The sequence below is a fragment of the uncultured Rothia sp. genome (genome assembly GCF_963555405.1).
Lineage (GTDB): Bacteria > Actinomycetota > Actinomycetes > Actinomycetales > Micrococcaceae > Rothia.
Map to the genome: position 1 here is coordinate 230,687 of NZ_CAUVVO010000002.1, position 115,343 is coordinate 346,029.

Annotated in this window: 93 protein-coding genes, 2 tRNA genes and 2 riboswitches (1 of these 97 cut by a window edge); of the genes, 30 read left to right on the plus strand and 65 right to left on the minus strand. The window is 59.8% G+C overall.

Translation table 11 applies throughout. The annotated features are described in order from the left end of the window. Positions 1 to 59 precede the first annotated feature (59 nt). On the plus strand, positions 60 to 1,466 hold the full coding sequence (locus tag RWL87_RS02390; RefSeq protein ID WP_049338717.1) for a class II fumarate hydratase: 1,407 nt from the start codon (positions 60 to 62) through the stop codon (positions 1,464 to 1,466). Positions 1,467 to 1,598: 132 nt separating this feature from the next. Here RWL87_RS02390 and RWL87_RS02395 read toward each other — a convergent pair whose 3' ends face one another. From RWL87_RS02395 to mca, 5 genes are all read right to left on the minus strand, one after another. Continuing rightward, on the minus strand, positions 1,599 to 2,816 hold the full coding sequence (locus RWL87_RS02395) for an MFS transporter (protein ID WP_313968776.1): 1,218 nt from the start codon (positions 2,814 to 2,816) through the stop codon (positions 1,599 to 1,601). A 467-nt stretch (positions 2,817 to 3,283) separates the two neighbouring features. Then, positions 3,284 to 3,790: an NUDIX domain-containing protein gene (locus RWL87_RS02400; RefSeq protein ID WP_313968777.1), complete on the minus strand. Its 507-nt coding sequence runs from the start codon at positions 3,788 to 3,790 to the stop codon at positions 3,284 to 3,286. Between the two features lie 127 nt (positions 3,791 to 3,917). After that, positions 3,918 to 4,445, minus strand: a complete 528-nt coding sequence (locus tag RWL87_RS02405) for a prepilin peptidase (RefSeq protein WP_313968778.1) — start codon at positions 4,443 to 4,445, stop codon at positions 3,918 to 3,920. A gap of 102 nt (positions 4,446 to 4,547) precedes the next feature. Then, positions 4,548 to 5,357: a polyprenyl diphosphate synthase gene (gene uppS, locus RWL87_RS02410; RefSeq protein ID WP_313968779.1), complete on the minus strand. Its 810-nt coding sequence runs from the start codon at positions 5,355 to 5,357 to the stop codon at positions 4,548 to 4,550. Between the two features lie 279 nt (positions 5,358 to 5,636). Then, the gene (gene mca, locus RWL87_RS02415) at positions 5,637 to 6,608 is read right to left on the minus strand and encodes a mycothiol conjugate amidase Mca (protein ID WP_313968780.1); all 972 of its coding nucleotides are present in this window, start codon (positions 6,606 to 6,608) and stop codon (positions 5,637 to 5,639) included. 432 nt (positions 6,609 to 7,040) lie between these two features. Between mca and greA the strand changes: the two genes are divergently transcribed. Then, positions 7,041 to 7,538: a transcription elongation factor GreA gene (gene greA, locus RWL87_RS02420; RefSeq protein WP_044150727.1), complete on the plus strand. Its 498-nt coding sequence runs from the start codon at positions 7,041 to 7,043 to the stop codon at positions 7,536 to 7,538. Between the two features lie 171 nt (positions 7,539 to 7,709). Here greA and ilvA read toward each other — a convergent pair whose 3' ends face one another. The 18 genes from ilvA to sdhC all read right to left on the minus strand — a co-directional run bounded on the left by ilvA (position 7,710) and on the right by sdhC (position 31,483). After that, positions 7,710 to 8,963: a threonine ammonia-lyase gene (gene ilvA / locus RWL87_RS02425; RefSeq protein WP_049341524.1), complete on the minus strand. Its 1,254-nt coding sequence runs from the start codon at positions 8,961 to 8,963 to the stop codon at positions 7,710 to 7,712. Between the two features lie 233 nt (positions 8,964 to 9,196). After that, complete coding sequence (locus RWL87_RS02430; RefSeq protein ID WP_070594009.1) at positions 9,197 to 10,471, minus strand: AI-2E family transporter; 1,275 nt, start codon at positions 10,469 to 10,471, stop codon at positions 9,197 to 9,199. Positions 10,472 to 10,643: 172 nt separating this feature from the next. After that, on the minus strand, positions 10,644 to 11,642 hold the full coding sequence (locus tag RWL87_RS02435) for a Bax inhibitor-1/YccA family protein (RefSeq protein ID WP_313968781.1): 999 nt from the start codon (positions 11,640 to 11,642) through the stop codon (positions 10,644 to 10,646). A 197-nt stretch (positions 11,643 to 11,839) separates the two neighbouring features. Beyond that, positions 11,840 to 12,724, minus strand: a complete 885-nt coding sequence (locus RWL87_RS02440) for an HAD family hydrolase (RefSeq protein ID WP_313968782.1) — start codon at positions 12,722 to 12,724, stop codon at positions 11,840 to 11,842. Between the two features lie 610 nt (positions 12,725 to 13,334). After that, a tRNA-Leu gene (locus RWL87_RS02445) sits at positions 13,335 to 13,408 on the minus strand. Positions 13,409 to 13,655: 247 nt separating this feature from the next. Next, positions 13,656 to 15,041 (minus strand): NAD(P)/FAD-dependent oxidoreductase, encoded by a 1,386-nt coding sequence (locus tag RWL87_RS02450; protein ID WP_070686238.1) that lies wholly within the window; start codon positions 15,039 to 15,041, stop codon positions 13,656 to 13,658. A 469-nt stretch (positions 15,042 to 15,510) separates the two neighbouring features. Further along, a complete protein-coding gene (locus RWL87_RS02455; RefSeq protein WP_313968783.1) occupies positions 15,511 to 17,163 on the minus strand; it encodes a S8 family serine peptidase in 1,653 nt (550 codons plus the stop codon). Between the two features lie 63 nt (positions 17,164 to 17,226). Further along, positions 17,227 to 18,180, minus strand: a complete 954-nt coding sequence (locus RWL87_RS02460) for an exopolyphosphatase (protein ID WP_070644178.1) — start codon at positions 18,178 to 18,180, stop codon at positions 17,227 to 17,229. Positions 18,181 to 18,333: 153 nt separating this feature from the next. Further along, positions 18,334 to 18,933 (minus strand): DUF501 domain-containing protein, encoded by a 600-nt coding sequence (locus RWL87_RS02465; RefSeq protein WP_313968784.1) that lies wholly within the window; start codon positions 18,931 to 18,933, stop codon positions 18,334 to 18,336. A gap of 84 nt (positions 18,934 to 19,017) precedes the next feature. Then, positions 19,018 to 19,662: a septum formation initiator family protein gene (locus tag RWL87_RS02470; RefSeq protein WP_294628089.1), complete on the minus strand. Its 645-nt coding sequence runs from the start codon at positions 19,660 to 19,662 to the stop codon at positions 19,018 to 19,020. Between the two features lie 236 nt (positions 19,663 to 19,898). Next, the gene (gene eno, locus RWL87_RS02475; protein WP_049341512.1) at positions 19,899 to 21,179 is read right to left on the minus strand and encodes a phosphopyruvate hydratase; all 1,281 of its coding nucleotides are present in this window, start codon (positions 21,177 to 21,179) and stop codon (positions 19,899 to 19,901) included. Between the two features lie 371 nt (positions 21,180 to 21,550). Next, positions 21,551 to 22,297, minus strand: a complete 747-nt coding sequence (locus RWL87_RS02480; RefSeq protein WP_313968785.1) for a MazG family protein — start codon at positions 22,295 to 22,297, stop codon at positions 21,551 to 21,553. A gap of 88 nt (positions 22,298 to 22,385) precedes the next feature. Beyond that, the gene (locus RWL87_RS02485) at positions 22,386 to 26,189 is read right to left on the minus strand and encodes an ornithinee aminotransferase (protein ID WP_313968786.1); all 3,804 of its coding nucleotides are present in this window, start codon (positions 26,187 to 26,189) and stop codon (positions 22,386 to 22,388) included. Between the two features lie 248 nt (positions 26,190 to 26,437). Beyond that, the gene (locus RWL87_RS02490) at positions 26,438 to 27,688 is read right to left on the minus strand and encodes an amidohydrolase (RefSeq protein ID WP_294643968.1); all 1,251 of its coding nucleotides are present in this window, start codon (positions 27,686 to 27,688) and stop codon (positions 26,438 to 26,440) included. A 242-nt stretch (positions 27,689 to 27,930) separates the two neighbouring features. Continuing rightward, a complete protein-coding gene (locus RWL87_RS02495) occupies positions 27,931 to 28,719 on the minus strand; it encodes a succinate dehydrogenase iron-sulfur subunit (RefSeq protein ID WP_005506828.1) in 789 nt (262 codons plus the stop codon). A 1-nt stretch (position 28,720) separates the two neighbouring features. Beyond that, positions 28,721 to 30,484, minus strand: coding sequence for a succinate dehydrogenase flavoprotein subunit (sdhA, locus tag RWL87_RS02500; protein WP_049346822.1), 1,764 nt, complete (start codon positions 30,482 to 30,484; stop codon positions 28,721 to 28,723). Between the two features lie 51 nt (positions 30,485 to 30,535). Beyond that, a complete protein-coding gene (locus tag RWL87_RS02505) occupies positions 30,536 to 31,021 on the minus strand; it encodes a succinate dehydrogenase hydrophobic membrane anchor subunit (RefSeq protein WP_005506820.1) in 486 nt (161 codons plus the stop codon). 3 nt (positions 31,022 to 31,024) lie between these two features. After that, complete coding sequence (sdhC, locus tag RWL87_RS02510; RefSeq protein ID WP_005506819.1) at positions 31,025 to 31,483, minus strand: succinate dehydrogenase, cytochrome b556 subunit; 459 nt, start codon at positions 31,481 to 31,483, stop codon at positions 31,025 to 31,027. A gap of 346 nt (positions 31,484 to 31,829) precedes the next feature. On the opposite strand from sdhC, the gene RWL87_RS02515 reads away from it, so the two are divergent. Continuing rightward, complete coding sequence (locus tag RWL87_RS02515) at positions 31,830 to 32,939, plus strand: mannose-1-phosphate guanylyltransferase (protein ID WP_049346824.1); 1,110 nt, start codon at positions 31,830 to 31,832, stop codon at positions 32,937 to 32,939. Positions 32,940 to 33,226: 287 nt separating this feature from the next. Further along, complete coding sequence (locus RWL87_RS02520) at positions 33,227 to 34,648, plus strand: hypothetical protein (RefSeq protein WP_399534086.1); 1,422 nt, start codon at positions 33,227 to 33,229, stop codon at positions 34,646 to 34,648. Between the two features lie 104 nt (positions 34,649 to 34,752). Here the strand turns inward: RWL87_RS02520 and RWL87_RS02525 are convergent, their stop codons facing one another. From RWL87_RS02525 to RWL87_RS02535, 3 genes are all read right to left on the minus strand, one after another. After that, positions 34,753 to 35,331, minus strand: a complete 579-nt coding sequence (locus RWL87_RS02525; protein WP_313968788.1) for a 2'-5' RNA ligase family protein — start codon at positions 35,329 to 35,331, stop codon at positions 34,753 to 34,755. Positions 35,332 to 35,382: 51 nt separating this feature from the next. After that, entirely contained in the window at positions 35,383 to 36,447 is a 1,065-nt protein-coding gene (gene trpS, locus RWL87_RS02530) for a tryptophan--tRNA ligase (RefSeq protein WP_070542584.1), read from the minus strand. 86 nt (positions 36,448 to 36,533) lie between these two features. After that, positions 36,534 to 37,409 carry an exodeoxyribonuclease III gene (locus RWL87_RS02535; RefSeq protein ID WP_294603979.1) on the minus strand — a complete coding sequence of 292 codons (876 nt, stop codon included), beginning with the start codon at positions 37,407 to 37,409 and terminating at the stop codon, positions 36,534 to 36,536. 80 nt (positions 37,410 to 37,489) lie between these two features. Between RWL87_RS02535 and RWL87_RS02540 the strand changes: the two genes are divergently transcribed. Then, on the plus strand, positions 37,490 to 38,323 hold the full coding sequence (locus RWL87_RS02540) for a GntR family transcriptional regulator (RefSeq protein WP_313968789.1): 834 nt from the start codon (positions 37,490 to 37,492) through the stop codon (positions 38,321 to 38,323). 104 nt (positions 38,324 to 38,427) lie between these two features. On the opposite strand, the gene RWL87_RS02545 is transcribed toward RWL87_RS02540, so the two are convergent. The 5 genes from RWL87_RS02545 to purN form a co-directional block, all read right to left on the minus strand. Next, positions 38,428 to 39,306 (minus strand): bifunctional methylenetetrahydrofolate dehydrogenase/methenyltetrahydrofolate cyclohydrolase, encoded by an 879-nt coding sequence (locus RWL87_RS02545; protein WP_294603980.1) that lies wholly within the window; start codon positions 39,304 to 39,306, stop codon positions 38,428 to 38,430. Positions 39,307 to 39,512: 206 nt separating this feature from the next. Continuing rightward, positions 39,513 to 40,787 (minus strand): serine hydroxymethyltransferase, encoded by a 1,275-nt coding sequence (glyA, locus tag RWL87_RS02550; RefSeq protein ID WP_313968790.1) that lies wholly within the window; start codon positions 40,785 to 40,787, stop codon positions 39,513 to 39,515. A 259-nt stretch (positions 40,788 to 41,046) separates the two neighbouring features. Continuing rightward, positions 41,047 to 41,628, minus strand: a complete 582-nt coding sequence (locus RWL87_RS02555) for a TetR/AcrR family transcriptional regulator (RefSeq protein WP_005506809.1) — start codon at positions 41,626 to 41,628, stop codon at positions 41,047 to 41,049. Between the two features lie 290 nt (positions 41,629 to 41,918). After that, positions 41,919 to 43,529 carry a bifunctional phosphoribosylaminoimidazolecarboxamide formyltransferase/IMP cyclohydrolase gene (purH, locus tag RWL87_RS02560; RefSeq protein WP_049354976.1) on the minus strand — a complete coding sequence of 537 codons (1,611 nt, stop codon included), beginning with the start codon at positions 43,527 to 43,529 and terminating at the stop codon, positions 41,919 to 41,921. Between the two features lie 216 nt (positions 43,530 to 43,745). Continuing rightward, positions 43,746 to 44,312 carry a phosphoribosylglycinamide formyltransferase gene (gene purN, locus RWL87_RS02565; RefSeq protein WP_313968836.1) on the minus strand — a complete coding sequence of 189 codons (567 nt, stop codon included), beginning with the start codon at positions 44,310 to 44,312 and terminating at the stop codon, positions 43,746 to 43,748. Positions 44,313 to 44,554: 242 nt separating this feature from the next. Between purN and RWL87_RS02570 the strand changes: the two genes are divergently transcribed. Continuing rightward, positions 44,555 to 45,106 (plus strand): 4-hydroxyphenylpyruvate dioxygenase, encoded by a 552-nt coding sequence (locus RWL87_RS02570; RefSeq protein WP_313968791.1) that lies wholly within the window; start codon positions 44,555 to 44,557, stop codon positions 45,104 to 45,106. A 12-nt stretch (positions 45,107 to 45,118) separates the two neighbouring features. Here the strand turns inward: RWL87_RS02570 and RWL87_RS02575 are convergent, their stop codons facing one another. The 3 genes from RWL87_RS02575 to RWL87_RS02585 all read right to left on the minus strand — a co-directional run bounded on the left by RWL87_RS02575 (position 45,119) and on the right by RWL87_RS02585 (position 48,383). After that, complete coding sequence (locus tag RWL87_RS02575) at positions 45,119 to 47,581, minus strand: DUF6350 family protein (RefSeq protein WP_313968792.1); 2,463 nt, start codon at positions 47,579 to 47,581, stop codon at positions 45,119 to 45,121. A 129-nt stretch (positions 47,582 to 47,710) separates the two neighbouring features. Continuing rightward, on the minus strand, positions 47,711 to 48,145 hold the full coding sequence (locus tag RWL87_RS02580) for a hypothetical protein (protein WP_005508979.1): 435 nt from the start codon (positions 48,143 to 48,145) through the stop codon (positions 47,711 to 47,713). A 10-nt stretch (positions 48,146 to 48,155) separates the two neighbouring features. Beyond that, entirely contained in the window at positions 48,156 to 48,383 is a 228-nt protein-coding gene (locus RWL87_RS02585; protein WP_005506796.1) for a hypothetical protein, read from the minus strand. A 35-nt stretch (positions 48,384 to 48,418) separates the two neighbouring features. Then, positions 48,419 to 48,553, minus strand: a riboswitch (SAM riboswitch). Positions 48,554 to 48,738: 185 nt separating this feature from the next. Here RWL87_RS02585 and RWL87_RS02590 point away from each other — a divergent pair. Continuing rightward, the gene (locus RWL87_RS02590) at positions 48,739 to 52,914 is read left to right on the plus strand and encodes a DEAD/DEAH box helicase (RefSeq protein ID WP_313968837.1); all 4,176 of its coding nucleotides are present in this window, start codon (positions 48,739 to 48,741) and stop codon (positions 52,912 to 52,914) included. 230 nt (positions 52,915 to 53,144) lie between these two features. After that, on the plus strand, positions 53,145 to 53,981 hold the full coding sequence (locus tag RWL87_RS02595; protein WP_313968793.1) for an aldo/keto reductase: 837 nt from the start codon (positions 53,145 to 53,147) through the stop codon (positions 53,979 to 53,981). Between the two features lie 181 nt (positions 53,982 to 54,162). Here the strand turns inward: RWL87_RS02595 and RWL87_RS02600 are convergent, their stop codons facing one another. Beyond that, the gene (locus RWL87_RS02600) at positions 54,163 to 56,697 is read right to left on the minus strand and encodes a Tex family protein (RefSeq protein WP_313968794.1); all 2,535 of its coding nucleotides are present in this window, start codon (positions 56,695 to 56,697) and stop codon (positions 54,163 to 54,165) included. Positions 56,698 to 57,109: 412 nt separating this feature from the next. Between RWL87_RS02600 and RWL87_RS02605 the strand changes: the two genes are divergently transcribed. Then, positions 57,110 to 58,729: a dehydrogenase gene (locus RWL87_RS02605; RefSeq protein WP_313968795.1), complete on the plus strand. Its 1,620-nt coding sequence runs from the start codon at positions 57,110 to 57,112 to the stop codon at positions 58,727 to 58,729. A gap of 170 nt (positions 58,730 to 58,899) precedes the next feature. Here the strand turns inward: RWL87_RS02605 and RWL87_RS02610 are convergent, their stop codons facing one another. Continuing rightward, positions 58,900 to 60,375 (minus strand): amino acid permease, encoded by a 1,476-nt coding sequence (locus tag RWL87_RS02610; RefSeq protein WP_313968796.1) that lies wholly within the window; start codon positions 60,373 to 60,375, stop codon positions 58,900 to 58,902. A 450-nt stretch (positions 60,376 to 60,825) separates the two neighbouring features. After that, positions 60,826 to 62,280: an amino acid permease gene (locus RWL87_RS02615; protein ID WP_313968838.1), complete on the minus strand. Its 1,455-nt coding sequence runs from the start codon at positions 62,278 to 62,280 to the stop codon at positions 60,826 to 60,828. A 514-nt stretch (positions 62,281 to 62,794) separates the two neighbouring features. On the opposite strand from RWL87_RS02615, the gene RWL87_RS02620 reads away from it, so the two are divergent. Together RWL87_RS02620 and trmB are read left to right on the plus strand one after the other, a co-directional pair. Further along, the gene (locus tag RWL87_RS02620; protein WP_313968797.1) at positions 62,795 to 63,193 is read left to right on the plus strand and encodes a hypothetical protein; all 399 of its coding nucleotides are present in this window, start codon (positions 62,795 to 62,797) and stop codon (positions 63,191 to 63,193) included. A gap of 215 nt (positions 63,194 to 63,408) precedes the next feature. After that, a complete protein-coding gene (trmB, locus tag RWL87_RS02625; RefSeq protein ID WP_005508988.1) occupies positions 63,409 to 64,215 on the plus strand; it encodes a tRNA (guanosine(46)-N7)-methyltransferase TrmB in 807 nt (268 codons plus the stop codon). Between the two features lie 229 nt (positions 64,216 to 64,444). Here trmB and RWL87_RS02630 read toward each other — a convergent pair whose 3' ends face one another. From RWL87_RS02630 to dnaK, 4 genes are all read right to left on the minus strand, one after another. Next, positions 64,445 to 64,915, minus strand: a complete 471-nt coding sequence (locus tag RWL87_RS02630; RefSeq protein WP_313968798.1) for a heat shock protein transcriptional repressor HspR — start codon at positions 64,913 to 64,915, stop codon at positions 64,445 to 64,447. 4 nt (positions 64,916 to 64,919) lie between these two features. Next, positions 64,920 to 65,897, minus strand: coding sequence for a DnaJ domain-containing protein (locus tag RWL87_RS02635; RefSeq protein WP_313968799.1), 978 nt, complete (start codon positions 65,895 to 65,897; stop codon positions 64,920 to 64,922). 297 nt (positions 65,898 to 66,194) lie between these two features. Next, a complete protein-coding gene (locus tag RWL87_RS02640; protein WP_313968800.1) occupies positions 66,195 to 66,773 on the minus strand; it encodes a nucleotide exchange factor GrpE in 579 nt (192 codons plus the stop codon). 2 nt (positions 66,774 to 66,775) lie between these two features. Continuing rightward, positions 66,776 to 68,608 carry a molecular chaperone DnaK gene (dnaK, locus tag RWL87_RS02645; protein WP_313968801.1) on the minus strand — a complete coding sequence of 611 codons (1,833 nt, stop codon included), beginning with the start codon at positions 68,606 to 68,608 and terminating at the stop codon, positions 66,776 to 66,778. 747 nt (positions 68,609 to 69,355) lie between these two features. On the opposite strand from dnaK, the gene RWL87_RS02650 reads away from it, so the two are divergent. From RWL87_RS02650 to RWL87_RS02680, 7 genes are all read left to right on the plus strand, one after another. Then, positions 69,356 to 70,777 carry a pentapeptide repeat-containing protein gene (locus tag RWL87_RS02650; protein ID WP_141755860.1) on the plus strand — a complete coding sequence of 474 codons (1,422 nt, stop codon included), beginning with the start codon at positions 69,356 to 69,358 and terminating at the stop codon, positions 70,775 to 70,777. Between the two features lie 147 nt (positions 70,778 to 70,924). Beyond that, positions 70,925 to 72,994, plus strand: a complete 2,070-nt coding sequence (locus RWL87_RS02655; RefSeq protein WP_313968802.1) for a pentapeptide repeat-containing protein — start codon at positions 70,925 to 70,927, stop codon at positions 72,992 to 72,994. Between the two features lie 131 nt (positions 72,995 to 73,125). Continuing rightward, complete coding sequence (locus tag RWL87_RS02660) at positions 73,126 to 74,376, plus strand: pentapeptide repeat-containing protein (protein WP_313968803.1); 1,251 nt, start codon at positions 73,126 to 73,128, stop codon at positions 74,374 to 74,376. Positions 74,377 to 74,505: 129 nt separating this feature from the next. Beyond that, a complete protein-coding gene (locus RWL87_RS02665; RefSeq protein ID WP_313968804.1) occupies positions 74,506 to 76,302 on the plus strand; it encodes a pentapeptide repeat-containing protein in 1,797 nt (598 codons plus the stop codon). A gap of 132 nt (positions 76,303 to 76,434) precedes the next feature. Then, entirely contained in the window at positions 76,435 to 78,123 is a 1,689-nt protein-coding gene (locus RWL87_RS02670; RefSeq protein WP_313968805.1) for a pentapeptide repeat-containing protein, read from the plus strand. A gap of 164 nt (positions 78,124 to 78,287) precedes the next feature. Then, the gene (locus tag RWL87_RS02675) at positions 78,288 to 78,767 is read left to right on the plus strand and encodes a low molecular weight protein-tyrosine-phosphatase (protein WP_313968806.1); all 480 of its coding nucleotides are present in this window, start codon (positions 78,288 to 78,290) and stop codon (positions 78,765 to 78,767) included. Continuing rightward, the gene (locus tag RWL87_RS02680; protein WP_313968807.1) at positions 78,764 to 79,432 is read left to right on the plus strand and encodes a hypothetical protein; all 669 of its coding nucleotides are present in this window, start codon (positions 78,764 to 78,766) and stop codon (positions 79,430 to 79,432) included. Before RWL87_RS02675 ends, RWL87_RS02680 begins: the two co-directional genes overlap by 4 nt. 94 nt (positions 79,433 to 79,526) lie before the next feature. On the opposite strand, the gene RWL87_RS02685 is transcribed toward RWL87_RS02680, so the two are convergent. Beyond that, positions 79,527 to 79,655 carry a hypothetical protein gene (locus RWL87_RS02685; protein WP_313968808.1) on the minus strand — a complete coding sequence of 43 codons (129 nt, stop codon included), beginning with the start codon at positions 79,653 to 79,655 and terminating at the stop codon, positions 79,527 to 79,529. Positions 79,656 to 80,220: 565 nt separating this feature from the next. Between RWL87_RS02685 and RWL87_RS02690 the strand changes: the two genes are divergently transcribed. After that, the gene (locus tag RWL87_RS02690) at positions 80,221 to 81,471 is read left to right on the plus strand and encodes a multidrug effflux MFS transporter (protein WP_313968809.1); all 1,251 of its coding nucleotides are present in this window, start codon (positions 80,221 to 80,223) and stop codon (positions 81,469 to 81,471) included. A 265-nt stretch (positions 81,472 to 81,736) separates the two neighbouring features. On the opposite strand, the gene RWL87_RS02695 is transcribed toward RWL87_RS02690, so the two are convergent. The 4 genes from RWL87_RS02695 to RWL87_RS02710 all read right to left on the minus strand — a co-directional run bounded on the left by RWL87_RS02695 (position 81,737) and on the right by RWL87_RS02710 (position 86,036). Continuing rightward, entirely contained in the window at positions 81,737 to 82,639 is a 903-nt protein-coding gene (locus tag RWL87_RS02695) for an aminotransferase class IV (RefSeq protein ID WP_005509006.1), read from the minus strand. 247 nt (positions 82,640 to 82,886) lie between these two features. Continuing rightward, on the minus strand, positions 82,887 to 83,684 hold the full coding sequence (locus RWL87_RS02700; RefSeq protein WP_313968810.1) for an energy-coupling factor transporter transmembrane component T: 798 nt from the start codon (positions 83,682 to 83,684) through the stop codon (positions 82,887 to 82,889). Further along, positions 83,681 to 85,315 (minus strand): ATP-binding cassette domain-containing protein, encoded by a 1,635-nt coding sequence (locus tag RWL87_RS02705; protein WP_313968811.1) that lies wholly within the window; start codon positions 85,313 to 85,315, stop codon positions 83,681 to 83,683. Before RWL87_RS02705 ends, RWL87_RS02700 begins: the two co-directional genes overlap by 4 nt. A gap of 88 nt (positions 85,316 to 85,403) precedes the next feature. Beyond that, positions 85,404 to 86,036, minus strand: a complete 633-nt coding sequence (locus RWL87_RS02710) for an ECF transporter S component (protein ID WP_303934927.1) — start codon at positions 86,034 to 86,036, stop codon at positions 85,404 to 85,406. Between the two features lie 58 nt (positions 86,037 to 86,094). After that, positions 86,095 to 86,195: riboswitch (TPP riboswitch) on the minus strand. 265 nt (positions 86,196 to 86,460) lie between these two features. Between RWL87_RS02710 and RWL87_RS02715 the strand changes: the two genes are divergently transcribed. Both RWL87_RS02715 and RWL87_RS02720 read left to right on the plus strand, forming a co-directional pair. Beyond that, complete coding sequence (locus RWL87_RS02715) at positions 86,461 to 86,694, plus strand: DUF4235 domain-containing protein (protein WP_005506756.1); 234 nt, start codon at positions 86,461 to 86,463, stop codon at positions 86,692 to 86,694. A gap of 160 nt (positions 86,695 to 86,854) precedes the next feature. Next, positions 86,855 to 88,291 (plus strand): MFS transporter, encoded by a 1,437-nt coding sequence (locus RWL87_RS02720; protein ID WP_313968812.1) that lies wholly within the window; start codon positions 86,855 to 86,857, stop codon positions 88,289 to 88,291. Between the two features lie 202 nt (positions 88,292 to 88,493). Here the strand turns inward: RWL87_RS02720 and RWL87_RS02725 are convergent, their stop codons facing one another. Next, complete coding sequence (locus RWL87_RS02725) at positions 88,494 to 89,825, minus strand: septin family protein (protein ID WP_313968813.1); 1,332 nt, start codon at positions 89,823 to 89,825, stop codon at positions 88,494 to 88,496. Between the two features lie 132 nt (positions 89,826 to 89,957). Next, positions 89,958 to 90,557, minus strand: coding sequence for a dCTP deaminase (gene dcd, locus RWL87_RS02730; protein ID WP_070819134.1), 600 nt, complete (start codon positions 90,555 to 90,557; stop codon positions 89,958 to 89,960). A gap of 153 nt (positions 90,558 to 90,710) precedes the next feature. Between dcd and RWL87_RS02735 the strand changes: the two genes are divergently transcribed. From RWL87_RS02735 to RWL87_RS02770, 8 genes are all read left to right on the plus strand, one after another. Further along, positions 90,711 to 90,784 (plus strand) — tRNA-Gly (locus RWL87_RS02735). A gap of 712 nt (positions 90,785 to 91,496) precedes the next feature. Next, positions 91,497 to 92,117: a thiamine phosphate synthase gene (locus tag RWL87_RS02740; RefSeq protein ID WP_313968814.1), complete on the plus strand. Its 621-nt coding sequence runs from the start codon at positions 91,497 to 91,499 to the stop codon at positions 92,115 to 92,117. Positions 92,118 to 92,119: 2 nt separating this feature from the next. After that, a complete protein-coding gene (thiO, locus tag RWL87_RS02745) occupies positions 92,120 to 93,202 on the plus strand; it encodes a glycine oxidase ThiO (protein ID WP_313968815.1) in 1,083 nt (360 codons plus the stop codon). Between the two features lie 48 nt (positions 93,203 to 93,250). Next, positions 93,251 to 93,448 carry a sulfur carrier protein ThiS gene (gene thiS / locus RWL87_RS02750; protein ID WP_294628211.1) on the plus strand — a complete coding sequence of 66 codons (198 nt, stop codon included), beginning with the start codon at positions 93,251 to 93,253 and terminating at the stop codon, positions 93,446 to 93,448. A gap of 163 nt (positions 93,449 to 93,611) precedes the next feature. Further along, a complete protein-coding gene (locus tag RWL87_RS02755; RefSeq protein ID WP_311450400.1) occupies positions 93,612 to 94,382 on the plus strand; it encodes a thiazole synthase in 771 nt (256 codons plus the stop codon). Beyond that, positions 94,373 to 95,428 (plus strand): ThiF family adenylyltransferase, encoded by a 1,056-nt coding sequence (locus RWL87_RS02760; protein ID WP_313968816.1) that lies wholly within the window; start codon positions 94,373 to 94,375, stop codon positions 95,426 to 95,428. Before RWL87_RS02755 ends, RWL87_RS02760 begins: the two co-directional genes overlap by 10 nt. A gap of 122 nt (positions 95,429 to 95,550) precedes the next feature. Further along, a complete protein-coding gene (locus tag RWL87_RS02765) occupies positions 95,551 to 96,663 on the plus strand; it encodes a MauE/DoxX family redox-associated membrane protein (protein WP_313968817.1) in 1,113 nt (370 codons plus the stop codon). A 190-nt stretch (positions 96,664 to 96,853) separates the two neighbouring features. After that, a complete protein-coding gene (locus RWL87_RS02770; protein WP_313968818.1) occupies positions 96,854 to 97,519 on the plus strand; it encodes a methyltransferase domain-containing protein in 666 nt (221 codons plus the stop codon). A 140-nt stretch (positions 97,520 to 97,659) separates the two neighbouring features. Here the strand turns inward: RWL87_RS02770 and RWL87_RS02775 are convergent, their stop codons facing one another. Then, entirely contained in the window at positions 97,660 to 98,361 is a 702-nt protein-coding gene (locus RWL87_RS02775) for a hypothetical protein (protein WP_313968819.1), read from the minus strand. A 63-nt stretch (positions 98,362 to 98,424) separates the two neighbouring features. Here RWL87_RS02775 and RWL87_RS02780 point away from each other — a divergent pair, with 63 nt between their 5' ends. Continuing rightward, on the plus strand, positions 98,425 to 99,402 hold the full coding sequence (locus tag RWL87_RS02780; RefSeq protein ID WP_313968820.1) for a hypothetical protein: 978 nt from the start codon (positions 98,425 to 98,427) through the stop codon (positions 99,400 to 99,402). Between the two features lie 122 nt (positions 99,403 to 99,524). Here RWL87_RS02780 and RWL87_RS02785 read toward each other — a convergent pair whose 3' ends face one another. The 16 genes from RWL87_RS02785 to RWL87_RS02860 all read right to left on the minus strand — a co-directional run. After that, a complete protein-coding gene (locus tag RWL87_RS02785) occupies positions 99,525 to 101,495 on the minus strand; it encodes an NHL domain-containing thioredoxin family protein (RefSeq protein ID WP_313968821.1) in 1,971 nt (656 codons plus the stop codon). A gap of 263 nt (positions 101,496 to 101,758) precedes the next feature. After that, a complete protein-coding gene (locus RWL87_RS02790) occupies positions 101,759 to 102,511 on the minus strand; it encodes a preprotein translocase subunit SecD (RefSeq protein WP_313968822.1) in 753 nt (250 codons plus the stop codon). Positions 102,512 to 102,794: 283 nt separating this feature from the next. Further along, positions 102,795 to 103,496 carry a transcriptional regulator gene (locus RWL87_RS02795; RefSeq protein ID WP_313968823.1) on the minus strand — a complete coding sequence of 234 codons (702 nt, stop codon included), beginning with the start codon at positions 103,494 to 103,496 and terminating at the stop codon, positions 102,795 to 102,797. Between the two features lie 287 nt (positions 103,497 to 103,783). Beyond that, complete coding sequence (locus RWL87_RS02800; protein ID WP_313968824.1) at positions 103,784 to 104,506, minus strand: hypothetical protein; 723 nt, start codon at positions 104,504 to 104,506, stop codon at positions 103,784 to 103,786. Positions 104,507 to 104,720: 214 nt separating this feature from the next. Continuing rightward, positions 104,721 to 105,584 (minus strand): hypothetical protein, encoded by an 864-nt coding sequence (locus RWL87_RS02805; RefSeq protein WP_313968825.1) that lies wholly within the window; start codon positions 105,582 to 105,584, stop codon positions 104,721 to 104,723. Between the two features lie 539 nt (positions 105,585 to 106,123). After that, positions 106,124 to 106,411, minus strand: coding sequence for an HU family DNA-binding protein (locus RWL87_RS02810; RefSeq protein ID WP_005506733.1), 288 nt, complete (start codon positions 106,409 to 106,411; stop codon positions 106,124 to 106,126). 92 nt (positions 106,412 to 106,503) lie between these two features. Then, positions 106,504 to 106,809 (minus strand): 30S ribosomal protein S14, encoded by a 306-nt coding sequence (gene rpsN, locus RWL87_RS02815; protein WP_005506731.1) that lies wholly within the window; start codon positions 106,807 to 106,809, stop codon positions 106,504 to 106,506. A 2-nt stretch (positions 106,810 to 106,811) separates the two neighbouring features. Then, positions 106,812 to 106,982 carry a 50S ribosomal protein L33 gene (gene rpmG, locus RWL87_RS02820; protein WP_004005967.1) on the minus strand — a complete coding sequence of 57 codons (171 nt, stop codon included), beginning with the start codon at positions 106,980 to 106,982 and terminating at the stop codon, positions 106,812 to 106,814. 3 nt (positions 106,983 to 106,985) lie between these two features. After that, a complete protein-coding gene (rpmB, locus tag RWL87_RS02825; RefSeq protein WP_004005966.1) occupies positions 106,986 to 107,222 on the minus strand; it encodes a 50S ribosomal protein L28 in 237 nt (78 codons plus the stop codon). Between the two features lie 823 nt (positions 107,223 to 108,045). After that, the gene (locus tag RWL87_RS02830) at positions 108,046 to 108,858 is read right to left on the minus strand and encodes an SGNH/GDSL hydrolase family protein (RefSeq protein ID WP_313968826.1); all 813 of its coding nucleotides are present in this window, start codon (positions 108,856 to 108,858) and stop codon (positions 108,046 to 108,048) included. Between the two features lie 85 nt (positions 108,859 to 108,943). Further along, positions 108,944 to 110,164 (minus strand): siderophore-interacting protein, encoded by a 1,221-nt coding sequence (locus RWL87_RS02835; protein ID WP_313968827.1) that lies wholly within the window; start codon positions 110,162 to 110,164, stop codon positions 108,944 to 108,946. A 2-nt stretch (positions 110,165 to 110,166) separates the two neighbouring features. After that, on the minus strand, positions 110,167 to 110,985 hold the full coding sequence (locus RWL87_RS02840) for an ABC transporter ATP-binding protein (RefSeq protein ID WP_313968828.1): 819 nt from the start codon (positions 110,983 to 110,985) through the stop codon (positions 110,167 to 110,169). Then, a complete protein-coding gene (locus tag RWL87_RS02845; protein ID WP_313968829.1) occupies positions 110,985 to 112,037 on the minus strand; it encodes an iron ABC transporter permease in 1,053 nt (350 codons plus the stop codon). The genes RWL87_RS02840 and RWL87_RS02845 overlap by 1 nt, the downstream gene beginning before the upstream one ends. Beyond that, the gene (locus tag RWL87_RS02850; RefSeq protein WP_313968830.1) at positions 112,034 to 112,981 is read right to left on the minus strand and encodes an iron ABC transporter permease; all 948 of its coding nucleotides are present in this window, start codon (positions 112,979 to 112,981) and stop codon (positions 112,034 to 112,036) included. Before RWL87_RS02850 ends, RWL87_RS02845 begins: the two co-directional genes overlap by 4 nt. A 94-nt stretch (positions 112,982 to 113,075) precedes the next feature. Continuing rightward, positions 113,076 to 114,143 carry an ABC transporter substrate-binding protein gene (locus RWL87_RS02855; RefSeq protein WP_313968831.1) on the minus strand — a complete coding sequence of 356 codons (1,068 nt, stop codon included), beginning with the start codon at positions 114,141 to 114,143 and terminating at the stop codon, positions 113,076 to 113,078. 373 nt (positions 114,144 to 114,516) lie between these two features. After that, positions 114,517 to 115,343: the 3' portion of an acyltransferase family protein gene (locus RWL87_RS02860; protein WP_313968832.1), read on the minus strand. 1,372 nt of this gene lie beyond the right edge of the window; only the last 827 of its 2,199 coding nucleotides appear in the window; its start codon lies off the right edge, out of view — the gene reads right to left on this strand; it ends in the stop codon at positions 114,517 to 114,519.

A 115,343-nucleotide genomic window follows, 5' to 3' on the forward strand; every position in this document is an offset into this window, starting at 1 on the left:
TCCTCTTTTGACACCTTTTCGAGGCGACGTAAGCCACTTTGAACGCCTATCCTAGAGGTATGGCTGAAAACATTGAATACCGCATTGAACATGACACCATGGGCGAAGTTCGCGTTCCGGCTGATGCACTCTACCGTGCACAGACCCAGCGCGCAGTCGAGAACTTCCCGATTTCGGGTCAGACCCTCGAATCCGCCCATATTCGTGCGCTTGCCCTCGTGAAGAAGGCAGCCGCGACCGCCAATGAGGAACTCAAGGTGCTCGACGCTGAGCGCGCCCAGGCTATCCGCGACGCAGCGGATCTGGTAGCAACCGGTAAGTACGACGCCCACTTCCCCATTGACGTCTTCCAGACCGGTTCCGGTACCTCCTCGAACATGAACGCGAACGAGGTTCTGGCAACCCTGGCAACCCGCTCCCTGGAGTCCAAGGGCATTGAGGTTCACCCCAATGACCACGTGAACGCATCCCAGTCCTCCAACGACGTCTTCCCCACCTCCGTGCACGTTGCTGTGACCGAGGCTCTGGTGAAGGACCTGATTCCCGCTCTCGAGGTGCTCGCTGAGTCCCTGGAGCGCAAGTCCGCAGAGTTCAAGGACGTTGTGAAGTCCGGCCGTACCCACCTGATGGACGCAACCCCCATCACCCTGGGTCAGGAGTTCTCCGGCTACGCCGCAACCGTGCGTTACGGCATTGAGCGTGTGAACGCTTCCCTGCCCCGCGTGGCTGAGGTTCCCCTGGGTGGTACCGCTGTGGGTACCGGCATCAACACCCCCGACGGCTTCTCCGCTCGCGTGATTGAGCTGCTCGCTGAGGAGACTGGCCTGCCCCTGACCGAGGCTCGTAACCACTTCGAGGCTCAGGCTAACCGTGACGGCCTGATTGAGGTTTCCGGTCAGCTGCGCACCCTGGCGTACGGCCTGATGAAGATCAGCAATGACATCCGCTGGATGGGTTCGGGCCCGAACACCGGCCTGGGCGAGCTGCACATCCCCGACCTGCAGCCCGGCTCCTCGATTATGCCCGGTAAGGTCAACCCCGTGATTTGTGAGGCTACCATCATGGTTGCCGCTCAGGTTATCGGTAACGACGCAACCATCGCTCTGTCCTCCACTAACGGCGCGTTTGAGCTGAACGTGGGTATCCCGGTGATGGCCGCTAACCTGCTGCAGTCGATCCGCCTGCTCGCTAACGTCTCCCGTGTTTCGGCTGAGAAGATGATTGACGGTCTGACCGCTAACGTTGACCGTTGCCGCTTCCTGGCTGAGGCTTCGCCGTCGACCGTGACCCCGCTGAACAAGCTGATTGGTTACGAGGCTGCTGCGAAGATCGCTAAGTACTCGGTGGCTCACAAGGTGACTGTCCGTGAGGCAGTTGTGGCGCTGGGCTACGTGGAGCGCGGCGAAGTGACTGAGGAGCAGCTGGATGCGGCTCTGGACGTCACCAAGATGCTGGGCAACTTCTAATCTCACCCGTCTGAACCTCGCATGAGGTTCGCGGCTTAACCATAGAGGGAGGGGCGACTCGCCATGACGGCGGATCGCCCCTCCCTCTGTCTGTGTTCTCTGCCCCATCATTGAGTTGGCGGCAGGTTCTCACTATTGTTCAACGATATTGAACACTTTGAACTGTTTATAGTGGACCAGCGTGTAGATGAGGCAGAGTACAGCCGGGATACTGACAACAAGCGCAGCGTTGAAGGAGCCGAGATGGTCAAGCATCAGTGCTACCGCGCCCATGGAGTACAGCGTTCCTAGTCCAAACACGGCACCGTCAAGGGAGCTGGCACGCCCCAGTAGCTCATTCGGTGTAATGCAGTCACGCAGATTGTTGGAGAAGATGAAAGCTGATGCCCATCCTACGTCCAGAATGAAGAGCAAGGCACCGAGCACTACGGGGTTATTACTGACGGTGACGAGCGGTATTCCGAGCAGGGATAGGACATTGGCGACCAGCAGCATTCCTCGTGTGTTCTCGAAAGAGAGGAAACGATCGATGATGAGTGCCGCGACAATACCGCCGATACCACTGCAGGCCATAATCATGCCTACCACTGAGGCTTCAAAAGTGAGCTCCTCATACAGGCGGTAAATAATGATGAGTGAATACGATGCTGTAGCTGCCGCCAAGAAGAACGTGTAGACAAGGATAAGTCTCTGCGGGGTGCCGGAGAACATGTATTGGATACCGTCAAACATGCGGTGAATAAACCCATGTTGTGCGGTTTCGCGTTGCTCAGTTTTAGCTTCCATCTCTACGGATGGCAACGTTGCGTATGAAATAGTTGCCGCTCCGAAAAGGAGCACCGGGACGATAAGACCGACCGTTGCGCCCGCGACAAGAACAATAAATCCTGCTGTAGGGGGCGCAATAATTGCGGATATTCCCTCGCAAATTTCACGACGTGCGTTGTACGAAAGAAGGTTTTCTCGTCCGAGAAGCTGCGGGATATATCCTGCTTCTGAGGCAGCAGCCAGCTCGGAGAAGACACCGCTCACAAATCCTAGTGCGGCGATGGCGAACCATGACAGCATATGCTGCTCAATCATCAACGCCAAGGTAAGGATGCTGAGGATGTTTACTGCCCCGGCAATCACAATCATAGTTTTTCGAGGCAGACTATCCGATAGGGTTGCTAGCGGATATGCCAAGGCGATATTGGGGATTTGCATGGCTACCGCCATTACGCCAGCCAGCCCAATTTCGCCTGTACTAGCGAGAATTGCAATGGGTAGGGCGAAGGAATATATTCCTGTACCCACCAGAGAGCCAATAAGGGCTACGTAGATTCTCCAGGGTATTTTATGTGTTGTCATGCTTTGCTCCTTCCAGGACGCTTCGAAATAGCGACCAAGAATTGCGATGAACACAATGAGCCTAGTTCACAGAAAAATGGCATGCCTTAAAAGATTTATAGGCAGGGTAAAAGGAAAGCGACCACGCTCACCAGAACATCACGTGAACGAATTTTTTCGGGTTACTCTTACGGGGCCGTCACTCCCAATGTAACCCGTGTCATATATAAAGCATCTCATGCAAACCACTCATAACTCGATACACAGACACAACTTAAGGTAAAAAAGACATAAACAAGGCAAAGCCACAGCAGAACCCTGGATTTCAACCCTTCAATCCCACAGAAAAACAGGAAGAACCACCCAATAACATGTAACAAACTGTCATAAAAATGCTGGGAGGGGCGACTCGCCATGACGGCGGGTCGCCCCTCCTTCTGTATGTGCAGGTTTAGTTCAGCGGCTTTTACTCAGCCCCAGCAGCCGGTCTAGTACTCTTCCGGCTGCACCGACTCCAAACCAAAACGGCAGTGACCGTCATAGTTCAGCGCCGCATCAATACGGTCCAGCATCCGCTCAGAAAGCAACGCACGCTCCGCCGGGTCAGACACATCCACCCAACGCACCTGCGAGGACTCCTCATCATTCACCTTCGCCTCACCAGAAACCCAGCGGCACAAGAACGTATGATCCAAGAACTGGCAGCGGTCACCATTACCGAACTGCATCGGCGGGTCAGCCTTCACCTGCGCCAACTCCAGCACCTCAATCTGCACGTTCGCCTCCTCCTGCGCCTCACGCAGGCAGGTCAATGCGGGGCTCTCCCCCGGGTCCACAATGCCCGTAATCGGGGTCCACGCCCCGTTATCGCTACGGCGCACCAGCAGCACCTTAGAATCCTGCTCACGGTACACCACAGCCGTCGCACCGGACAGCCACAGGTAATCCGAACCAATCCGCTCACGCAGCTTACGGATATAGGGAGGAGTAGGCATAACATCAACCTTTCAAAAGCCCCGGCAGTTCTACCGAGAAATAGGTGCTAGAGAGCAGAGCGAACAGCCGCGAGCCGCACAAAGAACGAGCCCACCACCAAGCCGGACGGTCACCCTACTTCGGAATCTACCACAGAGAATACGCCGGGGCAGCCAACGCCACCAGCGCACCCAGAAGCATAAACGGACCGAAGGCAATGCGGGTGCTACCGCGCGCCTTCGTAAACAGCACCAGAGCCAAAGACACCAGACCACCGGCAAGAAACGTCACCAGCGACGCCCAGCCCAGGTTCGCCCAGGACAGGTACCCGAGCACACCGCCCAGGATGCCGGCAAGCTTCACATCCCCGCGGCCCAGCGCACCGAAGGACAGAATACGCAGAAGCCCGTAACAGAACCACAGCACCAGGCCGGCACCAATCACGCGCCAAATATCGGCGGGGCGGCCCGCAAAAAGCAAAGACACCGGCAGAGCCGTATAGGTGGCAATAGCCAAAGGGATCAGGATGCGGTGCGGCAGGCGGTGCTCCCGCACGTCAATACGCCACAGCCGCAGGGCACACCACAGGAAATACAGCAGGTAGCTGCCGAGCACCAGCGCGGCAATAACGGAGGCGCCGCCTGCGTGGTAGAGGCGGGAAAGCTCAGCGAGCATAGAACGTCCATTCTGTAATGCTGGAGGCTGTAACGTTGGAAACTGTACTACCGGAGGCTGCCAGTCGGGAGCACAACCCGACGGCGCTAGAGCGCACAGGTTCTAGGAGCCGAAGCGGCGGGAACGGTTCGCGTAGTCCCGCAGAGCACGTAGAAAATCAACGCGCGTGAAATCCGGCCACAGGGCACGGCAGAAATAAAACTCAGAATACGCACTCTGCCAGGTCATGAAACCGGACAGGCGCTGCTCGCCCGAGGTGCGAATCAGCAGGTCCGGGTCGGGCATATCGGCGGTGTACAGGTGCGAGGAAATATCCTCAACATTCAGCTGGTCAGCCATATCCTCGAGGGAAGTACCCTTCGCAGCGGCCTCACGCAGAACCGAGCGGACCGCGTCCACAATCTCCTGGCGACCGCCATAACCGACCGCAATGTTCACGCGAACACCGGGCAGGTGCGCCGTCTGTTCAATCGCCCAGTCCAGGCGCTCGTGCAGCTGGCGAGGAATCAGGTCAATATTGCCGATGGCACGCACCGGGCCGCAGGCGGACTCCACCAGGCGCACCAGGAACGCATCAATCACAGCGACCAGACCGGTCAGTTCCTTCTCGGGGCGCTTCAGATTCTCAGTGGAAAGCATGTACAGGCTCACCTGCGGAATCGACAGCTCAGTGCACCAGGCAAGAAAATCAATAATTCGCTCCGCACCGGCGGCGTGGCCCTCACGGGTGCTCAAGCCGCGCTGAGCCGCCCAGCGACGGTTACCGTCCACCAGCACTCCGATATGTGCCGGCAGGGATTCGGGGCTCAGCGAGCGCGCCAGAGCCTGCTCATAGACGGTAGGCTCAGTGACAGTACCGGGGTTGCTGGCGTGGCCGTGCACAGTAATCACGGGCAGGGCGTTGGCGCTCATAGCTCATACCTCATTCGGCTGTCGTGGCAGATGATTCAGAGGGCTCCTAACGAAAGAGCCCAAGCTCTTATTCTACGCCGCCGCGCCGTGCCTTCGCGGCAATCGGCATCACGGTTGGGCTGAGAATCGGCTCAAAATTTGTGGCAGCAGGTAAAGGCGTAGAGGGCGCGCGAAGGGGCGGCACACCTCGCGCGCATAAGAAAAGCTGATGCCCTTCACCCACGATTCATATCGCGGGCGAAGGGCATCATTCGCTAACGTGGGGCGATACACCCCACCCTAGATAACGTAGTAGTCGCTCAGGCCCTCATCCAGGCTAGATTCGGGCAGCTGAACCTCAGCGTGCGAGGCAGCCAGCGTGTAGTCCTCCCAGGGCCAAATATCCTTCAGCTGCTCACTGGGCACCGCAAAGAACACGCCGTTCGGGTCCACCTGCGAGGCGTGCGCACGCAAAGCCTGATCTCGCTGCTCAAAGTGCTCAGTCACCAGGATGCGGGTCGTAGTCTCGTGGCGAGGCGCCTCCCCCGAGGAGGCGCGGTGCGCGAGGTTCTCAATCCAGCCGCTCAGCAGGCTCTCACCGTGCGTATCGAGCAGATGCTCGTGCAGGGCGAGGGTGCGTTCGGGGTTGAATGCGCGGTCGTAGTAGAGCTTCAGCGGGGTCCAGGGCTCGCCCTCACCCACGTAGGCTTCCGGGTCGCCTGCCTTCTCGAATGCTTCCACGGCAATCTTGTGAGTCATGATGTGGTCGGGGTGCGGGTAGCCGCCAATCTCGTCATAGGTGATGATGATGTGCGGGCGGTACTCACGCACCAGACGCACGAGCGGCGCGGCGGCACGGTCCAGGGGTATGGTGCCAAAGCTACCGAAGGGCAGAGGCGGCATCGGGTCACCCTCGGGCAGACCCGAGTCGAAGAAACCAATCCAGCGGTGCTCAATGCCCATAATCTCGCGGGCAGCCGCCATCTCGGAGCGGCGCAGACCCGGCAGGTCACGGTGCGCGCGCGGGCTGTTAGCAATCTCCTCGTTCAGGATGTCGCCGCGCTCGCCGCCGGTCATCGTCGCCACCATGAAGCGGGCACCGCGGGCAATATACGCCGACGCAGTGCCAGCGCCCTTAGAGGACTCATCATCCGGGTGAGCATGCACCGCGAGGATGCGCAGGCCAGTGTAGTCCTCCTCCAGCGGTTTGATAGAGTCCACGGGAGGGTGAGTCGGCAGGTTTGCCTTCAGCTGTTCGATGGCTTCGCTCACGGTATGTGTCCTTTAGTTGATGCGGCCAGCGCGGATGGGCGGCTGATGTGTCTGTGATTCGCGAATGCGAGCGCCACACTGCGGAAATTTTACGTGTGTAGCTTCTCGTATGATACCCAAGGACAGCGCCGGTACACTAGCGCAGATGACGCCGTGTGACATCGTGAAATGTACCGTCATATCCGCGCAATCACATGGTAACCAGCCGACAGAAACCGCCACCAGGTTCAGCTACCGGCATGCACCCCGGCGAGGATGCGCTCAGAGGGGAAGATACGACCGGCATAACAGCCGAAAATCCTCCGGTGCTCTAGAATAGGTCTGTTGATTCATTCCGTTACCGGCATCGCCGTCCCCTTTCTGAACGCGGCACGCGGTAGCGGGTTTATTCGTTTCGCACCGGCAACGCCGGCGCATAAGCAAAGGACACGCATGGCTGAAAACACCGGTGCCTGGCTCACTCAGGACGCCTTCGACCGCCTCACCCAGGAGCTGGAGTACCTCTCCGGCCCGTACCGCCAGGAAATTGTTGACCGCATCGCGCAGGCACGCGATGAGGGTGACCTCCGCGAGAACGGCGGCTACCACGCTGCACGTGACGAGCAGGCTAAGAACGAGGCACGCATCAAGCAGCTCAAGCACCTGCTGGAAACCGCGCACATCGGCGATACTCCCGCTGACGACGGCGTGGTAGAACACGGCATGGTCATCGAAGCTGAGGTTGCCGGCCGCACCCTGAAGTTCCTGCTCGGCTCCCGCGAAATTGAGGACACTCTGCCTGCAGGTAGCGACCTGAAGGTCTTCTCTGAGAAGTCCCCCCTGGGTGCCGCAATTATGGGTGCTAAGCAGGGTGACGAAGTCACCTACACCGCTCCGAACGGTAAGGAACTGAGCGCCAAGATTATCTCCGCAACCCCCTACCAGGGCTAAGAAGTTAGAGCTAAGAGACAGCGCTAGATTTAAAACAAACAGTGCGGGGTGCTGACTATAACGGTCAGCACCCCGCACTGTTTTTTGTCTGCCTGCTTGCGCCTATCTGGTTGCCTCCACCCTTCCGATTCGAGGCAACACTATAGTTCGTCGGCTAATAAATATATCGGCTTAGTAGACGATGATGGGCTTGAAACCCGCATCCTCCAGGGCAGAAATCACCTGGCGGCAATGCTCCACACCCTTGGTTTCCATGTCGATCGTAATCGACACATCGCCCATGGACAGCGAACCACCCACACGGGTGTGATCCACACCGGTCACGTTCGCATCATTCTCAGAAATAATGCGGGAAATGGTCGCCAGCTCACCCGGACGGTCAGACAGCATCATCTTCACGGTCATGTAGCGGCCAGCCGCAGACAGACCGCGCTGAATCACCTTCAGCATCAGCATCGGGTCAATATTGCCGCCGGAAAGCACGCACACGACGGTACCCAGGTCGCCGTACTCTTCCTTCAGCTTGCCGTTCATCAGCGCAGCCACGGGCACCGAACCGGCAGGCTCCACCACGAGCTTGTTACGTTCCATCAGGAAGATCAGGGCGCGAGCGATATCGTCTTCACTCACGGTCGCCACATCGTCTACCAGCTCCTTGATGATGGAGAAAGGCATCTGGCCGGGGCGACCCACCGCAATACCATCAGCAATGGTGGAAACCTTCTTTAGCGGCACCAGAGCATCCGCAGCCAGCGACAGCGGGTACGCCGCCGCGTGCTCCGCCTGAACACCAATAATCTTGATCTTCTTACCGAGCTTCTGCTCCTTCGCGCGGATAGCAGCGGACAGACCAGCCAGCAGACCGCCGCCGCCAACACCCACAATCACGGTGTCAACGTCCGGAACCTGCTCCAGGATTTCCAGACCGATGGTGCCCTGGCCGGCAATAATGTCTTCATTGTCGAAGGGGTGCACGAACACCGCGCCGGTCTCTTCGGCGTAGCGCTTCGCCTCCGCCAGAGCCTCATCCACGGTCAGGCCGTGCAGCTCAACCTCAGCGCCGTGATCGCGGGTTGCGGTAATCTTAGGCAGTGCCGCACCCAGCGGCATGTAAATGCGAGCCTTAATGCCCAGACGGTCAGCAGCCAGAGCCACACCCTGAGCGTGGTTACCTGCACTCGCCGCCACGACGCCGCGCTTCTTCTCCTCCTCGGAGAGCTTTGCCATGCGCACATACGCGCCGCGCACCTTGAACGAACCGGCGCGTTGCAGGTTCTCACACTTGAAGAACACCTCGGAACCCAGGCGCTGGCTCAGGGCACGCGAATGGGCGACCGGGGTGCGTTCAATAACGCCTTCGAGCAGCTCTGCGGCACGTTCAATATCGGTAATGGTCACGGGCAGGGAGTCGAGATCTACGCTCACGGGTTTTCCATTCTGACGGTGCGTTGTCCCGCGGGCGCGGGATGGTGATGTATTGCTCATCCCATTTTAGAGGATGGGTACAGCGAAGGGGGCTACCCGGTCGCAAGTAGCCCCCTGGCGAGACACCGCCGTAGACGGCATCGCGGCCGGCGGTATCGCCGGGACGAGTTAGCGGTGCGTTATCGAGGGTGGCGGGGTGCCCTACGCCAAAACCTCCCGCTCGATGCAGGCCCCTAGTCTTCGGAGGAGTCCGAAGCCTCGGAAGCCTGGTTCTCAGGCTCCTCAGCCTTCTGACGGCTCGGCACCCGGGAGGCCAGATTCTTGACGCTCTCCTGCCGTTCCTGGGCCTTCTCCTCAGCCTGCTCGCGGCGAGCCACCTCGTGCGGGAAGAGGAACTCCTCCTCACGAGGCGCCTCCTTCTCCCAGTCACGATTCGCCAGGTAACGCACCACCGCGTTGACCACAGCCAGAGTCGGCACGGCGAACAGAGCACCCACCGCACCAAAAATCATGGAGCCACCAGCCACCGAGAAAATAACAGCCAGCGGGTGCAGGGAGACAGCCTTACCCATAATGAGCGGCTGCAGAATGTTGGATTCGAGCTGCTGAACCAGCAGAACAATACCGAGCATAATCAGCGCCTGCACCGGGCCCAGAGCAACCAGCGCCAGCAGCACAGCCACAGCACCGGAAATGAGGGCACCAATCACCGGAACGAAGGAGCCGAGGAAGACCAGCACACCCAGCGGGATAGCCAGCGGAACACCCAGAATTGCGGCACCAATACCGATGCCGATAGCGTCAATAGCCGCCACCAGAATCTGAACGCGCACGTACGCACCCAGGGACTTCCAACCCGCGCGACCCGCACCGTTGACTGCGGCACGCGCGTCCTTCGGGAAGAGGCGAGTGACGAACAGCCAGATACGCTCACCCTCCATCAGGAAGAAGACCAGGGTAAACAGGGTCAGCAGGGTGCCGGTTGCAACCTCAGCCGCAGTCGAACCCACCTGAGACACACCGTGCAGCACGGAGCTGGGGTTATTGGTTACAGCGCTCTCCATCTGTTCCAGCAGCTGGTTCAGCTGGTCTGCACCGAACTCGTAGCCGAGGTTCTTCAGCCAACCAATCAGCTGCTGGTAGCCCTGCATCGCCTTATCCGCCATGGACACAAAACCGCGCAGAATCTGCTGACCGGTCAGCGAAATAATACCGGCGAGCACCAGAATCATACCGATTTCGGCAATAGCCGCCGCGCCACCGGCACGAACGCCCTTCTTACGCAGAAGCATCACGGCGGGGCTCAGCAGAGCCGCCAGCAGCAGAGCCACCAGAAGAGAAATAACCAGCAGGGAGACGTGCCCCAGGCCCTTCCAAAGGATCCAACCGGCACCGGCAATCATAATGATGCGCCACGCCCAAGCACCAGCAACTTCCATAGCAAAAGGCACCCGGTAGCCGCGCTCCTCCTCGGCTACATGCTCTTCTGCAACAGGTGTAATTTTCACGGTGTCTCCAACTCGTTATCGGTGTCGCGCCCGCGCGGGGCAGCTTCGGCTGCCCCAGCGGAGGCGGTATGTGGTGATGTTGTTGCGCCCCTCCCCTGCGCCTCGATACATCGGGGAAGTAAAGCGGCAAAGGCGGCGGCACCATCACGGTACCGCCGCCTCATAACGAGCTTTAGTCGTTGCTAAAGATGCTTGCCAGGTACATGAGAACACGCAGGATCTCAACGTACAGCCAGACCAGAGAAGCGGTCAGGCCGAAAGCAAGGCGCCAGGACTCACGCTCGGGCAGGCCCGCCTCCACAGCCTCGGAGGTGGTGGTGAAGTCCAGCAGCAGCGAGTAGGTTGCCAGCGCAACAGCGAACAGACCAACAACCAGACCCAGCGGAATACCGCCGATGGAGAAGCTGTTCAGCGAGGAACCGAAGATACCCGCACCCAGGATCGAGATGAGGCCGTACGCCAGGTAACCAATAGCGCCGATCATGAAAATCTTGTTGAGCTTAGGAGTTGCGCGCAGCTTGCCGTTCGCGAACAGAGCCAGGGTGGTACCTGCCACCACGAAGGTTGCCAAAACAGCCTGAACTGCCACGCCGGGGTAGCGCATATCCACAACAGCGGACAGGCCACCGAGCAGCAGACCTTCCATGAGCGCGTAGGTCATGACCAGAATCGGGGAAACCTTCTTCTTGAAGGAGTTCACCAGACCCAGGACCAGACCGCCAACCATGCCCAGGAGCAGCAGCACCGGTGCATACCATGCAACGGCGGCACCGACAGCGACCAGGCCCAGGTTGATGCCGGTCTTAACCAAGACATCGTTCATGGTCAGGCGCTCACCGGCGGGAATGGGCTCCGAGTAGGTGGGAGCCGCTACGCCGTAGTCAGCCTCACCGTACGGCTGACCGTACTGTGCCTGCTGACCATACTGTGCCTGCTGGTCATACTGGGGCTGGCCGTACTGCTGACCATAGGGCTGCTGGCCGTAGGCGTTCTGGCCGTAGCCCGGCTGCTGACCGTACTGACCGTAGGCCTGCTGGCCGTAGCCCGGCTGCTGACCGTACGCCTGCTGGTTATTCGGCTGAGCCTGCGCACCAGCACCAAAGCGACCGAAGCGAGAGTCGCCCTGAGTAACGTTCTTCGTCATTGAATTCAGAAGCGGATTTCCCGCCATCATGCTCTCCTTAAACGGGTACAAAACTAATTCTGTTAATTCTATCAGATAGATTCTGCGCTCACGGGCGCTGTTCGTTACCAGCAAGGGCTTCTAGCAACCTTGCCAGAATATTTCAGGGCGGTGTTTACCTGAGGTTCACCCAGGTCCGCACCGCCCCGTACACAAACGCTTCTGCGTGTCTCTTTGTGATGCGTCTATTGCGAAGCTTCCAAACGATCAAGGAGCTGCTCCAGATACTCCAGAACTGCCTGTTCCTCGTTCGAGCCAATCACCTCGTCAGCAGCATTTCGCACAACCTCCGGGGCGTTAGACATAGCAACGCCCCAGCCCGCGTAGCGGAGCATCTCCATGTCGTTCTCACCGTCACCGAAGGCAAGAATGCCCGCCGGGTCGGCGTTCAGACGCTCGCATAGGTCCTTCAGACCGGTCGCCTTGTTGACACCGGTACGCACCAGGTCAATGGCACCGAAGCCACTCACCATCGGGGTGACGGTCTGCGGAAGAGCCTCGCGCAGGTAGACGCTCAGCTGCTGCGTCTGCTTTGGCGGGGTCAGCAGCGGGAATTTAATGGGTGCACCCTCAAAATCTTCAATAGAGTCAACCATGACCGAGCCGGGGAAGAAGAACGCCGCAAAATCCTCCAGGGTGAGGGTCTCGGGGAGTTCCTGACCGGTGTCTTCAAAATAGCCGCGAATCATGTGCACAATCTGATCGCAACGATCCTTGGGCAGGTAAATACCCTCGGTGGTGCACACCAGCAGACCGATCTGGTCCAGCCCCTGCACTACCTCAATAATGCGCGGGATATCCTCTTCCTCAAAGGGATGCACGGCAAGCTGACCGCTGTCATCGGCGAGGTACGCGCCGTTCTCAGCAATGTAGGTGAGGCCCTGGTCCTCGAAACCGCGCATATAGTCCTGTAGCTTGGCATGGGTATTTCCGCTCGCCACGACGAAGTGGATTCCATGCGCCTGCAGGCGGGGCAGGATGCGCGCGAACCGTTCGGTGTCGAAGGTTTTGGAGTCGGTGAGGAAGGTGCCGTCCATATCGACGGCAATGATGGAGGGTTTAGTCTGCATGCTGTGCCTTTCTGACTCTGCTCCCCCGTTCAGGCAGGGGTGCGTCTGTGGCTGTGTCTCTTTATAGGGTCTCACGTTTTTTGAGCTCCGGAAGACGGTTCGCGGGTGTTTTAGGGCGTGGAGCCCCGTCACAAAACGTCATCTAAACCCCCTGTTTTGCACTCTTTTTCTCCACAAACTAGACTTACTTGAAGTGTAAAACTTTACTTGTCAAGCTTGAAGGCATGAACAACACCACGAAATACAGCGGCGCAGGCAAGTTCTCCATCGACGCGCTCGTGACCGCGCGCCGCAAGTAAGCTTTGAACCGCCTCCTGCCTCCACACATGACCGAGGCAGGCAATCACCTGCAGGTTCACCAGACTTCACCGCCAGCCGTCCTGATTCCGGCAGAGGACGAGCTCTTCTATCCGCGGTGAAGAGAGTGCGCGGAATGCCATAGCCCGCACCGCCACTCCACGATGCCCCCGATAGTATGGGTCGGGGGCATCGCCTTTTCACCCCCACAAAACCCCAGATATGTAAACCTTCAGATACGCAAGCGGCGGCCCCTCCCCCACGGGAAGAGCCGCCGCCCATCTATACCGCACATCTACGCGCGTCTATGCTGTGCCCCCACTGGGACTCGAACCCAGAACACAAGGATTTTAAGTCCTCTGTCTCTGCCAATTGGACTATGAGGGCGTATCCCGAACAGTCCGGGACACAAGTAATTATTATTCCACGAAAACGCACTCGAACCTAAGCGGAAACACATTTCAAGCAGTTCCCCGCACCCTGCCTCAGCAAGCATCATGCAAAAGCACCGGTGGGCGGCTAAGCTAGACAGCTCGCAAGCACCCAGGCGCAGAATAGGCGGTGCAGAAGACTAAGGTCTTCTACACCACCCATTGCTTTGCCTTCAGGGAATATATCCCTAGGTCAGGCTATTTTAGAGCTTTGCCTTCTGGCGTGCCGGTGCAGTACCGGTTGCTTCCTGGAATGCCAGGCGCGGGGAGCGCTGGTGGCGAATCGAGGAGGTGTCGCGACCGAAGATCTGGTTCAGTGCCCAGGTGGTCATAACGCGAACGGTACGCTCGGTGGTGGGGATTGCAGAGCCGTGGTAGCCGCGGTGCATGATCCATGCCAGCGGGCCGCCAATGGTCTTGCCCTTGAAGTTTGCAACGCCCTTCCACAGGCCCAGACCTGCCACAACACCGATGGTCTCGTGGTAGTAGTCGGTCAGGGGCTCGCCGCGGCGAGCAGCCAGCAGGTTCTTAGCCAGAACAACAGCCTGGCGGGAAGCGTGCTGAGCGTTGGGAACGCAGAAGCCGCCCACGCCGCCGCCGGAGAGGTCCGGAACAGCTGCGTTGTCGCCTGCAGCCCATGCGCCCTCAACCACACCATCATCGCCGGTGACACGCAGGTCTGCGCTCACGCGAACGCGGCCACGCTCGTCAATCGGGAAGTCAGTGTTCTTCAGCATCGGGGATGCTGCCACACCTGCGGTCCAGATCAGGGTGTCGGTCTTGATCTCGCCTGCCGGGGACTTGTCAGCCATGTTGATCAGCTGCAGGTTGCCGTCGGTTGCGTCGGAGAGGGAGGTGTTCAGCAGGATCTCGATGCCGCGTGCACGCAGCTCTGCGACGACCTTCTCTGCACGGTCTGCGGGGACCTCGGGCATGATGCGCGGTGCAGCCTCGACCATGACGAAGTGCAGGTCGGAAACGGAGAGACGCTCGTTGCGCTCGACAGCAACGCGTGCCATGTCCTCGAGCTCGGAGATGGTCTCAACACCAGCGAAGCCACCACCAACAACAACGAAGGTCAGGGCACGGCGGCGCTCTTCAGCGTCGGACAGCATGGATGCAACCTCGATGCGGTCCAGAACCCAGTTACGAACGGAGACTGCCTCTTCAATGGTCTTCAGGCCGATAGCGACCTCTGCCAGGCCCGGAATCGGGAATGCGCGGGTCACAGCACCTGCGCCGAGAACGATCTCGTCGTACTTCAGCTCGAAGGGCTCACCGTTGTCGGTGGGCTCAACAACAGCGGTGCGGTTTGCGTGGTCGATGGAGACAACGCGGCCGGGGATCAACTCGGTGTCGCGCAGGTGCTGGCGCAGCGGCACAGTTGCGTTACGGCCTTCCATGGAACCTGCTGCAACCTCGGGGAGGAAGGGCTGGTAAGTCATGTAGGGGTTCGGCTCAACGATGGTGACGACGCCACCGGTCTCCTTGATAGCCTTCTGGATCTTCTTAGCAACGGTGAAGCCGACGTAGCCGCCACCGACGATCAGGACGCGAGGACGGTCCTGTGCCACCTTAGTGAATGCCATTTTGTTACTTCCTAGTCTTCAGGTACCGAGGTTCGGTAGCCCCGGTAGGGTGGTATGTGCAACTTCCGGCTCGTTCCGAAAGCTCCCCTGACGTACAAACGGCCCGCTCTGGAAGTCCTTGCGCAACGCGAAGTGGCTAGCAGCACGAGCCTGTCTATCACATACCTGTTGTCTTCTATTTTACGCCTTTGTTTAGGTAATTTCGCACCTATCGTCCCTTTGAGCTCACCCTAAGTTAAAAGTTTTGAAGATATGAACAGGGTTCATCTCGTGATGTGGGTTACAGTCAAAAATACCCTTTCCGATTTTTTCGCGGTACGTTCGATATTTTCGTTTATTCATACAATCCGCTACCCAAAACACGACCCCCAACAACAAAGCCCGGGACCAACTCAAAAGTCAGCCCCGGGCGAACAGAAGAAGCTCCCACAGAGAAGAAAAGCACCGGCAACCCAGACTCGCGAGAGCCCTAACGAGTCCCCTTTCGGGTACCCTGCTGTGAGCCCGCAGAAACGCGGCGCTTTCCACGATGAGCACCCGGATGATGCGCCGCATCACGAGCCATACGCGCAGCCTGCCCCGCACTCACATGCATCCTATGCAGTCGATGCACCGAACCAGCCGTAATAATCGTCAGCCACAGCGTCAAAGCCGCCAAAATCACCGGCGGCAACCAGCCACGATCCTCCGGAGGGCGACGCGCATCCGGCGCAGCCGCCTTCACAATGCTCTCGCCCTCCTCATGCACCGGCGCAGCATCACTCGGAGTCGGATCACTCACCTGCTGCTTACGATGCACCGCAATCCACTCAGAAATCGAACCCAGCGGATTCGCCGTCACCGTAGGCGCAGGCAAAGCCATCGCATCCTGCGGATTAAACACGCCGTACCCGTACAACGGGTCACGGCCCGTCGCACCAGCATCATCAGCCGAAGCAATCAAACGCTGAGCCAGCTGAGCCGCCGACTCCTTCGGATACTTCTGCTTCAACAACGCCGCAACACCCGTCACCAACGGGGCAGCAGCCGAAGAACCTGACCACAGCATGTACCCATTACCGGGAGCCGCCGCAATCATATCCGTACTCGGAGCAACCACAGCAATCGAAATGCCCTGAGTCGACGACCCCTCAGAAACCTGCTTATTCCGGTCAATACCGCCCACCGTCAACACGCCAGGAATCGTCGCCGGAGCACCAACCTGCGTCAAACCGCTACCGCGGTTACCCGCAGCCGCAACAATCAGCACACCCTTCTGCTCCGCATACGCAAAAGCCTCATCCCAGCTCTGCGGCCAGCTCGTCTTATTCGAACCAATCGACATATTGATAATCTGAGCCCCGTGGTCGACCGCGTAACGCACCGCCGCCGGAATCTGCTCATCAATGCTCTTACCGCCGGTCGTACCCATATTCAGCGAAATCGGCAGAATCTTCGCCTCGGGAGCCACACCAATCATGCCGGTCGGTTTACCCGGCTGGCCCGCAATCGCAGAGTAACCCTGCGTATCGTGACCGTGACCGGCAATCAGAGAAGCAACCTCCGTGCCGTGCATCGGCTCAGCACCCAGGCCCTTCCAGCCGTCCTCGCTACCCACGCCCGAGACATCGGTACCACGCAGAACATTACCCTCAAGATCCGGGTGGGTACCATCCACGCCCGTATCAATTACGGCAACCGTCACGCCCTTACCCGTAGCCTGCGACCACAGCGACGTAATACCATACTCGCGCAGCCAATACTCGCGCTGACGAACATCATCACCATTCGTGGTCGACGTGCCTTTACTCGGAGTTGCCGAAGTCTTCGGAACCGCAGTACCCGACGGCGAAGGAGTCGCCGTCACCTCCCGCTTCGGGCTCGGGGACGCAGAAGCTGAAGGCGTCGGGTCCGTCGCCCAGGCGGCAGGCGCCAGCGGGGTCCACAGCGGCAGAAGAGTCAACGCGGCGCTAGCGCCCAGAGCAGCAACCTTGCGGGCACGGCGAGAAGCGCCTCGATCAGAAACAACCGAGGCGCGCGCACCACATACACGAGACCCAGAAGCAAAAGACGGCGCAACAAACCAGCCGGTCAGGGGCGTACCTCGCCGATGCTCAGAACGAAGATGCTCAGAACGAACCATTAAAACTCCTCAAGCTGAGCCACGCCGTGAACCACCATCGGTTCACGGCGCGAGCGCTCAAGCCTACAGCTGGGACAGAGCGATACCGTCCAGAATGTCGTGCTCGCTGACGGTCACCGAATCAACGGCACCGTCAGTCATCTCATTCAGACGGGTCAAGATGCGGGCGTAAATCGTCGCGCCGGCACCAATCACATCCACCCGGCCGGGGTGCATGTAGCCGAGCTCCTCACGCTCAGTACGGCTCAGCGAAGCCAACCAGCGGGCGGTCTTCTGAACGGTCTCCACGGAGAAGCTCTGAGCGTTAATAGCCTCAGAATCGTAGCGGTCCAGACCCAGGGCGGCAGCAGCCACGGTGGTTGCGGTACCAGCCACAGCCACCACGCGGCGTGCATCCTGCAGGGGCACGGTCTTACGAGCCACCTCAAGAGCCTCATCAGTATCAGCCTCAACGCGAGCAATCTGGGACTCAGTCGACGGGGCACTCATCATGTGACGCTCAGTCAGACGCACACAACCAATATTGACGCTACGGGAAGCCTTCACACCCGACTCGTCACCGAGCACGAACTCAGTCGAACCGCCGCCCAGGTCGAACACCAGGGTGTCGCCATCGCCGTAACCGACAGCGCGCACCGCGCCGGCGAAGGACAGCGCAGCTTCCTCATCACCGCTGATGACCTCGGGCTCAATGCCCAGAATCTCACGGATACCATCCACGAACACCTGGCGGTTACCCGCATCGCGAGTCGCACTGGTCGCCACGAAACGCACAGAATCAGCGCCGTGCTCCTTCAGCAGCTGCGCATACTCACGCGCCGCAGCGAAAGTACGGTCCAGCGCCTCCTGCGCCAGCCAGCCGGTCGCGTCCACGCCCTGCCCCAGACGCACAATGCGCATCTCACGCACCACGTCCTTCAGGACGGTCTTCTCGACCCCGTCCACCACCTCAGTAGTGGAATCAGCAATCAGCAGGCGAATAGAGTTCGTACCGCAGTCAATCGCTCCAACGCGCACGGTGGGTTCCTTTCAGGTCTTCAATACCAATCAGTGCCAAAAGGCAACGCGAGCGCCGCAGGCGAAAATTTTCGCTTTTCGGCGCTCTTTCTTCTATCTATTATGCGCCCGCACCGTCACTGACGACGATGCGGGCGCACCAGAATCAATTATTTAGGCTTCTTCACGCCACGCGGGGTCGCAGGAGCAGACCTCGGGGGTCCACCACTCGGCGATAGCGTCCAGGCCGCGGTCACCCATCGGGTTCACACCGCGACCCACCGACAGGGTGTGGCCAATCACAGCGTGCAGGCACTTCACGCGGGTCGGCATGCCGCCAGCAGAGATGCCGTCAATCTCCGGAACCTCTTCGGTACCGCTGATCAGGCGGATGCGCTCACGCTCAGCCAGGTAGTTCTCGTGCGCGGCAGCGTACTGTGCCGCCAGGTCGGTATCCTCAGCCAGAGAGTCGGTCATCTCGTACATCAGACCGCCCGCCTCCAGACGGGAAGCCGCAGCGGTAATCACCGGATGCGCCAGGTAGAACACGGTCGGGAAGGGGGTGCCGTTGCTCAGGCGCGGCGCGGTAGCAGCCACGAGCGGGTTACCGCACACGCAGCGTGCCGGAATCTCGATCACGTCGCGGACCTTACGGCCCAGCTGCGCGGAGAGAACGCGGATGTCCTGCTCGGTGGGGGTCAGGGTTTCAACAGTTACGCCGAAGCCGCCGGGGGTGCGTGCTTTCAGCTCTTCAATGGTGTTTTCGGTGCTCATAATCCTAAGTTTCTGGAACGAGGGGTCACCTCGTCCACTAATGCCGGGTGCTTGCCTGGGCAGGGTTCCTGCCGGCAGCTGGGGCTAGTTCTTCTCGAGAGAATTCCAAACCTTGGTGGTCCAGGCTTCCTCGGGGGCGTTCTTCGCGTTCGCAGAAGTGCCGTCCGCCTTCGTAGAGTCCTCGGTAATGCCGGTGACAACGTACGGGGTGTCGCCGGGGTTCACGTAGTAGAGGCGGCTACGTGCCTGCTGGCGAACATAGTTGTCGTCGTTCCACCAGGTCTGCTCCGCCTTCAGCTGAGCGTTCTCCTGCTGCAGCTGAGAAATGTGCGTGTTGATTCGCTTAATTTCCCGGTCCTGGTCAATGTAGGTGACCACCGGGTATGCGGTACCGAGCGCAATCACGCCCACCACAACAGCGGTCAAGAAGCTACGGCCGGAGAACATGTGAGCCGCCACGGGGGCGTCGTACCCGCCCTCTTCACGGCCCTGCTGCGCCGCGGCGCGGCGACGGGCACGTTCCTCACGGCGAGCCTGCGCCTGACGTTCACGCTCAGGGTGACGCTGGTTCAAACCCACACCAAAGAAGAGGGCGCTGGCCTTCTTCAACAGGGAGGTGCCAGCTTCCTTCGCGGCGCCACGCGGTTCTTCGGAGGTGGTAGCGCCCTGAGCGGGTTCGGTGGAACTCGTAGAGTGCGACCGGGTCTGCTGGTTTGCTCGCTGGCTCATTGCCCTATCCTTCGTTCCGTTCTGTACCGCTAAACGCTTCCTTCATATTCTACCGGGTTCGGAGGGTTTCCCCGGCGCTATGTTGCAGGCGCTACATGCGGCATCGTGTGGGCTCCACCTCGTGCGCTATCGCCGCTACTAGCCTCAACACAGAGCAGGAGGCGGTGCCACTCCCCTACGGGGTAGCACCGCCTCCTTGAAACCTAACCGCTCACGCGGTCGGATGCTTCAGTAACTTATGCCTTGAAGCGGGGGAAAGCGGACTTGCCAGCGTAAACAGCTGCGTCGCCCAGCTCTTCCTCAATGCGCAGCAGCTGGTTGTACTTAGCAACGCGCTCGGAACGTGCGGGAGCACCGGTCTTGATCTGGCCAGCGTTGGTTGCAACAGCCAGGTCCGCGATGGTGACGTCCTCGGTCTCACCGGAACGGTGAGAAACCATGCAACGGTACTCGTGGCGCTGAGCCAGCTCCATTGCGTCCAGGGTCTCGGTCAGCGAACCAATCTGGTTCACCTTCACGAGCAGAGCGTTAGCTGCGCCCTCCTCGATACCGCGAGCCAGGCGCTCGGGGTTGGTCACGAACAGGTCGTCACCAACGATCTGGACCTTGTCACCAATCTGCTCGGTCAGGGTCTTGTAGCCCTCCCAGTCGTTCTCATCCAGGGGATCCTCGATGGAAACCAGCGGGTACTTAGCAACCAGGTCAGCGTAGTATGCGCTCATCTCAGCTGCGGACTTCTTCTGGCCCTCGAACTCGTATGCGCCGTCGTTGTAGAACTCGGAGGAAGCAACGTCCAGTGCCAGTGCAACCTGCTCGCCCGGCTTGTAGCCAGCCTTCTCGATTGCCTCAACGATCAGGTCCAGTGCAGCTGCGTTGGACTCCAGGTTGGGTGCGAAACCACCCTCGTCGCCCAGGCCGGTTGCCAGGCCGCGGTCGTGCAGCACGGACTTCAGGGAGTGGTAAACCTCAACACCTGCGCGCAGAGCGTCAGAGTAGTTGTCGAAGCCGATGGGAGCAATCATGAACTCCTGGATGTCAACGTTGGAGTCTGCGTGAGAACCACCGTTGAGGATGTTCATCATGGGGACGGGCAGAACGTGAGCGTTCGGGCCGCCGAGGTACTTGTACAGGGGCAGGTCAGCGGACTCAGCAGCTGCCTTAGCAACAGCCAGGGAGACACCCAGGATTGCGTTTGCGCCCAGCTTGCCCTTGTTGTTGGTTGCATCCAGAGCAATCATGGCTGCGTCAACAGCGCGCTGGTCGGAAGCCTCAATGCCGATGACCTCTTCAGCGATTTCTTCGATAACAGACTTCACTGCACCCAGAACGCCCTTGCCCAGGTATACGGACTTGTCGCCGTCGCGGCGCTCAACAGCCTCCCACTCACCGGTGGATGCGCCCGAGGGCACAGCTGCGCGTGCGAAAGCACCGTCTTCGAGCAGAACCTCAACCTCAACGGTCGGGTTGCCACGGGAATCCAGGATCTGGCGTGCGTGAACTGCGGTAATAACAGCCATGAATTGTTCTCCTTATGAGATGTCAAGGATGTGAACGGCTCACCCGGTAGTGGACAAGTCGCGTCCCCTAAATTCTAGCAAAACTCCCACACAAACACACTAGTTGCCACCGCTTTTTTATCGCCTTAATGAAGGTCTCAATAACCCTTAGTCAGGCGCTACAAAGCGGAACAAGACCCACACTCCCCCACATTGGGAGAGTGTGGGTACCTGCTCAAAGCACAACATGAGCCCAAATGCAGGGGTAAGCACCATGAGCATCCTCGCGGCCACCCAACACGACCCCAAACAAACGGAAGGCGCCGCGGAACCTCTTACTCCCTCAGAGAACAGGTTCCGCGGCGCCTCCAAAAGCACATCAGCCGGAGCGTCTAGAAGCTCGGTTCATCATGCGTGTGCTGAGTAATATAGCGGCGAGTGTACGAACGCAGGGCACGCTCCGGATCCAAACCATTACGCTGTGCGCGGCTCACCAACGCAAAGAGCAACTCACCGAATTCCTCTTCAGTGTGCATATAGCGCAGGTCGTCCTCCATGCTCGTAGGCTCCGGCGGCAGAATAATACCCGCCTTACGTGCCTTCACAGCAGTCTTCTCAGCCATAGCGAGCGCCGGCAGATGCGGCGGAATACCGTCCAGCGCGCCACGGTCGCTCTTCTCCTTCTTCTTCAACGCATCCCACGCCGCCTGCTGCTCAGCCGCGGTGCGAGGCGCCTCCGAAGAGTTCTCGGACTCAGCCGCGAACACGTCCGGGTGGCGCGAACGAAGCTTCTGCACCAGACCCTCAACCACCTGCACAATGTCGAAGCCCTGCGGGTTCGCCGCAGCAATATCGGAGTGGAACACCACCTGCAGCAGCACGTCGCCGAGCTCTTCACGTAGCAGCTGCATGTTCGGCTCGCCGCCAGTTTCTACCGCCTCAACAACCTCGTAGGCTTCCTCCACGAGGTAGCGGATCAGGGAGGCATGGGTCTGCTCAGCGTCCCACGGACAACCGCCCGGGGCACGCAACAGCGCCATGGTCTCCACCAGGGTGCCAAAGGCCTCAGCCGCACGGGCGGCGGTGTCCTGAACGTTCTGCACTGCAGAAGCGTCAGGCGTATTAGGGGTATCAGTCATAACAATCTTCCTCATCGAAAAAATGACAAACATAGCACGCCGCGCCGACCCCCACACGGGGAGCCGGCGCGGCGCACCTTACGAGGGTTTAGAGGTTCCAGTGCGACAGAGCGCTCGTCATATGAGCCGGGATCTTTGAACCCAGACGCGGGAACATGCGCAGCTCCTCAACGTAACGTTCAACATCCAGCGGACGCGGGTAGGTGACAAATGCCTGCTCATTCGCATAGTCGAACGCCGCCTGAACCGGCACGCCCGGAGTGAAGGTCAGGCTCATAGCCAGCGGCGAGCCCTCGCCCTCGCTGTACGAGTCGGTCTTCAGCGCCGGAATGTCCAGCAGAGTTTCGGGGATCAGCTCGAAGGTGCGGACCTGCTCCCAGAAGCCGTTGCGACGCACGTGAGTCAGAGCATCGTAGTAGGAACCAAGCGCACGCACGCGAATCAGCACGGTGGTGGCGTCCTTCGCGGTGCCGTTCTCGCCGAAGAGGTGCTCGACGACCGGTGCCAGACGCTGAGCGACCTGAGCCTCAGTCAGAACCAGGTTGCCGGATGCCAGCTGAGTCTCTGAGGGAGCCAGCGGGCTCTGAGCCGCCGCGGAGGGGGTGTCTGGCTCAGCCACGATGGTGGGCAGCTGATTGTGCTCGCTCAGAGCCGACGCAGAGATGCTGGAGGAAAGGCCCGCGGGGGCAGTCTCCGGCAGAGCGGCGGGTGCAGCAGGGGCAGCCTGAGCGGCGGTCTCGGATGCAGGCGCAACCGCTGCGGGAGCCTCAGCACCCTTCTCAGCGGTTTCTTCCTTCGCCTCAGATGCCTTTGCTTCGGTTGCCTTCGCAGCAGCACCGGCGGTACCCACAGCGGCAGCTGCGGCAAGAGCACCAGCCAGGCCCGGAGCCACGGAAGCATTCGCGGTGGCAGGCTCAGCATCTTCCAGAGCGGGTGCCTCAGTGTGCGCTTCAGCGGAAGTAGCGGAGGTCTCCTGCTCGGGCAGCAGCTCAGAGTCATCCAGGAACGCGGGCAGGGCGGGCTCTTCGGTCTGCTCTGCGACCGGCTCCTCTGCTGCTTCTTCAACGGGCTGGGTGCGGTCCAGGGTGAAGGACTCTGCAACCACGGGGGCGGCAGCCTTCGGCTCCTCAACAGCCGAAACTTCCTCAGCGGGTGCTTCCTCAGCCGGTGCGGCAGTTTCCTCAGCAGCAGGAACTTCTTCCTCAGCGTCCAGCTTCTTCTGAGCGTTGGCAACGATGGCAGCCAGGGCGGCTTCCATATCTTCGCCGGTCTCTACAGAGTCCTCGGCAGATACCTCGGATGCCTCAGCGGCGGACTCTTCAGCCTGTTCGGTTTCGGGCTCTACAGTAGCAGCACCGAAGACCGGGTCGTTCTCGTAATCGTGCTCGAATTCAGCTTCAACCGGCGCAAACTCAGTCTGAGCAGGCTCCTCTACGTCTTTCTTCTCCTGAGCGGAGGCGACAGCGGCACCAGCCGCTACGGTACCGGCCGCAGCAAGACCGGCGGCAGCAAGACCGGCGGCAGGCAGCAGACCCGAAGAAGTAGCCTCATCAGCAGTTTCAGCAACGGGCTCTTCAGCAGATTCAACAGCGGCCTCAGCCTCGTTAGCTGCCTGCTTCTGAGCAAGCTCAGCCTCCAGCTCACGCTCGATAGCCTCACGCTCAGCATCAACCGAGTCAACGCGCTGAACAGAAGCTTCCTGAGTCTCCTCCTGCGAGGTAGCCTCAGCAGCCTCAGCGGTTGCAACAGGCTTAGCCTCGACAGCGGCGCCCTCCAGCAGGAAGCTCTCACGAGTGGTCTCGCCGTCCGCCATACCCAGGTACGATGCGTGAACCTCCAGGCCGTCACCCAGGCGCGGGTTCAGGGAGACCGCCGCACGGTTCCAAGTCGCGCCAGCCTGCTGAGCCTCGGTGTACAGTGCCGCCACGGGCGCGAACCAGTCAACACCGGGCACCACAATGCCGGTTTCAACCTCGCGACCGCGGTGCAGCAGACGGTAGTGCATGTCCTCATCTACCTGGCGCAGTTCCAGGCTCATAGTGCCCGAACCGCGGGTACGCATGAGCTCCGCCAGGCCGTAGAGGGCACGCTGCTCCGTAAGAGCGGGCAGGGTCGCTGCGCCCTCTGCGGGCTCGTTCAGGATGATGGACTCGGCAACCAGCTCTGCCTCGTCTTCGCTGAGCTTCTGCTCAGCTTCCTTCAACTCTGCAGCGGGCTCCTCAGCAGACTCTTCACGAGCGGAAGCCTCCTGCTTCTCAGCTTCCTTCTTGTCGATGGCCTCTGCGGTCAGAGCGACGCCCTGAGAGGTGCCCTTCTCAGCCTTCTCCTCAGCCTTTTCAGCCTTTGCGGCGGAGGCAACAGCAGCGGCAGCAGCCACGGGTGCAGCAACAGCGGCAAGAGCAGGAGCTACAGAGGAGCTCTCGGCGGGCGCATCGTCCTCAGAGTCGGTGTCTTCAGTTTCCTCAGATGCAGAGTCCTCAACCTTGGTTTCGGCTACTACCGGCTCGGAGGTTACCTTGTCAGTCTCTTCAACAGCGCTTTCTTCAACAGCGGAAGCGTCAAAGATCAGCTCTGCGGTGTTCTCTTCTTCAGCGTCGAAGTCCTCAGCCTCGAGCGCTTCATGCTTCTCCTCAACGGATACAGCGGAGAGCAGCTCGGTCTCGTCGGAGACCGCGTCTTCTTCCTCAGTAAGTTCAGATGCCAGCAGTTCGGGTGCCTCAACGACCGCCTCAATCGGCTCTTCCTCACCAGCAGCAACAGGCTCTGCAGACTCTTCTACACCTGCGGTAAGGTCAATGGTCTCTTCGGCTTCGAAGTCTTCAGCAGCCTCAGCAACAGGTGCGGGTGCCTCAGAAGCCTCAGCGTCTTCGACAGATTCAGCGGATTCAGCGGACGCGGGTGCCTCAGCAGACTCTGCTTCCTCGGCAGCTACCTCATCAGCAGGAGCTTCTTCAGCAACAACCTTATCGGAGGCGACCTCGCCAAAAGTCTCCTCTTCGCTATCGAGGGTGATGCCCAGGCGTGCCGCATAGGCTGCCGCCAGGTCGTCCAGGCCGGCATTCTGTGCCTCGGTGACGGCGGCACAAGTGCGGGCTACCCTCATGTCTTCTACGGTCAGGGAGTCCTCAGCATCAGCGGGAGCATCCTCAGATGCAGGCTCAGATACAGAATGAGCGTTCTCAGACTTGTTGTCGGTGGGTTCTACAGATGCTTCGACGACCTCATGTTCTTCGCTGTCTTCTGCCTTGCCTACAGTCTCCTCAGCGACCTCAGCGGCAGTATCTTCGGTGTTCTGGGCACGCACAGCACGCAGGTGCTCCTCAAACTGGGAACGCGCATCCTCTGCGGCATCCTTAGGTTCCTCAGCCTCGACAGATGCGTCCTCGGCTTCAGTCTCTTCGTCATCGCGCAGGAATGCGGGGGTAGCGGGCTTAGCAGCCTCAGCAACCGGGGCGGCTTCTTCTTTAACGTCCTGGACCTCAGTAATCTGCTCGACCTCAACAGGCTCCTCAGAATCCTGGGGGAAAGCGCCAAGCGCCGCCAGCAGGCTACGGCGCTCCTGCTCCTCCGCCTGTTCCTCGGTCAGCTCCTCAGCAGCGGAAGATTCTTCAACCTTCTCATCGCCGTGCAGGAGGGCACGCTTGAGATCCTCAACAGCGCGGTGCTCCTCGCTCTGCTCTTCGTCGTGGTTCTGGTGGCGTGCGCTCTCAGACTTCACGAAGCGGCGCAGGGAGTCCTCCCACTGCTGCTGTTCCATAATCTTCTGGCTCAGTCGTGCATTCTTGGGAGCGTCTTCGCTTGTCTGTTCTTTCTGAGCCTTGGCAGTTTCGGCGCTCTGTTCTTCGCGCGACTGTTCATCCAACTTCTTCTTGCCGATTCCAAAGAAGCTCATTGGGTGTCCTCCTCCGGCGTGCGCCGTGTGATGATGCGCTATCTCCTTCATCCCCCGAGGGTGTGTTGGCACGGGATCGGGAACATAACGCAAATGTCCTCATAATCCTTTTAATTCTATCGCGTGCATAGAGTTTCACCCCGTCACTCGGTGAGAGGTAACGGGGTGAAACTTGTACAGCTTTCAAGGCTTGATGCGGCTATATAGTCGTACTTTCAAGCCTGGCTTATAAGCTTTCGAGAAGCTCTTTAGCGTGCCTCATCGCGGATGGGGTTCGCCGCCTTCGCAGCCTTCGCCAGCTCAAAACGGACGGCACGCAGGGCAGTTGCCGCCATGACGCGCACACCAATGCCGATCGCCTGCTCGCTCGGGGCGTAATCGCCCTGGTGCAGATCGTAGGTGGGGTCGCCGGGGGCGCGGGTACCCAGGCGGAACATGGAGCCGGGAACTTCCTGCAGCATCCACGCGAAGTCTTCGCCGCCCATGGACTGCTCGACCAGCACAATGGAGTCCTCGCCCAGTTCGGCGCGGGCTGCGTTCTCGAGCATGGTGGTTTCCAGGTCGGTGTTGACAACCGGGGGCACGCCGCGGATGTGCTCCACTCGCGCCTTCACGCCGAAGGGCACAGCGACCTGCTCGATGACTTCATCCAGCAGGTTGCCCGCCTGGCGCCAAACCTCAACGTCCAGGCAACGCATGGTGCCCGCCAGGTAGCCTTCTGCGGGGATAGCGTTGGGGGCAACACCGGCGCTGACCTGGCCCCATGCCACCAGCACGCCCGAACGCACGTCGGTGCGGCGGGTCAGCACGGCGGGAACCTGTACAGCAATCTGACTCATCGCATAGATGAGGTCTTCGGTCAGGTGCGGGCGGGAGGTGTGACCGCCGTGACCGCTCAGGTGAATCTTCACAGTATCGGAGGCGCTAGTAATCGCACCGATACGGGTACCGATCTGCCCCAGGTCCACCTTCGGGTCACAGTGCAGAGCGAAAGCACGCGGAATGTCCTTCAGCAGACCCTGCGAAATCATCTGCACCGCGCCGCCGGGAAGCTGCTCCTCGGCGGGCTGGAAGAGAATACGGACGCTACGACCCAGCGGGGTCTTCTCGTTCAGTTCGTGCAGTGCCAGCGCCACGCCGAGCATGACGGTCTGGTGAATATCGTGGCCGCAGGCATGCATCACACCGGGCACGGTGGAGGCGTAGGGCAGGTCGGTCTGCTCAACAATGGGCAGAGCGTCAATATCGGCGCGCAAAGCCAGGGCGAAGGGGCCGCTTCCAATATCGACGTAGCAGCCGGTGCCTTCGCAAGCAACGGGGTTCATGCCGGCTTCTCGCAGTCGATTCATGAGGCGCTCGGTAGTCGCCACCTCACGGAAGGAAAGCTCCGGGTTGGCGTGCACTTCGCGGCGGAACTGCACGAGGGTACCCATCATGCGCTCCACCCAGTCGTCAAAGACGGGGGTGGACAAATCGTAGCGAGAATTAGCGAAAACCATACACAGTAGAATAACGCCGCACACCGAGGTTTACCTACCTACTCCCCCTTTCTGACAGCCCTCGAGAATATCTATGACTTTATGACAGATTGTGAAGAGTTTTTGTGTGCCCCGGAGCCCCGATTGATGCTCTGTTCAGCCTTTTCTGCCGGGCCTTTTCTGTCAAACAATTCAAGCCGCCACCCGGTGTGGGTGACGGCTTGAATTGTCAATGCTGTATCAGCTGATACCGCGTGCTCAGATTAGAGCGAGCGGCTCAGGATTGCCTGCTTCACCTCGGCAATAGCCTTGGTGATCTGGATGCCACGGGGGCAAGCCTCGGTGCAGTTGAAGGTGGTACGGCAACGCCATACGCCTTCCTTGTCGTTGAGGATCTCCAGACGCAGGTCGCCTGCATCGTCGCGCGAGTCGAAGATGAAGCGGTGTGCGTTTACGATAGCGGAGGGACCGAAGTACTGACCGTCGGTCCAGAAGACCGGGCAGGACGAGGTACATGCTGCACAGAGGATGCACTTGGTGGTGTCATCGAAACGTGCACGGTCCTCAATGGTCTGCAGGCGCTCACGCTCAGGCTCGTTCGAGTCGTTGATGAAGAACGGCATGATTTCCCGGTATGCCTGGAAGAAGGGCTCCATGTCAACGATGAGGTCCTTTTCGCAGGGCAGACCCTTGATGGGCTCAACGGTAATCGGCTTGGACAGGTCAAGGTCCTTCAGCAGGGTCTTGCAAGCCAGGCGGTTACGGCCGTTGATGCGCATTGCGTCCGAGCCACAAATACCGTGTGCACAGGAGCGGCGGAAGGAGACGGAGCCGTCTACTTCCCACTTGATCTTGTGCAGGGCATCGAGCACGCGGTCGGTGCGGTACATGGTCAGCGGGAATTCGTCCCAGTATGCCTCGGAGGAAACTTCCGGGTTGTAGCGGCGAATCTTGATGACCACATCGTACGTGGGGATGGAATCGGAGTCGCCGCCGGTCATACCCTCAAACAGCTTGACGGATTCCGGTTCGGGGAGTTCGTTTTCAGCCATTTTAGTACTTACGCTCCTTCGGCTCGTAGCGGGTGTAGACAACGGGCTTGGTTTCGAATCGCAGGCCCTTGACACCCTCAAACTCGGATTCGGGGTCGAGGTAGACCATCGAGTGCTTCATGAAGTTGACGTCGTCACGCTTGGGGAAGTCCTCGCGGTAGTGACCACCACGGGATTCCTTACGGTGCAGCGCGCCAACGGACATGACCTTTGCCAGCTCAATCAGGAAGCCGAGCTCAACAGCCTCGAGCAGGTCGAGGTTGAAGCGCTTGCCCTTGTCCTGGATGGAGATGTTCTTGTAACGCTCTTCCAGTTCAGCAATGGTTGCCAGTGCTGCGCGGATGGTCTCGTCGGTACGGAACACCTGCATGTCAGCTTCCATAGCCTTCTGCAGGTCTGCGCGGATAGCGCCGACCTTCTCGGTGCCCTTGCCTTCGAGGATGCCGTTGAGCATGTTGAGAACGCGATCTGCTGCGTCGTCCGGAACGGGTACGAACTCAGCGGATGCTGCGTACTCTGCAGCCTTGCGACCTGCACGCTTACCGAACACGTTGATGTCCAGCAGGGAGTTGGTGCCCAGACGGTTTGCACCGTGGACGGACACACAAGCGACCTCACCAGCTGCGTAGAGGCCGGGGATGGTCTCCTTGCTGTTGTGGTAGACCTCGGTCTCGTTGTTGGTGGGGATACCGCCCATTGCGTAGTGCGCGGTGGGGAACACCGGGATGGGCTGGTGGTGCGGTTCCACTGCCAGGTAGGTACGAGCGAACTCGGTAATATCGGGCAGCTTCTCATCGATGTGCGAGGGCTCCAGGTGGGTCAGGTCCAGCAGCACGTAGTCCTTGTGGGGACCGCAGCCGCGGCCTTCGCGCACCTCGTTCGCCATTGCACGTGCCACGATATCGCGGGGTGCGAGGTCCTTAATGGTGGGTGCGTAGCGCTCCATGAAGCGCTCACCGTCAGCGTTACGGAGAATACCGCCTTCACCACGAGCACCCTCGGTGACGAGAATGCCCAGGCCAGCCAGGCCGGTCGGGTGGAACTGAACGAATTCCATGTCCTCCAGGGGCAGGCCTGCGCGCAGTGCGATAGCCATGCCGTCACCGGTGAGGGTGTGCGCGTTGGAGGTGGTCTTGAAGATCTTGCCACAACCGCCGGATGCGAAGATCACGGACTTAGCCTGGAAGACGTGAACCTCGCCGGTTGCCAGGTCGTAGGAGACGACGCCGGCGGGGCGGGGCTTGCCCTCTTCGTCCTTGACCAGGATCAGGTCGAGAACGTAGAACTCGTTGTAGAACTCCACATTGTGGCGAACGCAGTTCTGGTAGAGGGTCTGCAGAATCATGTGGCCGGTACGGTCAGCTGCGTAGCATGCGCGGCGCACAGCGGCCTTACCGTGGTCACGGGTGTGGCCACCGAAGCGGCGCTGGTCGATGCGGCCTTCGGGGGTTCGGTTGAAGGGAAGACCCATCTTCTCCAGGTCGAGCACAGCGTCGATAGCTTCCTTAGCCATGATTTCTGCTGCGTCCTGGTCAACCAGGTAGTCGCCACCCTTGACGGTGTCAAAGGTGTGCCACTCCCAGTTGTCCTCTTCAACGTTAGCCAGAGCGGCGCACATGCCACCCTGTGCCGCACCGGTGTGGGAGCGGGTGGGGTATAGCTTGGTCAGTACCGCGGTGCGAACTCGCTGACCGGCCTCAATGGCGGCACGCATACCTGCGCCGCCGGCACCGACGATCACTACATCGTACTTATGTACCTGCATGATGTTCTTTCTGTGTTTTAGATGTTTTCGTTTGTCTCGGATACGTCGCCGTTAGCGTGCCGAGCAGAAGCTGGGGAGCAGTTCAGCCGCTGCGCCGGAGGGGCAGGGGTCGAACGCGAAGATGGTGAGGGTACCAACCAGCAGGACGAATGCGCATGCTGCGAAGAGGATGACCTTCAGCCAAACGCGCAGGCGGTCCTTCTCTGCGTAGTCATCGATGATGACGCGGATGCCGTTAGCACCGTGCAGCATAGCCAGCCAGAGCAGCAGCAGGTCCCAGACCTGCCAGAAGGGGTTCGCCCACTTGCCGCCCACGAAGCCGAAGTCGATGGCGTGGATGCCGTCGCCGACCATGAGGTTGGAGAACAGGTGGCCGAAAATCAGCACGACGAGTACGACGCCGGACAGGCGCATACCCAGCCAAGCGAACATCTCAAAGTTGTTGCGCTTGGAGGAGGAGCGGTTGTATTTCACACCGTCGATGCGGTTGTCACGCAGACGGGGTACATAGGTGCGGGGCTTAAGCGGAGTAGCCATAGTTTAGTGACCTCCCATGTGCGAGAAAACGATCGGCAGGTGACGTGCTGCGAAGCCAGCAACGGTGATTGCCCAGAGGAAAAGCACAACCCAGAGAATCTTGATGTGCGTGTAAGTTGCCTTCTGGCTGATTTCGACGTTGCCGTCCTTGTTCTTCGCCTGGATGTGCTCCACGTGTGAGTTGGTTGCCTTACCCCAGAAGTCAATGAGGATAATGCGGATACCGTTGAACGCGTGGTAGACGATGGCGGCGACAAGCGCGGTCTCACCCAGACCCATGATGGGGTTCTTGTACAGGCTCAGTACGCCGTTGTAGGCCTCCGGGGAGATACGCACGACGGCAGTATCCAGGATGTGTACAAGAAGGAAGAAGAAAATCGCGATACCGGTAATGCGATGAGCAACCCAGGACCACATGCCCCAGCGGCCGCGGTAGAGGGTTCCTTTAGAACCATTCAACACTGAATAACCTCCTGCTGCGACGGCGAGCTTCCGGGTTCTGAGGGGTCATTGTGACCCTCAGCTTCCGGGCACAGCTGTGTGCTCACCGACTGCTTTTGTTCGTCTGTTACTTCCAAGATATCAGGTAAATTCACAGCTTATTGACACCCTGTTTAGGGAATTTTTACAGGTTCTAAAAGTGAATTAGGGCATGTTTTTATTACCATATCGCTTACTTCCCTGTGTTTGTGCGGAACTTACCTTAACCTAACCTCAAACATCGCCTAAATGAGAGCCGCCTGACACTTTTTTGTTAAAACCTAAAAGAATTCGATATATGACAAATTGACCCGCTATTCTTGAAGCGATGAATACTGCACTCACTCGATTCCGCCCGCTCATTCCCGCCGGCGGTGTTGGCTCGCGTTTGTGGCCCCTGTCCCGCGCGCACGCCCCGAAGTTCCTGCTCGACCTCACCTCGTCGGGCAATTCTCTGCTGCGTGACACCTACGACCGTCTCATCGATCTCAGCAACGGTTCCGTCATGGTGGTTACCGGCACTTCGCACGCCAATGCGGTTACCCAGCAGATTCCTGAACTGCGGGCCGCTGACCTGGTACTGGAGCCCTCCCCCAAGGATTCGGCTGCAGCTATCGGCTTGGCTTGCGCCATCATCCACCGCCGCGAACCGGACGCTATCATCGGCTCCTTCGCAGCTGACCACGTCATCAGCCCGGTGGACGAGTTCCAGCGCGTGGTGACCGAGGCTGTCATCACCGCGGCAACCGGCAAGATTGTCACCATCGGCATTACCCCCACCGAGCCCTCCAGCGCATTTGGCTACATTCACGCCAGCGAGTCCCTGGGCATCGAGGGTGCACCCAACGCTCACGCGGTGGACACCTTCGTGGAGAAGCCGGACACCGCTACCGCACAGAAGTACCTGGATTCCGGTGAGTACACCTGGAACGCAGGCATGTTCGTGGCACCGGCAGCCCTGATGCTCAAGCACCTCGAGGCGAACGAGCCCGAGCTGTACGCGGGCATCATGGAGATTGCTAACGCATGGGACACCCCCGAACGTGAGACCGTCATGGAGCGCGTGTGGGAGACCCTGCCGAAGACCGCTATTGACTACGCAGTGGCAGAGCCTGCCGCAGCTGCAGGCGACGTTGCAATGGTTCCCGGCTCCTTCAGCTGGGACGACGTTGGAGACTTCGACGCCGTGGCACGCCTGAACACCGAGAAGAGCGGCGAAGAGCTGACCATCCTCGGCGAGAAGGACAACGTCATTAACCACGGTTGCTCCGGCATTGTTGTTGCGAACACCGACCGTAAGATCTCTATCATTGGTCTCGATGACATCGTTGTGGTGGATACCCCCGATGCTCTGTTGGTCGCTCCGCGCTCCAAGGCTCAGGCTGTCAAGGACGCTGTGGGTGAGGTCAAGGCGCGAGGCCTGAACAACCTCCTTTAAGTTTTTAGCCCCGAGTAGGTACGTGAACCCTATTCGAGCAAAAGACACCTCTAGAAACCGGCTCTCTTCTTTTCAGAAGGGAGCCGGTTTTTCCTATGCCCTGATGAGACACTTCGCGGGTCGGTTCAAGGCTTTCGCATAGTGGGGCCGGGAAGGAATCCCCCTTCGAATGAGAAGAGCGCAGGACGCCCTGCAGGCCCGACGCAGACTGCACTTCCAGACTCTGATATGAGCCAAGGAGTAGCTTCTATAGAGAACCATTCTCATGTTAATCTTGGTGCATGCACATGACCCGTAAGTTTTTCCTCACCCGCGCCGGCGCACTCGGCGCAGTAGCCGCCCTCGCCCTGACCGCATGCGGCTCCCAGACCACCCAGAACGCCCAGACTGGCCAGAATACGCAGACCAGCCCCAGCGCTTCTACCTCTGCAAGCGCAACCCCCACACCCATCACCGAGGGCAAGGGCGCGGCAAGCCGCGTCGCCATCACCTACGACGGCGGCGTGCTCGTCTACGACGCCAAGGACATGAAGCTGCTCGCAGACATCCCCAAGGAAGGCTTCTTGCGCCTCTCCGACGCTGGCGATAACCGCCACCTCGTCGTTGCAGACGGCAACAGCTACACCTTCCTGGACACCGGCGTATGGTCCGTAGCGCACGGCGACCACTCGCACTACTACACCACCGCGCCCTCCCTGTCTTCTCTGTCTCTTGCAGCTGACCACACCGGTCACGTCATCAAGGACAACGGCAAGGTTGCGGCCTTCGCCGACGGCACCGGCTCCTTTGCCGTGTACGATCCGGCGAAGCTGACCCACGATAAGCGCACCGCCTCTTCCCTGGAGACCACCACCGTCACCCTGCCGAAGCCGCACCACGGCTTCGCAATCCCGCTGCCCAACGACCAGTACCTGGTAGCGGTCGGCGACTCGAAGACCCGCACCGGTGCCGCTGTTGTGGACGCGCAGGGAAAGACCGTGACCGAGAGCCCCGCATGCCCCGGCGTACACGGTGAAGCTATCGCCAAGGACGGCGCGTTCTCCATCGGCTGCACCGACGGCGCGCTGGTCTACAAGGACGGCAAGTTCACCAAGATCACCAACCCCGAGGACCCCTACTCCCGCTCCGGTAACCAGGCTGGTAAGGCTGATTCCCAGTACGTTCTGGCGGATTACAAGACCGATAAGGACGCAAAGCTGGAGCGCCCGGAGAAGTTCTCCATCATCGACACCGTCGCGGCAACCCGCACCGTCTACTCCCTGCCTTCCGGCGTGAGCTACACCTTCCGTTCGCTGGCTCGCGGTCCCCAGGGTGAGGCGCTACTGCTGACCACCGACGGTAAGCTGCGCGTCTTTGATCCGGCAACCGGCGCCGAGCTGGGCTCCGTACAGCTCATGGAGGCATGGACCGAGTCCGAGACCTGGCAGGACGAGCGTCCGGCGCTGTGGGTGGACGGTAAGACCGCCTACGTGACCGACCCGGCAACCAAGAAGCTCATTGCGGTATCCCTGTCGAACCCGGCAGCACCCAAGGAGCTGATGAGCGTGGAGCTTCCGAAGACCCCGAACGAGATCCTGGGTGTCTCCTCCTCGAACGCTGCACCGGTTGAGGCTGAGGCTCACGGTTCTGAGGCACACGGTTCTGCTTCCTCCTCGGCTTCGGCTGACGCGCACGAGTCCGGCGAGGCTCATGAGGGCCACTCCCACTAGGGCTCTCACGCTGAGATAAACCTAGTGAAAGCATAAAGAGAGATGCGACCGATAACCTATCGGTCGCATCTCTCTGTATGTATGCAGGGTTTATACGCCAGCTACTAACGCAGCGGCAGAACCCCAATTTCTTCCCAGTTCTGCCCGTCGTAGGAGTAGTAATGCAGATGATCCACGGTGAAGGTACGCTGCTCGGCGGGCAGGGCATCAAACACCTCGTGGGCGTTCGCTACCTGCTCCTCTGTGAGCCCGTGCCCCAGGGTCACGTGCGGCACGTACGGGAAGGAGGCCGCACCGGCGCCGAACAGATCAACCAGCTTCCGGTGAATCTGCTCAAACTCGGTCTTGCCCGCCTCCAGGTTCAGATACTCCACCTCGGTCACCGGGCGGAAGGAGTGCACCGAACCCCAACGCGCCTCAAAACGCGACACATCCAGTGCATCGCGGAACTGCGGGGACTGCACCGCAGCCAGCAGCGATTCAGTCAGCTCCGTCAGGTACACAGTCACGTGGGTGCTAATCGGCGCCGCAGCACCGCCAACTACCGTGCGCTTCCACTCTTCCAGGCGCTGAACATTCTCACCGCTCACGTGCGCAATAACGCTCAGGTAACGGTGACCGGGTTTCAGGGTCGGGGACACAGGAGCCGTCGTGGGGCTCGAAGAGTTCTCTTGTGCTGTCATCTCAATCGTGCAGGTAATGCGGCGTCTCAGCCGGGCAGGCTGAACAGCACGCTAGATTGCGGCGGCAGGCAGGAAGCCAACCTTCTTGTACACGTTCTCAATGGTGACCGTAGCGATCTCGCGGGCAGCGGATGCGCCCACAGCCAGCAGGCGGTCCAGCTCGGCGGGGTCGTCCATCAGCTCGAGGGTACGCTCACGCACCGGGGTGAGGCGCTCCACCACGATATCGGCAAGATCGACCTTCAGGTGGCCGTACATCTTGCCCTCGTAGCGTGCCACGATCTCGTCGATGCTCTCGCCGGTCATTGCCGAGTAGATGGAGAGCAGGTTGGAGACGCCGGGCTTAGCCTCGCGGTCGTAGGCGATGACGGAGCCGTCATCGGTCACAGCAGACTTAATCTTCTTCTGGGTGACCTTGGGGGTGTCCAGAAGCTTAATCAGGCCCTTATCGGATGCCGCAGACTTAGACATCTTCGAGGTCGGGTCCTGTAGGTCGTAAATCTTAGCGGTTTCCTTCAGAATCACCGGGTCAGGCACCACGAAGGTCTCACCGAAGCGGGAGTTGAAACGCTGAGCCAGGTTACGGGTCAGCTCCAGGTGCTGACGCTGATCCTCGCCCACGGGCACGCCGTCCACCTGGTAGAGCAGGATGTCGGCTGCCATCAGAATCGGGTAGGTGAACAGACCCACGGAGGCGTTCTCGGCGCCCTGCTTCTGGGACTTGTCCTTGAACTGGGTCATGCGGGACGCCTCGCCAAAGCCGGTGAAGCAGTTCAGAACCCACGCCAGCTGGGCGTGCTCGGGCACATGCGACTGCACGAACAGCGGGGTGCGGGTCGGGTCAATGCCGGAGGCGATGTACTGCGCCGCGGTCAGGCGGGTACGCTCACGCAGCTCCTCGGGGTTCTGCGGAACGGTGATAGCGTGCATATCCGGAATGAAGAACAGGCATTCGTTATTCGGGTCATCCTGCAGAGCCACCCAGTTGTTCACGGCACCAATGTAGTTACCCAGGTGCATCGAATCAGCCGACGGCTGTGCACCCGAGTAGATACGCGCCTTCTGCTGAGAGGCGTTAGGGATGAGGGACTTATCCTGCTTCTTTTCGTCTGCCATAGTTATTTCCTGTGCAGTTCTTCCTGTGCGGTGCTGCGGACGGTGCAGCACATCTTCAAAAACTTATCTGTAGGTGGGTCCGCGTCTTACTCACCGATGCGGTAGTCAACCACAAGCGGCGCGTGATCGCTGAAACGCTCATCGTAGCTTGCCGCGCGGTCCACGACCGCCTCCACGGCACTTTCAGCGAGCGCCGGGGTCGCCATGTGGTAGTCGATGCGCCAGCCGGCGTCATTATCGAACGCCTTACCGCGGTAGGACCACCAGGTGTAGGGGCCGGGCACCTGACCAGCCAGCTCGCGAGCCACATCGCGGTAGCCGATATCGCCGAAGAAGCGGTCAAAGTAGGCGCGTTCCTCCGGCAGGAAGCCGGCACGCTTCTGGTTAGCCTTCCAGTTCTTAATATCCAGCTCGGTGTGGCCAACATTCAGGTCACCCACGATGAGCACGTGGTCCGAGTGCTTAGCGAGTTCGGGCATGCGCACCAGCATGCGCTCCAGGAAGCGGTACTTATCGTCCTGCTTCTGGGTGCCGACCTCGCCGGAGTGAACGTAGGCGCTGACCACGGTCAGGGTCTTGCCGTTGGGCAGAACGTAGTCCGCCTCAACCCAGCGACCCGAGTCGTCAAAGTACTCCTCGCCGATGTTCGAGCGGGTTGCGACCGGCTGATTCTCCAGAACCTCACCGGCAGAATTCGGGGTGCGACGGGTCGCCACCAGCACACCCGCACGGCCCTTAGCGGCAGCCTCCGCGTGCAGAATATGCCACTGGGATTCGTCCAGCAGCTCACGCACGATAGCGTCGGGGGCGCGCACCTCCTGCAGGCAGAGAATGTCGATGTCACGGTTCGCCAACCACGCCGCCATATCCTTCTTGTAGGCGGCTCGGATACCGTTCACATTCACGCTCGCCACGCGAAGCAGACCGCTCGGGCGCGGTGCAGGAGTAGTAGAAAAATGCATAGTCTTAATTATGCCAGTTTGAAGGAAGAGAAATTTTCACTCGTGCGCGTTTTTTCTCTGGCTGAACGGTAAACTATTGGGTGATGAATTCACACTCCTCACATACCACCGACCACGGTGCCCCCTCACATTCTGCGGGCACCACCGCATCCGAAAGTACCGCTCACAACGCTGAGAGCCGCTACGAGCTACCCCCGATTCCCGGCCCCAAGTACGAGCAGGTCATCCACTACATTGAGCAGCGCTACATTATTCCCGGCAAGCCCGGCGATAAGCTGCCCACCGAACGCATGATTCAGCAGAACTTTGGGGTGAGCCGCCAGACGGTTCGTAGCGCCCTGAAGGTTCTGATTGAACGCGGCCTGCTCTACAACGTGCAGGGCTCCGGCACCTACGTTGCTGAGCGCACCGACGCCACCTACATTCCGCGCGTGGACACCTTCGCCGACGATATGCGCCGCCGCGGTTTTGAGGGCTCCACCCGTATGATTGCGACCCGCTGGGTGGACGCCACCGAAGAGATCTCCACCCACCTATCCGTGCCGGTGGGCGAGCAGGTGCTGTTCGTGCGCCGACTGCGTCTTGCCAACCAGGAAGTTATCGGCTTTGAGCGTTCCTACTTTGTGAAGGCTGCCGCAAGCAGCATCCTGGACGCCATGATGGCGGAAATGTCCGGTGCGATGAGCTCGCTAGACCAGCTTGCCGACACCCCCAACGCCATTAAGCACGCCCGCGTACGCACCAGCGCGGCGCTCTTCACCGACGCTGATGCCGAGGCGTTCAACCAGCAGGTGCCCGTGGGCGAGGCGGCGTTCAAGGTCTGCGCAACCGGCTACACCGAAGAAGGTAGCCCCGTCGAGTATGCAGAAACCCTGTACCTTGCCGATGCCTACTTCTACGAGATGATTCTCTAGCACCTACCTTTTCTTGTGATGACAGTGTGAAGGGCGGTGCCCCGGTAGATTGTTCTACCGGGGCACCGCCCTTTTGAGTTATCAGCTCTGAAATGCTGCGAGCCTTATGCCGCCTGACGCTCCGCGGTCTCCACCACGTTCACCAGCAGCTCCGCGCGGGTCATCGGGCCCACACCACCGGGGTTCGGGGAAACCCAGGACGCCTTCTCAGCGGCCTCCGGGGAGACGTCGCCGAAGAGCTTCTTCTTGCCGGTTTCCGGGTCCTCAGCGCGGGAAACACCGACGTCCAGCAGGATTGCGCCGTCCTTGACCTGGTGTGCCTTCAGCACGTGCGGAACACCCACAGCGGCGACGATGACGTCCGCCTCGCGCAGCACCTCGTCCAGATTCTCGGTACCGGTGTGCGCCAAGGTTGCGGTTGCGTTCACCTCGCGGCGGGTCAGCAGCAGACCCAGCGGGCGGCCCACGGTAATGCCGCGGCCGAGCACCACAACATTCTTGCCGTTCCAGTCGATGCCGTGGCGCTTGACCAGCTCAATCACACCGTTCGGGGTGCAAGGAAGCGGGGAATCCAGCGGCTCAGAAACGTTCAGCACGAGCTTGCCGAGGTTGGTCGGGTGCAGGCCGTCAGCGTCCTTCTCGGGGGCGATGCGCTCGAGCACGCGGTTGGTGTCCAGGTGCTTGGGCAGGGGCAGCTGCACAATGTAGCTGGTGCACGCCGGGTCGTTGTTCAGCTTGTCGATCTCGGCGTCGAGCTCCTCCTGAGTGATGTCACCGGGCAGGTCCACACGGATGGAGTTAATACCGATCTCTGCACAGTCGCGGTGCTTAGCGCCCACGTACGAGCGGGATGCCGGGTCGTCGCCGACCAGGACGGTACCCAGGCCGGGGGTAATACCCTTAGCCTTGAGCGCCTCGACGCGCTCCTTCAGCTCCGCCTTGATGGCTGCGGCGGTTGCGTTACCGTCTAGAATCTGGGGCATTGTTTTTCCTTCCATAGATTGCGGCGGGTTCGCCGAAACGGATGGTCTGTGTGTTGAGTTCTAGGGTGTGTGCCTAGGAAGTGCCACTCCCCCGTTACATCCCTCAACGGATGTAGCGGGGAGAGCGGCAAAAAGTAAGAGGGCGAAATAACCCCGCCCGCTCAGCACCCACGGGGAATGTTGAGCGAACGGGGTCATTCATGGGTCTACCAGTTCTCGCTGCCCTGGTAGAGGGGGTACTTGGCGCAGAGCGCATCAACGCGGGCGCGCAGTGCCGCAATGTCCGGGTTCGGCAACAGCACGGAAGCGATAATGTCAGCCACCTCGGTGAAGCCCTCGGCGTCGAAGCCACGGGTCGCCAGCGCGGGGGTACCAATACGCAAACCGGAGGTCACCATCGGCGGGCGAGGGTCGTTCGGCACAGCGTTACGGTTGACGGTAATGCCAGCGTCGTGCAGCAGGTCTTCTGCTTCCTTGCCGTTGAGGGCGTGGTTACGCAGATCAACGAGCACCAGGTGAACGTCGGTGCCGCCGGAGGCAATCGAAACGCCGGCGTCCTTCACGTCCTGCTGCAGCAGGCGGTTCGCCAGGATCTGTGCACCCTCAACGGTGCGCTTCTGACGGTCCTTGAACGCGTCAGATGCGGCGACCTTGAACGCGGTAGCCTTCGCAGCAATCACGTGCATGAGCGGGCCGCCCTGCTGGCCGGGGAACACGGCGGAGTCAATCTTCTTCTTCAGTTCCTCAGTGCAGAGGATGAAGCCGGAACGAGGACCGCCCAGGGTCTTGTGCACGGTGGAGGACACCACGTGTGCGTGCGGGACGGGGTTCGGGTGCAGACCCGCAGCCACCAGACCAGCGAAGTGAGCCATGTCCACCCACAGGTACGCGCCGATTTCGTCAGCAATCGCGCGGAACGCAGCGAAGTCCAGCTGACGGGGGTATGCGGACCAGCCGGCAATAATCAGCTTGGGGCGCTCAGCCAGAGCCAGCTCACGCACCTGCTCCATGTCAACGCGGCCGGACTCGTCCACGCCGTATGCAACAACGTTGTACAGCTTGCCGGAGACGTTCAGCTTCATACCGTGGGTCAGGTGGCCACCGTGCGCCAGGGACAGACCCATGATGGTGTCGCCGGGGGTCAGCAGCGCGTGCATGACGGCATTGTTCGCCTGCGCACCGGAGTGCGGCTGAACGTTCGCGTGCTCAGCGCCGAAGAGCTCCTTCACACGGGAAATAGCGAGGGACTCAACGACGTCAACGAATTCACAGCCGCCGTAGTAGCGGCGGCCGGGGTAACCCTCAGCGTACTTGTTGGTCAGCACCGAGCCCTGGCTTTCGAGGACGGCACGGGGGACGAAGTTCTCGGATGCAATCATCTCGAGGGTATTCTGCTGGCGCTTGCGCTCCAGCTCAATGGCTTCTGCAACCTCGGGGTCGAGGTCGGCGAGGGGCATCTCGAGGATCTTCTGCTCGGACATTACGCTCCTGGGAGTGTTTTTGCGTTATCTTCGGTGGCTCATCATCGGGGCTACGGCGCTGTCTGCGGCTGAAAACCCTGAATGAAAAAATATGAGCTACACCTCATAATACCGTAAAGCCCGCTTTCCTTCGAGAAGGAAAACGGGCTTTACCAAGCATCACGATGAAGTTTTCACGGTGTCTGCGCGAGTCCAGCACGGGGCGCGCAACACACCCCGGCAAGGCTTATCAGTAGCAGTTTACGCAGGTCTGCGAACCCTACGCCTGACGCAGAATAGCGGAAGCATACTCCAGGTACGCCTCGCGAGCGCTTTCCTTCTTACCGCCGGCCACCAGCTGGGTCTGCACCACGTAACCGGTCAGCACCGACAGCACCGCGGCACCAATTACGGTCAGCCACTCTTCGAGCTCCTCTTCGGTGAAGTCCAGCTCAGCGGCACCCCAGGCGCGGTAGCGCTCCAGGGACTGATCGCGCAGGTAGCTCAGCTGCTCAGAAACCACGGTCGCCAGCTGCGGCATTGCCACAGCCTCACCCCAGGTCACCAGCAGGTGACGGCGAATCTTGGGGGTGTCCAGCACCTTCAGGCACCCGAACACGTAGTCCCAGGGCTGTTCGGCGCGGATGCGGTCGAAAGGCGCCATGTCCATGCGGGCTGCCGCCAGGATAATCTCATCCTTGGAGGAGAAGTGGTTATAGATTGCTCCAGCAGACAGGCCGGTGGCCGCAATAATGTCGCTCATCGAAGCCTTCTGATAACCGTGCTTGATGAAGCATTCGCGGGCGGTCTCTACAATCTGAGAACGCCTGTTCTTTTTGTATTCTTCGCTGACTTTAGGCACAACCTAATCCTAGCGAATTTTTAGCCAATCCGTGCGCATCCGGGTCACCATTGACGCGCCCTCACGCGCAAATTCGGCGCAAAATAGAGCAAAAATTCTATAAATCTGCTTGCCCACAATACGGATGCACCCAGCACGGCTACCTCGGGGTGCTCTGGTGGGGATGCGCTGGTGGGGTTGCTCCGGCGGTTAGCACAAAAAAGCGGGGCACCCGGGTTCCCCAGAAGGTTCACCCGGAATGCCCCGCTCACGGCAGGCAGCTCAGCGTAGGCTGAGCCCGCTACACATTTTTAGTGGAAGAAGTGGCGGGTACCGGTCAGGTACATGGTCACGCCGGCAGCCTTAGCCGCCTCGATAACTTCCTCATCACGAATCGAACCGCCCGGGTGCACAACGGCACGCACGCCAGCGTCCAGCAGAACCTGCAGGCCGTCAGCGAAGGGGAAGAACGCGTCGGATGCTGCAACCGCACCGCGGGCACGCTCGTTGCCTTCACCACCGAGGGTGTTCGCGCGCTCAACCGAGAGCTTGCAGGAGTCCACGCGGTTCACCTGACCCATGCCGATGCCCACAGCGGCACCGTTATCGGCAAGCAGAATAGCGTTGGACTTGGGCGAACGCAGTGCACGCCACGCGAACTCGAGGTCGCGCAGGGTTGCCTCGTCAGCAGCCTCACCGGCAACCAGGGTCCAGTTCTTCGGGTCGTCACCCTCAGCCTGCAGGCGGTCAGCCTCCTGGAAGAGCGCACCACCAGAAATGGGGCGGTACTCGATAGCCTCACGGGCGAAGCCCTCGGGCAGAACCAGCAGGCGCAGGTTCTTCTTCTCGCGCAGAATCTCCAGCGCCTCGGGCTCGTAGCCGGGAGCCACGACGACCTCGGTGAAGATGCCCTTGACGGTGCGTGCCATCTCTGCGGTCACGGGGCGGTTAGCGGCAATCACGCCACCGTATGCGGACAGCGGGTCGCAGGCGTGTGCCTTCGCGTGAGCGTCCGCAATCGGGTCAGCCGCGCCGGGGGTCGCCACAGCAATACCGCAGGGGTTGTTGTGCTTGATAACGGCAACAGCGGGCTCGTCGAAGTCGTAGGCGGCGCGCAGGGCGGCGTCAGCGTCAACGTAGTTGTTGTAGCTCATCGCCTTACCGTGCAGCTGCTCAGCCTGAGCAATACCGGGGGCAGCAGCGGGGTCAACATACAGGGCGGCACGCTGGTGCGGGTTCTCGCCGTAACGCAGGGTCTCGCTACGCTCGAAGCCCAGGCCAGCGTACGGGGGCCAGAAGTTAGCGTCCTCATCCTGCAGGAACTGGGATGCGGTCCAGGTTGCGACAGCGGTATCGTATGCGGCGGTGTGGGCGAATGCGCCAGCGGCAAGGCGGCGGCGCTCATCCAGGGAGAAACCACCGTTCTTAGCGGCCTCAACGGTGCGTGCGTAGTCGGCGGGGTCCACAACGATTGCGACAGCGTCGTGGTTCTTTGCAGCTGCACGAACCATGGAGGGGCCACCAATGTCGATCTTCTCGATGATGGCGTCCTGACCTGCACCGGATGCGACGGTCTCAACGAAGGGGTACAGGTTCACGACAACCAGGTCGAAAGGCTCGACATCCAGCTCGCCGAGGGTGTCGATGTGCTCCTGCTTGCGGCGGTCAGCCAGAATACCTGCGTGAATGCGCGGGTGCAGGGTCTTCACGCGGCCCTCAAGGCACTCGGGGAAGCCGGTCACCTCGGTCACCTCGGTGACGGGTACGCCTGCTGCCGCGATGGTTGCTGCGGTCGAACCGGTGGAAACCAGCGCAACGCCAGCCTCGTGCAGGCCGCGGGCGAACTCCTCCAGACCGGTCTTGTCGTAGACGGAAATCAGGGCGCGGCGCAGGGGCACGCGATCGAGCTCAATAAGAGACACAAATACTCCGATGCTTTAGACGTGCACGCCGGATTTCGGCGGCACAGCTGGTGGATGGACGTAGCCTACCCGCGAAGAAGGGCAGGATATGTGTGGGGGTATTCCCCGCCGCTGTGCACCGGCTCCTCGAGGGTACGCGGGTGCCACAACGGAACGTGTATGGGCGGCGGGGTTTGAGCTCGGCTCATTCCGCCGCGAAAAATGTAGTGGGCGGAACTAGCTGTGAGATGCAGCGCCGTGAGATTCAGCAAGAGACGCGATGGTCTGCACGAGCAGGCGGCGCTCCTGCACCTTAATGCGTTCGTGCAGGGTCTCTTCGGTGTCGTCATCCAGAACGGGCACTGCCGCCTGGGCGAGGATGGGGCCGGTGTCAACGCCAGCATCCACAAAGTGGACGGTCAGGCCGGTAATCTTCACACCGTGCGCCAGGGCGTCACGCACGCCGTGCGCACCCGGGAAGGAGGGTAGCAGGGCGGGGTGGGTGTTAATGATGCGGTTACTGAAACGCTCAACCAGCTGCGCGTCAACAATGCGCATGAAGCCGGCGAACACAATGTAATCGGGCTCGTAGGAGGCGATCTTTTCTTCCAGCGCGCGGTTCCAGGAGGGGCGGTCGGCGTAGTCGCCGGGCTGTACCAGGAAGGTGGGTACACCTGCCGCCTGGGCACGTTCGATACCCAGACAGGGCTTGTCGGCGCCCACTGCCGCAATTTCGAGGGGAAGCTCGCCCGCCGCTACGGCGTCGAGGATGGACTGAAGATTCGTTCCGGAGCCGGATACCATAACCACAATTCGCACCCGACTAGTATAACCCATCTCACACCCTTATCCAAAGGGGTACGAGGTTCACAACGCACCCAAAACCCAAAGGTGAGCACGAAGAAACCCCGGCGGGGACAAATCCTCACCGGGGTTCACTAGAGTTCACCGGGGTTTGCTGGGGCTTGCTAGGGTTTACTGGGCGCAAACTCAACAGGTCGCGAACTCAATAGGTCACGGACCGGCGGGGCGGTACCCTTATAGGTATGTCTACTCCCCCGCAGAACACTCCGAACAACGGCGCACCCCAGAACCAGCAGGTTCCGCCGCGAGCTCCGCAGCAGGCACCTCAGAATATGATGCCGCCGCATCGAGGACCTCAGGGCAAGAAGCCGCGTAAGCCCATCGACCCCATCGAGCAGCAGAAGGCGAACATTCGCACCTCGCTCATGCTCATTGTTGCCGCGCTGGTCATCTTTGCGGCCTCTTCCTTCGTGCTCTCCACGATGCCGCTCTTCTTGGCGCTCTTCCTCTTCGCGCTGGTCGGCATTGGCCTGAGCATTGTTGCGATCGTGCGCACCGCAGTCTACCGCGGCCCCTGGTTCTTCTACATTGCCGCGGGCGTCAGCATCATCTACGGCACCATGACCCTGCTCGGTGGCATTGGTCTCGCCTTCATGCCCGGCGCGCAGGAGTACCGTCAGTGCCGCGCCGCCGCGCTGACCCAGACCGACATGTACACCTGCGACCAGAAGTTCCAGGGCACGATGGACAAGCTCACCGGCGCATCCAGCTCTAGCTCTTCTGCAGCTCGTTAGGGGTTCTGCGCGCTAGTTCTTCTTGCGGGTATTAGAACCCTGGGGCTTCGAGGAGCTGACATCCAGCGGGGGCAGCTCCACGGTCGACGCCTCATCGGTCACCAGCGGCAGGATGCCGGTCTGGCTACGAACCTCAAAGATGCGGCTCATCGCCTGATCGGCGGAGAGGACATCCAGCTCGCGGTCCACAAAATCACGCTCTAGGTCGTTCTTCTGCTTCTTGCGTGCCGCCTTAGCCGCTTTCTTCGCCTCGCGCTTCTGCGCGCGCTCATATGCGCGGTCGTTGGCGCGGTCATGAACGGAATCCTGCACAGCGGGTTCAGCGTGGGCGCCCTCTGCGGGCTCGGAGCCCTGCGCTGCGGCGGGCTGTTCAATGCCAAAGCCGAAGTACGCCATAATGCGGCTCGCGCGACCCTTCGAATGCGGCGCCTGCTCTGCAGACTCGTCAGCATCAGATTCGCGCTGATATTCCGCAGGTTCAGCTGCCTCGTAGACAGGCTCCTGAATCAGCTCGCGGGTCTCCTCCTCGGAGGGGTCCTGCGCGTACAGGGCGGGGTCATAGGTGCTGTGTTCGTAAGCAGTGCGCTCGGAGGATGCGAGCTCAGCAACATCCTCATCGTGCGCGGGTGTGGAGCGCAGGTATTCCACCGGCTGTACGGCTTCAATCGGCTCGTACTCCTCAGCAGAGCTCTCTTCAGCAGTAGCCTCTTCGGAGGCGGACTCCTCAGCGGCAGATTCCTCCACCGCAGCGCTCTCAGATGCAGCCTTCTCGGCTGCCTCTTCGTGTTCTCCAATGATGTCAGCGAAAGCGTCCGCCGCCGCACGCTGAGCCAGCTGCTCGGTCGCTTCCACGGGGACGGCAACCACCGGCTCCTGCGGATGCACCGGCACGTGACCGGTCGCCACATCGGGCACCGCAGACTGTTCAGGCTCAGCAACGTTCTCGGAAGCCTCCGCGCGTGCCGCCTCCTCAGCTTCACGCTCTGCAGCCTCACGAGCGGCGACTTCCTCAGCTTCACGCTCAGCGGCTTCACGTGCGGCCGCTTCCTCAGCCTCACGCTCCATACGCTCTGCACGCGCCTGCGCACGCTGTTCACGACGCTCCGCAAAACGCTCACGGCCCTGTGCAAAACGCTCACGGGTCGAGGCAGTAAAACTCATCAGACGCTCACCCAGGTTCGGGCGCTCATCCGCAAAACGAGGCAGCTCACGGCTGCTATCCGGCACCAGGGCGCGGCTCAGCAACATACCGAAAGTCACACCGGCACCCACCGTCAACGCGGTATGCGCCGCAAAAGTCAGCGGCTCAGCACCAACCTCCGTAAAACGACCAATACCCAGAGAGCCGTACGAAATCCAGCCCAGCCACAGGGCACCAAAGGACGTCAGAATACCGGTCACCACGCCCAGCGCCACAGCAGAAATCAGCGCAGACAGCGGACGGAACGGAACCTTCAGGGCAACCCACTCATCCAGGTGATCCTCACCCTCACGCAAGAACCACCAGCCAGCAATCGCACCGGCACCCAGCGGCACCAGCAGACCCACCAGACCAAACGTGCCCATCGACTCGGGCACAGCACCCAGAATCGGAAGCATCGGCAAAGTACCCGCATCGCTACTGGTCAAACCCACCGAGGTGCCCGCACCAAAGGAGAAACCGGCACCGGTCGACCACGCAATCGCATAAATCACCAGGTTCGGCAAGAAACCCAGCTGCAGCAAAGTCACCGCAGTATCACCCACAGCACCCGCATGCAGCTCCTGGTAGGTGGCAACAATCTGCGACCAACCCGCCAAAATACCGATACCCAAAAGCACCGCACCCAGACCGACCAGCGCCACAAAAGCAACCACCGCAGCACGCACCACAGCCCAAGCGTACGAACCCGCCCAACGCGAATACTGACTCATCTGCGAAATCTGCTCCGCAGTATCAACACCCACCATGCGCGAGAGCGAACGCGCCTCACGGTAGCCACCCCACATCAGACCAGCCACCACAATGCCCAAAGGCACTAGGGCAGCATTCAACGCTTGAAGAGGCTGCGGATGCGGGCTCGCCCAACCGTACATCGCCGAACTAATCAGCGCATAAGTCACCGAACCAGACAGCACCGGAATCAAAAACTCACCCTCATACGAGGCGCGCGCCAGACGACGACCCGAACGGTAACAGAGCAGCAGAGGCAGAATACTCAAACCCAGCGGCACCAGCGTCATCGTGCCGGCAGAAGCACCAAAAGCAGCCGCAAGATCCAGCGGAACACCGTGAATCAGAAGCCACAGGTGCGCCGACATGGCGGCCACGGAGGAGAACTCCATGTCGCCAAAACCCTTGGTCGCCCACACGGCAGACATCGCCGCAAACACGGCAATCGCAGAGAACAGGGCAGTAACAATTAGCTCAACAACACCCTGAAGCCACAGAGGCATGGGCATGGAATAACGCGAGATAGGTGAGGTGCTTTTCATCGTCCTTCAATCATGCCACGAATTAACGACGAAACCCGCCTCCGATTAACACTCGAAAGCGGGTTCTCACAACTATTCACACAGGTATTCATCCAGACGCGCACGCGAGGACGCGTATCAGGCGAAGTTTTACTGCTCAGTCCACGGGTTGGAAGCCTCAACACCCCAGGCGCGGTACACCTGCGCCTTAGAAGAAATCAGCTCCAAATCATAGGCGCTCGCGCTCGCCGCCATCAGACCCTCCAGGGCGGCGGTAGGCAACGGACCGGCATCATCACGACCCACGGCATGCACGCCGCGCGGTGCCTGACGACCCGCCCACTCGAGGCTCACACGCGCATCCACATTAATAACGTGGTCGCCAAAGCGCTCAAGCAGTTCGGTAATCCAGCGGTCAGTTTCCGGGTAGGGGTACAGGCCCTTCAGCTCACCAATACTCAGCACAGAAATGTACATGTGTCGGAACGAGCGGCGGCGCAGAAAAGCGACCACGGCGGGGTCTGGATCCGCCTTACGGATCTCCGCAAGAACGTCGGAGTCCAGGAGCATACCGGAGAAATTCATACCCCTAATGCTACGCTACGCGCAGACCGGCGTACTCAATAGCGGGAATGCCCTCGGGGTTGGGCAGAAGAAGGAAGTTCAGGAACTCGTCGCGCTTAGAAGAAATGCGGGAGTAGTCGTCAATGCTGACTGCGGTGTATCCGCCTCGCGCGGGGACAGCTGCGGCACGCAGGCTTTCCTGGTAGGAGCGGGAGGGGTTCAGAGAGATTGCTGCTTCGGTTGCAGAGCCGTTGTACATATGACAACCTGCGCCGTGAGTGGCGCGATCCTTTCGCGTTGCTCTTGTCTGTACCAATTACCACCGGTTATTCCGGTGGTGAATACAAACCGCTTCGTCATCCGAGCCACCCGTGAACATGGGGTTGGCGTTCGACCATAGTCGGAGCTTATCAGTCGAAACTCTTGAAGCTGGGTTCAGCTTACAGCATTTTCTCAAGTTAAGTAAAGCGTTTTTTGAAAGAGATTTAGATTATTAGCGTTTTGGCTTGTGGAACTGTTTTGAGCGGCGGGAATTTTTGATACGGCACGGAATATCTTATGTGAATACCGCTGTTTTTATGCATCAAAAACACATCCCGCACACCCACCCGGCAATGACCGGCGACAAGGCGCAAACCCGCACGATACGCGATAATGAGCTGGTGAGCGCCAACAATCCTTTCCCCGAAATTCCGGTTACCGTACCGCAAATCATCCGCCAGGTCGGGCACCGCGCCTACCAGCGCGGTGTCGCCTACCAGCGCAACCGCGAAGTCATCCGCTACAGCTACGACGAAGACGAACGCACCCTCACCGGGCTCGTCAACGGAAGCACCATCATCCCCTACGAAGTGACCATTCGCTTCTTCCCCGCCGTCAGCGGCTCCGCAACCTTCACCGCCCGCTGCACCTGCCCCGTACTCACCGACTGCAAGCACGCCGTAGCGCTCATGCTCACCGCGCTCGACCGCGCCTCCGTGGCGAAAAAGGCACTCAGCGAACACCCCGGACCCGTCGGCGTACCCAATGCTGGCTCTCATGGCGTAGCGGCGAAGAGTGCGGACGTTACGGAGGCGAAGAAAGCCGCCGACCCGCTCGCGGCGCTGCGCGCCTCCGGTGCGCTCACCACCGCGGCGAAACTGCCCGCGCCCGATGCGGAAAACAACATCGCAGACCAGAACGCAGAGCCGGGCACCTCGGCACACGGTACGCGCGAAGACGCTCAGGGAAGCTTCGCGCTCAATGAGCTGGACTCTTCCCCCAACGTGCTCGATGGTGGAACCTCCAAGATTTCTGCCTGGCGACGCGACCTCTCCTCCGTTCTTTCCGCACGTCAGGACCTTGCGGGCATTGATTCGATGCGCGTGAGCGGCGCCCTAGATTTCTCGCTAAGCGTCTCCGGATCCTACGCGCGCGGCCGCAATATGCCCGGCGCAACCCCCAGCATTAACCTGCTCGCCCGACCGCTCATGGCGTCCAAAACCGGGCGCTGGATTAAGGGCGGACTCAGCTGGGAAACCTTCGCCTCCAGCGTGGGCGGACCCGTCGGTCGACACGAAATCTACCCCGAACACGAACGGTTCTTCGCCGAGCTCTACTCGATTGCCCGCCCCTGGCAGAACATGTACTCCTCGCACCGCGACTGGATCTCAATCAGCGCTTCTGCCTCCACTCTGCTCTGGGACGTACTCGCCCGTGCGGAGGATATTGGCCTGCCTCTGCTCGTCAACGGCCGCGAGGTGAACTACGCCGTGCTGAACCCCGCGCAGGTGCGCCTGCACGCCACCGCCTGCGAGGATGCGCCCGGTGAAGGCGCCGGCCTGCAGCTTCAAGCCGCACTCAGCTGGGAAGGACGCGAAGGCGAACTGCTGCGCCAGCTCTGGCTGCCCGCCGCCCACTGCCACCCCATCGGCACCCCGCGCACCGGCTTCTTTGCCCTGGGCGGGCTCGCCCAGCAGGAGTACGAGCAGGCGGCAAAGGCGGTGCATTGGAAGACCGCGCGCCCCGGTGCGCTGGACGAGGTCGGTCGCGAATCTTTCATGCAAAAGGACGTGCAGAAAGCGCCGGTTGAGGAAGCTGAGAATAGCGCGCCGACGATTGCCGCAGTGCAGAATAACCCGGCACAGGGTGAGCGGGTGCGCTACTCCCCCGCCGTGCCCGAACTGCCCGAGGGTGTGGAGCTGGCGCTCATCCCCCTGGTTGAGCCGCTCGATGCCGCCTCCGAATCGCTGATTAGCGCCGGAACCGTGCGTATTCCCGCCGCGGAACGTACCACCTTCCAGAAGGAGTATCTGCCCGCGCTCAGCCGCTCCATTCCTTCGCTGACCCCCGACCCAGCACTGGCGCTGCCGCGCGTGAAGCCGCCGCATCTGGTGCTCGAAATCAGCTTTGACGAGCAGGTTCGCCACGACGCGCAGCTGAGCTGGCATTGGGAGTACCCGCTGAACCCCTTCGCGGAGGACAGTGCAGAGGAGGCGAGCGCGCAGGAGGCGAGCGCGCAGAATCCTGCGGCGGGCTCCGATGTGCAGTCCCTGCCCGTTTTCGGTTACCCCGGCGAAGAGGGCGGCGAGATTCGTGATGAGCGTTTTGAGGCGCGCGTACTGCGTTCGGTGCGCGCTATTCTTGCCGCTCACCCGGCGCTTTCTGGGCTGGAGGAGCGCCGCATCGAGGGTTGGGAAACCCGCGAGCTGCTGAGCGCGATTCTGCCGAAGCTTCGCCGTGTTTCCGCTGTTCAGGTGCGTTTTAACGGCACTCCGCCGGAGTTCGTGGAGGCAACCGACGCTCTCATCGAAATCACCGTGAGCGAGGGTAATTCTCGCGACTGGTTCGGTCTGGGCATTGCGGTGAAGGTCAATAATTGGACCGTGCCCTTTGCCCAGATTTTTGAGGCGCTGGATCGCGGGGCGGACCGTATCCTGCTCGGCAACGGCACCTATTTCTCGCTGCGTCGACCCGAGTTTAAGACCCTGCGCACCCTCATTGCGGAGGCTCGCGAACTCGACGATGCGGGCGGTGAGCTGCGCATTAACCGGCACCAGGCGGGATTGTTCTCGGAGCTGGAGTCGCTGGCGGCGAGCGTGCATACGACCGCGCGCTGGGACGCTCAGGTGCGTTCGCTGTTGGAGCTGGTTGAGGGTCTGGAAGATACCGAAGAAAGCACCGAAAAGGGCGCTGAAAAGACCTCTGACAAGGGCACTCAGGATTCCCGCGCGCCCCACAAGAAGAACCCCCGCCAGATTATTCCGAGCTGCCCGGTGCCCACCGGCCTGCAGGCGACCCTGCGCCCCTACCAGATGGAGGGTTTCCAGTGGTTGTCGTTCCTGTACGAGCACCGTCTGGGTGGCATCCTCGCAGATGACATGGGTCTGGGTAAGACCGTGCAGGCCCTCGCCCTGCTCGCCCACGCGATGGAGGAGCACCGCGCCGCCTCCGAGCGTGCCGCCGAGCGCGGTGAGAGCGTTGAGCCGTTCGCGCCCTTCCTCGTGGTTGCGCCGACCTCTGTAGTTGCGAACTGGGCGGCGGAGGCGGAACGCTTCCTGCCCGAGGCGAAGGTCGTGACCATTACCGAAACCACCGCCGGTAAGACCCCGCTGGCTGAGCGCATCGCCGGGGCGCACCTGGTACTGACCAGCTACACGCTGCTGCGCATGGACGAGGACGCCTACACCGGCTACGCCCGCACGCTAGGCCGTACCGTTGACGAATTCACCGGCGAACGCTCCACCCCCGAAGGCTGGGGCGCGCTCCTGCTGGACGAGGCGCAATTCGTCAAAAACACCGGCACCCGCGCCTGGTCCATTGCCCGCACGATGCCCGCCCGCACCAAGATTGCGATGACCGGCACGCCCATTGAGAACAACCTCATGGAGCTGTGGGCGTTGCTGGCGATTGTGGCGGACGGTCTGTTCCCCTCCGCCCGTGCGTTCCGTGACCTGTACGCTCGCCCGGCGGAGTCCGGCGAGGACCCTGCTCACGCCGCGGCGACGGCTGCTCGTCTGCGCCGGCGCATCCGCCCGCTCATGCTGCGTCGCACCAAGGAGCTGGTGGCGGTGGAGCTTCCGGCGAAGAACGATACGCGCGTGAACCTGCCGCTGGCTCCCGGTCACCGCCGCATCTATGACACGCACCTGCAGCGTGAACGCCAGAAGGTGCTGGGTCTGCTGGAGGATATGGACAAGAACCGGTTCACGATCTTCCAGTCGCTGACCCTGCTGCGCCGTCTGGCGCTTGATGCCGCGCTGATTGATCCGGAAGCCTACGCCGGGGTGTCGTCGGTCAAGCGCGACTACCTGGTTCAGCAGCTACCCGACCTGCTTGAGAAGGGCCACCGCGTGCTGGTGTTCAGCCAGTTCACCGGCTACCTCAGGAGCATTTCGGCGCGCCTGGCGGAGGAGGGCATCGGTCACCTGTACCTGGACGGTTCGACCCGCAACCGCGCCGAGGTCATCGAGGCGTTCACGAGCGGTCAGGAGCCGGTGTTCCTCATTTCGCTCAAGGCTGGCGGTTTCGGTCTGAACCTGACCGAGGCGGATCACGTGTTCATCATGGATCCGTGGTGGAACCCCGCCGCCGAGCAGCAGGCGGTGGACCGTATTCACCGCATCGGCCAGGACAAGGAGGTGCACGTCTACCGTCTGGTCGCCGAGGGCACGATTGAGGAGAAGGTCATGCAGCTCAAGGAGTCGAAGGCTGCGCTCTTCGATGCGGTGGTCGGTGAGGGCGAGTTCGCCTCCGCGGCGGTGACGGCTGAGGATGTGCGCGAGCTCTTCGCGCCGGCTGTCGAGCGATAGCCGCCCTCCAGCCTGGGCGGTAGCCGCCCTCGAGTCTGAGCGGTAGCCCTCGAGTCTGAGGAGGTGTCTGGCACCCGTCATTTTTTGTCATTTGGTTACGCCTCAGGCTAGATTCACGCCCGATTCTGGCCCGGCCCTTCTCAACGGGGGCTCTGGGGCGTAGCCTTGTAGAACTATCCAAAGCAACTCTTCGGGAGGCGCCGCCTCCCCATAGATTCCAAAGGAGCATCATGAGCTACAACGTACCGAACGTAAAGTTCAACGACGGCCGAACCATTCCGCAGCTGGGCTACGGCGTGTGGCAGGTTGAGGACGAGGTCGCTGAGAAGGTCGTGGCCACCGCCCTGGAGATCGGCTACCGTCACATCGACACCGCCGCTATTTACGGCAATGAGGCGGGCGTAGGCCGCGCTATCGCTAACTCCGGCGTGGCTCGTGAGGGTATCTTCCTCACCACCAAGCTGTGGAACTCCGACCAGGGCTACGAGAGCGCTTTTGAGGCGTTTGAGGCGTCCCTGGAGAAGCTGGGCACCGACTACGTTGACCTGTACCTGATTCACTGGGCTAAGCCGCAGCAGGGCCTGTACCTGGATTCCTGGCGTGCGCTGATTGAGCTGCAGAAGCAGGGTAAGGTCCGTTCCATTGGTGTTTCGAACTTCCCCGAGGAGCAGCTGCGCGAGATTATCGAGGAGACCGGCGTGGTTCCGGCTATCCACCAGATTGAGCTGCACCCCTACTTCTCGCAGGAGGCGCTGCGCGCCGTTCACGCCAAGTACGGCATTGCGACTCAGGCGTGGAGCCCGCTGGGTAACGGCAGCGACCTGCTGCAGAACCCCGTGCTGGCTGAGATTGCGGAGCGTCACGGCGCAACCCCCGCGCAGGTCGTGCTGGCGTGGCACCTGGCTAAGGGCACCGTGGCTATCCCGAAGTCTGTGACCCCCTCCCGCATTGAGGAGAACCTGGCGTCGGTGAACGTGAAGCTGACCGCCGAGGACATCGCGGCTGTGGATGCTCTGTCCACCCCCGAGGGTCGTATTGGCGCTGACCCGGCGAACATCGACTTCTAAGGTGTAGCTCGGGCGTAGAGCTCGAATCGCACCCAAATAAAGCCCCGACAGGCACGGATAATGCCTGTCGGGGCTTTTGTGTGCTCTTGCGGGAGGTGAAGTTTTAGCGAACGCTCGTTCTTGGATTGGGTGGCTTTCATGCAGCTATCCTGGCGAGCGCTCTGTAGCTAGCTCTCACCCGCTAGTTCTCGTCCTCCACCAGCAGGGAGAGGGAGATGCGGCGGCGCGCCGGGTCGACCTCCACGACGCGCACCTGCACGATGTCGCCGCTACGCACAATGTCGTGCGGGTTCGCCACGTAGCCGCGGCTCATCTGCGAGATGTGCACGAGGCCGTCCTGGTGCACACCAATATCCACGAACGCACCGAATGCCGCCACGTTCGAGACGGTACCCTCGAGCACCATGCCGGGGCGTACGTCCTCGAAGTGCGAGACGGACTCGGAGAAGCGGGCGGTGCGGAAGCTACCGCGCGGGTCCAGGCCGGGGCGGCGCAGCTCGTTGAAGATGTCCTCGACCGTATACACGCCGGCGGTGCCTTCGTCCGCGCTCGCCTGAGTATCGCTGTCCTGCACGTAGTCGGCGGGATTCAGCCCGGTGAGCGGGTCGCTACCGTCCGAGGTACCCAGGGCGCCGGCAACCCAGTGAGCGCCGTTGCGTGCCTGCGCGTCGGCAATAATGCGGCGCGCGAGCGGGTAGGCTTCCGGGTGCACGGCGGAGGCGTCCAGCGGCTCTTCACCGCCGCGGATGCGAATAAATCCTGCCGCCTGGCGGAAGGTTTTCGCCCCCAGTCGCGGCACGTTCAGCAGCTGCCGACGGTTCGCGAAGGCGCCGTGTTCGGTGCGGTAGGCGACGATGCATTCGGCGGTTGCGGTACCCACGCCCGCCACGTGTGCAAGCAGCTGCACGGAGGCGCTGTTGAGGTTCACGCCCACGGCGTTCACGCAGTCTTCGACGGTGTCGTTGAGGGCGCGGCGCAGGGCTGCGGGCGGCACGTCGTGCTGATACTGGCCCACGCCGATGGACTGCGGGTCGATTTTGACGAGCTCGGCGAGCGGGTCCTGCAGGCGGCGGGCAATGGAGACGGCGCCGCGTACGGTCACGTCGTAGTCGGGCAGCTCGGCGGCGGCGAGGACGGAGGCGGAGTAGACGGAGGCACCCGCCTCCGAAACGGTCACCTTCTGGGGCGCCTCTACACCCTCCTCGCGCAGGGCGCGAATCAGTTCGCTGGCGAGTTTGTCGGTTTCGCGGCTTGCGGTGCCGTTGCCAATGGCGATGAGTTCCACGCCGTGCTCGCGGCAGGCGGCGGCGAGCTCGCGCAGTGCTTCTGCCCACTGGTTGCGCGGGGCGTGCGGGTAGACGGTGCCCACGCGCAGCGGCTCACCGGTGCCGTCGACTACGGCGTATTTCACGCCGTGGCGCAGGCCCGGGTCCAGGCCGAGGGTGGTCTTGTGTCCGGCGGGTGCGGCGAGCAGAATATCGCGCAGGTTGGAGGCGAACACCTCGGTCGCGTGCTGTGCGGCGGCGTCGAGTAGCTGGTGGCGGATGCGTTCGGCAAGGCGCGGGCGCAGGTGGCTGCGCCATGCGGTGCGCACAGTGGCGGCGAGCCAGCCGAGCACGCGGTCTTCGTCGTCGACGGTGTTGAGCACCTGCACGGGGATGCGTAGCGCGGCGGCGACTTCACGCTCGTATGCAGAACGGACGTTCTCGTAATTTTCGGCGGCGGCCTCAGCTTCGGCGCGGGCGGCACCACGCAGGCGGCTGAGCGCCACGGGGGCGGGTGCCACATCCACTTTGAGGCGCACCACGCCGGCGTCCTTGGCGCGGTGCAGCGCCAGCACACGGTGCGGCGGAATGGAACGAATACGGTCCGAGAAGGCGAAATAGTCGGAGAACTTCGCGCCGATGCTTTCCTGACCTGCAATCACGCGGGACTCAATCACGCCGCTTTCACGCAGGCGCTTGAGGAGCTTTTCGCTCAGCACCGGGTCGGTGAGGGCGCGGTCAACCAGGATTGCGCGGGCACCGTCGAGGGCCTCTTCAGCACTGTGAATCTGCAGGGCTTCGTCCGCCTCTGCAACCTCAATGCCCTCGTCCTCGTCGTCTTCGGTGCCGTCGGTAATGTACGCGGCGGCGATGGCGTGCGCCTCAGCGAGGGGCACCTCCAGCAGGTCTTCGACGAGGGAATCAAGCCCGGCGGCACGCGCCATCTGGGCGCGGGTCACACGCTCGCTGCGGTACGGGGCGTAGATGGCGTTCACGTCTGCGATGGTGGCGGCGTTCATGAGCGAGGAACGCAGCTGCAGCAGGGTGAGCGGGTCGATGAGGCCTTCGTCGGCGCGTTCGGTGAGCGCTTCGAGCACGCGGTTGCGGCGCTCTTCGAGGGCGCGGAGCTGACCCAGGCGCGACTGGATGGTGCGCAGCTGGGTGTCGGTGAGTGCACCCGTTGCTTCTTTGCGGTAGCGGGCGATGAAGGGTACGGAGTTGTCGGCGTCAAGCAGCGCCACGGCTGCGCGGATGCGGTGCGGCGCGATACCGGTTTCTACGGCGAGCGCGTTGATGAGGTGCTCGGCAGGCTGCTCAGTCTTGCCGCCGGTTTCGTGTTTTTCGCGGTGTGCGGCACTGCTGGGTTCGTTGCCGGCGGCGCTGCTGGGCGCGGGGTGTGCAGCTCGATCCGCACGCGGGCGGATGCTGCTCGGGAGGGGGTGTTCGCTCATCCTTCCAGTTTCGCATATTTCGCCGCAGCTCATGGGTTGACCGGTAATGCTCAGAAAAGAGTCAGCGCGGGGCGTATTTTGCTCGCCTGTGCGGGTGCGGGTAAGCGTATTTTTCTATCGCATCTTCTAGTGCAGATTACGAGTCTTTACGCACATTTTGCCCTGTGGGTGCGCTAAATATTGTCATCTTTCCGTAAGAAACCGTGTTAGGGGTTCACGTATTTGAATAGTGCTTAGTTTCAGCGATAAATTTAGATAAAAGAGCATATTTTTTGAAAAAATATCGCTTATTCATGCAGATAAGGGGTGGCCTCACACCACGCAAACGCCCTTGTCTGCGTGCACACATTCAGGGTTTCGGCGGCACGGTACGACATGGTGCCGCCACATCCCGCAGATGAAAGAGGGACCCATGCGCGAACAAGCCGCGCTATCAAACGCTCCGGAGGGCTACTTAGATTTTCACGACGAGTACGCGGGACTCATCGCCGAACTCGCCGCGCTGGGGTTCACCCCTACCCAGGTTCTCCGCCGCCTCAACTTTCTGTACCCGCACATCAACAAGAAGTACCTGAACTATGCGCTGAGCTCCGGCATCTGGCAGTTTGGCCCGGTCACGGCAGACGCCCCGAGCTACACGGTACTCGCCTGCGGCCTCTGGTACGTTTTCGCGGAAGCCTACGATTTGCCTCCGGAGCCCGAGTACGCGGCGCTGATTCTTGATTGCGATATTATTCACGACCTGCCGCCCGCGCTGGAGGCACGCCACTTCAGCAATGAAGACATTGCGCACATTCTGGCGAAGATCGGCGCTACGCTCAAGTACCTTGCCGCACACCCCTACTCCCAGCTGGAGGAAGAAGCCTACGCGCAGACCCTCGAGGACATCCGACTGCGCGGCGTGAAAGAAATCGGCACCGAGGGCGGTAGCCTGTACACCCTGCTTGCCGCCAGTATGGAGGGCGAATCGGCGTGGCCTGCCCCCGCACAGACGGTCAACGACTACCTCGGCGACGGCAACTGGTCCCTGGGCATGCTCCGCACCGGCATCTACCCGGCGGAGGCGCTCGAGAACGAGTGGTATATCGACGCCGCGGCGGTACCCGAGGATTTTGCGCCGAAGACTCTGAGCCTCTTTTTGAGCTATTGCGCCCGCTACGACCGCGAGCCGACGGCGCTGAACTACGGCTACTGGTCTACCATTCCCACGCTCATTGAGCAGGTGCCGCCCCTGGGTGCGGTACGCGCCAAGTTCGGCTCCTGGCAGACGACCCTGCATCGAGGACGCACGCAGATCGCCCGCGAGCTGCGCCTGTGGACGAAGAACGAAGCCAACGCAGCAGCCGTGGAGGCGAGCGCCACTGAGTCGAACGAGACCGAGGCGAGCGCCGCTGAGGAGCTTGAGCTCCTCGACGCTGAGCTGACTAACGCTGAGCTGGCTAACGCGGAGCTCACCGAAGCAGAACTAGCAGAGTTGGATACCCCGGACGCATCCCCTGCGGACGGCTCCCCTGCGGGCGCTCCCGCAGAACCGGCAGAACCCGCACGTCTGAGCGCCCGCGAACTCACCGAGCAGGGCATCGGCGTGGTGCAGACCGCCCACACCGACCTTGCGGCGTACCACCGCACCCAGTGGGAGCAGACGGTGGAAGTCTTCGGCGAACGCCTCGCGCAGCTTGCCTGGAACCGCCGCCTGAGCACCTACTACTTCTTCGACGGAGCCTGCCTGGAAGATGCCGACCCGACCCCCGTGGTGACGGTCTTCCGCTCCCCCACCGGCTTCCTCTGCGAGCTTGAACCCACCGTCGAGGCGCTACCCGCCTTCGACCCGGAGTTCCTGCAGGAGCACGGCTGGAGGCACCCGGTGCCGGTGCATGCGCTGTGGAACCTGCACGCGCTCGACCCGATGGAGGCGGCTGCCGCCGTCATTGAGGCGATGCGTTCCGGTTGCGGTTGTGAACGCTGGGATTTCTACCGCACCGACGATGACGACGACCCGCTTGCCGAAGAGGTCGAGGTGGCTTCCGTCTAAGCAAGCACTCCCGCGAGCCTCTCGGGTTCATCTCTAGAGCCTCTCGGGTTCATCCCTGGAGACAGCGAAAGCCCGCGTCCCCCGCTCCCTGAGAGGAGCAGGTGACGCGGGCTTTAAGCATGCGCTGATAGCCGATACCGAGATAGTCGGCATGGCTTAGCGTGGGGTGCTTAGCGTGCCGAGAAAATCTCGGACGCCTCCACAATCGCAATCTGCGCGGTGCGGGTCGAGATTGCTTCGTGGCGGCGTGCATCCGCACGGCGCTTGAAGAACCAACCAATACCCAGAATCGCGAACCAGACGGGCATCGCGAGCAGACCCCTGAGGGTTTCTTCATCCATGGCCAGCACACCGATGGTGAAGGCGAAGAACACCAACGACAGCCACGCGGAGAAACGGCCGCCGGGCAGACGGAACTTCGACTTCTCGTGACGCGAGGGGAACTTCTTGCGGTACATCAGGTAGCTGACCATAATCATCGCCCACGCAAAAATCACGAGTACCGCAGCCACGGTGGTGACCAGGTTGAACGCGCTAGAGATTGAGTCACCCGCGTAGAGCAGCACGATGGAGGACAGCAGCATCACGGCGGAGAGGAACAGCGCGTTACGCGGCACGCCGTTCTTAGAAATCTTGCCCAGGAACTGCGGGGCGCTGCGCTCGCGCGCCAGACCGAATGCCATACGCGAGGTGGAGAAGATACCGGAGTTCGCCGAGGAGGTTGCGCTGGTAATCACCACGAAGTTGATGATGTGCGCGGCAATGCCCAGGCCCGCCAGGGTGAACATGGCGACGAAGGGGCTCTTATCGGGGCTGACGAGGCGCCAGGGGGTCACCATCAGGATGGTGGCGAGCGCACCCACGTAGAAGACCATAATACGTACCGGCACGGCGTTGATTGCCCTGGGCAGGGTCTTTTCGGGGTCCTGGGTTTCAGCGGCGGTGGTACCAACCAGCTCGGAGCCCATGAACGCGAAGACGGCAATCTGGAATGCGCCGAGGAAGCCGATGAAGTGGTTCGGGAACATGCCACCGTCATTCCAGAGGTTTGCGACGGATGCCTGCGCGCCACTGGGTGAGGTGAAGCCGATAGCAACCATGGCGCCACCAACAATAATCAGGGCGACGATGGCGACAATCTTAATCATGGAGAACCAGAATTCGATTTCGCCGAAGTTCTTCACGGAGACCAGGTTCAGGGTCAGCAGAACGCCGATGACGGCGAGCGCCGGAATCCATGCCTGCAGGTCGGGCCACCACAGACGCAGGTAGCCAACAATTGCGATGATGTCCGCGACGGCGGTGACCACCCACATGAACCAGTAGGACCAGCCGAGGAAGAATCCGCCCATGGGGCCGACCAGGTCGGTGGTGAAGTCAGAGAAAGACTTGTACTTCAGGTTGGAGAGCAGAATCTCGCCCATAGCTCGCAGCACCAGGAAGATGACGGCGCCAATGAGCATGTACACGAAAATCACGGAGGGGCCCGCCAGGGAGATAGCGCGGCCGGAGCCCATGAACAGGCCGGTACCGATGGCACCGCCGATTGCGATGAGCTGGATGTGGCGGTTGCTGAGGCCACGATGCAGTCGCTCTCCCTGCTCGGGAGCTTTCGGATTCAGGGTGACGTTGTTCTGTTCAGTCACGACGTCCTCTTTTCAGCGGTTGTACCCCGTACCGCTTGTGCCACTACTGGAATAAGAATTACTAAACACAGCAGGCACAGTCACTGTATGTTTATGCGGCCATGCTTTGCGGGGTGTCCCCGGATTTCGGGGCGCGGCTGGGGCTCCATGCCAGCTACCGCGCGGTACTCGGAAGTGTCACACTATCGACTAACGCGAAGTTTTTCTGGGAGCTCTCACAGCTACTTGGATAGTTATTCTACAGGTGTTCAGGGTGCAAAAACAGGTTTTGACACGAAAAAGTGACTTATCTCTATTATTGAAATCACATCAAGAGATGCAGAAATGCCGCCTAGCACCCGATCAAGGGGCACGCGAAAGCCCCGCCTCCGCATCCTCAAAGAATGCAGAAACGGGGCTTACCAACAGCGCCGCATAAACACTACATAAACGCCGCAGAAAGAACAGAAACTACTTCTGACCAGCCTTGTCAGCAGCCAGCGCACGAGCACGCTTGGCAGCGTGGCGGCGGGTCAGGATCTCGTAGCCAATCGCCAGGGCGATGAACCAGACGGGGGTCAGCGCCAGACCGATTGCGGTGTCCGGGTACAGGCTCAGGGCGTAGACCATGACGGCGAAGAAGACCAGGCCAAACCAGCTCATGCCGATACCCCAGGGCATCTTGTACTGGGAGGCTTCGTGGCGCTCGGGGAACTTCTTGCGGTAGACCAGGTAGGCAATCAGAATCATGCTCCAGGTGAAGATACCCATCATCGACGCCACGGAGGTCACCACGGTAAACGCCTCCATGATGCCATTGCCGGCGTACAGCATGACCAGGCTGAACAGCAGCAGCACGGTGGTCAGGTACAGGGCGTTGGCGGGCACGCCGTTCTTGGTGAGCTTGCCCAGTGCGGAGGGTGCCGCACCGTCGTGCGCCAGACCGTAGACCATGCGGGAGGTGGAGAAGATACCGGAGTTCGCAGAGGATGCTGCGGAGGTCAGCACCACGAAGTTCACCAGCGAAGCGGCAACAGCAATGCCCGCCAGGGAGAACATGCCCACAAAGGGGCTCATGGACTTATCCAGCTTGTCCCAGGGGGTCACGGCGAGGATGGTCATCAGCGGCACAGCGTAGAAAAGCGCAATGCGGAAGGGCACAGCATTAATAGCCTTGGGCAGGGTACGTTCGGGGTGCTTGGTCTCAGCCACGGCGGTACCAACAAGCTCAGCACCCACGAAGGCGAAGAGAGCAATCTGGAAGGAACCCAGGAAGCCGGTCACACCCTGGGTGAAGATACCGCTACCGGAGGGGCCGGGGTGGTCCCACAGGTGGGTTACGGAGGCGGTAGTACCGTCGGGGCTGGTGAAGCTGAAGGCAACCATGAGCGCACCAACAATAATGAGGGCGACAATCGCGACGATTTTAATGACTGCGAACCAGAACTCGATCTCACCGAAGTTCTTTACCGAGGGCAGGTTCAGCAGCAACAGCGCCACAATGACGGTCAGCGCCGGAATGAATTTGGGCATGTCAGGTAGCCAGTATTGCACGTAGCCGGTAATCGCGATGACGTCCGCGATACCTGTGACGACCCAGAAGAACCAGTACGACCAGCCGACGAAGAAGCCGGCGCGCAGACCGAGAATGTCGGTAATGAAGTCGGTGAAGGACTTGTACTTGGGGTTGGAGAGCAGAATCTCGCCCATGGCGCGCAGAACAAAGTAGATGACGCTACCGATAATGGCGTACACCAAGACGATGGAGGGGCCGGTCAGGGCGATGGTCTTTGCTGAGCCGAGGAAAAGGCCGGTGCCGATGGCGCCGCCAATAGCGATCAGCTGGATGTGTCGGTAGCTTAGTCCACGCTGAAGCTTGGAGTGCTCAGCTTCGGAGTCCAGGCCGGTGACGGAGTTGTGCTGCATTGGCTGCTGTGTCACGTATTTCTCTTTCCTGCGTCGATTCGCCCTAAATTTCACTCGGGGGCGAGTCCGGGTGGTTGGTATTCGTGCATAATCCTGAACGGCGCGCCAGGAGGCGGTTCCCGCGCTTCCCGAGCCGGCGCGGTGCGCTTGGGCTTGTGGGCTCCGATTTTGCGGGGCTTCCGATTTCTTGCATCGCCGATAAAAGGTTATGCAGAGAATGCATAATTTCAAATTTTACCCCCTCATACCCACACAAGTACAAGGAATACAACATCACCAGATTTTTGAGACGGGGCGATTGAGACGGGGCGAGCCTGTGGCATCTCTCAGCCTCCACCCGAAACACGCCCCGCATCGCCCTTAGATCGCACCCCTTCTCTGCACGCTTCTCCCGGGTTTTCAAAAATATTTAGAAACTTTACACGTAAAACTTTACATAGCGAGAAACCGGGTCTAGAGTAGAAACCGTTCAACAAAACCTAACCAACCAACTACAGAACAGAAGGACACAACAATGGGCAAGTTCTCCAACGCAGCACTACGACTCACCGCTGGCGCACTCATCCTCGACGCAGGCGTCAAGAAGCTCAAGGCAGACGAAGGCACCTACGCCTTCCTGCAGCAGATGGCGGCAACCGGTGTTCCCGCAATCTCCAAGCTGGACGCAGCAACCTTCGGTAAGCTCATCTCCGGCGCAGAAACCGCACTCGGCGCAACCCTGCTGACCCCCTTCATCCCCGCACGTCTGGCGGGCGCAGGCCTGACCGTATTCGCGGCAAACCTGATGACCATGTACTTCCGCAACCCGGACATGCACGACGCAACCTTCCGTCCCACCCAGGACGGCCAGCAGCTCGCAAACAATATCGTGCTGCTCGGCGCGGGTCTGGCACTGCTGGGCTCCAAGAAGTAAGCCCCACACGCTAACTCACTCAGACGACCTCACGAAAGTGCGGCGGGAACAGTATTCGTTCCCGCCGCACTTTTGTCTGCACACTAAATTTCTGTGTTTCTCAGACCGGCATACGCCCGGCTAGTTCAGCATCAAGCCCGGCTAGTTCAGCGTCACGCCAGCCCCGCGCGCCGCGAAACCGCACGGTGCAGCGGCGCTACGCTATTCTTTTAGGTATGTCTACTGAGAACACGCAGCCTAGCCAGGCACCCGAATCCACCGAAGAAAAGGCCAAGAAGCCGGTTCCCGAGGAATTCTTCCGCCAGCCCTACTCCTTCGTCCGCCGCGGCGACCGCCTCACCGCGCGCCGCCAGAAGGCGTGGGACACCTACTCCCCCACCCACGTGCTGGACATCCCGCGTCTGCGCACCGACACCTCCGTCGCACCCGAGGCGACCTTCGACCCGGTCAAGATTTACGGCCGTGAGGCGTACCAGGTCGTAGAGATCGGTTCCGGTCTGGGCGAGGCGATTGTGCACCGCGCAGCTGAGGTGCCCGAGGCGAACTTCCTCGCCGTTGAGGTGTACACCCCCGGCATCGCGGACCTGCTGCTGAAGATGGGCAACGCCGGCGTGGAGAACGTGCGTGTGGCTCAGGCGAACGCACCCGAGCTGCTCGACAACATGCTTGAGGAGAACTCCGTGGACGAGCTGTGGGTGTTCTTCCCGGACCCCTGGCACAAGTCCCGCCACCACAAGCGCCGCCTGGTGTCCCCGGCGTTCGCTGATAAGGTTGCGCGCGTGCTTAAGCCCGGCGGCATTTGGCGTCTGGCGACTGACTGGGAGGAGTACGCCCTGGTCATGCGTGAGGTTCTGGAGGCGCACCCCGACTTTGAGAACGTGAACCCCGGCGCCGGTGCGACCGAGGAGGATCCGCTGGGTGGTTGGGCTCCGCGTTGGGAGGGTCGTACCCTCACCAGCTTTGAGCGTAAGGCTCAGGAGGCGGGCCGCCGCGCGCACGACCTGACCTACCGCCGCAAGTAAGCGAGGCAGCGCTAGTACGCGACTTATACGTTAAGGAGGTGAGGCTCCCCGGTCATTCGGGGAGCCTCACCTCCTTGTGTGTGGGTCCAAGTGCATGCGGGGCGGGGGTCTACCCTCCCTCACGCGTCGTATGACACTAAGACGCACAAGTCTCTATGGGCGGCTAAATGAACTAGAAGCGAGCTAGAACAGCCGAACCGTTTATCCAAGTGTAGCCGGTTTTGCCGGTTTAGCGCGGCTTGCGGTAGAGCACCACCGCCGAGGAACGCTGACGCGCCGCCGGGCGGGTACCGCGGGCAATATGCACCACGTCACCACTGGTACCGGCAGCAAACACGCGCTCCGCCATACCCAGCTTCACCTTCGCATCCTCAACCTGACGCTGCAGCGCCGCAATCTGCTCCTGCTGCTCCTCCACGAGGGACTGCAGCTCAATGATGCGGCGAATACCCTCCAGGGAGACGCCCTCCTGCGAGAGCTGCTGAATCTGCTGCAGACGGTTCACGTCACGTTGCGAGTAGCGGCGCGCCTTACCGGGCGCACGCGACGGCTGAACCAGGCCGATACGGTCGTACTGGCGCAGGGTCTGCGGGTGCATGCCCGCCAGCTCAGCCGCTACAGAAATCACGAAAACCGGCAGGTCCACGCTGTGCAGCGGCTTGCCGCTACGAGACTTGGAAGATGATTCTCGAGATGCCATTGGTTTACTTCGCCTTCTTCAACAGATCCTTACGGGGGTTCTCCTGGGGTGCCAGCTTCACGAACTTGTCGAATGCTTCCTGCGCTTCTGCGCTCAGCTCGGTGGGCAGTACGATTTCGGGGATGACCATCAGGTCGCCGTCGCCGCCCTTTGCTTTGAAGCCGCGGCCCTTGGCGCGCAGTCGGCGGCCGACCTGGCCGGGTGCCAGGCGCAGCTTCACGGTGGATGCGTCAGGCAGGGGCACCTCGATGACGGCGCCGTCGACAGCCTCGGCGAGGGTGACGGGAGCGCGCATAATCAGGTTGTTGCCTTCGCGGGAGTACACGGAGTCATCGGAGACGCGCACGGTGACCTTCAGGTCGCCGCCGTGCAGACCCTTGCCGCGCAGGCGCACCTTCTGACCGTCCTTAATGCCGGCGGGAATGCGCGCCTCGGTGTGGGAGCCGTCCGGCAGGAACACGGTCACGGTCGCGCCGGTATATGCCTGGGCGAGGCTGATGCGGGTGCTGGTGGTGCTTTCCTCGGGGGCCGCGTGCTGTGCGCCGCCGAAGCCACCGCCACCCATGCCGCCGAAGTCGGCGCTGGTGAAGCCTGCGGAGCGTCGGGAGCCGCCCGCGCCGCCACCGAAGAGGCCGCCGAGCAGGTCGTCAATGTTGATGCCCGCGCCGCCGTTGCTGAAGCCGCCGAATGCGTCCGCGCCGGGGTAGCCGGTGTAGCTGCCACCGCCGAAGCCGCCCATGCCTGCGGCACCGTAGCGGCGGATCTGGTCGTACTCTTCGCGCTGCTTCTTGTCGGAGAGCACGTCGTATGCTTCCGAGATTTCCTTGAACTTCTTCTCTGCTGCGGCGTCGCCGGGGTTCAGGTCCGGGTGGTACTTGCGGGAGAGCTTGCGGTACGCCTTCTTGATGTCGTTTTCGCTTGCGTCTTCGCTGACACCCAGTGCCTTGTAGAAGTCGTCAGTTATCCAGTTTTCGCTTGCCATATGTTTGTTTCTCCTCTCGCGGTGATGCGCCGCCCTCCTCGGTTACGGGACGGCTAGCAGGGCACCACGTCTTGTCTTAATGCTCTATATAAAAGTTTAGTCTACTTGACTCAATTTTGGAAGGGGCTAGGCCAAAAAATAGCGCCCCTACAAGCCTCTTGACCGCCGCCACAGCTCACCGAAACCCGCGCTAACACTGGGCATAGTAGCCCAGGCAAGCAACAGGGCGGGCACTCCCCCCACCAGGGAGAGCACCCGCCCGTCGTTAGTTATTCAGCCATTGCTGAGCCGACCACCTTACGGTGCGACAGCCACAGCCACCTGAGCGGTACGAACCACGCGGTCGTTCACGCGGTAGCCGTAACGCAGAACCATGGAGACATAATCCTCAGCCACCTCGTCGGTGGGCTGCTGCAGTACAGCTTCGTGGATGTTCGGGTCGAAGGCGTCGCCTACTTCACCGAAACGCTCCACGCCCTGCTTGCCGAGCAGCTCTTCGAGCTTGGTAGCGATGGAGGCGAAGGGGCCGTCCTGCAGGTCGCCGTGCTTGCGTGCGGCGTCGATGTCGTCGAGCACCGGCAGCAGCGCGGTCACCAGTTCACTGGTTACGAAGCCTCGCAGCTGCTCTTTTTCGCGAGCGGTGCGGTTCTTGAAGTTAGTGAACTCTGCCTGCAGGCGAAGCAGGGAGTCTAGGCGCTCCGCGGCGAGTGCCGCATCCGCAGATTCTGCTTCTACGGCGTCCTGGAGCTCAGCCTCGACGGCTTCCGCAGCTTCCTCGGGGCTTTCGACCGATTCAGCTTCGGGGTGGCCTTCCGCTGCGGGGGCGTTGAATGCCTCCTCCAGCGGGTCGGGGGTGATGTTTTCCTGCTCAGCCATGATTACTTCTTCTCGTCTTCGTCGATAACCTCGGCGTCGACAACGTCCTCGTCAGCGGCGGGCTTGGACTCGGATGCCTCAGCCTGTGCTGCTGCGTAGAGTGCCTCGCCCAGCTTGGATCGGGATGCCTGCAGCTTCTCGAATGCGGACTTCACTGCTGCGTCGTCGTCGCCCTCGAGTGCCTTCTTCAGCTCGTCGACATCGCCCTGGACCTCGGTCTTGACGTTCTCGGGCAGCTTGTCGCCGTTCTCCTTCAGGAGCTTCTCAGTGGTGTATGCGACGGACTCGGCTTCGTTGCGGGTGTCAGCAGCCTCGCGGCGTGCCTTGTCCTGCTCTGCGTGTGCCTCTGCGTCCTTGACCATGCGGTCGATGTCGTCCTTGGAGAGGGAGGTACCGCCGGTGATGGTCATGGACTGCTCAACGCCGGTGCCCTTGTCCTTTGCGGAGACGTGGACGATGCCGTTTGCGTCGATGTCGAAGGTGACCTCAATCTGGGGCACGCCACGGGGTGCGGGGGCGATGCCGGTCAGCTCGAAGGTACCCAGGTTCTTGTTGTCGCGAGTGAACTCACGCTCACCCTGGAAGACCTGAATGGTCACGGAGGGCTGGTTGTCTTCTGCGGTGGTGAAGGTCTCGGAACGCTTGGTCGGGATTGCGGTGTTGCGCTCGATCAGCTTGGTCATCACGCCGCCCTTGGTCTCGATACCGAGGGAGAGGGGGGTGACGTCGATCAGCAGAACGTCCTTGCGGTCGCCCTTCAGAACGCCTGCCTGCAGTGCTGCACCCATTGCCACAACCTCGTCGGGGTTCACGCCCTTGTTGGGCTCGCGGCCGGTGAGCTCCTTGACGAGCTCAGCGACGGCGGGCATACGGGTGGAGCCACCGACCAGGATGACCTCAGAAATCTCGGAGATGGACACGCCAGCTTCCTTGATTACGTCGAGCACGGGCTTCTTGGTGCGCTCGAGCAGGTCGCGGGTCAGTTCCTCGAACTTTGCGCGGGTCAGCTTCTCATCCAGGTGGATGGGGCCCTCGGGGGTCACGGACAGGTACTGCAGGGAGATGTTGGTGCTAGAAGCGCTGGACAGCTCCTTCTTAGCCTGCTCAGCTGCCTCCTGCAGACGCTGCAGAGCGATCTTGTCCTTGGACAGGTCTGCGCCGGTGTTTGCCTTCACCTGTGCGAGCAGCCACTCAACGATGCGCTGGTCCCAGTCGTCACCACCGAGGCGGTTGTCACCGCTGGTTGCGCGAACCTGGATGGTGGAGAAGCCGTCGTCGTCCTTGCCGACTTCCAGCAGGGAGACGTCGAAGGTACCGCCACCGAGGTCGAAGACCAGGATGAGCTCGTCTTCCTTACCCTTGTCCAGGCCGTATGCCAGTGCTGCGGCGGTGGGCTCGTTGACGATACGCAGGACGTTCAGGCCTGCGATCTCGCCGGCTTCCTTGGTTGCCTGACGCTCAGCGTCGTTAAAGTATGCGGGAACGGTAATGACGGCGTCGGTGACCTTGTCGTTCAGGAATGCCTCTGCGTCACCCTTCAGCTTCATGAGGATACGAGCGGAGATTTCCTGCGGGGTGTACTTCTTGCCGTCGATCTCGGTGGTCCAGTCGGTGCCCATGTGGCGCTTGACGGAGGAGATGGTGCGGTCGACGTTGGTCACTGCCTGACGCTTTGCGACGCTACCGACCAGAACCTCGCCGTCCTTGGAGAATGCGACGACGGAGGGGGTGGTGCGGGTGCCCTCTGCGTTAGCGATGACGACCGGGTCGCCACCTTCCAGTGCTGCTACGACCGAGTTGGTGGTACCGAGGTCAATACCTACTGCACGTGCCATATGTTTATTCACTCCTTATGTGTTAGTGCCCCGCTTCTTCTAACGCGAGGCGGGATAGTTTGAAAGTTGTGGAGGCGGTCGGTGCTGCGCGTGCCGCCCCGTGTGGGGTGGTCTGCGCGGCTTCCTTGAGCCTCATGTACTCAAGTATGCACCCTCTCAGAGGGCGTGTCAATAGGGTTGAGCGAACTTTACTCAACTTTTTTTCGTGGAGGCGTGTGAGGGGCGGGTTTTTCGGGGTTCCGGAGGGGTGTTTTGCGGCTGATTTTGGGGTGGCGGCGCGGCGCGGATGGGCGGTTTTACCGCGGAATTCCGCGGTTTTTAGTCTGGGTGAGGGCGCGGCGCGGCGATTCAGCGCACGGCGGACTGTGCCGGGGTGGTTGGGCGAAAAAATTTTTAAAAAAGGGGCGGAAAACTGAAAATTGGGGTATGAGAGGCACCAAGAGACTCCTATATAGGAGGTGCGGAGCGATTTTTGAGCCAGGAAGCTAGACCTCTAGCAGCGTTGCTAGAGGTACGCTTCGTGCAGGTACCCCAACTACGAGCGCCCGCCGTGAGGCATTCAGAGCGAGATATCAAAGAATCACTCCTATATATGGAGAACCAATCTGCAAACTCTTTCGCTCTCCCGACGAGGGCATCTCCGCTTGTCCGACCCGTAATTCTCTAACCTTCACCTGTGGCTTGAGGCTACCCACCTGCCGTATGCTGGTTACGCCCCCATCCTCTCGAAGCAGACAGGAGACTCCGATGCAAGAGCAAAGTAGCCCCGCGCATACTGGCAGTCGTGGACTTACCAGTGCACCCACAAGCAGAACCTCCAAATATAAATCAATGAAAATACCGGGTTGGATTTTTGCCATCGCTCTAATCCTCCATGGCCTAATATCAATATTTCAAAATTCACTAAAAAATGCACCATTTCCATTTGAATATGAATTCTTAAACATATTAACATTCTCCATCCTTTCGGTAATTTTTATAATATATATGCTAATTCTCTGGAATAATTCAAAATCAAAATCTGAAAATTTTATAGAATACCTGCTTAAAGATTTAAAATATCTTACTTTCCCAGCGGGATTCATTTTTGCCTCATTATCGATACTGAATCTAAAATTTATTAATGATTATGTCGGGTTTATCTCTGCATCTCTCGGAATCTTCGGAGTCATGCAGAAACCATCAAATAACCACATATCCATTGTCCAGAACATCTCTTCTGACGCCCAATCTCAGCGCCATGAACGAACCAGGCTTCTTGTGGATAATTTAAGAAGCGAAAATTATTATTCAAAAATTAACGCCATCCACGGCCTTGCATCTATTGCAGACGAGTGGCTCAGTGACTCCGATATCCCCGAAGAGCAGGCTCACAAAAATGGGCAAAATATTATAAATATTTTATGCGAGTATGTTCGTTCACCTTTCCCTTTGGCGCAAAAAGCAATAATTCTCAGCACTGACACACCTCCTACTGACTACGCAGGAGACTTCTTCACAGACCAGGCAACCTTTCGCGAAGAACAGGAAGTACGCCGAAGCATTTTTGATGAGATAAGCGTCCGTCTTCACCCCCTTGATGAGAAAGAAAAACGAGATTACACATCATGGCATGTGTTTGAATTTAACTTTAGTAAATCAACCATTTTCTACCCTCTTAACAGGCTAAGGTTTTTCAATCCAAATTTTCGCAATTCAAAATTTTTTGGGCTAGCAGATTTTAGTTTTTCAGACTTCCAAGGAATTCCAATATTTGCAGATACTCATTATTTTGGAGACGCTTCCTTCTCATGCGCATACTTCCAGGGGACAGCTCTTTTCAGTGATTCGTGTTTTGAAAAAGAATTAAATTTTCAGGCAACGACGCTTAAGGCAGGCGCAATATTCGAAAGTTCAATTTTCAAAGGATCCACTATAATCACGCCAGTTCTACAAGATGGCCAAGTTTTCTTTGAAGGCGCTATTTTCAATTGTTCCTCCGTGCATAATTTTCTTAATTTAAACCATCCTGATATGTCCAAAATAGATGTCAAATCTGTAACTCTCGTGGGTAAAAGAAGATACAAACGGTTTGAGGCGAAGATTCCTGTGAATTCCCGTCTTTACGATCCTGATTCATGGGATGAGAAAAAACAGGAATATACCCGAGTCAGCAACCCTGCAGAGTAACACCAAATATTGGCCTTATAAAGAAGAAGCCCCGTCTGCACATATCGTGCAGGCGGGGCCTCTCTTTGCCCAGCGCGAGCGCGCAAGGGTGGGGCTCTCCCCTATGCTGGATATAAGCCAGCACCGGAGCAGGAAGGGCACACCGCCATGAACCTCAACAAACTCTTAACTGCGCTACGGCAACGCAAAAACACCTCGGCCCACATCCAGCAGAGGCAGGCCAGGCGGCGCAAACGCTACACGCACGCTCTCGAACAATTCCTCGACGGACAACCCGCCGTACGCCTCGGCGCGGTATTCACGCTCGTAAACCTCGCGGACGGATGGCTCACTGACACCTCCCTCCCCACGCAAGTACGCCGCGAAGAAGCCCAGACCATTATCGACGCGCTGACCGGATGCATCCGCACGCCCTACCCCCTCGCACAAAAACGGCAGACCCTAGAAGCAGACGAAGCCCCCGAAGGGTACGAAGGTGACTTTACGCACGAGCAGGAGGCGCTCCGCGAAGAGCAGCTAGTGCGCCGCACGGTCTTCATGGAGTTCAGCCGCCGCCTCGGCGCCGTCGCCGAGAACAACAAGACTGGCAACGAGGAAAACCAGCACGCTGTACCGCCAATATCGCCGACATGGGCTGATCTGTGCTTCGACTTTGGCGGCGCACCCATCTTCTACCCGCTACAACAGCTGCACTTTCAGAACGCTGACTTCGCCTCCGCAACCTTCTACGGCCCGGCAGATTTCAGCGGCGCAACCTTCCACGGTGACACCAGCTTCTCCGCGGCACAGTTCACCGCTGACGCATCCTTCAACAGCGCGAACTTCAACGACTGGGTGGGCTTCAGCGCCGCACACTTCGCGGGCGCGGCAGAGTTCAGCGGGGCACGCTTTGCAGACGCGGCAAGCTTCGCGACCGTAACCTTCACCGGCGAGGCTGACTTCTCAGACGCGGTCTTCTCGGCTGCGGCTGACTTCGCGGTATCCGCCTTCAAATCCGATGCCAACTTCTCGCGCTTGAACACCGCAGGCATAGCCAGCTTCGCGGCGGTCACCTTCGACGGAAAGGCAGTATTCACCGCCTCCACGTTCCACGATGAAGCGCACTTCGCCGCGTCGGTCTTCAACCGTCCGGCGGTGTTCTCCAAGTCGCTGTTCGGCGGGGTCGCGCGCTTTGCCGGTGTAGTCACCAAGCAGTCCGCAATGTTCAGCAACGTACGCTTTGCGAGCGCGGCGGACTTTAGCGGGGCGTCCTTCACGCAGTACGAGGATTTTGGTGGGGCGCGATTCGACGGCGACGCCACGTTCAGCCGGTCGTCATTTATTGCGCTGCCGAGAACCAGCTATGAGATGGATTTCCCGCAGTACGCGAACTTCGGTAACGCGATCTTCACGCAGGATGCCGACTTTAGCAAGGCGACATTCACGGCGTGTGTCGGCTTCGGTGGGGTGACGTTCGCGCGGGCGGTGAGCTTCAACGGGGCGAGCTTTGAGGGCGCCTACTTCGCGAATGCAACGTTCGGTCGGGACGCGGACTTTACCTGTTCGACGTTCAACCATAGTGCGAGCTTCGACAATGCAACCTTCAACGCTAATGCGGAGTTCCACGAGGCTTCTTTTAGAGGGCACGCGGACTTCCACGACGCGGCGTTTGCGGCAGATATTCGGTTTAGTGACGCAGCCTTTAGTGGAAACGCGGGGTTCTGCAGGGCGTCTTTCGGCGGTAATGCGAGCTTCTTCAGGACGGATTTTACGGGGGCTACAGAGTTCCGTGAGGCGGTCTTTGAGGGGTATGCCGGGTTCAGCACGGCGGCTTTCAGCACTGATGCCAACTTCAGCGGAGTTGTATTTGAGCAGCTTGCTTGGTTCGCTGATGCGGTCTTCGAGGCAGGCACGGAGTTCGCTGGGGCAACCTTTATGGGCGTTGCAGATTTCTGCAATGTGTCTTTCGTGAAGAGCCCGCCGCTCTTCGCAGCTGAAAATGCTGACTCGGGTGAAATGTGCCGGGCACGGTTCGCTGTGTTGCCTGCCGGTTCGGATTCTGCCGGTCAGGAGGCGCATAACTTCGCGGTTTACGAGGGCAGCCAGCCTATTCCGCTGGGCACAGCTGTTCTGAACGGCGTGGGCTACCGTATCCCGGTCGGGGCGGTGCTCTTCAATCTGGCGTCTTGGGATGCACGGCAGAAGGAGTACACGCGCATGAGTGAGCCTGCGCAGTAATTACACGAAGGCCCCGCCGCATTGAATATGTGGCGGGGCCTCTGTGTATGACCGATAGAAGCACAGGTCAGACAATTTTGCACTATGCTGAGAGGTAACTCTATTCCTTTCACCGAAGATAGGAGATTGTCTTGACGAACAAAGATAACTCACCCAAGAGAATTCGTTTCTATAACAGCCTTTTTTTCTGGGTACTTGTAGTCCTTGGAACGTTAGGAGGGCTTCTAGCTCTCACAGTTCCTTTGTGGAAGTCCTGGACTTGCGTTCCGTTCCTCGGTTCACTTATCCCCGCAGATTCGAAGGATTACCCGGAACCGAGAATAATTGCGGATCTTCGTCTACACGTTCTCTACATAACTGGTGGTATCATCGCCATCTTGACTCTTCTACAGACTGATTGGAAGAACCAGGTTGACCGTCGCAAGGTCGAGGATGACATCCAGAAGAATAAGAATGACCACATCCGCCAGGTACACGCAGAACGCCGCAGCCGCTACACAATCGCAGTTGGACAGTTATCTGATGAGAAAGCAACCGTTCGCTTGGGAGGTGTCTACACGCTTGTTGGACTTGTCGATGAGTGGGTTGCTGACAATACCCTCGACCCAAAAGAACAACAAAAAGAGGGGCAAATTATTATCAATAACCTTTGCGCCTATATTCGTTCACCCTTCTCTCTTGCAGAAAAGCGTGAGCTCCTCGAATCTAAAAAACGCCCAAGAAGGTTTAAAGGCGACTTTATTGCTGATTCTTTAAAGCTTCGCGAAGAGCAGAATCTTCGGGTAACAATTTTCAGAGAAATGAGTGTCCGAGTCGCCAATAATATCAAAGAAGAAAATTCCACGTCAGAAATCTGGCGCAAATTTGTTTTTAATTTTAGTGAGTCACAGATATTTTACCCGCTCCTCAATATGAGTTTTCACAACGCCTCTTTTTTTAAATCCGACTTCTATGGTGATGCCGATTTTTCTATGTCAATTTTCTACAACTCTGTAAACTTTAGTTACTCACACTTTCACGGAAGGGTTATATTTTTAGAATCGCAATTCCTCGATAAATCAAGATTTATCGATGTAACCCTCGACAAAGAACCAGTATTTCACATTAAGAGGGCAAACACTTCCCCCAAACCAAAAACACCAAATGAATACATATATATGTCCACTTTCTTTAGCTATAATTCATCGCACATATTCAGTGTAGAGAATTCCAGTCGATTCAATTTTAATATAGGGAAAGCCTGCATGCCATTAAACAACAAAGACCATAGGGCCGCACGCAAGGAGTTGAATATACCCGTAGGATCTTGCCTTATTGACCCAGAATCTGATTGGGATGAAAAAACGCAAAGATACACTTACACTAGCCTACCAGCCAAATAGTTCACTCTATAATATTAATTACATTACCCCCAATACTAACAAATTAGCAATATTATCTAATAAAATATTAAAAATAAAACATATTAATACGGCAACAATTCTTGATCCCATAACATAGGAGATAAATACATGCTTCTTGATGCTAGCAATGCCTGGATATGGCTACTAGGATGCATTATCCTAGTTGCATTATTCCTAGCTCTTTCTCATACCCCCTGTGCAAAGCAGAAAGTACCAGTCTTCTACAGCTGGATTGGGGCAATTGCGGCCTTCGGTGGTGCCCTAGCTATCATTCTTCCAGTTGCGCTTAATTCAGGTTTCGGCCCGATGGATGATGGTCGAGTCCTTCGCCAACTTATCCTCTATACCACAGGCGGTGTTCTTGGTGTTGTCACTCTTGGCGAGACTCACAGAAAGAACAACATTGAAAAGGAGAAGAATAAAAATGACCACATCCGCCAGGTACATGCAGAACGTCGCAGCCGCTATGCTAAGGCCGTTGAGCAATTAGCTGATGAGAAAGCAACCCTCCGCCTGGGTGGTATCTATACTCTCATTGGCCTTATCGACGAGTGGATAGCTGACTCTGATATGACTGAATTTCAGAAGCAAAAAGAAGGGCAAGTCATTATTAACAGCCTTTGCACCTATATCCGTTCACCTTTTCCGCTTGCACGTAAGCGAACTACCCTTGAGTCCTTTGCCTCACCAAAAGATTATGAAGGAGATTTTGAACAAGATAGAACAAAGTTGCGCGATGAACGCGAAATTCGCCGCGCATTTTTCGAAGAGATTAGCAATCGCTTAAAAACCATCAATAAAGATTATGAATTCAAAATTTGGAATTCTTTCACACTCAACCTTAGTGGATCAGATATATTTTATCCACTTAATCGTACAACATTCCCTAAGGTCAATTTTTGCTATTCTAATTTTTATGGATACGCCAACTTTGCAGAATCTATATTTAATCTTGAAGTAGATTTTTCAAATTCCAGGTTTGAGGGAGCAGTAGATTTCTCCAACACACATTTTAAAAACAACTCAAAATTTTCCGGATCCACCTTCATTCAACAGGTAAGGTTTATCGGCACTCATTTTTACAAGACCAGTAAGTTTACGCTCTCCAAAGTTGAAGAGATGAGTAATTCTATAGAATGGATACTACAGGGGCCAGGAGCTGAAGTCAGAACAACTTTTGTAGGAGATGCAGATTTTTCTAAATCGACTTTTGATGGAGCGTCTGATTTTTCGGGATCACATTTCATGAAGAAAGTAAACTTCAGCTCCGCAACATTTACAGATGTGACCTTTAGAGAGGCAATTTTTAGAGGTGGGTCTCTATTCCATAAATCTACCTTTAATAAAAAAGTCTCATTTTATAAATCAACATTTGTCAATATGGCAGATTTTTTAAATGCACATTTTATAAAAGGGGTGAGTTTTGAAAAATCGGAGTTTGGGTTCCCAAATGAACCCGATGTAAATTTCAAATTTGATGCCTCATACTTTGGCGGAAATTCAGAATTTGACGGCTGCCTTTTCCATGGTGGAGCTATTTTCTATGGAGCAACATTTACAAATATAACGAGCTTTCACAAAGCACGTTTTTTCAATGAAGTTGATTTTTATAACGCTAAAGCTACATCTCAGCGCAATACCAAGAAGGACATGACGAGTGATGCAAAGATACTATTTTCACAAGCTTCTTTTCGGTACCCCGCCATACACGATTTCAAGGTTGCTAAAGACAGCCCAACTCTCATTGATATGGGAGTTGTAGATTTCACTCTCTTTGATGGCACAACCATTCTTCGCTCTATCCCAGTTGGTTCTTACCTCTTTGAGTTCAGTCCGCCGGACGAAGAGAACAAGAGAGACATCAATGTGAGTGACTCTTCAGAACCAGCTGAAGGTTCTGAATAATTTGTGTATCAAGGCCCCGCCAGCCCCACGCTGGCGGGGCCTTCGCTTATGGCCTATGGAAGTCTCTGCCAGGTAGCTTGTGCACTATGCTGAAAGGTGACCGTTCCTCTCAAAGGAGATAGAGATAGGGATATGACTAAACCGATTAAAGATTCCCAAAAGCCCCAACGGGAGCCCAGCTGGTGGAGTAAGTACTGGTTTTATACAGTCCTCATTGTGTTAGCCGTGGTTGGGGTTCCCATCGCTTTTTTCGTTCCCCCGCTAATCCCTGGGCTCATCAATGATGGCAATAGCATTGTGTCCGTTCGTCAGGGTATCCTCGCAGTTTTAGCAGGAGCCCTCACTATGCTCACGCTCTCGGAAACCCACCGCAAAAATACTCAGGAGAAGAACAAGAACGAACGCGACCATATCCGCCAGGTTCATGCAGAGCGCCGTAGTCGTTACACCAAAGCGGTCGAGCAGCTAGCTAACGAGAAAGCGGCTGTCCGCTTGGGCGGTATCTATACCCTCGTGGGTTTGGTCGATGAGTGGCTTGCAGACGATAGCCTCGCCGAAGATAAACAGCAGGAAGAAGGGCAGGTTATTATCAATAATCTCTGCTCTTACATTCGTTCGCCTTTCCCCTTGGCAGAGGAAATTGAAGAATACGAAGCCCGCAAAGCACTAGAAAATCTCCAGAAAACAGAATCCGAGAAACTCAGCGAAGGAAAGTCTTCACGACTCCAGGTCCTGCTTAAGCGTTTCGAAGATTCTGATGAATACGAAAAACCTGAAGACATCACCGCAGACTATGCAAAGTTCCACGAAGAACAGGACGTACGCCGCACTATCTTCGTCGAGATGAGCAAGCGCAGTAGTATCTTCACCAAGAATGATAAGGGTGCAATAATAGAAACCGTTCCAGGAATCTGGAGTGACTTTGATTTCGATTTCAGCCGAGCTCCCATTTTCTATCCTCTCAACGCCGTCACGATTGAGAAAGGTAATTTTTCTTCTGCCAAGTTCTACAGCAACGCAGACTTCAGCGGGACCACCTTCACCCAAACCGCGAACTTCAGCTGGGCGACCTTCACCCAAAACGCGAACTTCCGCAGGGCGACCTTCACCCAAAACGCAGACTTCAGTGAGGCGACCTTCACCCAAAACGCACACTTCGGCAGGGTGACCTTCACCCAAACCGCGAACTTCAGCGGGGCGACCTTCACCCAAGACGCATACTTCAGCGGGGCGACCTTCCCCCAAACCGCAGACTTCAGCAGGGCGAAATTCACCCAAAACGCGCGCTTCAGCTGGGCGAAATTCACCCAAAACGCGCGCTTCAGCGAGGCGACCTTCACCCAGACCGCGTACTTCCACCAGGTAAAATTCACCGAAACCGCAGACTTCAGTAAGGCGACCTTCACCCAAAACGCGTACTTCAGCTGGGTGACCTTCACCCAAAACGCAGACTTCAGTAAGGCGACCTTCGCCCAAACCGCGCACTTCACCAGGGCGATCTTCACCCAAACCGCGGACTTCGGCGAAGCAACGTTTAAAGAGATCTCGCCAAAATTTGTGGATAATAACGAAGGTTCTGATATAACATTCAGAGCACGATTTGCTGTACTGTCGGATAATCAAGGAGAACACGAATTCACAGTTCGTGAGGGTAGTAAACTTATTGAGCCTGGAAAGGCTACGCTTCGTGGTAAACCGTTTATTATCCCGGTTGGCACGGTGCTCTTCGACTGGGATGATGAGCTACAGGGCTACATCACTAGTGCGCCTGCAGAGCCGCTAGATAACTCCAGCACTGGAGAAGAAAACATAACCGAATAGCATTCACCTCTAAAAGGCTCCGCCGACCCCTTGTCGGCGGGGCCTTTTCACACCCTCCGCGAGCGCATCCGCCCCTCACAGCACCGCCCAAAGCACCGCCCCAATTACCCGCCGTGCCCAACCACCCTCTACCCCACCGATACACTAGAACCATGTACCGAATCATGACTGTCTGCACCGGCAACATCTGCCGCTCCCCCGTCGGCGAATACCTTATCCGCCAGCACGCCCAAGAAGCCGGCGTGCCCGTCACCGTCACCTCCAGCGGCATCAGCAACGAAGAAGAAGGCAACCGCATCGACCCGCGCGCCGCCGCGCAGCTCACCGCCCGCGGTATCGACCCGTCCGCGCACCGCGCCAGCGTCTTCACCGTCGAGGACTTCGACCGCAACGACCTCATCCTCGCAATGGACGCACCCCACTACCTGCGCCTCAAAGCCCTCGCCCGCAACGACGACGACAAAGCCAAGATCCGCATGATGCGCAGCTTCGACCCGAAGGTCACCACCACCCACCTGGACCAGCTCGGCATCTACGACCCCTGGTACGGTAGCGAACGCGACTTCGTGTACACCACCGGCCTCATTGACGCCGCTGCACGCGGCCTCATCGACCACCTCAAGCAGGAAGGCGACGCGCAGTGAGTCAGCGTATTCCCCTGAACCAGAACCGCCACGTCACCGGCACCACCGAAATCCTGGAACTCTGCAAAGACATGCTGCGCCTGGAGCACGGCATCGGCAACGACTTTGACATGGACACCGCCGAATTCACCGAATTCCGTGCCCAGTTCCTCGCCGACTTCGCGCAGATCCCGCTGATTATCGGCATTGACGGCCGCAGCGGCACCGGCAAAACCAGCCTCGCCGCGCAGCTTGAGCAGGAGCTCACCGCCGCCGGGCACAGCGTGCACGTGCTGCACCTGGACGACTTCTACCCCGGCTGGGACGGCCTCTTCGACGGCGTGGAGGCGTGGGACGGGCTGTCCGTGCAGCTGACCGAAGGTATTGCCGGAACCTACACCCCGTGGGATTGGGAGGCGGGCGCCCCCGGTGAGGTGCGCACCGTCGACCCGGCGGCTACGCAGGTCATCATCTGTGAGGGTGTCGGCGCGATTGCTGGCGCCTGCGAGGTGCGTATCCTCGCAACCGCCCCGGACGAGGTGCGTTACGAACGGGCTATGGCTCGTGACGGTGACACGTTCCGCCCGCACTGGGAACGCTGGGCGGCGCAGGAGGAGGCGCTGCTCGCCGAAATCCCGGAGGACTACGCGACCGTGGACTTCATCTACGACAGCGCGGCGCAGTAACAGCTGCCTACAAGACAGTAGGGCCCAATGCTTCGTGTATCTCGAGGCATTGGGCCCTACGGCTATTTAGAGGCAGTTTTATTCAGGCGCTGTTTTATTCGGGCATGGGAGCCGGGCTAGCGGATTCCATGCGGTCCTTATCCCAGTAGGTTGAGGTACTGCTCGGCGCGTGCGTGGAGGCAGCGCCGTCTTTTTCGTTACCCGGGTTGTTGTTAGAAAGCACAGCAAGGATTACAAGCAAGACACAAACTATAAGCAGCAGGATGCATAGCAAATATTTGTAATAGTGGTTGCGCATCTGAGGGGCCCTCCGGTCATATCGCGTGGTATGACCAACGTAAGTTATGCGGTCGCCCCGAGCAATGCTTCTCAAGAATATTTCTCAAATATTTCTTCAGTACTGGGAGCTGAGCGGCAGGCTAAGCCAAGCCGCTCAAGGGGCGGTGTTATCCGTAAGCGACATCAGGGTGTCCGAAGCGAAGCGAGGACGGGTGCCCCTGTAGGAGCGTGGATAACACCGTCCCTTTGCTGTACCTGCGCAGGTGAGCGCCGCCTTCCAAGCCAGCCAGAAGGCTGAGCACGAAGGAACCAAGCGGAGCCCTCCCAACCCAGCTCAAAAAAATATCAAACATTTAACTTACGAAGCCACGCCCAATTCTGCTACCGTGAACAAGTTGTGCTTCCAGCTTGCGCAAGCTCACCCCCGGATCCGGTACCGCCGCATCCACGTCTTGTAGAGCCGCAGGCGCCGTTGCACGCGCATCACACAGAAAGAAAAACTAAGACTAATGTCTTCGAAGTCGGTTAAGACCTCCTTCGGGCTATCGCCCCTTTTCATTGTTGTTCTGGCGCTGTTGACCGCTATCGCGCCGCTCGCTACGGACATGTACCTGGCGGCGCTGCCCGCAGTCGCTGAGAACCTGAACACCACCAGCACGAACGCCTCCCTGACGTTGAGTGCGTTCATGGTGGGTATGGCGCTCGGCCAGCTGGTCGTGGGCCCGCTATCGGATAAGACGGGCCGCCGCAAGCCGCTGCTGATCGGTGCGGTGATCTGTTTCATTGCGACGGCGGCGTGTGGTTTCGCGCCAAATATTGAGCTGCTGATTTTTGCGCGTTTCATGATGGGCTTCACCGGTTCGATTGGTGCGGTGCTGGCGCGTTCTATCGTGGCTGATACGACTGAGGGCCTGGCGACCGCTAAGCTCATGGGCGTCATGATGATGATTAACGGCTTCGCGCCGGTGCTTGCGCCGCTGTTTGGCGGCTGGGTGCTGTCGTGGGGTAGTTGGCGCGATATTTTCCATGTGCTCGGCGTGATTACCGCGATCATGATGCTCGGCGTGATCTTCGTGATTAAGGAGACCCTGCCGGTGGAGGAACGCTACCAGGGCACTGCCCTGAGCGTGTACTCGGAGCTGCCGAAGGTCTTCAAGATTCGCCGCTACCTGGGTTTTATGCTGACGATGTGCTTCGCGTTTGGTGCGCTGTTCTCGTACATTTCTGGTTCGACGTTTGTGCTACAGAAGATTCTGGGCCTGTCCGAAACCCAGTTCACGATTGTGTTCGGTGTGAACTCGCTGGGCATTGTGCTGTTCAGCGCGATTGCAACCAAGCTGGTTGGACGCGTGGCGCAGCGCCGCATTGTGAATGTCGGCGTGGTGAGCCTGCTGGTGGTGTCTTCGCTGCTGTTGGTTAGCTTCCTTGTCGGTATTTCGCTGGTGCCGACGCTGGTTCTGCTGTTCCTGCTGACCAGCTCGTGCGGCCTGATTTTTGGTAATGCTTCGGCGTTGGCGTTGAACGAGGCGCGCCACATGGCGGGTAGTGCGTCGGCGGTGATGGGTACGGTTCAGGCGATGCTGGGTGCGTTGGCGGCGCCGCTGGTGTCGTTTGCCGGTGAGCATGAGTACCTGCCGATGGGCTTCTCCATTTTTGGTTTCGCGGTCCTGACGGCGCTGGTGCTGTGGACTACGCCGCGTAAGGATTCGGACTACTCGGCGGACGGCAAGAGCCATGAGGCTCCGGCGGCGGGCCACTAGCCTGTTGTTGATTTTTGTGTAGCTAAAGCCCCGGATGGGCAACCTGCTGAGGGTTGCGCATCCGGGGCTTTGCTGTATTTGCTGTAGCAGTTAGGGAGGCGCTTGTACTCTTCCTTCGCTCCTACAGGGGCACCCGCCCTCGCTTCGCTTCGGGCACCCTGATGTCGCTTCAGGAAGGTACACGCACCTCCTGCCCTTGACCGTAGACAGCACAAAGGGACGGTATTATCCTCGCTCGGATAATACCGTCCCTTTGTGTACGCGTTTAGCTCTGCTGCGCCAGGTAGTTCAACAGCGTCGCGGTCAGCTCCGGGTCATGCGCCAGCGCCGTACCGTTCAGGTGAGTCACCGGCGCAATCAGACGCACCGACGACGCCAACCACACGCCGTCCGACTCGAATAAATCCTGCGGGTAGAGCGGTCCGAAGCCCAGCTCCCAACCGGCCTGGCGTGCCGCCTCGAACACCGCGCCCTGCGTGGTACCGGGCAGGATGCCGTGGCTCGGCTCGGGCGTGTACAGCACCTTCTTGCCGTCCTCAATCTTGGCAACCAGCACCGAAGAAGTAGCACCCTCCAGCACGCGACGCTCGTCAGTGATGAAGATAGCGTCATCTGCGCCGCGCTCCTGCACGTACCGCAGAACCGCCATGTTCACCGCGTAGGAGAGGGTCTTCGCGCCCGCCAGAAGCCACGGGTAGGCGCTGTTGTCCATCGGCTCGTGGCCGCGCGGCAGCAGCATCGCCTTCACGCCCTCGGTACGGCGCTTCACGATGGAGGCGGGCACCGGCGACGCCATAATCAGCGTGTACGGGCCCGGCTGCATGGAGGTCACCGCCTGGGTGGGGCCGCGCGAAATAATGATCTTCACGATGTGCTCTTCACCCAGCGCAGTCTCCGCACCGGCGGTCGCCTCACGCATGAGGCGCTCCACCGCCGAACGCAGAATCTCGGGTTCCGGGTCGGGCAGATCCAGCATGCGCGCCGACGACTCGAGGCGGGACAGGTGCATGCCGAGCTTACGCACGCGACGGTTGACGGACAGCATGGTCTCGAAGACGCCGTCGCCGCGGGTGAAGCCCTGATCATCAACGCTGATGAGGGGCACGGACGGGTCGACAAAGATGCCCTGCGGGTTCTGCTCGTTCAGAAGAATTACGGTACTAGACATAGTTTTATTGTACGTTCGCGGTTGCTTCCTGAAGAGGCTCGAAGGGTGCCGCGTTTTCCGGAAGCGCCCTCAGGGTGTCAGCCCGGACGCTCTCCGCAGCGAAGCAAGGAGAAAGCGGAGCGTCCGGGTGACGGGTGCCCCTGCGTAGGCGCGGAGGAAATATGCGGCACCCGCTTCCCCTGTAGGAACGAGGGCGAATACCGTCTCCCAAGCGGAGTCACGAAAGCGAAACTAGAAACGGAACGAACTAGCCCCAGAGGAACTGAATCGTACCCGCCGCAATAGACGCACCGTACGCAACAGCAATGATGACGGCGGCAGCAATGCTCACGTGCACGTCACGCGGCGAATAGGAGGGTACGCGAGCCCAGGTGCGTTCGCCTGCGCCGAAGCCGCGCGCCTCCATGGTGATGGCTAGGCGGGAGCCGCGGCGGATAGCCTGCACGAGCAGGGCGAAGCTTTGCCCGCCGAAGGTTTGGGCGCGTCCGGCGAGGGATTGGCCTGCGCCGAGTCCGCGGGCGCGTCGTGCTTGGCCGAGGGCGTTCCATTCGGCGAAGAGGATGCCGACGAGGCGGAGTGCGGCGACGGTGGCGAGCACGAATCGGGAGGGTAGTTTGAAGGTTTGTGCGAGGGAGTCGCCGAGGTCGGTGGGGTCGGTGGTGAGTACGAATGCGAGGGTGGGTAGGACCATGGCGAGGGAACGGATCATCATGGCTGCGCCGACGGCGGCGGAGTCGGTGGTGATGCTGTTGAAGCCGAGGTCGAGGATGGTGGTGCCGCTTTTGGCGCTGAGCATGGCGACGGACCAGCCGGTGGTGATGACGGCGATGAGGATGGGCCAGAAGCGGGTGAGGACGTTGACGGGGCGGAAGCCGACGAGGATGAATCCGAGCAGTTCGAGGGCGAAGAGGATTCCGGAGGTGAGGGGGTCGCGTACGATGAGTGCGGCGATGATGAGGGTGAAGGAGACGATGAGTTTTACGCCGGCGTTGAGGTTGCTGAAGTAGCTGGTTCGGTCGATGGTGCCGAAGAAGTCGGTGTTCATGCGTTCTCCTTTCCGGGGGTGGTGAGGGCTTCGGAGGGTTCTAGGGCGGGTAGGGTGATGTGGTTGCCACCGAGTGCGGCGGTGTAGTCTTCGTCGTGGGTGATGGAGATGACGGCGGTGCCGCCTGCGAGGAGTTCGCGGATGAGGTCGACGAGTTCGGCCCAGGTTCGTGCGTCTTGGCCGAAGGTGGGTTCGTCCAGGATGAGGATTTTCGGTGCGGTGGCGAGCGCGGAGGCTACGGAGAGCCTGCGTTTTTCGCCGCCGGAGAGGGTGAAGGGGTTGGCGTCGAGTAGGTGGGTGAGGCGCAGGCGGGCCGCGAGTTCGTTGGTGCGTGCGGTGAGGTCGTCTTCGTTGAGGGGTTCGCGGGTAAGTGCGGCGAGTCGGCGGGGGCCGAGTTCGAGTTCTTCGCGTACGGTGCCGCGGATGAATTGGTATTCGGGTTCTTGGAAGACGTAGCCGATGCGGCTGAGCATTTGGGCGGGGGTCCAGGTGGGCACGTCCCAGTGTGCGGGCTCGCCGCCGTGGTCGCCGCCGTGATTGCGCAGCGCGTCGGTGGCGGTGAGGGTGCCGTCGGGCGCGGTGAGGAGCCCCGCGAGGGTGAGGGCTAGGGTTGATTTGCCGGCGCCGTTGGGGCCGAGCACGCTGAGGTGTTCGCCGGCGCGCAGGGTGAGGTTGATGCCGCCGCGCAGTACGGGCAGGTCGATGGGTGCGGGTGCGGGGGTGTCGCCGAGGCGTTTGATGGTGCGTCGGCGTGCGCGGCGTTGTTTGGGGGTGGGTTGTGCGCGGGTGATGCTGAGGTTTTCGGCGCGGAGAAGCGCCTCGCCGTGCTCGCTTTCGCCGCCCGCAATATCACCGGTCTGCGGCGCGCGCGGCACGTAGTTGGGTACCCACACGCCCGCGTCGATGAGTTCTTGGCGTGCTTCGGTGAGCACGGTGTCGGGTGCGCCGTCGTGGGTGATGGTGCCGCCTTCGCCGAGCACGATAATGCGGTCCATGTGCGGTGCCCAGATGCTCACGCGGTGCTCTACGACAAGCAGGGTCGCGCCGGTCGCCTCCGCGGCGGCAAGGATGCTGTCGCGCACCTCCTGCACGCCGGTGGGGTCGAGGTTGGCGGTGGGTTCGTCGAGGATCATGGCGCCGGGGTGCATCGAGAGGATGCCCGCCAGGCCGAGGCGCTGCTTCTGCCCACCGGACAGCGCGCTGCTGGGGTGGTCGAGGGCAAGGTCGTTGAGCCCTACTGCGGTGAGGGCTTCGGTGACGCGGCCCCAGATTTCTTCGCGGGGTACGCGCAGGTTTTCGGGGCCGAACGCTACGTCGTTGCCGACGGTTGCCATGACGATGGAGGATTCGGGGTCCTGCTGCATCATGCCTGCGGTGCCGCGTGCTTCGGCGGGTGCCTGCCCATTAATGGTGATGGTGCCGCCGGCAGATTCGCCGTCGTCATCGTGGAGCACACCGGCGATAGCGTGCAGGAGCGTCGATTTGCCGGCGCCGGAGGTGCCCAGCAGCAGGACTTTTTCACCGGGGTTGATGGTGAGGTTGAGTCCGCTGATGACGGGTTCTGGGCGTCCGGGGTGGTGCCAGCTGAAGTTGTTGAGCTCGATGCGCGCCCCGCGCGGTGTTGCTTCCATGATGGTTCCTTAGCCTTTTGTGTGGCTGCTGTTGCGTGCCGAGTGGTGACTCGTGGTGAGTGACTAGTTGGTGGCTAGTTGCTGGTGGTTAGCGGCGGGTCTTGCCGGATGCCAGCGAGGAGAGCACACCGGTCTTGGCGAGGTTCTGCACGAGAATCCATGCGAGGAAGCCTGCGATGACTGCGCCGGAGATGACGGCGCACGCTACGTAGATGATTGCCTTGAGCGGTTCCATGTCGGGGTAGTAGATGAAGATTTCGTTAACACCCATGAACAGGCCGCTGAGCGCACCGGCGAAGATGGCGATAGTTGCGTTCCAGCGGCGGTAGCGGAAGATTGCGAAGGCGATTTCAGCGCCGACGCCCTGGAAGAAGCCCGCGATCAGGATTTCGCCGCTCCACGCGCCGCCGGTGAAAAGTACGGAGATGAATGCTGCGACGATTTCGCCGAAGAGTGCGGCACCGGGCTTGCGGATGAGCAGGCCGCCGAGGGTGCCGCCGAGCAGCCATGCGCCGGCGACGATGGGGCGGAATTCTGGTGCTGCTACAAGTGCGGTTTTGGCGGCGGGGCCGACTGCGATGTCCCAGATCCAGAAGATGACGGCGCAGGCTACTGCGATAACTGCAGCGATGACGATTTCGTTGACTCGCCAGCGCAGGTTCGGCTTCTTCGCTTCTGCCTGGGTAGATGCCTGGGAGGCGGGGGTTACGTTCTGTGACATTGGTGGTCCTTCCGTCGTTGGAAGGGGAATGTCCTCGCCCTCTGATTGGACGAGGGCATTGAGAAGAAATTCGACTCCCTACGCCGGTACTAACCGGATCAGGTTCGAGGGTCTGCTTAGCACTCTCAGCGCCTCGGTGGCGCTCCCCTGTCGTTTGGGGTTCCTTGTCCGTACCGTTTAGTGCGGGTGGAAGCCCAGGTTCGATTGTAGGCGTGTCTGACTGTTCGCGCCAATTTGCCGCTTTTTGTTTCGTTCTTCTGCCCGCATTACAGAATTGCACGGTGTACAATTTTGGGACGGAGAGGCTCCAAGGCGGCACGAACGCCTTAAACCCTATACGCTAGAGAGTGGCGCTCTTTTCTCACCCAACCCCGAAGGGGTTCACGGGCAGGACGCCGCATCGTATACAGCTAAGGAGATACACATGAACCCCGTCGCTAAGCTTGCTATTGCGGGTATCAACATGGGCGCTGCTGCCCTGGTTGGTAAGGGCCTGGGCGCAGCCTGGACCAAGGCTACCGGTAACCAGCCTCCCGCCATTTCCCACGAGTCTGAAGATACCCTGCGTCAGGTCATCCTCTGGACCGTTCTGACCTCCGTCGTGGGTGCTGTGGTGAGCTTCGGTATTGCTCGCCTGCAGCGTCGTTTCTTCAACTAAGACTTTGCGCCTTCCGCGCGAAAGTTCATGAACTAGGCGGTACGTATCTTCACTCGGTACGTACCGCCTGGTGTTCCCTCTTCAGCACGCCCTCCCCACTTCAGCCGGTTTCACGCCGCCGCTACGCTGAAGCGCCACCTCGGCATCCGAAAGCACAACTATGACTATTTCTTCTCCCCGCCGTAAGACGAAGGCTCAGCGTAGGGTCGTTGACCACGCGAACAGCCGCCGTTCGGTCGCGTCCTGGGTCATGTGGGATGTTGGTTCGTCGAGCTTCGACTCGATTATGACGACCTTCATCTTCACCGTGTACCTGACCAGCAGCTACTTCGGCACGCCCGAAGAGACTTCGTCGGCACTGTCGCTGGGTCTGACCGTTGCCGGTTTCCTCATTGCGATTCTGGCACCGGTCACCGGTCAGCGTAACGATAAGTCCGGCAGAGGCATCTTCTGGCTCGGTGTGAACACCATGCTACTAGTCGGTTCGATGGCGGCGTGCTTCTTCGTGGGCCCCACCCCGCAGTACCTGTGGCTGGGTGTCACCCTGATTTCTGCGGCAAGCGTGTTCAGCGAGTTCGCGTACGTGAACTATAACGCCGTACTGCCGCGCATCTCCCACCCGGAGAATATCGGTAAGATTTCGGGCGCAGGATGGGCCGCCGGCTACATTGGCGGCATCCTGGCGCTGGCTGTGGTGCTGTGGGGTTTTGTGCTTACCCCCGAAGTACTCGGCCTGACCACCGATAACGCCCTGAATATCCGTGCGGTCGCACTGTTTGCCGCCGCCTGGTGTTTGATCTTCTGCCTGCCGCTGCTGGTGCGTATGCGCACCCGCGAGCGCTTCCTGCCGGAGGTGCTGCCCACCCGCGAACTGCGTTTCCTGGAGCTCGGTATGGAGCGTCTCTCCCCGGCTCGTCAGGGCGGTCTGCTCGCCTCCTACAAGGCGCTGTGGCGCACGATTCGTCGCCTGAAGATGACGTCCCCGCAGACCCTGTGGTTCCTGATTGCTTCGGCGGTGTTCCGTGATGGTCTGTCCGGTATTTTTACGTTCGGCGGTATTCTTGCGGCGGGCACGTTCGGTTTCAGTACTTCCGAGGTGATTCTGTTCGGTATTGCCGGTAGCGCTGTCGCGGCGGCTGGCGCGATCCTGGGCGGCTACCTGGATGACTACCTGGGCCCGAAGGCGATTATTGTTATCTCGCTGGTCGGCATTATCTTGGCGGCTACCCCGTTGCTGTTCTTCCCTCAGCCTGGTGTGTTCTGGGTATGCGCTCTGCTGCTGTGCCTGTTCGTGGGCCCGGCACAGTCGGCGTCCCGCACCTTCCTGGCGCGTCTGGCGGATCCCGGCACTGAGGGTGAGCTGTTCGGCCTGTACTCGACCACCGGTCGTGCCACCAGCTTCCTGGCGCCGATGCTGTTCGGTCTGTGCGTGAGCATCATGGGCGCGCAGATTTGGGGTGTGCTCGGTATTCTGATCGTTGTGGTGGCGGGTCTGCTCCTACTATTGCCGGTGAAGGCGCCCGGTCCGCTGCGTATGCGTGCGGCTCGCCGCGAGCAGAAGCGTGAACAGAAGCGCCGCGACAAGGCAGCCCAGTAGTGTTGCTCGGTAAGGCGTCGCGGGGCTAAGCGTCCTTGCAAACCCCGCAAATACAAGCCTGCAAACGCAACCTCGTAAACGCAACTTTGCAAACACACAGGGAGGGGCGGGTAGAAGATTATCTTCTACCCGCCCCTCCCTTGTGCTTAAGCAGTGCCTATCGAGCAACGCCTACCAAGCGGAGCTCAGTAAGCCACGGTGGCTAGTCCTCCACCACGTCATCCTCATCCTCAGAGACAGCATCCTCAGAGGAATCCAGCGCAATCTGCTGCTCCTCCTCATCCAGAACCTCATCGCTCGTCATCTGAGCCCAGGTCGCGTCATCAATCAGCGGATCATCAATCACACGGACCCACAGCATCGAACCAGCTGCCAGAGCGCTCAAATTCTCGTCATACGCCTCCGCAGGCAGACCCTCAAAGATCTCAGCCAAACGTGCAAACAGGTCATCATACGAAATGTCGCCCTCAGCCTGCAGCCAGCACTCAGCCGCAAAATCAGACAGCTCATTCAGCTCAGTGTCGCACAGCAGCAAGAACGGGCCGTCCTCACCCACACGCACACCCGAAGTACCCGGCATACGAGACACCGCAATCGTACCGTTCAAGAACACACCCGGCAGGTGATCCTCAACCGTGTACTTCTCCAGGCTCTCAACCTCATCAGCATTCGGCAGCTCACCACCATTCAGCAGATCCTGAACCAGCGGCAAAGTATCCTCAACCTCCGAGTACACCAGGCGCCACACGCCACCGCAACGCTCCACCAGCTTAGCCAGCGACACAACACCCTCAGGGTGACGCGCCAGACCCGAACTCTGCTCACTCAAGAACACCAGAGCCTCGTGCAGCGGAACACGCTCAAAATACGGCTCAGAAGCCGACTCATCACGAGAAATGAACACAATACGCGACAGCTCATAGCTGAGGTCATCACGATCAACCACGTTCAGGCCCAAATCCACCGGGTTCTGCTGATCCTTCGGCGCATTCGGGTCAACAATCACAGACAGCGGCTTCGGATACGGCGACACAACACCCTCATCCGAAATAATCGCAGTCTCATCAGTCAAGTACGCAAACTTCGAACCCAAGAAACGCGACGCAGTCGTCTTACCGCTACCAGAAACACCCACCAGCGCCACAGCGCGCTTCGACTCAGGGTCACCAATAACAGCCGCATGCAGCATCACACCGCGACCAACCAGCTGCTCAATCATCGCCAACGTAATACGGCTCGTCAGATCCTGCATACCCGAATCATCATCAGCCACACGCAGCGTCGAAACCTTATCAAACGAACCCATCAACGGATTCGCCAAATCCATCACCGACTCATCAGTCGGCGCATGAACCAGCATCACCTGATCAAAACGAGACAACGAAGCATACGCCTCATCAGGAGTATCAAAAAACTCCGGAGCAAGAGGCTCCCACGCCTTCTTAAAACGCTCCACAAAAGAGTCCGACATATCAATCAGATACACAGAAACTTCCGCGCCAGCAACACGCAGAACAACAGGCTTCAGATTCATCAAAAAATCCTTAGAGAGTGAGAGATAAAAACCCGCACGCGAGTGAACGCACGAGCACAAACAGGCGAAAAACCGCCCAACGCGGGCGCACAAACACACAGCCTGCACGCCCGCACCCCAAAGCGGGAAAGACTAAGACTCCGCAGAACCATCCGCAGGAATCATCGTCTGATGAAAATTCAAATAACTACGCGAAGCAGTCGGGCCACGCTGACCCTGGTAACGGTTACCATACGCACCAGAACCATACGGATGCTCAGTCGGGCTACTCAGGCGGAAGAAACACAACTGACCAACCTTAGAACCCGGCCACAACATAATCGGCAAAGTCGCCATATTCGACAACTCAAGCGTCACATGCCCCGAAAAACCAGGATCAATAAAACCAGCCGTAGAGTGAGTCAACAAACCCAGACGGCCCAACGACGACTTACCCTCCAGGCGGGCAGCCACATCATCAGGCAGAGTCACCTTCTCATACGTAGAACCCAACACAAACTCACCCGGATGCAAAATAAACGGCTCATCAGGAGCCACCTCCACCAGGCGCGTCAAATCCTCCTGCGGCTGAGCAGGATCAATATGCGGGTACTTATGGTTATCGAACAGACGGAAGAAACGATCAATCCTCACGTCCACACTTGCAGGCTGAATCATCGACTCATCGAACGGTTCAAGAACGATGCGCCCATCAGCAATCTCTTGACGAATATCGCGATCTGAAATAAGCACGCTTAAAGGATACCTGGCAAACACCACCCACGTGCAGGCATCCACCAGCCCCAGCACACAGGCCTACATCACATTTCAACCCCGCCGCCCCGCACACAAACAGCCGCAACACATTTCACGCCCAGCAAGCAGGCGCGATACACTGAAAAAGATGCGGCTGTAGCTCAATGGTAGAGCGCACGCTTCCCAAGCCTGATACGCGGGTTCGATTCCCGTCAGCCGCTCCAAAAGCCCCGGACTTCGTCGCGGGGCTTTTTATTTTGGGGTTGGGATGTGGAGGCTGAGCTAAGGGTTTAGGATGCGGCTTGGGTTGGACAGGTCGAGGCGGCATGTTCCTAGCTCCTGCAGGGAACCCGTCCTCGCTCCGCTTCGGACACCCTGATGTCGCGACGGAACATACCGGCCTCTCCCCTATCCCCTCCCCTCTCCGGGAAGGTGGAGTAGTGGGTGCGGGGTGCGTCGGGGAATACACCGCGGGCCCTCGGCTTGGGAAGAGTGTGCGCGGAGGCAGGAAGGGGAATACTGGGGTGAGGTACCGCAGACAGCTCACCGGGAGATGCAGATAGATATTTGGGCGCGGTGATGGTTCCGTAGGGGTGTCTGGGCACCTACCCGTGGGCTTGCGATGAAAGGATTCCTTGTAGCGCATGCGAGCGCGGTGCCGCTATACCTTCCTGCAGCGACATCAGGGTGCCCGAGCTCTGCGAGGGCGGGTCCCCTGCAGGAGCGAAGGAAGTGTATAGCGTGCCAAGCGTACGCTCCAAAGCATGCCATCACATCCGGCAGGCTCCCCCACACGAGCGAAGAACACACCCCGCGAGCCACCCCAAAACACTTGAAGAATGTTCAACTCACCACACAGTTGTGCTAACCTAACCACAGAAATTCGATGAGAGAATTTCTCAAAAACAGCTACTCGACGACGAATCGTAGACCCGCATGACCCGCGAAACGCACCCCTACACCACCCCCGAACGCCCCCTCGACCTGAGCCTCTACCTCGTCACAGGCGACAACCCCCTCGAAACCGTCCGGGCAGCCAAACACGCCACCTGCATCCAGGTCAGGTCCAAACCCATCAGTGCGCGCGAACTCTACCAACTCACCGAGGCAATCGCCGGCATCATCCAGCCGCGCCAGACTCTCCTCGTCGACGACCGTGTAGACGTCGCCCTCGCGCTGCGTGCCCGCGGCGTGCGCGTTGACGGCGTGCACATCGGTCAAGACGACCTGCCCGTAGCCGACGCCCGCGCCCTCCTCGGCACCGACGCAATCATCGGCCTCACCACCGGCACCCGGCAACTCGTCGAAGAATCCAACAAGATTGCGCACCTCATCGACTACATTGGCACCGGCCCGTTCCGCCCCAGCCCCACCAAGCAGTCCAACCGCCCGCCCCTCGGCATTGACGGGCTCCGCGAACTTGCCGAACTGTCCGCCGTGCCGACCGTGGCTATTGGCGACATCACCCCCGAAGACTGCCCCGCCATCCGCACCACTGGAGTTGCCGGAATCGCCATGGTCCGCGCCTTCGTCGACAACCCCGCGTTGAAGGCATAACCATGACCATCACGATTATTGGCGGCGGAATCATTGGTCTCACCACCGCGTTTGAACTCACCGAACGCGGCGAAAGCGTGCACCTCATCGACGCTGGCACCGGCGACTACGGCACCGCCGACGACGGCACGGCACTCTACCCCGCCGCAAGCCACTACGCCGGCGGCATGCTCGCACCCATCGCCGAAGTGCAATTCCAGCAGGACGAGCTCTTCCCCCTCATGACCGCCAGCGCCGACGCCTACCCCTCCCTCATGGAGCGGCTCAGCCGCGCCACCGGCCTGCCCACCGGCTACGACACCACCGGCACGCTCATTGTCGCCGCCGACCGTGCCGACGCCGAGCACCTGCAGCGCACCCGCGCCTACTACCGGGATTTGAACCGCCCCGCGGACCCCGTCACCCCCACGCAGGCGCGCACCCTCGAACCGCTCCTGGCGCCGCGCATTGCCGGTGCCGTGAGCATCCCCAGCGACCATCAGCTGCACCCGCGGCTCATGAGGCGTGCCCTCAAAGACGCCCTCACCCGCCGTGGCGTCACCTTCAGCACCGAACGGGTCACCGACCCAGATGCGGGCGACATTATCTGCACCGGACTAGGGGCAACACTGCACGGGGACTACCCACTACGACCCGTCTACGGGGACATTCTGCGCCTGCGTGCCCCGCGGCCCATCCTCAAGCACGTGGTGCGCGGCTACGTGAACTCCCGCCCCGTCTACCTCATCCCCCGCCCCGACGGGGAGCTGTGCATCGGCGCGACCAGCCGTGAAGACCACCGCACCCTCCCCGCCATTGACGGCGTGCATCAGCTGCTACGTGATGCGATCCGCCTGGTGCCCGCCGTTGAAGAGTGCGAGCTGCTGGAGGCGAACGTCGGCGCCCGTCCCGGCACCCCGGACGACCTGCCCATCTTTGGGCACCGCACTCGCACTGACGGCACCCGTCAGCTCGTGTCCACGGGCTATTTCCGCCACGGTATTCTGCTTGCCGCGCTCGCCGGCAAGGTCGGCGCGGAGGTCGCCTGCGGGGCGGAGATTCCGCCCATCATGCAGGCGTGCGACCCGGCACGATTCACCCACTAAACACAGTCCCCGCCGGATGCACCCGGCACCCTCACGAAAGGATTCCGCATGATCATCACCTACAACGGCGAGCCGCTAACCACCAACGCCCGCACCGTATTTGACCTTGTCATGGACCAGTTCGGCACCGAAAATGGTGTGGCTGTGGCGCTCAACCGCAGTATCGTGCCGCGTTCCACGTGGCTGGATGTGCCACTGAGCGAGGGCGACAGGGTGGACGCCCTCACCGCCGTACAGGGTGGCTAATCCTGCGGTCTGTACCGGCGAGATTCCCTCCAGCAAATGCCTATCGACGAATACCCACTGACGAAAAAGAACAGCCATTCTCGGTTTTCTTTCTAGGCCGGGCGCGCCGCCGCGCCCACACACCTAAACCCCGTTATCTAGACGTTCCCACAGAGGAGAACTCATGAGCCTCACACCGCTCACCATCGGCGACCGCACCTTCAACTCCCGCCTCATCATGGGCTCCGGAGGCGCAACCAGCATGGACCTGCTCGAGCAGGCGCTGATTGCCTCCGGCACCGAAATGACGACCGTTGCCATGCGCCGTCACGCCGCAGGCACCCCCATTTTTCCGCTTCTGCAGAAGCTCAATATTGCGCCGCTGCCCAATACCGCTGGGTGCCGCACCGCAGCGGACGCGGTGATGACTGCGATGCTTGCCCGCGAGGCGCTGGGCACCTCCTGGGTCAAGGTTGAGATTATCCACGATGAAGACACCCTACTGCCGGACACCGTGGAGCTGCTGACCGCCTGCGAGCAGCTGGTCGCGGAGGATTTCACGGTGCTCGCGTACACCTCTGATGACCCGGTGGCTGCCGCCCGCCTGGAGGATGCGGGCGTTGCCGCGGTGATGCCGTTGGGTGCGCCGATTGGCACCGGCCTGGGCATTTTGAACCCGCACAATATTGAGCTGATTGCGTCCCGCGCGCAGGTTCCGGTGGTGCTGGATGCCGGCGTGGGTACCGCTTCGGATGCCGCGCTGGCGATGGAGCTGGGCTGTGATGCGGTGTTGTTGGCATCGGCGGTGAATCGTGCTGAGGATCCGGTGGCGATGGCTCAGGCGATGAAGTTTGCGGTGCAGGCGGGCGCGTTGGCGCGTGAGGCTGGCCGTATTCCGGTGCGTGAGCATGCGAAGGCGTCGTCGCCGTCGGAGGGTTTCGTCTCGTGGATGTAAACCTCTCCCCTACCCCGGTGAATCCGGAGCATGCGCGTTTGGATCGCGAGCGCACGGACCGTCAGCGTCGCCTCCCCGGTTTTGATCAGGACGCGGTCGCGGCGGCGCGCGTGTTGGTGATTGGTGCTGGCGGTTTGGGCTGTCCGGTGGTGCAAGCGTTGGCGGCGGCTGGCGTGGGGTATCTGCATATTGTGGATTCTGATTCGGTGGAGCTGTCGAATATTCAGCGTCAGCCGCTGTTTGGGGTGCCTGATGTGGGTGAGCCGAAGGCGGAGGTTGCGGCGCGCCGTGCGCTGCAGCTGTGCCCGTCGTTGACGGTTGAGACAACAATCCGGCATGTGGATGCGTCCTGGATTTTGGATCTTTTCGCCGCGTCGGCACCGGATTGTGTGGTGGATTGTACGGATACGTTTGCGTCGAAGTATCTGATTGCGGATGCTGCGCAGGTTGCGGGTCTGCCGCTGGTGTGGGGCACGGTGCTGCGTTTTGGCGGGTCGGTGAGTCTTTTTGAGCCGGATGGCGCGCATTTGCGTGATATTTTTCCGACGATTCCGCAGACTGTGGAGTCGTGCGCGCTTGCCGGTGTTTTGGGTGCGACGACGGCGGTGGTTGGTTCGCTGATGGCGACGGAGGTGCTCAAGCATGTGAGCGGCTTGCCGACGGCGGCGGGTAGTTTGCTGACTTATGATGCCTTGTCGGGTACGTGTACGTCGTTTGGGGCGGTGCCGGATCCGGCGCGTGTGGTGCCGGTGGATTTGTCGGCGCATGAGGTTCCGCAGGTGCTGTTGGATGTGCGCGAGGTGCCCGAGCGTGAGGAGTCGGTGAAGCATGAGGGCTCGCGGCATTTGCCGCTGTCGCAGCTGGCTGACGCTGACGGCTCGCTGCTGCCGGCAACCGATGTGCCCGCGGAGCTGCTGAGCCTGTTTGAGTCGGTGCGTGATCAGCGGGTGGGCGTTTTCTGTGCATCGGGTGCGCGAGCGCAGCGCTTTGTGGAGGCGTATGCGGAGCTGGCGGGTGAGTACGGGGTGCGCCTCACGGCACTGTAGAGACGGTTTCCCCATGTGCAGGGCGTAAAATCGTGTATAACACGGCGGCACATCGCGCGGTTTATTCTGCCTAAAAACTGCCCTGCCGCCTCCTGTTTTCGCACACTCACTCTAGGAGTTTTATGCTCACCGTCCCTACTGTGCCGCTTGTTTTGTGCACGGCTCTCATCGCCCTAACCCTGCTCGTTAGCGGTATTGCTAAGGCGAAGGATCCGCAGAGTACCGTGACTGGTATTCAAAATCTTGGTTTGGAGAAGATTGCGCCGGCCCGTGCGGTGTCGCTGGTCCTGCCGTGGTTCGAAATTGCCCTAGCCGCCGTCCTGCTGTTGTCGCCGGTGCGTTTGCCTGTGGTGATTGCATCGGGTTTGGCGCTGATTCTGATGCTGTTTTACACGGTGGTGATTGCACGCGCGCTGGCGACGGGTCGCACCGCTGGTTGTAATTGTTTTGGTTCTGAGTCGACTGCGCCGGTGAGCCGTTACACGCTGGTCCGTAATATTGCGCTGCTGTTGGCGGCGGCTGGTGCGCATGCGAGCGCGTTGAAGGGCGGCACGGGTGTCGTGTCGACTCTGCTGGGTCTGGGCGTTAGCGGCTGGACTTGGGTTGTTGGTGCGGCGCTGATTGCGTTGACGTTGGAGGCTGTTCGCCGCGGTGACGCTCTGGCGCAGCCGGAGCCGCAGGCTGAAGTGATTTTGCCGGAGCCGGTGTATGACGAGAACGGCGAGGAGCTGTATGTTCGTATGCCGATTCCTCATGCGGCGCTGTATCTGGAGAATGGTCGTCACACGAATATGCGTGCGTTGGCTAAGAATCAGGCGCGTATGCTGGTGTTTGTGTCGGCGACGTGTGCTGGTTGTGTGAAGTTTTTGAAGACGATGTCTTCGTGGCAGGAGCGTCTGCCGCAGGTGGCGTTGCATCCGGTGTATTCGAGCCTGGAGTCGTTGCAGACCTCGCGTAATGCGGGTACGTTGCCGGAGGGTTTGACTCCGCTGATTGACCGTGATGCTGGTGCGCGCGCGAATTTCGGTAATGGTGTGCCGTTGGCTGTGGTTTTGGGCGCTGATGGTCTGATTGCTGGTGGTCCGGTGGCTGGTAAGGAGGAGGTTGAGGCGCTGCTGACCGATATTGAGGCACAGTTCGCTGAGGCTGCTCGTCTGGCTGAGGAGGAGCGCCAGGAACAGATGCGTAAGGCGATTGCTGAGGGTACGTCGAATACTGAGGGCGACCACCTCTAAACACGCCCCTATCATCCAGCCCCTGTAGCGCCTCTGTAGCGCTTCCGATAGCCCCGTCCGGCTCTTACTGCCCTTACCGGCAGGTGCCGGGTGGGGCTATGCTAGTACGTAGCGCACACACCGCTTATACGCCGCGGTCACCTTGCCTGGTGGCGGTTGGCGCATCCTCAACCCTGTCTAAGGAGTTTTTATGGCAATGATGAGTTTCAACGCTCCGGGCGAGCGTGAGAAGTCCTTGTGGCTGGTCCGCAAGGAGAGCAACCCGAATCACTCGCAGTGGTACATTGACCGTTTTAAGGCGATGGAGGCTGAGGGTAATGATATGGCGGGTGAGTCTCGTCTGGTGAATGCGTTGGCTTCTCGTGGCGCGAAGATTCTTGATGCGGGTTCGGGTCCTGGTCGTGTGGGTAAGCAGCTGCACGCGCTGGGTCACCGTGTGACGGGTGTTGATATCGATCCTGAGCTGATTGAGGAGGCGCGCCGCGTCTGCCCGGATGCTACCTGGATTACGGCTGATCTGGTGGATTTGCCGGAGGTTCTGGGCATTGAGGGTAACGCCACTGAGGAGAATGGTTTTGAGCTGCTGGTGTGTGCGGGTAATGTGATGGGTTTCTTGGCTCGTTCGACTCGTAAGCCTGTGGTTGAGAATTTCCGTCGCGTGTTGGCGCCGGGCGGCCGTGCGGTGGTTGGTTACGGTTCGGGTCCGGGTCGTGATTATGCGTTTGAGCAGTTTTTGGCGGATGCCCGCGAGGCTGGTCTGAACGTGGATAACGTTTATTCCTCGTGGCAGATGCACCCGTTTATTGAGGGTTCTTCGGAGTTTTTGGTGGCGGTACTGTCCCGCCCGGCGAGCTAGGCTCGCATCTGAAACGAGCACGCTAAGCGTATATAGCTAAGCGTATGAAAAGGCCCGGCGCCTGCCCCGTGTGGGGTAGGTGCCGGGCCTTTGCGTATCCTCAAGAAGCGCATCCAGAAGAACTTTAAAGAATGGGCGTTCTAGTGGATCATGTAGATGTTGCGGGCTACTTCTTCGGGCAGGAAGGATGCGGCGAAGAGGATTGCCACGATGATGACGGCGAGTGCGGTCATGAGGCTGGAGCGCCAGCCGGGGTGCAGTTCGTTGAAGGTGATGAGTCCCTTGTGTTCTTTGTCCATGTTGACCACGTTGATCTGCTTGTAGATGGTGGTTTGGGCGGAGAGTTTGGAGGAGACTTCTCGCATGGTTTTGCCGTCCCAGACGCGGCCGTCGATGCGCATGAGCTGTTTGCCGTCTTTGTCGACTGCCCACATGGCGGGGAAGCTGCGGTAGCGTAGGCGGCCGGCGACGGTTTTGAGTTTCTGGCCGTAGGCTTTTTTGGGGTAGAGCTTTTCGGCGAAGATGGTGTGGTCGATTTTTTCGAGGGGTACGGCGAACCAGCCGAAGGTGCGCGCGCGGAGCACGTGGGTTTTGGTGATGACGATGATGGTGGGTTTGAGGACTGAGTAGAGGTTTACGCCTGCGATGGTGCCGATGAGCAGTACAAAGATGGTGTACGGCAGGGCGGGTCGCTTGTAGAAGATGAAGGCGAGCGCGGCGAGGAGCACGATGGTGCCGGGGAGTGCCGCTTCGATGCGCCTGCCGTAGGAGCGCATGCGGGGGTGGAATAGTTCGTTGACTTCGCCGTATTTGGCGGGGACTTCGTGAGCGCGTTCTGCCATATACACAACTTTAGTGTGTGCGGTGCGTGAAACCTAGCGGACTACCTGCGTTACTCTGGTTCTATGCGTAATTTTTCTCCCGTGGAGCGGGTTCTGGCAATGTGGATGGTCGGTGTTGTGGTGGCGGTTTCTGTGGCTGCTGCGGCGCTGGTTATGACGAATAAGCTGGTGTATGGCCCGACGGGTCAGGTGCGGGAGTATTTTCATGCGTTGCGTACAGGGAATGGTTCGTATGCGCGTGGCCTGTTGGGTGCGCAGATTCCTGAGGGTGACGCATCTTTGCTGGATGGGGATGCTTTGAGGCGTTCGGTGTCTTCGTTGGGTGAGGTGTCGTATGAGGTGGTGGAGACCAGCGAGGATGGTGAGCATGCGACGGTGCGTGCGTCCTATTCGTTGGGTGGTTCGCAGCAGCATACGGATTTTCGTTTGCACCGTTCGGGTACTCATTGGGGCTTTTTTGATAAGTGGGCTATTGATGAGGCGTCTTTGCCGTCGGTGAAGGTGAATATTCAGGGTGTGGAGGCTGCGACGATTAATAACCGTAAGGTTGCGGTGGATAAGGGCCTGGCGTCGTTCCCTGTGTTTTATCCGGGTGTGTATGCGGTGTCGTATGATTCGACGGTGTATACGGCGCAGAAGGTGAATGAGGTGGTGACTGCGCAGGATGCGAATCATGCGGTGCGTATGGAGTTGAAGCCGAGTGATAATGCGTTGTCGTCGGTGAAGGAGCAGGTGCAGGATTATTTAAAGAAGTGTACGCAGCAGAGCACTCTTTATCCTGGTGGGTGCCCTTTTGAGTATGCGTTTTCGGGCCGTGTGGATTCTGAGGTGAAGTGGTCTGTTGAGAAGGTCGCGGATCCGCAGGTGAGTGTGAGTTCGGCGGGTGTGTGGTCGTTGAAGCCGATGTCGGGTACGGCGAAGGTTACGTTTACGCAGTTGGATTTGTATACGGGTGCGCGTTCGCAGGTGCAGAAGGAGATTCCGTTTACGTTGAAGGCGTCGGTGGAGGCGGACGCGAAGGCTGTCCGGGTCTCCTTCTAGACGTAGTTACGTAGAAAAGGGTCAGTATTATCCGTAGCGACATCAGGGTGTCCGAGCGAAGCGAGGACGGGTGCCCCTGTAGGAGCGAGGATAATACTGACCCTTGATTCTTTTATAGGTTCCTAGTTGATACCGCGCAGGTCCAGGATGAGTTCGCTTTCGTCTGCCTCGTCACCGGTCACGATGACGGGAATACCCCAGTCCTGCTGGTAGAGGTGGCATGCCGCGTGCTCGGGGATGTCACCGTCGGGGGTGCCGTCGCAGGCGGCGGCGCGGGCGGTGATGTGCAGGACCGCCTCGGTGATCTCGGGGTTGAGTACGAGGGTGCGGGTCAGTCCGGTGGAGGTGCCGGCGCCTTCCAGGATGAAGTTCTCGGGGGTGGATGAGATCTTCAGCTGGGTGGGGTCGCCCCAGCGGGTGTCGAGCTTCTGGCCGGTGGGTACGGTGAATCGTGAGGTGAATTCGAGGGTGCCGCCGGTGAGCTTGGTGGAGGGGCGTGCGGTGGTGATGGCGCCTTCGTCGACGTGCTGTGCCTTCGCGGGGATGGAGGCGCGCACGAGCTGGTGGGCGTTGGTTTCGACGATGATGAGGCGCGGTTCTTCGCCGGGTGCTTCTTCGACGAGCAGGTCGGAGGGTTCGTCGAGGCCGCGTTCGAGGGTGCCGAGGGTGCCGGTAACCGGGTCCCAGCGGCGGATGGCGCCGTTGTAGGTGTCGGCGACTGCGATGGATCCGTCGGGCAGTTCGGTCAGGCCGAGGGGGTGCTGCATGCGGGCGGTGTCGGAGTCACCGTCGACGAAGCCGAAGTCGAACAGGCCCTTGCCGACGGCGGAGGTGACCTGTACGCCGTTGTCGGTGAAGGTGATGTGGCGCAGGCCGCTGGTTTCGGAGCATGCGACCCAGAGGCTGCCGTCGCGTGCTTCGATGATGCCGGAGGGCTGGGCGAACCAGGCGTCGGCGGCGGGGCCGTCGGCGAGGCCTTCGACGCCGGAGCCTGCAAAGATGCTGACGGCGCCGGTGACGGGTTCGTAGCCGAAGAGCTGGTGGGTGCCTGCCATGGCGATGATGAACTGGCCGGCTTCGCGGGAGTAGACGGCGTCCCAGGGCGAGGAGAGCGCAATCTCGGTGGCGGGTACGCCGGCGGGGATGTGGTTGGGATCGCCGGTGATGGCGTTGTCGCCGTCGATGACGCGCTGCACGCCGTTGCCTGCGAGGGTGCGTACTTCGCCGGTGCGCAGGTTGAGGGAGCGCAGGCGGTGGTTGACGGTGTCGGCGACGAGCACGTCGTAGCCGAGCTGTTCGCGCAGGTTTTCGGGTACGAGGGCGAGGCCGGCGGGTTCGTTGAAGCGTGCTTCGGTGCCGGTGCCGTCGACGTGGCCCTTGACGGGGTGGTTGATGGGGTCGTTGCCGCCGCCGTAGGTGTTGATGACGGTGTTGAGGTCGGCTGCTACCTGCAGGATGCGGTGGCGTGCGCTGTCTGCGACGAGGTAGGTGCGTTCGCGGTTGCCGAAGAGGTTTGCGGGGCCGAATTCGGCGGGCAGTTCGATGGCTTTGCCGGGAAAGGCGTAGGTGCCGGCTGCCTTGGGGCGGGGTACGTAGGGGCCGTCGCCGCGGTGCAGGGTGCCCTTCGCCTCGTGCTCGGCAACGAGTTCGCGTACGAGGGAGGTGAGGCCCTGTACGTGGCCTTCGCCGGAGAGGTGGGCGACGATGTAGCCTTCGGGGTCGACGACGACGAGGGTGGGCCATGCGCGGGCGGTGTATGCCTGCCAGGTGGTCAGTTCGGGGTCGTCGAGTACGGGGTGGGTGATGTGGTAGCGGTCGACGGCTGCGGCGAGCGCTACGGGGTCTGCTTCGTGTTCGAATTTGGGGCTGTGTACGCCGACGGTGACGAGTACGTCGGAGAATTCTTCTTCGAGGGGGCGTAGTTCGTCGAGCACGTGCAGGCAGTTGATGCAGCAGAGGGTCCAGAAGTCGAGAATAACGATTTTGCCGCGAAGGTCCTGCAGGGTGAGGTTTTTGTCGCCGGTGTTGAGCCAGGCTCGGCCTTCGAGTTCGCTGGCGCGCACGCGTACGCTGCGGGTGGTGTTCTCGCTCATGGTTTTCTCTCCTGTTGGGTGCGCCGTGTGTGGGCGCGTTGGTTTGCTGTCCCCATTATGCCAGCGTGGTGGGGGTGGTTCGCTGGGAGTTGAGCTTTGTGACTTGGGGGCTTAACGCCCTGTCATATTAAGTCATATTCCCTGAGCTTGTGGGCATGCGAAAGCGCCCCGCACGCATCACTATCGGATACGTGCGGGGCACTTGGTAAGCCCTATTCTGGCGGGCTGTTCTGGCTGTTCTACCCGGGGGCAGGAGCTAGTTTTTACTTGGCGCCTGCAACCTCGGAGAGGTCACCAATCTTGGTGGGCTTGACCGGGGTCTTAGCGGTGCCGCTGAAGCCGTCGATGCGGCCGGGTGCCTTCGGGGTTTCGATGGTGGAGACATCGGTCGCCTTCTCGAAGGTCTTGGTGTTCAGCACGGATGCGGTGCCGTCTGCATTGACGACGGTGTAGAGGTTGTCCTTGGGGTTGGTCTTAATCCAGGAGCCGTCCTCTTTCACGACGATGGTTGTACCGTTGGAGTCCATGCTGGTCCACACACCGTTATTCTGGATGGTGACAATAGCACCGTCCTTGGATTCGAAGGCAGCGAGTTTATCGCTGTAGTAGACGGTGCCGTCGCTGGTCTGTGCCTTCTTCACACCGGCCTCGTTCTTGAACTCGTCCAGGGCTTTCTTGCTGGCGGTGTAGCCTGCGGAGGCTCCCTGCTGGGCGGCTTCCTGACCCTTCTTGAGTGCTTCGGTTGCTTCGCTGGGCAGGCCGCTAGGTGCGCTGATGGTGCCCTGGGTGGTCTTGGTTTCTGCCTTGGTGGTTTCAGCTGCTGCGGAGGTGGTGCTTGCGCTGGTTGCTGCTGCGGAGGTGCTTGCGGGTGCCGAGGCGGTTGCGGAGGCGGTTGCAGAAGCGGATGCGCTTGCCGATGCGGTGGAGTTGGAGTTGCTGCCGCTGTTGCCGCCGCAGGCTGCAAGGCCGAGGGCACCGGCAATGGTCAGGGACAGAACAGCAATGGACTTCTTCACTGTAGTTTCTCTTTCTGTATGCGCCGCTCTGCGACGGCGCAGTGCGTGGTGTGGTTGACCTGTACTCCAGTGTGCCCAGAGTACGCCTTCATGCTAGCACCGTGACCTGAAAGCTCCCTGAGATGTTGCAGAGCTTCCCCTCCCCCGCTACTTTCACGGCTCTTCTCAGCTCTACTGGTCTTCTCAGCGCAGCTTGAAGACACAAAGCGCCCCGCACGCATCACGTTTGGATGCGCACGGGGCGAACGGGTCTAGCTAGTCGCCAGCTATGTAGTGGATACGTTTAGTTCGTAGCCAGGCTGGTCGGCTTAACGGGATTCTTCGGGGCAGGCAGGTCTCCCACCGGAGCCGGGGGCTTGGGCAGCTCCAGGGACTGGTAGTCGCCCGAAACCTCCGAGGTCTTAACGTTCATAATGGAAGCCGCGCCGTTCTCATCAACGCTAATTACTTCACCGTTAGGCTTGACGGCAACCCAGCCGCCCTTATCAGTCACGGCGGCAACCTCACCTTCAGGGGTCACACGTACCCAACTGCCGTCTTTCTCAATGCTGATGTAGTTACCGTTCTTAGCTTCGACAACAGCGATGCTTCCGTCAGAGGCAGTGTACACGTTACCTTCAGTGTTCGTAGTCTTCTTGGCGGAGCGGTCTTTCTTAGCTTCTTCGACGGCTTCCTTGTAATGCGCATATAGCTGCGGACCGTAGTTGCTATCGGTGGGGTCCGTAGGCATGGCGGAAGCACCCGACAGTCCGCTCTTCTGGCTTTCGGATTCCTTAGCGGAGGCGCTCGAGCTACCTGCGGTTGCGGAAGCGGTAGCCGATGCGCTCGCCGAGGCAGACGCGCTGGAGGAGGTGCTCTGGCTACCTGCGGTTACAGAAGCAGACGCGCTAGAGGAGGCACTCGAGCTTTCCGCGGGTGCCTTGGCGTTGGAGCTGCAGGCGGCAAGACCGAAGGTTGCGACGAGGCTCAGGGACAGAACAGCCATAGTTTTCTTCACTGTGTTCTCTTTTCTGGTAGATCCCCGTGCTATGCCGGGGAGACCTATAGTGTGGTTGTTCGTTGAGTGAGAGTTGAGTGAGAGCTAGATTCTGAGCGCCTCCCTAATCCTAACAACAGTTATGCGAAGCTTCCTATTTTCCGTAGGAGTTCAGCGCAGCTTGAAGACACAGAAACGCCCCGTGCACATCACGTTCGGATGCGCACGGGGCGTCTTCTAGCTCACGGGCTGTTACGCTCTGGTAGCGTCACAAGCCGCTGTTAGCTCTTTGCAGCTTACTTGGGCTGTGCGGGCTTGACGGGGTTGACCTTAGCCTGTGCGGGCTTTGCGGGAACCTTCGGAGCCTTCAGGTCTGCCTTCTCGCCGCCAACGATGGAGATTACTTCACCGGATGCGTCAACGGTTGCCTGCAGGCCGCTGTTAGACTGGATGGTCCAGGAGCCGTCAGCCTTAACTGCGACCTGGCCGTTTGCGTCCTGGCGGCTCCAGGAGCCGTCAGCCTGTACAGCGATCTGACCTTCGTCACCCTGAACGGCCCAGCCGCCGTCCTCGGAAACAATAACGTCGCCCTCAACGGCGGAGGAGGAGTTGCCCTCGGAGTCCTTGGACTCAGCCTTGGTGCCCTTCTCGTCGGACTCTACCTTGGAGGAGTTACCCTCGGAGTCCTTAGCGTTGACGGAAGCCTTACCGTCTGCGCCGACCTTCACGTCTGCGGAGTTGCCCTCGCCGTCGTTAGCCTTGACGGTGACGTTGCCGTCCTTGTCGACCTTCACGTCTGCAGTAGCGGAAGCAGATGCAGCCGAGGTGGTTGCAGCTGCAGAGGATGCCTTAGCCGATGCGCTTGCGGAAGCAGTCGCAGAAGCAGATGCGGATGCGGTTGCAGTCGCGGTGGTGGTGGTGGAAGAGGACTGGGAGCCACATGCGCTCAGGCCCAGTGCGCCTGCGAAAGCGATGGACAGAACCGCGGTGGTCTTCTTCATTGCGGGGGCGAATGCCATTGTTTCTCCTTGTGGTTGTTGAGTATGGTGCGGCTAGTTGGCGACGTATTCGCGTCGTGCGCGGGATCCTTTGGGGTTCCCATAACGATTATCGGTTTAACCAACCGCGTTAATTCTATCGAGTTTGGGTCTGTTTATCCGGGCGCGTGGGTGTTTATCCGCATTCTAGCGGGTGGCATAGCCCACGTTTCTGCCCGGTCTGCCGGCCGTTTGCTTAGCGGCGGGGAGTGACGGGCTTGACGGGGTTAGCGACAGCGCCAGCGGGCTTGACGGGTACGGCAGGTACCTGGAAGGCGCCCTGGCCGGTCTGTTCCCAGGAGCCGTCAGCCTTCACTTCGACAACGCCGGGAGCTCCGACGAGTTCCCAGGAGCCGTCTGCCTTAACCTCTACGTTGCCGCTCGGACCAACACGCTCCCAGGAGCCGTCAGCGTCTACCTCAATGATGTCGCCGTTGGGGGCGTGGTAGGACCAGCCGCCGTCGGTCTTGATTTCGATGAGGGTGTAGCCGTTGGCTGCGCTGACAGTTCCGCTGTCGACGGTCACGGTGCCGTTACCGGTACCGTTGGCGCCACTCTTGGCGGAGGTTTCGCCGGCCTTCTCGTCGACCTTTGCGGAGGATCCGGAGTTGCTGGAGCCGGAGTTGTTCGATGCCGAGCCGCCGTTGACGGTTGCGTTGCCGCTAGCGTCTGCGGTGACGCCGGTACCGTTCGCGCCGTTGACGGTGATGCTACCGTCTGCGCCAGCGGTGACGCCGGTGCCATCAGCACCGCTGACGGTCACGCCGCCTTCGGTGACGGTGACGGTGCCCTGCGAGCTGCTTGCGGTTGCGCTCGGGGAGGCTGCGTCGCTTGCCTTGACGGTGACCTTGCCGTTGCCCGCGTTGACTGCTGCGTCGGCGGTGGAGGTTGCCTTAGCGGTCGCGGTTGCGGTGGGTGCGGGGGTGGAGGCGGAGGTGTTCTGTGCACCGCAGGCGCTCAGTCCGAGTGCTGCGATTGCTGCCAGAGACAGTGCTGCCGCGCCGGTGCGGAAGCGACGGTTGGTGGCCTGTTCGGAAGTATGCTGAGCGGGGCGTGCCATGAGGTGGTTCTCCTTGTGCATCCCGGAGGGTCAATCGTCCGGGGTTTGTATGGTTGATTTTCCGGTTGGGGTGGGGCCGCCGTGTATGGTGTGTGGCTTTTCCTTCGCCGGTGATTCCAGCTTAGGGTGTGAGTCTAAGATTGAGCTTTAGTTTGCTGTGTTTAAGCTGTGTTCGATCAGCGATGTATAAGTATTTTTCCCAGCGGGGTTTGATAATCGCGATTTTTCGCTCAGCTCATGCATAGCTTTCTGCTCAAATGTATAAATTTTCTTTATTTTTTCTGTAGCCCATCAGAGCTTCCCCTGTGAAACCGAGCTACTTTCTGTGTCTTATGCTCGAGTTAAGGGTTAGGGTCTTGAAGGCCCACCTTGTGCACGCTCCCCGCCGCGCGTGCCCTCCCAGCCCTCCGGCCACGCACCCTCCAACCGGGCGGCCTCCCCCAGCAACCCATACCCCTATCAGCAAGAGAGCATCTGGGCATACTAAAAGACCCCCACCATATTGGTGGGGGTCTTTAGCAGATTCAAAGTCTCAAGAATTACTTCTTCTTAGCGACTGCTGCCTTCAGCTTGGAGCCTGCGGTCAGCTTCACGCCGTGACCGGCGGGAATCTGGATGGTTTCGCCGGTCTGCGGGTTACGGCCGGTACGAGCTGCACGGTCGGTGCGCTCGATTGCCATCCAACCGGGGATGGTGATCTTCTCGCCCTTGGAGACGGAAGACTCGAAAACCTGGAACACTGCGTCGAGGACTGCGTTTACGGTTGCCTGGCTCTTGCCAGACTTCTCTGCAACCTCTGCAACGAGTTCGGTACGGTTCTTAGCCATTAGGGTGCCCCTTCCAGAGACTTAAGGTTTGAGTCTAAAGCGAGTGACCGTCGGTGACGACGGAAAACCGTTTAGGAACTAAAATACCAGATTTACCAGCTGGACTTGGTGATACCGGGCAGCTCGCCGCGGTGTGCCATCTCGCGGAAGCGCACGCGGGAGATACCGAACTTCTGGAAGGTACCGCGGGGGCGGCCGTCGATCTGGTCGCGGTTACGCACGCGAACGGGGGAAGCGTTGCGGGGCAGCTTCTGCAGTGCCACGCGTGCTGCTTCGCGCTCCTCGGGGGTAGCGTTCTCGTCGATCAGGGTCTTCTTCAGCGCGATACGCTTCTCGTTGTAGCGAGCGACGATGACCTTGCGCTGCTCGTTGCGAGCGATCTTGGACTTCTTAGCCATTCTTAGCGCTCCTCTCGGAAGTCAACGTGCTTGCGGACGACGGGGTCGTACTTCTTCAGCACCATGCGGTCGGGGTTGTTGCGGCGGTTCTTACGGGTCACGTAGGTGTAACCGGTGCCAGCAGTGGACTTGAGCTTGATGATAGGACGGAGGTCCTTAGCCTTGGATGCCATTTACTAGATCTTCTCCCCGCGTGCGATGATTTCTGCAACAACGGCATCGATGCCACGAGCATCGATAACCTTGATGCCCTTAGCGGACACGTTCAGGGTTACCTTACGACGCAGCGAAGGAACCCAATAGGTCTTCTTCTGAACGTTCGGGTCGAATCGACGCTTGTTGCGGCGATGCGAGTGCGAAATGCTGTGTCCAAAGCCGGGAACAGCTCCGGTCACCTGGCAGACTGCTGCCATGTTTCACTCCTTTATTGATTGACTTTTATGACGGTACGCAGTCGATGTTACTCGTGAGCGTCCCGCCACCAATGTAGAAGCACCGGGTTATTCGCCGGGCTAGAGTGTTTGAGATCGTCACGTGGGTGAGAGACCACGCATCGATCCCCGCCGCGGGAAAAACGGTGAAGCTTATTAGTGTCGAGAGGCGTTTCCACCACTACGAACAGCGTTAAATTCTAGGTAAATACGGGGGTTCGTGCAAGCCTGCACGCCGGATTTTGCCTTAAAAATCCGCGGAATCTCGGTGTTCTGAGCCGATTGCGCCTCATTTAAGCGAGGCACGCGATTCACGGATGCACGCCTGCCGCCGGGCGGCAAACATACCTACCCATTCTACCAAAAATGGGTGTTTTTGCAAGTCCAGATGTTTTTAAGGGATTCTTTAACGCCCCTAGTCAGGCGTTAATCCGCGATTTTAAGAACGGGCGTTCTCTATGTGACCGGGGATAAATTACACCGGTGAAATTCATGTTGTGAGATTAACAGCTTAAGCCGGATTTAAGCCGAAAACAGCCCCGCGCCACCGTTTCTGACGGTGTGCACAGGACTGTTAAACAGGCTTAAACACGCGTTTAAAGAGCTTTTAACTCTCGTTTTAACGCTTCCGCCCCGGTTTTAAAGGGCAGTTTATGGGGTCGCAACGGTACAGGTAGCGGCGGTTTTACCACCCCCGTTACGGCGTAGATGCGAGCGCAAATACGGTACAGATACCGCGCAGGGCACTCCCCCGGCGTACAGGTCTACGCCGTATCGTGAGCCACCGCGGCCCTAGTTCTTCAGCCTAGTTCTTCAGGTTTGCCGCGGGCACCCACTCCGGGTACTTAGGGGTCACGCCGTCACCGGAGCTCGTGCCCTTCAGGCGGCGGCCAATCCACGGCAGGGCAAACTCGCGGACCCAGCGCGCCTCCTGCTCGATCTTCTCACGAGCGGTCAGCTGCACCTCCGGCGGCAGTACCGATTCAGTCACCACGCCGGGCAGGCCGAGCTGCGCCAGCACGCGGGATGCGAAGCGTTCGTGGCCGAGATCGTTCATGTGCAGGCGGTCGTCAGCCCACAGACGCCAGTCAAGGAAGTCATTCCAGCGCCAGTAGTCAATAATGTGCACGCCGTGGTCTTCGGCGATGCCGCGCAGTAGTTCGTTGTAGGTGGCGGTGCGGCCGCGGGTGCGGGCGAAGGGGCCCTGGCCCTGCACGTCCAGACCGGTTACGGTAAGCACTTCGATTCCTTCGCCGCGCAGGGTTGCGAAGGCTTCGTCCACGTGGGTCATGAGCTGGTCGATATTCACGTTGGGGCGCATGATGTCGTTGCCGCCGCCGTAGAAGGTGACGAGGTTGGGCTTCAGCTCCAGGGCAGCCGGCAGCTGCTCTTCGAGGATCGGGATGAGCAGGCGTCCGCGGATGGCGAGGTTTGCGTACTGCGCCTGCGGGTCTACTGCGCCGATACCTTCGGCAACGCGGTCTGCCCAGCCACGCAGTCCGTTGGGGCGGCGGCGGTCAACGTCGCCCACGCCTTCGGTGAAGGAGTCACCGATTGCCACGTAGCGTACTGATTCACCGTTGAGCTTACCGTTAGAGTCTAGGAGCGGGGTCGTCATTGTTTTCTTCTTTCCGGGCGTCTGTAGAGTTTGGTCCTTCTATGGATGAAGCCGGTACACCCGCGCGGTGTACCGGCTTCGTCGCTTAGCTTTCGGTGCGTCCTGTTTTCCAGTATCCCATGAATGACACATCATTTTTGGGAATGGACGCCTCCTGCACGCAGATACGGCGCAGAGTCTTGACAACCGATGCCTCACCCGCGATAAACACGTAAATCTGCGGGTTCTCATCATCTGCCAGGGTCCAGACAACCTCGGTTTCGTCGTCACAATCTGGGGAAGGCTCAGCAGCTACAGGGGCACCTTTAGAATTCCACGCGCCCAAACCCAGAGCCTTACGCAGACCAGCGGTCAGGGCTTCGCCTCGGGGCGCATCTTCGCGAGCACACCAGTTAACGGTGAGGTTCGGTAACTCACTCAGTGCAGGCAAGTGCGGATAGGGACCGTCCCAGAGCGTGGTTAGGCTGTCGGTTGCGTGAGGCACCTCTGCGATGAGCTGGATTTCGGCAGGCTTCTGATCCCCGGCAGCATAGTCCGCAAGGATAGAGAGCGCGGCGGGTACCGCGGTTTCATCCACCGCGAGGATGATGCGCTCGGCGCCACCACTCGACCAGGAGGCCCACAGGGGTTGACCGGCCAGGGGCGCGAGGATAGAGACTCTATCCCCCCTCCCAGCAAGGCTTGCCCAGGTAGCACCGGGGCCCATGCGTTCAACCCCGTCGGAACTTACCTCAGTGTGGCACACAAAGTCGAGGTCAATTTCGGGCAGCGCGGAGTCGATACCCGGCGCGGTCGGCAGGCTCACCCCGGCAGGGATGACGGGCGCGGTCGGCAGGGTCTCGATAACCTTGTGCAGAGCAGCATCAGGCTCACGCAGGCGTGAGGCGCGCAGAGTGTAGGTGCGCATCCAGCCGCGTTCGGTATCGGGCAAGGCGAACCAGTCCTGCCGCCATGTGTCGGTGAGGTCGATGTGCACCGGCGCAGGGTTTAGGCGCGTGATACGTCCATGCTCATCACGTTCAGCGGCAGGCGGTACGAGCAACTTAACGTAGCCGTCCAAGACGCCGCGGTAGGAACCGAGTTCGCCCTCACTCCTGGTAGTATCCTGTTCCCCCACCGCATGTGTGTCGGCATTTAGCCCACCCAACGCGACCGGGTTCACGGCGTAGCGTAGGGAGGGACCGGTCAGGCTGACCCGCACGTAGGAAGGGGTCAGCCGCTCCACACGGCTCACAGCCAGGGTGAAGATGCCATAGGCGTTATCACCATGTGTGCGCACACGGCGTCGTTTATTCTGCATAACCATAGTTAGGCGTTTTTCTGTCCGATAGCTGAGCGAGGATGCGGAACAACCACGACGCTTCCGTCATTGAACGGGTCTGCAACTTCGGCTTTCAGCCCGAAGATGGTGTGCAGGTTCTCGCGGGTGAGTACGTCGTGTGCTTCGCCTTGGGCGACGATGGAGCCGTCCTTCATCGCGACGAGGTAGTCGGCGACTCGGGCGGCGAGGTTTAGTTCATGCAGCACCATGATCATGGTGGTGCCACGCTGTTCATTGAGTTCCGAGAGCAGGTCGAGTAGCTCCACCTGGTGTGCCAGGTCGAGGTACGTGGTCGGTTCGTCCAGCAGTAGAATGTCGGTTTCTTGGGCGAGCGCCATGGCAATCCAGACACGCTGACGCTGGCCGCCGGAGAGCTCGGTGACCTGGCGTTCTGCAAGGGACATGGTATCGGTGGCTTCGAGAGCCCAAGCAACCGCCTCGTCGTCTTCGGCGCTATTGCGTTTGAAGAGGCCCTGGTAGGGGTAGCGGCCGCGCGAGACGAGGTCGGCTACGGTGATGCCTTCAGGGGCGATGGGGTGCTGGGGCATCAGCCCGACCATCCGGGCGAAGCCCTTCATGGAGTACTCGTGAGTGGATTTTCCATCCAAGGTGAAGTCACCGCTGAGAGGCTTGAGCAGCCGGGAGACACCGCGTAGCAGGGTGGACTTGCCGCAACCGTTCGGGCCAATAATCGCGGTGATTTTGCCCTTCGGAAATTCGAGGGAGAGGTCTTTGACGATGGTGGTTTCACCGTAGCCGAGGCTGACGTTCTCTACTTTGAGGGTGCGTTCGGTGATTTCTTTCATTATTTTCCTTCCTTTTGATTCTGCACAAGCAGCCAGATGAGCACCGGTGCGCCCATAGCGCCGGTCAGGATACCTACGGGGAATGAGATGGACGGGAAAAGGTTCGCCGCCACGAAGTCGGCAAGCACCACGATGGTTGCGCCCACTAGAGATGCTCCCAGGATCGTGTGGCGGCCGCCAATGATACGACGGGCAATAGGTCCCGCGACGAACGCGACGAAGGCAATGGGCCCCGTAGCCGCAGTGGCAACAGCGGCCAGGAGTACGCCCAGGCCGATGTAGTACCAGCGGATGAAACCCACCGGCACACCCAGACCGTGCGCCAGGTCATCACCCACGGCTGAGGTCTTCAGGTGGTTGATACCCCAGAGAACGAAGGGCAGAAGCACCAGCAGAGCTGCGAACAGAATACCGATGCGATCCCAGTTGGCGATGCTGAGGGAGCCGACCATCCAGACGGTCGCACTACTAGCCTGGCCGATGGACATGCGTTCGAGCAGGTAGGTGACGGCCGCGTTGCATAGCGCAGCCACGCCAATGCCCATCAGGATGAAGCGGTTCCCCACATTGCCTTGTCCCGAGGCCAGAAGCATCGTGACGACCGCAGCGGCAAGGGCGAAGACGATTGCGAAGAGCGAGACGCTGAATCCCGAAGCACCCCAATAGACCATGGAGAGTACCGCGCCGAGGGAAGCGCCGTTGCTAATGCCGATAATATCTGGGCTAGCTAGCGGATTGCGCAGTAGCAGCTGGAAGATAGCACCCGCGCATCCGAATGCGATGCCAGCGAGAGCGCCGAGGACTGCACGGGGAAGTTTGTCCTCCATTACGATAAACCTGGCGCCTCGTACGGGTACTTCACCACCGGTGACCAAGGTCAGAAAGTCGGGAATGGTGACGGTGTAGCTACCCAGCAAGACGCGTACAGCCATGGCAGCCAGGAGCGCGAGTGCCAACCCGGATAGTCCGAGAATGGGGCGGCGCATTTCGCGGCGACGGATACCGCGCAGCTCAGCAACTCTGTCACTAGCTTTACGATGCGGGCTCATCATGAGAGGCTCGCCCCCTTAGACTGTCGAATCAGGTAGATGAAGACAGGCACACCGACAACGATGGTGCTCACGCCTACCTGAATTTCCTGGGGCGGCATGAGCACACGGCCGAGCGTGTCGGCGAGCAGCAGGATGACAGCGCCGAAGAGTGCAGAGGCTGGCAGGAGTAGCCGGTAGTCCGCGCTGATGAAGGAACGCATAGCGTGCGGGGCCATGAGGCCAAGGAACGCGATGGGGCCCGCGAGCGCAACGGCGGCGCCGACGAGTAGGGTTATACCGATAAAGAGAATGAACCTTCTTCTATTGACGTTTTCGCCAAGGGACGCAGCCATGTCGTCGCCAAGGGCGAGGTTGTTGATGGTTCGGCTTCCCGTAAACAGGATGAGCGCGCCAACAAGCAACAAAATCCCCGAGGGGAAGAGGTTCTCCAGATCTTTACCTGCGATGGATCCTACCTGCCAGCGGCGCAGATCATCCAGGGCGTTCTGGCGCGTCAGAATCAGAGCGCTGGTGAGCGATCCGAGCCCGGCGCTGAGGGCCGCACCCATGAGCGCCAGTTTGACGGGGGTCGCGCCGTCCTTGCCGATGGAGGCGAAGGCGTATACCAGAGCGGAGGCCGCGGCGGCGCCTACGAATGCGAGCACGGAATACTCGGTTGTACTCTTCACTCCGAGGAAGGTGATACCGGTGACCACGGCGAAGGCAGCGCCGGAGTTCACCCCGAGGATTCCGGGGTCGCCGAGCGGGTTTCGGGTAATACCCTGCATTCCGGCTCCGGCGAGGCCAAGGGTTGTACCGATGATGAGGCCCCAGAGTGTTCTGGTGATACGCGCGTCAATAACGGCGCCTTCGATACCTTCCGGGCGGTGACCGGTCAGAGTGTTGAGCACGGTGGCAGGGTCGATAAATCGAGTGCCAACGAGCAACGATAGCACGGCGGTCATGCAGGTGAGGGCAAGGAGGAGACACAGACGGGGCAGGCGCCGTGTGCTGTGCGCACCGCGGGCCTGCCCGTGTCCCGAGTGGGGATGACTCACGTTACTTGGAGCCCTTACCGTTCTTGATAGCGGTGGAGAACTTCTCCAGAATGGAGGAATTCTTCACGGCCCAAGTCAGCGACAGCGGGGAAGCAGCCGAGAGGGCCAGACCAAGGTGCTTATCGGATTCGAAGATAGCGGCGTTCTTCTTCAGAGCAGGGAGAGCGGCGAATAGCGGATCTGACTTGATCTTCTCCACGTCAGCGGGGTCGTTGACCCAAGCCCAGAGTACGTCGCATTCAACCTGGTCGAGCACTTCGGAAGAGATGGAGAGGAAGACGCTCTGCGCATCCTTGGAGTGTTCAGTGACATAGGGTGCTTCAACCATGCCCCAGTCGGTAAAGGTCTGGGGGCGGGAGTCCTTGGCGGTGTATGCGCCGAGGGTTTTCTTCTCGACGTCGAAGTAGCCCGCGATGAAGCTTGCACCAGCGAGGTTGCTGTACTTGGAGGTTGCTTCCTTCAGCTGTTTGGTGGTCTCGTCAATGAGCTTGGTAGCGGCGGAGGGGGCACCAAGCATCTTGCCTGCCTGCTCAACGACTTGTTGCCAGGATACTTCGAACATGCCTACACCCTTGGGGGCGGTCACGACGGGTGCAATGTCGGAGAGCTTCTTGTAGATTTCGGCGCTCATGTTGCCGTAGGGTGCGAAGATAACATCCGGAGCGAGCTTGGCGAGTTCCTGATAGGCGGGGCCGTCAGCTTCGGCGTAACGGGTGATGTCGTTCAGGCTCTTGCCCATTTCCTTGAGTTTGGCGTCAAACCAGTCGGTGGAGTCGTTGGAGTTCTGACCCCAGCTGACCTTGGGGATACCTGCGGGCACCACGCCAAGGGCGAGCAGCGCGTCGGCGTTCTTCCAAGCGTTAACCACGGCAATCTTGGTGGGGGCCTGCTTGAGGACGGTATCACCGTAGTCGCTGGTAATCGTGATGGGGAATGCGCCCGCTTCGGCGCTCGCGGTGGTGGTTGAGCCCGAGGTACTGGAGCCGTTGCCGGTAGAGCATGCGGCGAGCAGGCCGGCCAGTGCGGTAAAGGATGCGCCCTTGAGGAAGGTGCCTCGCGAGATAGTCATGGTTCTCCTTGCTGGAGCAAGAGGCAGCCCGATGGGCCGGTTATTGCGAATCCCGCGGATGCAGGGCCTCAGTCCGGAAGAGGTCATCGTGTGCTGTCGTGCTCTGTCTGCGATGTTGATGGTAACGCAAGGTATCTAGTTAGATATACCTAAGCTTATTCTAAGTTAGCCTACCCTGAGTTCATATTCAACCGCATGCCCGTGTACTCGCTTATATGAAACGGCTTGTGTCATGTGCTCAGGCTGCATGTCTTGTTGCTCGATTAGGTTGCCGGTCAGCTTAGGCGGAGTCGAACGCATTAAATACATAGAATCCCCCGAACCGTTCACTGTTCTGTGGAACGATTCGGGGGATTCTATGTATGGGGGAACGTTAGAGGTTCACTTTTCCGTTGACGAGCCAGCCGCCTTCTGCAGCACGCTGGAACACTTCCTGAGCCATGGTGCGTCCGTAGGTCTTGGAGACATGGTTGTCGTCGAAGTAGACGTAGATGTTTCCGACTACGGGGCTACAGGTGCCATCCGGGCAGTACACGTCTGCCAGGTCGACCATGACGGCGCCCTGTCCGCGGTACTTGTCGAAGACTTCCTTTGCGGGGTTTTCGGCAGCGTACTTTTCGCTTGCGGGTCGTGCGCAGGAGCTCTTGTCGGCGCCGGCCTTCTGAGCGCATTCGTAGATGTTGTACTCGAAGCGTGGGTTATCGCGCAGGCCGATGACCTGGATTCCTGCTTCGGTGAGGCGGCGGACCGTCTCGTCGAGGCTCGGGTCGATGCGTTCGTCGTTCGATCGGGCCTGGGCGATGGTCGCGATGAGGACCACGGTCTGCGGCTTACGCTTGAGGATTTCCTCGGTCATCTTGGTGTTGAATTCCGAGCATTCGTTGCTAGCGTTGACGGCGCGGACCGGGTACTGGCAGCCACCGAGCAGGTAGGTCTGCAGGTTGGTCTTGGTCTGCTCGGCGATGGGCTTGAAGATGCTCAGCGCCTGCTCCGCGTGGGAGTTACCGATGACCATGGTCAGCGGCGCGTCCTCGGGGCCGTACTTCTGCACGGTGCAGTACTTGGCGAGTGCCGGGTCGGAGGGTGCGAAGGCGCCGGTGCAGGTGTCGCTCAGGCCTTCGTACTGGGCTTTGACGTCACCACCGGAGGGGATGGGGTTGTCGATGAGCCCCTGCTGGGCTCCGCCGATTGCGCGGGCGC

Coding starts and splice junctions, on each gene's coding strand:
- RWL87_RS02390 (WP_049338717.1), top strand. CDS start 60: ATGGCTGAAAACATTGAATACCGCATTGAACATGACACCATGGGCGAA.
- RWL87_RS02395 (WP_313968776.1), bottom strand. CDS start 2,816: ATGACAACACATAAAATACCCTGGAGAATCTACGTAGCCCTTATTGGC.
- RWL87_RS02400 (WP_313968777.1), bottom strand. CDS start 3,790: ATGCCTACTCCTCCCTATATCCGTAAGCTGCGTGAGCGGATTGGTTCG.
- RWL87_RS02405 (WP_313968778.1), bottom strand. CDS start 4,445: ATGCTCGCTGAGCTTTCCCGCCTCTACCACGCAGGCGGCGCCTCCGTT.
- uppS (WP_313968779.1), bottom strand. CDS start 5,357: ATGAGCGCCAACGCCCTGCCCGTGATTACTGTGCACGGCCACGCCAGC.
- greA (WP_044150727.1), top strand. CDS start 7,041: ATGGCTGAAAACACCGGTGCCTGGCTCACTCAGGACGCCTTCGACCGC.
- RWL87_RS02435 (WP_313968781.1), bottom strand. CDS start 11,642: ATGGCGGGAAATCCGCTTCTGAATTCAATGACGAAGAACGTTACTCAG.
- RWL87_RS02440 (WP_313968782.1), bottom strand. CDS start 12,724: ATGCAGACTAAACCCTCCATCATTGCCGTCGATATGGACGGCACCTTC.
- RWL87_RS02450 (WP_070686238.1), bottom strand. CDS start 15,041: ATGGCATTCACTAAGGTGGCACAGGACCGTCCTCGCGTCCTGATCGTC.
- RWL87_RS02455 (WP_313968783.1), bottom strand. CDS start 17,163: ATGGTTCGTTCTGAGCATCTTCGTTCTGAGCATCGGCGAGGTACGCCC.
- RWL87_RS02465 (WP_313968784.1), bottom strand. CDS start 18,933: ATGAGCACCGAAAACACCATTGAAGAGCTGAAAGCACGCACCCCCGGC.
- RWL87_RS02470 (WP_294628089.1), bottom strand. CDS start 19,662: ATGAGCCAGCGAGCAAACCAGCAGACCCGGTCGCACTCTACGAGTTCC.
- eno (WP_049341512.1), bottom strand. CDS start 21,179: ATGGCTGTTATTACCGCAGTTCACGCACGCCAGATCCTGGATTCCCGT.
- RWL87_RS02480 (WP_313968785.1), bottom strand. CDS start 22,297: ATGACTGATACCCCTAATACGCCTGACGCTTCTGCAGTGCAGAACGTT.
- RWL87_RS02485 (WP_313968786.1), bottom strand. CDS start 26,189: ATGAGCTTCTTTGGAATCGGCAAGAAGAAGTTGGATGAACAGTCGCGC.
- RWL87_RS02490 (WP_294643968.1), bottom strand. CDS start 27,688: ATGGTTTTCGCTAATTCTCGCTACGATTTGTCCACCCCCGTCTTTGAC.
- RWL87_RS02495 (WP_005506828.1), bottom strand. CDS start 28,719: ATGGCTGAAAACGAACTCCCCGAACCGGAATCCGTCAAGCTGTTTGAG.
- sdhA (WP_049346822.1), bottom strand. CDS start 30,484: ATGCAGGTACATAAGTACGATGTAGTGATCGTCGGTGCCGGCGGCGCA.
- RWL87_RS02505 (WP_005506820.1), bottom strand. CDS start 31,021: ATGGCTACTCCGCTTAAGCCCCGCACCTATGTACCCCGTCTGCGTGAC.
- RWL87_RS02515 (WP_049346824.1), top strand. CDS start 31,830: ATGAATACTGCACTCACTCGATTCCGCCCGCTCATTCCCGCCGGCGGT.
- RWL87_RS02520 (WP_399534086.1), top strand. CDS start 33,227: ATGACCCGTAAGTTTTTCCTCACCCGCGCCGGCGCACTCGGCGCAGTA.
- RWL87_RS02525 (WP_313968788.1), bottom strand. CDS start 35,331: ATGACAGCACAAGAGAACTCTTCGAGCCCCACGACGGCTCCTGTGTCC.
- trpS (WP_070542584.1), bottom strand. CDS start 36,447: ATGGCAGACGAAAAGAAGCAGGATAAGTCCCTCATCCCTAACGCCTCT.
- RWL87_RS02535 (WP_294603979.1), bottom strand. CDS start 37,409: ATGCATTTTTCTACTACTCCTGCACCGCGCCCGAGCGGTCTGCTTCGC.
- RWL87_RS02545 (WP_294603980.1), bottom strand. CDS start 39,306: ATGCCCCAGATTCTAGACGGTAACGCAACCGCCGCAGCCATCAAGGCG.
- glyA (WP_313968790.1), bottom strand. CDS start 40,787: ATGTCCGAGCAGAAGATCCTCGAGATGCCCCTCGCCGACCTCGACCCC.
- purN (WP_313968836.1), bottom strand. CDS start 44,312: ATGGTATCCGGCTCCGGAACGAATCTTCAGTCCATCCTCGACGCCGTA.
- RWL87_RS02570 (WP_313968791.1), top strand. CDS start 44,555: ATGTCTACTCCCCCGCAGAACACTCCGAACAACGGCGCACCCCAGAAC.
- RWL87_RS02575 (WP_313968792.1), bottom strand. CDS start 47,581: ATGAAAAGCACCTCACCTATCTCGCGTTATTCCATGCCCATGCCTCTG.
- RWL87_RS02580 (WP_005508979.1), bottom strand. CDS start 48,145: ATGAATTTCTCCGGTATGCTCCTGGACTCCGACGTTCTTGCGGAGATC.
- RWL87_RS02585 (WP_005506796.1), bottom strand. CDS start 48,383: ATGTACAACGGCTCTGCAACCGAAGCAGCAATCTCTCTGAACCCCTCC.
- RWL87_RS02590 (WP_313968837.1), top strand. CDS start 48,739: ATGACCGGCGACAAGGCGCAAACCCGCACGATACGCGATAATGAGCTG.
- RWL87_RS02595 (WP_313968793.1), top strand. CDS start 53,145: ATGAGCTACAACGTACCGAACGTAAAGTTCAACGACGGCCGAACCATT.
- RWL87_RS02600 (WP_313968794.1), bottom strand. CDS start 56,697: ATGAGCGAACACCCCCTCCCGAGCAGCATCCGCCCGCGTGCGGATCGA.
- RWL87_RS02605 (WP_313968795.1), top strand. CDS start 57,110: ATGCGCGAACAAGCCGCGCTATCAAACGCTCCGGAGGGCTACTTAGAT.
- RWL87_RS02615 (WP_313968838.1), bottom strand. CDS start 62,280: ATGCAGCACAACTCCGTCACCGGCCTGGACTCCGAAGCTGAGCACTCC.
- RWL87_RS02620 (WP_313968797.1), top strand. CDS start 62,795: ATGGGCAAGTTCTCCAACGCAGCACTACGACTCACCGCTGGCGCACTC.
- trmB (WP_005508988.1), top strand. CDS start 63,409: ATGTCTACTGAGAACACGCAGCCTAGCCAGGCACCCGAATCCACCGAA.
- RWL87_RS02630 (WP_313968798.1), bottom strand. CDS start 64,915: ATGGCATCTCGAGAATCATCTTCCAAGTCTCGTAGCGGCAAGCCGCTG.
- RWL87_RS02635 (WP_313968799.1), bottom strand. CDS start 65,897: ATGGCAAGCGAAAACTGGATAACTGACGACTTCTACAAGGCACTGGGT.
- RWL87_RS02640 (WP_313968800.1), bottom strand. CDS start 66,773: ATGGCTGAGCAGGAAAACATCACCCCCGACCCGCTGGAGGAGGCATTC.
- dnaK (WP_313968801.1), bottom strand. CDS start 68,608: ATGGCACGTGCAGTAGGTATTGACCTCGGTACCACCAACTCGGTCGTA.
- RWL87_RS02650 (WP_141755860.1), top strand. CDS start 69,356: ATGCAAGAGCAAAGTAGCCCCGCGCATACTGGCAGTCGTGGACTTACC.
- RWL87_RS02655 (WP_313968802.1), top strand. CDS start 70,925: ATGAACCTCAACAAACTCTTAACTGCGCTACGGCAACGCAAAAACACC.
- RWL87_RS02665 (WP_313968804.1), top strand. CDS start 74,506: ATGCTTCTTGATGCTAGCAATGCCTGGATATGGCTACTAGGATGCATT.
- RWL87_RS02670 (WP_313968805.1), top strand. CDS start 76,435: ATGACTAAACCGATTAAAGATTCCCAAAAGCCCCAACGGGAGCCCAGC.
- RWL87_RS02675 (WP_313968806.1), top strand. CDS start 78,288: ATGACTGTCTGCACCGGCAACATCTGCCGCTCCCCCGTCGGCGAATAC.
- RWL87_RS02690 (WP_313968809.1), top strand. CDS start 80,221: ATGTCTTCGAAGTCGGTTAAGACCTCCTTCGGGCTATCGCCCCTTTTC.
- RWL87_RS02695 (WP_005509006.1), bottom strand. CDS start 82,639: ATGTCTAGTACCGTAATTCTTCTGAACGAGCAGAACCCGCAGGGCATC.
- RWL87_RS02700 (WP_313968810.1), bottom strand. CDS start 83,684: ATGAACACCGACTTCTTCGGCACCATCGACCGAACCAGCTACTTCAGC.
- RWL87_RS02705 (WP_313968811.1), bottom strand. CDS start 85,315: ATGGAAGCAACACCGCGCGGGGCGCGCATCGAGCTCAACAACTTCAGC.
- RWL87_RS02710 (WP_303934927.1), bottom strand. CDS start 86,036: ATGTCACAGAACGTAACCCCCGCCTCCCAGGCATCTACCCAGGCAGAA.
- RWL87_RS02715 (WP_005506756.1), top strand. CDS start 86,461: ATGAACCCCGTCGCTAAGCTTGCTATTGCGGGTATCAACATGGGCGCT.
- RWL87_RS02720 (WP_313968812.1), top strand. CDS start 86,855: ATGACTATTTCTTCTCCCCGCCGTAAGACGAAGGCTCAGCGTAGGGTC.
- RWL87_RS02725 (WP_313968813.1), bottom strand. CDS start 89,825: ATGAATCTGAAGCCTGTTGTTCTGCGTGTTGCTGGCGCGGAAGTTTCT.
- RWL87_RS02740 (WP_313968814.1), top strand. CDS start 91,497: ATGACCCGCGAAACGCACCCCTACACCACCCCCGAACGCCCCCTCGAC.
- thiO (WP_313968815.1), top strand. CDS start 92,120: ATGACCATCACGATTATTGGCGGCGGAATCATTGGTCTCACCACCGCG.
- thiS (WP_294628211.1), top strand. CDS start 93,251: ATGATCATCACCTACAACGGCGAGCCGCTAACCACCAACGCCCGCACC.
- RWL87_RS02755 (WP_311450400.1), top strand. CDS start 93,612: ATGAGCCTCACACCGCTCACCATCGGCGACCGCACCTTCAACTCCCGC.
- RWL87_RS02765 (WP_313968817.1), top strand. CDS start 95,551: ATGCTCACCGTCCCTACTGTGCCGCTTGTTTTGTGCACGGCTCTCATC.
- RWL87_RS02770 (WP_313968818.1), top strand. CDS start 96,854: ATGGCAATGATGAGTTTCAACGCTCCGGGCGAGCGTGAGAAGTCCTTG.
- RWL87_RS02775 (WP_313968819.1), bottom strand. CDS start 98,361: ATGGCAGAACGCGCTCACGAAGTCCCCGCCAAATACGGCGAAGTCAAC.
- RWL87_RS02780 (WP_313968820.1), top strand. CDS start 98,425: ATGCGTAATTTTTCTCCCGTGGAGCGGGTTCTGGCAATGTGGATGGTC.
- RWL87_RS02785 (WP_313968821.1), bottom strand. CDS start 101,495: ATGAGCGAGAACACCACCCGCAGCGTACGCGTGCGCGCCAGCGAACTC.
- RWL87_RS02795 (WP_313968823.1), bottom strand. CDS start 103,496: ATGGCTGTTCTGTCCCTGAGCCTCGTCGCAACCTTCGGTCTTGCCGCC.
- RWL87_RS02800 (WP_313968824.1), bottom strand. CDS start 104,506: ATGGCATTCGCCCCCGCAATGAAGAAGACCACCGCGGTTCTGTCCATC.
- RWL87_RS02805 (WP_313968825.1), bottom strand. CDS start 105,584: ATGGCACGCCCCGCTCAGCATACTTCCGAACAGGCCACCAACCGTCGC.
- RWL87_RS02810 (WP_005506733.1), bottom strand. CDS start 106,411: ATGGCTAAGAACCGTACCGAACTCGTTGCAGAGGTTGCAGAGAAGTCT.
- rpsN (WP_005506731.1), bottom strand. CDS start 106,809: ATGGCTAAGAAGTCCAAGATCGCTCGCAACGAGCAGCGCAAGGTCATC.
- rpmG (WP_004005967.1), bottom strand. CDS start 106,982: ATGGCATCCAAGGCTAAGGACCTCCGTCCTATCATCAAGCTCAAGTCC.
- rpmB (WP_004005966.1), bottom strand. CDS start 107,222: ATGGCAGCAGTCTGCCAGGTGACCGGAGCTGTTCCCGGCTTTGGACAC.
- RWL87_RS02830 (WP_313968826.1), bottom strand. CDS start 108,858: ATGACGACCCCGCTCCTAGACTCTAACGGTAAGCTCAACGGTGAATCA.
- RWL87_RS02835 (WP_313968827.1), bottom strand. CDS start 110,164: ATGGTTATGCAGAATAAACGACGCCGTGTGCGCACACATGGTGATAAC.
- RWL87_RS02840 (WP_313968828.1), bottom strand. CDS start 110,985: ATGAAAGAAATCACCGAACGCACCCTCAAAGTAGAGAACGTCAGCCTC.
- RWL87_RS02845 (WP_313968829.1), bottom strand. CDS start 112,037: ATGATGAGCCCGCATCGTAAAGCTAGTGACAGAGTTGCTGAGCTGCGC.
- RWL87_RS02850 (WP_313968830.1), bottom strand. CDS start 112,981: ATGACCGCCGTGCTATCGTTGCTCGTTGGCACTCGATTTATCGACCCT.
- RWL87_RS02855 (WP_313968831.1), bottom strand. CDS start 114,143: ATGACTATCTCGCGAGGCACCTTCCTCAAGGGCGCATCCTTTACCGCA.